At 61.9% G+C, this 115343-nt stretch carries 109 protein-coding genes (2 of these 109 running past the window's edge); 62 read left to right on the forward strand and 47 right to left on the reverse strand.

The window, feature by feature from the left end; genetic code table 11:
* Positions 1-866, reverse strand: the 5' portion of a protein-coding gene (gene aroB, locus ACR3EL_RS09360; RefSeq protein ID WP_170338959.1) for a 3-dehydroquinate synthase. 247 nt of this gene lie to the left of the window's left edge; the window shows 866 of its 1113 coding nt (coding positions 1-866); the start codon lies at positions 864-866; its stop codon lies off the left edge, out of view.
* Complete coding sequence (locus ACR3EL_RS09365) at positions 867-1454, reverse strand: shikimate kinase (protein ID WP_170363624.1); 588 nt, start codon at positions 1452-1454, stop codon at positions 867-869. It lies immediately after the preceding gene.
* Between the two features lie 79 nt (positions 1455-1533).
* Here ACR3EL_RS09365 and ACR3EL_RS09370 point away from each other — a divergent pair, with 79 nt between their 5' ends.
* From ACR3EL_RS09370 to ACR3EL_RS09410, 9 genes are all read left to right on the forward strand, one after another.
* A complete protein-coding gene (locus ACR3EL_RS09370; RefSeq protein WP_170338962.1) occupies positions 1534-1683 on the forward strand; it encodes a hypothetical protein in 150 nt (49 codons plus the stop codon).
* The gene (locus tag ACR3EL_RS09375; protein WP_170338964.1) at positions 1673-3199 is read left to right on the forward strand and encodes a hypothetical protein; all 1527 of its coding nucleotides are present in this window, start codon (positions 1673-1675) and stop codon (positions 3197-3199) included. Before ACR3EL_RS09370 ends, ACR3EL_RS09375 begins: the two co-directional genes overlap by 11 nt.
* Positions 3200-3201: 2 nt before the next feature.
* On the forward strand, positions 3202-4152 hold the full coding sequence (locus tag ACR3EL_RS09380) for a site-specific tyrosine recombinase XerD (RefSeq protein ID WP_170338966.1): 951 nt from the start codon (positions 3202-3204) through the stop codon (positions 4150-4152).
* 69 nt (positions 4153-4221) lie between these two features.
* Positions 4222-5529 carry an HlyC/CorC family transporter gene (locus ACR3EL_RS09385; RefSeq protein WP_170338968.1) on the forward strand — a complete coding sequence of 436 codons (1308 nt, stop codon included), beginning with the start codon at positions 4222-4224 and terminating at the stop codon, positions 5527-5529.
* Between the two features lie 94 nt (positions 5530-5623).
* Positions 5624-8041 carry a GcvT family protein gene (locus ACR3EL_RS09390; RefSeq protein WP_170338970.1) on the forward strand — a complete coding sequence of 806 codons (2418 nt, stop codon included), beginning with the start codon at positions 5624-5626 and terminating at the stop codon, positions 8039-8041.
* 32 nt (positions 8042-8073) lie between these two features.
* Positions 8074-8679, forward strand: coding sequence for a nucleotidyltransferase family protein (locus tag ACR3EL_RS09395; protein WP_170338972.1), 606 nt, complete (start codon positions 8074-8076; stop codon positions 8677-8679).
* 744 nt (positions 8680-9423) lie between these two features.
* Entirely contained in the window at positions 9424-10860 is a 1437-nt protein-coding gene (locus ACR3EL_RS09400; protein WP_170368341.1) for a DegQ family serine endoprotease, read from the forward strand.
* Positions 10861-11025: 165 nt separating this feature from the next.
* Positions 11026-11706, forward strand: coding sequence for a response regulator transcription factor (locus ACR3EL_RS09405; RefSeq protein ID WP_093961855.1), 681 nt, complete (start codon positions 11026-11028; stop codon positions 11704-11706).
* The gene (locus tag ACR3EL_RS09410; RefSeq protein ID WP_480721346.1) at positions 11699-13069 is read left to right on the forward strand and encodes a sensor histidine kinase; all 1371 of its coding nucleotides are present in this window, start codon (positions 11699-11701) and stop codon (positions 13067-13069) included. Before ACR3EL_RS09405 ends, ACR3EL_RS09410 begins: the two co-directional genes overlap by 8 nt.
* Positions 13070-13093: 24 nt before the next feature.
* Here the strand turns inward: ACR3EL_RS09410 and ACR3EL_RS09415 are convergent, their stop codons facing one another.
* Positions 13094-14272: a cytochrome P450 gene (locus tag ACR3EL_RS09415; protein ID WP_480722457.1), complete on the reverse strand. Its 1179-nt coding sequence runs from the start codon at positions 14270-14272 to the stop codon at positions 13094-13096.
* A 142-nt stretch (positions 14273-14414) separates the two neighbouring features.
* Between ACR3EL_RS09415 and ACR3EL_RS09420 the strand changes: the two genes are divergently transcribed.
* Positions 14415-14762, forward strand: coding sequence for a TfoX/Sxy family protein (locus ACR3EL_RS09420; protein WP_093961853.1), 348 nt, complete (start codon positions 14415-14417; stop codon positions 14760-14762).
* A gap of 60 nt (positions 14763-14822) precedes the next feature.
* Here the strand turns inward: ACR3EL_RS09420 and ndk are convergent, their stop codons facing one another.
* Both ndk and ACR3EL_RS09430 read right to left on the reverse strand, forming a co-directional pair.
* On the reverse strand, positions 14823-15245 hold the full coding sequence (gene ndk / locus ACR3EL_RS09425; RefSeq protein ID WP_027237357.1) for a nucleoside-diphosphate kinase: 423 nt from the start codon (positions 15243-15245) through the stop codon (positions 14823-14825).
* Between the two features lie 119 nt (positions 15246-15364).
* Positions 15365-16567, reverse strand: a complete 1203-nt coding sequence (locus ACR3EL_RS09430) for a multidrug effflux MFS transporter (protein WP_480721349.1) — start codon at positions 16565-16567, stop codon at positions 15365-15367.
* A 106-nt stretch (positions 16568-16673) separates the two neighbouring features.
* Here ACR3EL_RS09430 and ACR3EL_RS09435 point away from each other — a divergent pair, with 106 nt between their 5' ends.
* The 10 genes from ACR3EL_RS09435 (at position 16674) to ACR3EL_RS09480 (ending at position 29964) form a co-directional block, all read left to right on the forward strand.
* The gene (locus ACR3EL_RS09435) at positions 16674-18527 is read left to right on the forward strand and encodes an ABC-F family ATP-binding cassette domain-containing protein (protein WP_170338982.1); all 1854 of its coding nucleotides are present in this window, start codon (positions 16674-16676) and stop codon (positions 18525-18527) included.
* On the forward strand, positions 18524-19144 hold the full coding sequence (locus ACR3EL_RS09440; protein WP_093961850.1) for a MarC family protein: 621 nt from the start codon (positions 18524-18526) through the stop codon (positions 19142-19144). The genes ACR3EL_RS09435 and ACR3EL_RS09440 overlap by 4 nt, the downstream gene beginning before the upstream one ends.
* 42 nt (positions 19145-19186) lie before the next feature.
* A complete protein-coding gene (locus tag ACR3EL_RS09445; RefSeq protein ID WP_093961849.1) occupies positions 19187-19768 on the forward strand; it encodes a retropepsin-like aspartic protease family protein in 582 nt (193 codons plus the stop codon).
* A 51-nt stretch (positions 19769-19819) separates the two neighbouring features.
* On the forward strand, positions 19820-20440 hold the full coding sequence (locus ACR3EL_RS09450) for an ImuA family protein (protein ID WP_093961848.1): 621 nt from the start codon (positions 19820-19822) through the stop codon (positions 20438-20440).
* 66 nt (positions 20441-20506) lie between these two features.
* Positions 20507-21721, forward strand: coding sequence for an MFS transporter (locus ACR3EL_RS09455; protein ID WP_480721352.1), 1215 nt, complete (start codon positions 20507-20509; stop codon positions 21719-21721).
* Positions 21718-22317 carry a YceI family protein gene (locus tag ACR3EL_RS09460; protein ID WP_480721353.1) on the forward strand — a complete coding sequence of 200 codons (600 nt, stop codon included), beginning with the start codon at positions 21718-21720 and terminating at the stop codon, positions 22315-22317. The genes ACR3EL_RS09455 and ACR3EL_RS09460 overlap by 4 nt, the downstream gene beginning before the upstream one ends.
* Before the next feature lie 76 nt (positions 22318-22393).
* Positions 22394-23617, forward strand: coding sequence for an MFS transporter (locus ACR3EL_RS09465; RefSeq protein WP_170339553.1), 1224 nt, complete (start codon positions 22394-22396; stop codon positions 23615-23617).
* Positions 23618-23686: 69 nt separating this feature from the next.
* Positions 23687-25405 carry a methionine--tRNA ligase gene (metG, locus tag ACR3EL_RS09470; protein WP_480721355.1) on the forward strand — a complete coding sequence of 573 codons (1719 nt, stop codon included), beginning with the start codon at positions 23687-23689 and terminating at the stop codon, positions 25403-25405.
* A gap of 239 nt (positions 25406-25644) precedes the next feature.
* On the forward strand, positions 25645-26823 hold the full coding sequence (locus ACR3EL_RS09475) for an efflux RND transporter periplasmic adaptor subunit (RefSeq protein ID WP_170338996.1): 1179 nt from the start codon (positions 25645-25647) through the stop codon (positions 26821-26823).
* 3 nt (positions 26824-26826) lie between these two features.
* Positions 26827-29964, forward strand: coding sequence for an efflux RND transporter permease subunit (locus ACR3EL_RS09480; protein WP_170338998.1), 3138 nt, complete (start codon positions 26827-26829; stop codon positions 29962-29964).
* 58 nt (positions 29965-30022) lie between these two features.
* Here the strand turns inward: ACR3EL_RS09480 and glpD are convergent, their stop codons facing one another.
* Positions 30023-31615 carry a glycerol-3-phosphate dehydrogenase gene (gene glpD, locus ACR3EL_RS09485; protein ID WP_170338999.1) on the reverse strand — a complete coding sequence of 531 codons (1593 nt, stop codon included), beginning with the start codon at positions 31613-31615 and terminating at the stop codon, positions 30023-30025.
* A gap of 219 nt (positions 31616-31834) precedes the next feature.
* Between glpD and ACR3EL_RS09490 the strand changes: the two genes are divergently transcribed.
* The 6 genes from ACR3EL_RS09490 to ACR3EL_RS09515 all read left to right on the forward strand — a co-directional run bounded on the left by ACR3EL_RS09490 (position 31835) and on the right by ACR3EL_RS09515 (position 36600).
* Positions 31835-32596, forward strand: coding sequence for a DeoR/GlpR family DNA-binding transcription regulator (locus tag ACR3EL_RS09490; protein WP_170339001.1), 762 nt, complete (start codon positions 31835-31837; stop codon positions 32594-32596).
* 110 nt (positions 32597-32706) lie between these two features.
* On the forward strand, positions 32707-32862 hold the full coding sequence (locus tag ACR3EL_RS09495) for a DUF5993 family protein (protein ID WP_170339565.1): 156 nt from the start codon (positions 32707-32709) through the stop codon (positions 32860-32862).
* A gap of 12 nt (positions 32863-32874) precedes the next feature.
* Positions 32875-33444 (forward strand): disulfide bond formation protein B, encoded by a 570-nt coding sequence (locus ACR3EL_RS09500; RefSeq protein ID WP_170339003.1) that lies wholly within the window; start codon positions 32875-32877, stop codon positions 33442-33444.
* 34 nt (positions 33445-33478) lie between these two features.
* Entirely contained in the window at positions 33479-33838 is a 360-nt protein-coding gene (locus ACR3EL_RS09505) for a DUF3302 domain-containing protein (RefSeq protein ID WP_093961840.1), read from the forward strand.
* Positions 33839-33859: 21 nt separating this feature from the next.
* A complete protein-coding gene (locus ACR3EL_RS09510; RefSeq protein ID WP_170339005.1) occupies positions 33860-35005 on the forward strand; it encodes an HlyD family secretion protein in 1146 nt (381 codons plus the stop codon).
* A gap of 2 nt (positions 35006-35007) precedes the next feature.
* The gene (locus ACR3EL_RS09515) at positions 35008-36600 is read left to right on the forward strand and encodes an efflux transporter outer membrane subunit (RefSeq protein WP_480721361.1); all 1593 of its coding nucleotides are present in this window, start codon (positions 35008-35010) and stop codon (positions 36598-36600) included.
* A gap of 3 nt (positions 36601-36603) precedes the next feature.
* Here ACR3EL_RS09515 and mprF read toward each other — a convergent pair whose 3' ends face one another.
* Together mprF and ACR3EL_RS09525 are read right to left on the reverse strand one after the other, a co-directional pair.
* Complete coding sequence (gene mprF / locus ACR3EL_RS09520) at positions 36604-39213, reverse strand: bifunctional lysylphosphatidylglycerol flippase/synthetase MprF (RefSeq protein ID WP_480721363.1); 2610 nt, start codon at positions 39211-39213, stop codon at positions 36604-36606.
* Between the two features lie 101 nt (positions 39214-39314).
* Positions 39315-39743: an Lrp/AsnC family transcriptional regulator gene (locus ACR3EL_RS09525; RefSeq protein ID WP_093961837.1), complete on the reverse strand. Its 429-nt coding sequence runs from the start codon at positions 39741-39743 to the stop codon at positions 39315-39317.
* 86 nt (positions 39744-39829) lie between these two features.
* On the opposite strand from ACR3EL_RS09525, the gene rocF reads away from it, so the two are divergent.
* From rocF to ACR3EL_RS09540, 3 genes are read left to right on the forward strand one after another with little or no spacing between them, the layout of a single operon-like run.
* Complete coding sequence (rocF, locus tag ACR3EL_RS09530) at positions 39830-40750, forward strand: arginase (RefSeq protein ID WP_170339011.1); 921 nt, start codon at positions 39830-39832, stop codon at positions 40748-40750.
* Positions 40750-41670 (forward strand): citrulline utilization hydrolase CtlX, encoded by a 921-nt coding sequence (gene ctlX, locus ACR3EL_RS09535; RefSeq protein ID WP_170339013.1) that lies wholly within the window; start codon positions 40750-40752, stop codon positions 41668-41670. Before rocF ends, ctlX begins: the two co-directional genes overlap by 1 nt.
* Before the next feature lie 10 nt (positions 41671-41680).
* Entirely contained in the window at positions 41681-42721 is a 1041-nt protein-coding gene (locus ACR3EL_RS09540; RefSeq protein ID WP_170339014.1) for an ornithine cyclodeaminase, read from the forward strand.
* 170 nt (positions 42722-42891) lie between these two features.
* On the opposite strand, the gene ACR3EL_RS09545 is transcribed toward ACR3EL_RS09540, so the two are convergent.
* Genes ACR3EL_RS09545 through ACR3EL_RS09555 form a run of 3 tightly spaced genes read right to left on the reverse strand, consistent with a single transcriptional unit; the run spans position 42892 to position 46002 of the window.
* Positions 42892-44295: a TRAP transporter large permease gene (locus ACR3EL_RS09545; protein ID WP_170339016.1), complete on the reverse strand. Its 1404-nt coding sequence runs from the start codon at positions 44293-44295 to the stop codon at positions 42892-42894.
* A 3-nt stretch (positions 44296-44298) separates the two neighbouring features.
* Positions 44299-44928 carry a TRAP transporter small permease subunit gene (locus ACR3EL_RS09550; RefSeq protein WP_170339018.1) on the reverse strand — a complete coding sequence of 210 codons (630 nt, stop codon included), beginning with the start codon at positions 44926-44928 and terminating at the stop codon, positions 44299-44301.
* A 57-nt stretch (positions 44929-44985) separates the two neighbouring features.
* The gene (locus ACR3EL_RS09555) at positions 44986-46002 is read right to left on the reverse strand and encodes a C4-dicarboxylate TRAP transporter substrate-binding protein (RefSeq protein ID WP_170339465.1); all 1017 of its coding nucleotides are present in this window, start codon (positions 46000-46002) and stop codon (positions 44986-44988) included.
* 429 nt (positions 46003-46431) lie between these two features.
* Between ACR3EL_RS09555 and acs the strand changes: the two genes are divergently transcribed.
* The 8 genes from acs (at position 46432) to ACR3EL_RS09595 (ending at position 55838) form a co-directional block, all read left to right on the forward strand.
* Positions 46432-48396, forward strand: a complete 1965-nt coding sequence (gene acs / locus ACR3EL_RS09560; protein ID WP_170371215.1) for an acetate--CoA ligase — start codon at positions 46432-46434, stop codon at positions 48394-48396.
* 7 nt (positions 48397-48403) lie between these two features.
* Positions 48404-49087 (forward strand): adenylate kinase, encoded by a 684-nt coding sequence (locus ACR3EL_RS09565; RefSeq protein ID WP_170339585.1) that lies wholly within the window; start codon positions 48404-48406, stop codon positions 49085-49087.
* Between the two features lie 183 nt (positions 49088-49270).
* Complete coding sequence (locus tag ACR3EL_RS09570) at positions 49271-49555, forward strand: DUF4212 domain-containing protein (RefSeq protein ID WP_093962930.1); 285 nt, start codon at positions 49271-49273, stop codon at positions 49553-49555.
* A 15-nt stretch (positions 49556-49570) separates the two neighbouring features.
* A complete protein-coding gene (locus ACR3EL_RS09575) occupies positions 49571-51355 on the forward strand; it encodes a sodium:solute symporter family protein (protein ID WP_170357571.1) in 1785 nt (594 codons plus the stop codon).
* Between the two features lie 108 nt (positions 51356-51463).
* On the forward strand, positions 51464-53287 hold the full coding sequence (locus ACR3EL_RS09580; protein WP_170339028.1) for a DUF294 nucleotidyltransferase-like domain-containing protein: 1824 nt from the start codon (positions 51464-51466) through the stop codon (positions 53285-53287).
* Positions 53288-53317: 30 nt separating this feature from the next.
* Positions 53318-53836 (forward strand): hypothetical protein, encoded by a 519-nt coding sequence (locus tag ACR3EL_RS09585; protein WP_480721371.1) that lies wholly within the window; start codon positions 53318-53320, stop codon positions 53834-53836.
* A 2-nt stretch (positions 53837-53838) separates the two neighbouring features.
* Entirely contained in the window at positions 53839-55251 is a 1413-nt protein-coding gene (locus ACR3EL_RS09590) for a 3'-5' exonuclease (protein ID WP_480721372.1), read from the forward strand.
* 86 nt (positions 55252-55337) lie between these two features.
* A complete protein-coding gene (locus ACR3EL_RS09595; protein WP_093961825.1) occupies positions 55338-55838 on the forward strand; it encodes a flavin reductase family protein in 501 nt (166 codons plus the stop codon).
* Here the strand turns inward: ACR3EL_RS09595 and ACR3EL_RS09600 are convergent, their stop codons facing one another.
* From ACR3EL_RS09600 to ACR3EL_RS09615, 4 genes are read right to left on the reverse strand one after another with little or no spacing between them, the layout of a single operon-like run.
* Positions 55839-56318 (reverse strand): DUF6505 family protein, encoded by a 480-nt coding sequence (locus tag ACR3EL_RS09600; RefSeq protein WP_093961824.1) that lies wholly within the window; start codon positions 56316-56318, stop codon positions 55839-55841. It lies immediately after the preceding gene.
* A complete protein-coding gene (locus ACR3EL_RS09605; RefSeq protein ID WP_170339035.1) occupies positions 56315-57013 on the reverse strand; it encodes a biotin/lipoate--protein ligase family protein in 699 nt (232 codons plus the stop codon). The genes ACR3EL_RS09600 and ACR3EL_RS09605 overlap by 4 nt, the downstream gene beginning before the upstream one ends.
* Positions 57010-58071, reverse strand: a complete 1062-nt coding sequence (locus tag ACR3EL_RS09610) for an Mrp/NBP35 family ATP-binding protein (protein WP_170339037.1) — start codon at positions 58069-58071, stop codon at positions 57010-57012. The genes ACR3EL_RS09605 and ACR3EL_RS09610 overlap by 4 nt, the downstream gene beginning before the upstream one ends.
* Positions 58068-58265 carry a DUF6494 family protein gene (locus tag ACR3EL_RS09615; protein WP_170339039.1) on the reverse strand — a complete coding sequence of 66 codons (198 nt, stop codon included), beginning with the start codon at positions 58263-58265 and terminating at the stop codon, positions 58068-58070. The genes ACR3EL_RS09610 and ACR3EL_RS09615 overlap by 4 nt, the downstream gene beginning before the upstream one ends.
* A 63-nt stretch (positions 58266-58328) precedes the next feature.
* Here ACR3EL_RS09615 and ACR3EL_RS09620 point away from each other — a divergent pair, with 63 nt between their 5' ends.
* On the forward strand, positions 58329-59057 hold the full coding sequence (locus ACR3EL_RS09620; RefSeq protein ID WP_170339041.1) for a c-type cytochrome: 729 nt from the start codon (positions 58329-58331) through the stop codon (positions 59055-59057).
* On the opposite strand, the gene ACR3EL_RS09625 is transcribed toward ACR3EL_RS09620, so the two are convergent.
* Positions 59051-61006, reverse strand: a complete 1956-nt coding sequence (locus ACR3EL_RS09625; RefSeq protein ID WP_170339043.1) for a 4Fe-4S binding protein — start codon at positions 61004-61006, stop codon at positions 59051-59053. The genes ACR3EL_RS09620 and ACR3EL_RS09625 overlap by 7 nt on opposite strands.
* A gap of 251 nt (positions 61007-61257) precedes the next feature.
* On the opposite strand from ACR3EL_RS09625, the gene ACR3EL_RS09630 reads away from it, so the two are divergent.
* From ACR3EL_RS09630 to ACR3EL_RS09675, 10 genes are all read left to right on the forward strand, one after another.
* Positions 61258-61812, forward strand: coding sequence for a DUF3305 domain-containing protein (locus ACR3EL_RS09630; RefSeq protein ID WP_170339045.1), 555 nt, complete (start codon positions 61258-61260; stop codon positions 61810-61812).
* Entirely contained in the window at positions 61809-62378 is a 570-nt protein-coding gene (locus ACR3EL_RS09635) for a DUF3306 domain-containing protein (RefSeq protein WP_170339046.1), read from the forward strand. Before ACR3EL_RS09630 ends, ACR3EL_RS09635 begins: the two co-directional genes overlap by 4 nt.
* 4 nt (positions 62379-62382) lie before the next feature.
* Positions 62383-62994, forward strand: a complete 612-nt coding sequence (locus ACR3EL_RS09640; protein WP_170339048.1) for a TorD/DmsD family molecular chaperone — start codon at positions 62383-62385, stop codon at positions 62992-62994.
* Positions 62995-63055: 61 nt separating this feature from the next.
* A complete protein-coding gene (locus ACR3EL_RS09645; RefSeq protein WP_005983760.1) occupies positions 63056-63244 on the forward strand; it encodes a twin-arginine translocation signal domain-containing protein in 189 nt (62 codons plus the stop codon).
* A 129-nt stretch (positions 63245-63373) separates the two neighbouring features.
* On the forward strand, positions 63374-66268 hold the full coding sequence (locus ACR3EL_RS09650) for a formate dehydrogenase subunit alpha (RefSeq protein WP_170442465.1): 2895 nt from the start codon (positions 63374-63376) through the stop codon (positions 66266-66268).
* Positions 66269-66279: 11 nt separating this feature from the next.
* Positions 66280-66873 (forward strand): formate dehydrogenase FDH3 subunit beta, encoded by a 594-nt coding sequence (gene fdh3B, locus ACR3EL_RS09655; protein WP_005983764.1) that lies wholly within the window; start codon positions 66280-66282, stop codon positions 66871-66873.
* Between the two features lie 71 nt (positions 66874-66944).
* Positions 66945-68153 (forward strand): formate dehydrogenase subunit gamma, encoded by a 1209-nt coding sequence (locus tag ACR3EL_RS09660; RefSeq protein ID WP_480721383.1) that lies wholly within the window; start codon positions 66945-66947, stop codon positions 68151-68153.
* On the forward strand, positions 68154-69416 hold the full coding sequence (locus ACR3EL_RS09665) for a c-type cytochrome (RefSeq protein WP_170339055.1): 1263 nt from the start codon (positions 68154-68156) through the stop codon (positions 69414-69416).
* Positions 69417-69429: 13 nt separating this feature from the next.
* Complete coding sequence (locus ACR3EL_RS09670) at positions 69430-69555, forward strand: hypothetical protein (protein WP_302476838.1); 126 nt, start codon at positions 69430-69432, stop codon at positions 69553-69555.
* On the forward strand, positions 69556-70428 hold the full coding sequence (locus ACR3EL_RS09675; RefSeq protein WP_170339057.1) for a helix-turn-helix transcriptional regulator: 873 nt from the start codon (positions 69556-69558) through the stop codon (positions 70426-70428).
* 6 nt (positions 70429-70434) lie between these two features.
* Here the strand turns inward: ACR3EL_RS09675 and ACR3EL_RS09680 are convergent, their stop codons facing one another.
* From ACR3EL_RS09680 to ACR3EL_RS09725, 10 genes are all read right to left on the reverse strand, one after another.
* Positions 70435-71253: an ABC transporter substrate-binding protein gene (locus ACR3EL_RS09680; RefSeq protein ID WP_170339058.1), complete on the reverse strand. Its 819-nt coding sequence runs from the start codon at positions 71251-71253 to the stop codon at positions 70435-70437.
* 19 nt (positions 71254-71272) lie between these two features.
* Complete coding sequence (locus ACR3EL_RS09685; protein ID WP_170339060.1) at positions 71273-72007, reverse strand: ATP-binding cassette domain-containing protein; 735 nt, start codon at positions 72005-72007, stop codon at positions 71273-71275.
* A complete protein-coding gene (locus tag ACR3EL_RS09690; RefSeq protein ID WP_170339062.1) occupies positions 72000-72713 on the reverse strand; it encodes an ABC transporter permease in 714 nt (237 codons plus the stop codon). The genes ACR3EL_RS09685 and ACR3EL_RS09690 overlap by 8 nt, the downstream gene beginning before the upstream one ends.
* Positions 72714-72866: 153 nt before the next feature.
* On the reverse strand, positions 72867-73856 hold the full coding sequence (locus tag ACR3EL_RS09695; RefSeq protein WP_093961809.1) for an ABC transporter substrate-binding protein: 990 nt from the start codon (positions 73854-73856) through the stop codon (positions 72867-72869).
* Positions 73857-73919: 63 nt separating this feature from the next.
* A complete protein-coding gene (locus ACR3EL_RS09700) occupies positions 73920-74765 on the reverse strand; it encodes an ABC transporter permease (RefSeq protein ID WP_170339063.1) in 846 nt (281 codons plus the stop codon).
* Positions 74762-75679, reverse strand: a complete 918-nt coding sequence (locus ACR3EL_RS09705; protein ID WP_170339065.1) for an ABC transporter permease — start codon at positions 75677-75679, stop codon at positions 74762-74764. Before ACR3EL_RS09705 ends, ACR3EL_RS09700 begins: the two co-directional genes overlap by 4 nt.
* Complete coding sequence (locus ACR3EL_RS09710; protein WP_480721388.1) at positions 75676-76107, reverse strand: N-acetyltransferase family protein; 432 nt, start codon at positions 76105-76107, stop codon at positions 75676-75678. The genes ACR3EL_RS09705 and ACR3EL_RS09710 overlap by 4 nt, the downstream gene beginning before the upstream one ends.
* On the reverse strand, positions 76107-76904 hold the full coding sequence (locus ACR3EL_RS09715) for an ABC transporter ATP-binding protein (RefSeq protein ID WP_222458169.1): 798 nt from the start codon (positions 76902-76904) through the stop codon (positions 76107-76109). The genes ACR3EL_RS09710 and ACR3EL_RS09715 overlap by 1 nt, the downstream gene beginning before the upstream one ends.
* Before the next feature lie 51 nt (positions 76905-76955).
* Complete coding sequence (gene hydA, locus ACR3EL_RS09720) at positions 76956-78410, reverse strand: dihydropyrimidinase (protein WP_170339070.1); 1455 nt, start codon at positions 78408-78410, stop codon at positions 76956-76958.
* 72 nt (positions 78411-78482) lie between these two features.
* A complete protein-coding gene (locus ACR3EL_RS09725; RefSeq protein ID WP_170508652.1) occupies positions 78483-79733 on the reverse strand; it encodes a Zn-dependent hydrolase in 1251 nt (416 codons plus the stop codon).
* A 171-nt stretch (positions 79734-79904) separates the two neighbouring features.
* Between ACR3EL_RS09725 and ACR3EL_RS09730 the strand changes: the two genes are divergently transcribed.
* The gene (locus ACR3EL_RS09730; protein WP_093961802.1) at positions 79905-80513 is read left to right on the forward strand and encodes a TetR family transcriptional regulator C-terminal domain-containing protein; all 609 of its coding nucleotides are present in this window, start codon (positions 79905-79907) and stop codon (positions 80511-80513) included.
* 43 nt (positions 80514-80556) lie between these two features.
* On the opposite strand, the gene preA is transcribed toward ACR3EL_RS09730, so the two are convergent.
* The 3 genes from preA to ACR3EL_RS09745 all read right to left on the reverse strand — a co-directional run bounded on the left by preA (position 80557) and on the right by ACR3EL_RS09745 (position 84058).
* Positions 80557-81861, reverse strand: a complete 1305-nt coding sequence (gene preA / locus ACR3EL_RS09735) for an NAD-dependent dihydropyrimidine dehydrogenase subunit PreA (protein ID WP_093961801.1) — start codon at positions 81859-81861, stop codon at positions 80557-80559.
* A 69-nt stretch (positions 81862-81930) separates the two neighbouring features.
* Entirely contained in the window at positions 81931-83265 is a 1335-nt protein-coding gene (locus ACR3EL_RS09740) for an NAD(P)-dependent oxidoreductase (RefSeq protein WP_170339073.1), read from the reverse strand.
* Positions 83266-83425: 160 nt separating this feature from the next.
* Positions 83426-84058 (reverse strand): cupin domain-containing protein, encoded by a 633-nt coding sequence (locus ACR3EL_RS09745; protein ID WP_170339075.1) that lies wholly within the window; start codon positions 84056-84058, stop codon positions 83426-83428.
* Positions 84059-84209: 151 nt separating this feature from the next.
* Here ACR3EL_RS09745 and ACR3EL_RS09750 point away from each other — a divergent pair, with 151 nt between their 5' ends.
* The 3 genes from ACR3EL_RS09750 (at position 84210) to ACR3EL_RS09760 (ending at position 87287) form a co-directional block, all read left to right on the forward strand.
* The gene (locus ACR3EL_RS09750) at positions 84210-85205 is read left to right on the forward strand and encodes a hypothetical protein (RefSeq protein WP_480721393.1); all 996 of its coding nucleotides are present in this window, start codon (positions 84210-84212) and stop codon (positions 85203-85205) included.
* 72 nt (positions 85206-85277) lie between these two features.
* Complete coding sequence (locus tag ACR3EL_RS09755; RefSeq protein WP_170357542.1) at positions 85278-86570, forward strand: O-acetylhomoserine aminocarboxypropyltransferase/cysteine synthase family protein; 1293 nt, start codon at positions 85278-85280, stop codon at positions 86568-86570.
* A 6-nt stretch (positions 86571-86576) separates the two neighbouring features.
* Positions 86577-87287: a GNAT family N-acetyltransferase gene (locus tag ACR3EL_RS09760; RefSeq protein ID WP_480721397.1), complete on the forward strand. Its 711-nt coding sequence runs from the start codon at positions 86577-86579 to the stop codon at positions 87285-87287.
* Positions 87288-87289: 2 nt separating this feature from the next.
* On the opposite strand, the gene ACR3EL_RS09765 is transcribed toward ACR3EL_RS09760, so the two are convergent.
* Positions 87290-87985, reverse strand: coding sequence for an SIMPL domain-containing protein (locus ACR3EL_RS09765; protein ID WP_480721399.1), 696 nt, complete (start codon positions 87983-87985; stop codon positions 87290-87292).
* Between the two features lie 164 nt (positions 87986-88149).
* Between ACR3EL_RS09765 and ACR3EL_RS09770 the strand changes: the two genes are divergently transcribed.
* On the forward strand, positions 88150-90180 hold the full coding sequence (locus tag ACR3EL_RS09770) for a hypothetical protein (protein WP_480721401.1): 2031 nt from the start codon (positions 88150-88152) through the stop codon (positions 90178-90180).
* 60 nt (positions 90181-90240) lie between these two features.
* Here ACR3EL_RS09770 and hppD read toward each other — a convergent pair whose 3' ends face one another.
* Entirely contained in the window at positions 90241-91338 is a 1098-nt protein-coding gene (gene hppD, locus ACR3EL_RS09775; RefSeq protein WP_170339086.1) for a 4-hydroxyphenylpyruvate dioxygenase, read from the reverse strand.
* A gap of 145 nt (positions 91339-91483) precedes the next feature.
* Here hppD and ACR3EL_RS09780 point away from each other — a divergent pair, with 145 nt between their 5' ends.
* Positions 91484-91939: an Lrp/AsnC family transcriptional regulator gene (locus tag ACR3EL_RS09780; protein WP_480721403.1), complete on the forward strand. Its 456-nt coding sequence runs from the start codon at positions 91484-91486 to the stop codon at positions 91937-91939.
* Between the two features lie 19 nt (positions 91940-91958).
* On the forward strand, positions 91959-93836 hold the full coding sequence (locus ACR3EL_RS09785; protein WP_170339088.1) for a monovalent cation:proton antiporter-2 (CPA2) family protein: 1878 nt from the start codon (positions 91959-91961) through the stop codon (positions 93834-93836).
* Positions 93837-93863: 27 nt separating this feature from the next.
* Here ACR3EL_RS09785 and cobT read toward each other — a convergent pair whose 3' ends face one another.
* Complete coding sequence (gene cobT, locus ACR3EL_RS09790; RefSeq protein ID WP_480721405.1) at positions 93864-94877, reverse strand: nicotinate-nucleotide--dimethylbenzimidazole phosphoribosyltransferase; 1014 nt, start codon at positions 94875-94877, stop codon at positions 93864-93866.
* A gap of 79 nt (positions 94878-94956) precedes the next feature.
* On the opposite strand from cobT, the gene cobS reads away from it, so the two are divergent.
* Entirely contained in the window at positions 94957-95721 is a 765-nt protein-coding gene (cobS, locus tag ACR3EL_RS09795; protein WP_480721407.1) for an adenosylcobinamide-GDP ribazoletransferase, read from the forward strand.
* Here the strand turns inward: cobS and ACR3EL_RS09800 are convergent.
* The 6 genes from ACR3EL_RS09800 to ACR3EL_RS09825 form a co-directional block, all read right to left on the reverse strand.
* Positions 95718-96479: an ion channel gene (locus ACR3EL_RS09800; RefSeq protein WP_170339094.1), complete on the reverse strand. Its 762-nt coding sequence runs from the start codon at positions 96477-96479 to the stop codon at positions 95718-95720. The genes cobS and ACR3EL_RS09800 overlap by 4 nt on opposite strands.
* A 126-nt stretch (positions 96480-96605) precedes the next feature.
* Entirely contained in the window at positions 96606-97115 is a 510-nt protein-coding gene (locus tag ACR3EL_RS09805) for a CarD family transcriptional regulator (protein WP_093961789.1), read from the reverse strand.
* A gap of 282 nt (positions 97116-97397) precedes the next feature.
* Positions 97398-97736: a ferredoxin FdxA gene (gene fdxA, locus ACR3EL_RS09810; protein WP_093961788.1), complete on the reverse strand. Its 339-nt coding sequence runs from the start codon at positions 97734-97736 to the stop codon at positions 97398-97400.
* Between the two features lie 66 nt (positions 97737-97802).
* The gene (locus ACR3EL_RS09815; RefSeq protein ID WP_170339096.1) at positions 97803-98174 is read right to left on the reverse strand and encodes an RNA-binding S4 domain-containing protein; all 372 of its coding nucleotides are present in this window, start codon (positions 98172-98174) and stop codon (positions 97803-97805) included.
* A gap of 6 nt (positions 98175-98180) precedes the next feature.
* Positions 98181-100982 (reverse strand): helicase-related protein, encoded by a 2802-nt coding sequence (locus ACR3EL_RS09820; RefSeq protein ID WP_480721411.1) that lies wholly within the window; start codon positions 100980-100982, stop codon positions 98181-98183.
* Between the two features lie 20 nt (positions 100983-101002).
* On the reverse strand, positions 101003-101572 hold the full coding sequence (locus ACR3EL_RS09825) for a tetratricopeptide repeat protein (RefSeq protein WP_254428893.1): 570 nt from the start codon (positions 101570-101572) through the stop codon (positions 101003-101005).
* Positions 101573-101640: 68 nt separating this feature from the next.
* Between ACR3EL_RS09825 and ACR3EL_RS09830 the strand changes: the two genes are divergently transcribed.
* The 4 genes from ACR3EL_RS09830 to ACR3EL_RS09845 all read left to right on the forward strand — a co-directional run bounded on the left by ACR3EL_RS09830 (position 101641) and on the right by ACR3EL_RS09845 (position 105032).
* Positions 101641-101931 (forward strand): SCP2 sterol-binding domain-containing protein, encoded by a 291-nt coding sequence (locus ACR3EL_RS09830; protein WP_170339100.1) that lies wholly within the window; start codon positions 101641-101643, stop codon positions 101929-101931.
* Positions 101931-102908 (forward strand): alpha/beta fold hydrolase, encoded by a 978-nt coding sequence (locus ACR3EL_RS09835; protein ID WP_480721413.1) that lies wholly within the window; start codon positions 101931-101933, stop codon positions 102906-102908. The genes ACR3EL_RS09830 and ACR3EL_RS09835 overlap by 1 nt, the downstream gene beginning before the upstream one ends.
* A 70-nt stretch (positions 102909-102978) precedes the next feature.
* Positions 102979-104799: a M3 family oligoendopeptidase gene (locus tag ACR3EL_RS09840; protein ID WP_170339103.1), complete on the forward strand. Its 1821-nt coding sequence runs from the start codon at positions 102979-102981 to the stop codon at positions 104797-104799.
* Positions 104796-105032 (forward strand): hypothetical protein, encoded by a 237-nt coding sequence (locus ACR3EL_RS09845; protein ID WP_170339106.1) that lies wholly within the window; start codon positions 104796-104798, stop codon positions 105030-105032. The genes ACR3EL_RS09840 and ACR3EL_RS09845 overlap by 4 nt, the downstream gene beginning before the upstream one ends.
* 18 nt (positions 105033-105050) lie before the next feature.
* Here the strand turns inward: ACR3EL_RS09845 and ACR3EL_RS09850 are convergent, their stop codons facing one another.
* The 3 genes from ACR3EL_RS09850 to ACR3EL_RS09860 are packed head-to-tail and all read right to left on the reverse strand — an operon-like array spanning position 105051 to position 107236.
* Entirely contained in the window at positions 105051-105938 is an 888-nt protein-coding gene (locus ACR3EL_RS09850; RefSeq protein WP_367646639.1) for a DMT family transporter, read from the reverse strand.
* Complete coding sequence (locus ACR3EL_RS09855; protein WP_170339110.1) at positions 105935-106204, reverse strand: DksA/TraR family C4-type zinc finger protein; 270 nt, start codon at positions 106202-106204, stop codon at positions 105935-105937. Before ACR3EL_RS09855 ends, ACR3EL_RS09850 begins: the two co-directional genes overlap by 4 nt.
* A gap of 57 nt (positions 106205-106261) precedes the next feature.
* The gene (locus ACR3EL_RS09860) at positions 106262-107236 is read right to left on the reverse strand and encodes a Gfo/Idh/MocA family protein (protein WP_480721416.1); all 975 of its coding nucleotides are present in this window, start codon (positions 107234-107236) and stop codon (positions 106262-106264) included.
* Between the two features lie 147 nt (positions 107237-107383).
* On the opposite strand from ACR3EL_RS09860, the gene ACR3EL_RS09865 reads away from it, so the two are divergent.
* Positions 107384-108562 carry a dipeptidase gene (locus tag ACR3EL_RS09865; RefSeq protein WP_170339114.1) on the forward strand — a complete coding sequence of 393 codons (1179 nt, stop codon included), beginning with the start codon at positions 107384-107386 and terminating at the stop codon, positions 108560-108562.
* 60 nt (positions 108563-108622) lie between these two features.
* Here ACR3EL_RS09865 and rpoH read toward each other — a convergent pair whose 3' ends face one another.
* Both rpoH and ACR3EL_RS09875 read right to left on the reverse strand, forming a co-directional pair.
* A complete protein-coding gene (gene rpoH / locus ACR3EL_RS09870; RefSeq protein WP_170339116.1) occupies positions 108623-109519 on the reverse strand; it encodes an RNA polymerase sigma factor RpoH in 897 nt (298 codons plus the stop codon).
* Between the two features lie 124 nt (positions 109520-109643).
* Complete coding sequence (locus ACR3EL_RS09875; RefSeq protein ID WP_170580063.1) at positions 109644-110687, reverse strand: RluA family pseudouridine synthase; 1044 nt, start codon at positions 110685-110687, stop codon at positions 109644-109646.
* Between ACR3EL_RS09875 and ACR3EL_RS09880 the strand changes: the two genes are divergently transcribed.
* The gene (locus ACR3EL_RS09880; protein ID WP_093961773.1) at positions 110686-110988 is read left to right on the forward strand and encodes a DUF6476 family protein; all 303 of its coding nucleotides are present in this window, start codon (positions 110686-110688) and stop codon (positions 110986-110988) included. The two genes, ACR3EL_RS09875 and ACR3EL_RS09880, sit on opposite strands and share 2 nt — an antisense overlap.
* Before the next feature lie 18 nt (positions 110989-111006).
* On the opposite strand, the gene ACR3EL_RS09885 is transcribed toward ACR3EL_RS09880, so the two are convergent.
* From ACR3EL_RS09885 to ACR3EL_RS09900, 4 genes are all read right to left on the reverse strand, one after another.
* Complete coding sequence (locus tag ACR3EL_RS09885) at positions 111007-111888, reverse strand: hypothetical protein (protein ID WP_480721419.1); 882 nt, start codon at positions 111886-111888, stop codon at positions 111007-111009.
* A gap of 101 nt (positions 111889-111989) precedes the next feature.
* On the reverse strand, positions 111990-112994 hold the full coding sequence (locus ACR3EL_RS09890; protein ID WP_480721421.1) for a glycosyltransferase family 2 protein: 1005 nt from the start codon (positions 112992-112994) through the stop codon (positions 111990-111992).
* Positions 112995-113158: 164 nt separating this feature from the next.
* Complete coding sequence (locus ACR3EL_RS09895) at positions 113159-115153, reverse strand: tetratricopeptide repeat protein (protein WP_480721423.1); 1995 nt, start codon at positions 115151-115153, stop codon at positions 113159-113161.
* On the reverse strand, positions 115150-115343 hold the final stretch of the coding sequence (locus ACR3EL_RS09900) for a hypothetical protein (protein ID WP_480721425.1). The gene runs 742 nt beyond the window's last position; only the last 194 of its 936 coding nucleotides appear in the window; the start codon falls outside the window, past its right edge; it ends in the stop codon at positions 115150-115152. The genes ACR3EL_RS09895 and ACR3EL_RS09900 overlap by 4 nt, the downstream gene beginning before the upstream one ends.

The raw sequence follows: 115343 nt of genomic DNA on the forward strand, positions 1-115343 counted from the left end.
GAACACAGACCCATGCGGGCCGACAGCTCGAACGCCAGGGCACAGCCAATGGCAACACCCTCGCCATGCAGCAGCCGGTCGGAATAGCCCGTCGCCGCCTCAAGCGCGTGGCAGAACGTATGCCCGAGGTTCAACAGCGCCCGGTCGCCTTGTTCGGTCTCGTCACGGGCCACGATGTCGGCCTTCATCTGAACCGAACGGGTGACCGCCTGAACCCGGGTCGCCATGTCCCCGGCCGACAGCGCGGGGCCGTTGCGCTCCAACCATTCGAAGAAATCAGCATCCCCCAGAAGGCCATATTTTACGACTTCACCGTATCCCGCCAGAAAATCACGCGCCGTCAGCGTGCCAAGCACTGAGGTGTCAGCCAGAACCAACGAAGGTTGATGAAACGCACCGATCAGGTTTTTGCCTTGCGGAGCATTGATACCGGTTTTGCCCCCCACGGAACTGTCGACCTGCGCCAGAAGCGAGGTTGGGATCTGCACAAAGCGCACACCGCGACGCAGCACTGCGGCGGCAAAGCCCCCCAGATCTCCGATTACTCCACCGCCGAAGGCTACGACGATATCGCGCCGTTCGATCTTTTCGGCCAGCAGCCATTCGACGGCGCGCTCGAAATGCGGCCAGCTTTTGGTCGCCTCACCTGCGGGCAGAGCCAATGCGGTCATTTCCACCCCGGCGGACGCCAGGCCGCTGCGCAAAGCATCCAAATGCAAACCGGCCACGGTTTCATCGGTCAGAACCGCGACACGCGGACGGTGCAGCATGGGTTTGATCCGCGCACCGGCCTGAGCCAACAGGTCCGGCCCGATTTCCACGTCATAGGACCGCTCGGCCAGATCAACGTTAACTGTCTGATGCATCTATTTGACTTCCAATACATCCGGGCGCGTCATCAGCTTTTCCAAAACCCGGTCAACCATATCCTCGATCGCGGTGTCGCCGTCCGAATTCACCACCAGATCGGCCTGTGCGTACAACGGCACGCGGGCCTCGTACAGGTCACGCAGCGTTGCATACGGATCAGGCGTACGCAGCAAGGGTCGCGTGTCTTTGTGGCGCACCCGGTTCCACAACACATCCAGATCCGCGCACAGCCATACGGAAACCCCACGGTCCGAGATCATCGTCCGGTTTTCTTCGCTCAGAAAAGCGCCACCGCCGGTCGACAGGATACCCTTTTTCTCGTCCAGCAGACGGCCGATGACCTGGCTTTCTTTGGTGCGAAAGAACGGCTCGCCGTCCCGTTCAAAGATCTCGGGGATGGTCATGTTGGCAGCCGATTCGATCTCGCTGTCACTGTCGAGGAATGGAACACCAAGGCGCGCGGCCAGAGCGCGCCCCACGGCCGTCTTGCCAGCGCCCATCATGCCGACCAAAACCACCGTTTTGTGCAGGTCAAAGACCTGCCGTTGTCCGGCCGGCGCCACGTTATGCTTAATTTCGCTCATTTCCCTGTGAATGACGTGATCTTGGGAAAAATGCCAGTTATAACTTGGCCAAAATCGAAAATTGAGGCAGCGTTGAGCCATGGGCCGTCTGATCAAATTCCTGTTGTACCTAATTTGCCTGCTTTTCATCGGCTTGGTGGCCTATGCGTATCTTGGCCCATTCTTCGGCGCCGATTTCTCGGCCCCGCAAAGCGAAATCAGCGAACCGGTAATTCTGGATGTCAACTAGGGCCGTCGTGCTGGCGCTTGCACTGACCGGCCAAGCCGCCGCACAAACCGAACAGCCGCTATCCGCGATCGACTGGCTGGAGACGGCCCCTGACCTGTTGCCGGGGACCGTATTGCTCGAGCCGCCGGTTACCGATACGGGCCTGCAGCCCGACATCCAGGTGTCTCCGCTCGAGGCGCTGTCGCCGCCGTTGGGATTGGTGGATGGGTCAGCGACCGGTCTGCCGGTTGATCTGTGGCTGCCCAGCGATCCGGCCCGGCTGGCCGAACTCATCGCGCGCGTGCCGGTCAAATCGAACCCTGCCATGCAGCGGCTGTTGTTCACACTTTTGCTGACCGAGGCCCGAGCGCCGGCAAATTCAAATGAGCCAGACGAGCTCCTTCTGGCGCGGCTGGATCGCCTGATGCAGCTGGGTGCCGCCGATCCGACGCAATCCTTGGTGCAGCTTGCCGGCCCCACCGATACGCCTGAGCGGTTCAAACGATGGTTTGACGCAACTCTGCTGACCGGCGACGAAGACCGCAGCTGCACTGCGCTGATCGCGCAACCGCATTTGTCGAGGGATTATTCCGCGCAGGTCTTCTGCAAGGCCCGCAGAGGTGACTGGGCTTCGGCCGCACTGACGCTCGAAGCGGCGCACGCGCTCGAATTACTGCCGCCCGAGCAACTCGATCTGCTGGATCGCTTCCTAAGCCCCGAGATGTTCGAAGGCGCCGCATATCTGCCGCAGCCCGAAGACCCTGACCCGCTGACGTTTCGCCTGTTCGAAGCGATCGGCGAGCGACTTCCGACCGCCTCGTTGCCGCGGGCCTTTGCCAATGCCGACCTGCGCGATGTTGCCGGTTGGAAGGCCCAGATCGAAGCGGCCGAGCGCCTGACCCGCATAGGCGCGCTTACGCCGAACCATCTGCTGGGCCTTTATACCGAGCGCACGCCTGCGGCTTCGGGCGCGGTCTGGGATCGCGTCTCGGCGGTTCAGCGTTTCGAAACGGCGCTGGAGACCGGAAGCCCCGAAGCGATTTCCAAGACCCTGCCGAAAGTCTGGGCAGAAATGGGTTCGGTCGGGCTCGAAGTGCCCTTTGCCGAACTGTTCGCCGAGCGCCTGATGTCGATCAAGCTGTCCGACCCGACCACCGAGAACCTGCGCTGGCGCATCCTGCTGTTGTCCGAGCTGTACGAGGATGCCGCACGATCTGTCCCCGACGGACCCGAGGCCAATGCCTTTCTGGCTGCTTTGGCATCGGGCCAACCCGAGCGTTCGAACTCGCTCTCACCGATGGCTGACGCCATCGCCGAAGGGTTTGCATGGTCGGCACCGATCCCGTCCGATATCCGCGCGATGTTGGAAGCAAACCGTCTGGGTGAGGCAATTCTTGAGGCCATGCAGATGTTCGCGCATGGCGCGCGCGGCAATCTGGTTGACTTGACTGCGGCCATCGCGGTGTTCCGACACGTCGGCCTGGAAGACACGGCGCGCCGCGCCGCCTTGCAGTTGCTTGTTTTGAAGGGGGCCTGACAGTGTCCGCTCCGGCGACACAAGACTTGTGGATTTCCGCGTTTCTCGAGGCGCAGGCCGCAGAACTTGGGGCCGCAACCAACACTTTGCTGGCCTATGGGCGAGACTTGAAGGACTTTGCCGCGTGGCTCGACCGGCGACATGCCGGGTTCGAAGCCGCCGACCAAGATATGATCGAGGCCTACCTGATTGACTGTGACGCACAAGGCCTTTCGCGCGCGACCCGCGCCCGCCGCCTCTCCGCCATCAAGCAATTGTATCGTTTCGCGTTTGAAGAAGGCTGGCGCTCGACCAATCCGGCCATCCAGATCAAAGGCCCGGGACGCCAGAAAAGGCTGCCCAAAACGCTGGACGTGGCCGAAGTCGACCGCCTGCTTGAGGCGGCCAGGCAAACAGGGCGCAGTACGGCAGACAAGGTGCGCAACACTTGCCTGATGGAAATTCTGTATGCGACCGGGATGCGTGTGACCGAGCTTGTTTCCCTACCGGTATCATCCGCCCGCGGCGACCCACGTATGCTGCTGGTTCTCGGCAAAGGTGGAAAGGAGCGCATGGTGCCCTTGTCACCGCCTGCGCGCGATGCTTTGGCGGCATGGCTGACCATCCGGGACGAAGCCGAAGATGCAGCCGCCGCCAATGGAGGCCAGCGGTCCCGGTTCCTGTTTCCTTCGCGTGGAAAATCAGGGCACCTGACCCGGCATCGGTTCTTTGCACTGATAAAGGAACTGGCCGTGCAAGGTGGTGTTTCTCCCGACAAAGTCACGCCACACACGCTGCGCCATGCCTTTGCGACGCATCTTTTGGCCAATGGGGCCGATTTGCGTTCGATCCAGACCCTGCTTGGTCACGCCGACGTCGCGACGACCGAAATCTATACGCATGTCCTGGACGAGCGCCTGTCGGAGCTGGTGTTGCAGCATCACCCGCTTGCCAAGGATGACGGTCGAGACTAGGGCCAAACCCTTGATCGCGCGCATCTGCGCCCCCATAACCATTGCATCAACAATACCTGAAATGGACCGATGGACTCTGACCCTTCTCTTCTCGATGGCGCCTTCTGGCTGACTACGGCCTCAATTCTGCTTCTGCTGGTTCTCTCCGGCTTCTTCTCGGGGTCTGAAACAGCGCTGACGGCGTCTTCGCGGGGTAAACTGCGGGCGCAAGCCGACAAAGGATCGCGCGGCGCGCAAAAGGCGCTGGAGATCACTGATGACAACGAACGTCTGATCGGCTCGGTTCTGCTTGGCAACAACCTCGTCAACATCCTTGCGGCCTCGCTGGCCACGGCTTTGTTCACCCGACTTTTCGGAGAAAGCGGCGTGGCACTGGCCACCTTGGTCATGACCCTGCTTGTTCTGGTCTTTGCCGAAGTTTTGCCCAAGACCTACGCGATTACCAATGCCGAAAAGGCCGCCGCGGCCGTCGCCCCGGTGATCGGTGTTGTCGTTACGGTGTTTTCGCCGGTGGTGGCCGCCGTGCGCCTGCTGGTGCGCGGGGTCCTGCGCCTGTTCGGGGTTCAGATCGACCCCGACAGCAACATCCTTGCCGTGCGTGAAGAGATCGCCGGCGCCCTGCAACTGGGCCATTCCGAAGGCGTCGTGGAAAAAGAGGACCGCGACCGCATCCTGGGTGCGCTTGATCTCGGCGACCGCACGGTCGAGGAAATCATGCTGCATCGCTCGAATATCGAGATGATCGACGCGGACGCAGACCCTGAATCGATCCTGAAACAATGCCTCGAAAGCCGTCACACGCGCCTGCCGGTGTTCCGTGGCCAGCCCGAGAACATCGTGGGCGTCGTGCACGCCAAGGATCTGTTCCGCGCCATGTACGCGCAGGCCGGCGGCGGCGAGGGCAGTGCCGACCGGCTGAAGTCGTTCGACATCCTCAAAGTGGCCAACGCCCCCTATTTCGTACCGGAGACCACCACGCTGGATGATCAGATGCGGGAGTTCCTGCGCATGCACAGCCATTTTGCGCTGGTGGTTGATGAATACGGCTCGCTGCGCGGATTGATCACGCTCGAGGACATCCTCGAAGAAATCGTGGGCGAGATCGCGGACGAGTTCGACGTGGACGAAGATGTGACGATTACGCGCACCGAAGACGGTCAGTACCTGGTCGAAGGCTCGATGACCATCCGCGACCTGAACCGTGCGATGGACTGGAACCTGCCCGATGACGAGGCCAACACAATTGCCGGGCTGGTGATCCATGAGGCGCAGATGATCCCGACCGTTGGTCAGGTGTTCTCGTTCCACGGCTTCCGGTTCGAGGTCGTCGAACGCGAGGGCAACCGGATCACCTGGTTGAAGGTGCGGCCGCTCTGACGGACGGCCGGCGGAAACGACAAACTCGGTCGTTTTCGTGACAGATACCGTCGCGGCACCCCTGCACCTTCGGGCCAGACGCAAGGAGGTGCGGATGAAATCGACGTGTCAGGTTGCCGTGATCGGCGGTGGAGTTGTCGGGTGTTCGGTGCTGTATCACCTGACCAAGCTGGGCTGGTCGGATGTGATGCTGCTGGAACGGTCGGAACTGACCAGCGGATCGACCTGGCACGCGGCGGGCGGGTTCCACACGCTGAACGGCGACACCAACATGGCCGCGCTTCAGGGCTATACCATCCGGCTTTACACGGAACTGGAAGAGATCACCGGCATGTCCTGCGGGCTGCACCATGTGGGCGGCATCACGCTGGCCGACAACCAGGACCGGTTCGACATGCTGCTGGCCGAACGCGCCAAGCATCGCTTCATGGGGCTGGAGACCGAGATCGTCGGCCCCGACGAGATCAAGAAGATTGCCCCGATCACCAACACCGACGGCATCATCGGCGCGCTGTATGATCCGCTGGACGGGCACCTCGACCCCTCGGGCACGACCCACGCCTATGCCAAGGCCGCGCGGATGGGCGGAGCGACGATCGAAACCCACTGCATGGTACGCGAAACCAACCAGCGCCCCGACGGTACATGGGACGTGGTCACCGACAAGGGCACCATCCACGCCGAGCATATCGTCAACGCCGGCGGCCTCTGGGCGCGCGAAGTGGGCGCGATGGCGGGCATCTATTTCCCGCTGCACCCGATGGAGCATCAGTATCTCGTCACCGACACCATCCCCGAAATCGAGGCAATCATCGACGCGGGCGGCGAGCATCCGCATGTGATGGACCCGGCCGGCGAAAGCTATCTGCGGCAGGAAGGGCGCGGATTGTGCATCGGGTTCTACGAGCAGCCCTGCAAGCCCTGGGCCGTGGATAGCACGCCGTGGGAGTTCGGCCACGAGCTGTTGCCGAATGATTTCGACAAGATCACCGACAGCATCGAGTTCGCCTATCGCCGTTTCCCGGTTCTGGCCGAGGCCGGGGTGAAATCGGTGATCCACGGCCCGTTCACCTTTGCCCCCGACGGCAACCCGCTGGTCGGGCCGGTGCCGGGCGTGCGCAACTACTGGTCGGCCTGCGGCGTGATGGCCGGGTTCAGCCAGGGGGGCGGCGTCGGCCTGACGCTGGCGCAATGGATGATCGAGGGCGAGCCCGAACGCGACGTCTTTGCCATGGACGTGGCCCGGTTCGGCGACTGGATCACCCCCGGCTATACCCGCCCCAAGGTGATCGAGAACTATCAGAAGCGTTTCTCGGTCTCCTACCCGAACGAGGAACTACCCGCTGCCCGCCCCAACCGCACCACGCCGATGTATGACATCTTCAGCGATCTGGGCGCGGTTTGGGGCCAGCAATACGGGCTCGAGGTCGCCAATTACTTCGCGCAGGATGGCGAGCCCGGCTATGAAACCCCCTCCTTCCGCCGCTCGGACGCCTTCGGGGCAACGGGCCGCGAGGTGCGGGCCGTGCGTGAGGGCGTCGGCATCAACGAGGTGCACAATTTCGGCAAATACATGGTCACCGGTCCCCGCGCCCGCGACTGGCTGGATCGGATCATGGCGGGCCGCATCCCCGCTCCGGGCCGCCTGTCGCTGACGCCCATGCTGTCACCCAAGGGCAAGCTGATCGGGGATTTCACCGTGTCGTGCCTGGGTGAGGAAGAGTTCCAACTCACCGCCTCCTACGGCGCACAAAGCTTCCACATGCGCTGGTTCCGGCAGCATCAGGAAGACGGCGTAACCGTCGAGAATATCAGCGACAAACGCAACGGCTTCCAGATTGCAGGCCCTAAGGCCCGCGAGGTTCTGGCCGCCTGCACCCGCGCCGATATCAGCGACATGCGCTTCATGGACGTACGCCGAACGGTCGTCGGCATGACCGACTGCGTCGTGCAGCGGGTCAGCTATACCGGCGATCTGGGGTTCGAGATCTACTGCGATCCGATGGCACAACGCCAGCTCTGGTGGACCCTGTGGCAGGCCGGCCAGCCGCACGGTATCACCCCCTTCGGGATGCGCGCGATGATGAGCCTGCGGCTCGACAAGTTCTTCGGCTCGTGGATGCGCGAGTTCTCGCCCGACTACACGGCCGCGGAAACCGGGCTGGACCGCTTCATCTCGTTTGCAAAGAACGTCGATTTCATCGGGCGCGCTGTCGCCGAGGCCGAGCGGGCTGAAGGGCCGGCCCGCAAGCTTGTGGCCTTTGAGGTCGAGGCCGAGGACGCGGATGTGAACGCCTACGAACCCATCTGGCATGACGGCGCAGTGGTTGGGTTTTGCACATCCGGCGGGTATTCGCATTTCGCACAGAAATCAGTCGCCATGGGCTTCCTGCCAACGGGCCTGGCGGCCGACGGCTTGGCGGTCGAAATTGAAATCCTGGGCCAGATGCGCAAGGCCCGTGTGCTGACGAGCCCACTATTTGACCCCGACGGTGCTCGAATGCGGGGGTGACAGCCGTTCCGGTTGGCGGCAAGGTGGCCGGCATGAAGGATATCCCTGTCATCTTGCTGGCGGCCGGTAGCTCTCGCCGTATGGGCGGAGCGGACAAGTTGATGCAAATTATCGATGGTCAACCACTGATCCGACGCTCGGCTGAAATCGCAGGACCTGTCGGGCCGGTCATCGTCGCCCTGCCGCCGGCGCCTCACCCGCGATACACCGCGCTGAGCGGGATGGACTTGCAGGTCGTTTCTGTTCCCGATGCGGATGAAGGCATGAATGCCAGTTTGCGCAGAGCCGTCGCACAGGTGCCGGTATCAGCCCGGGCAGCGATGATCCTGCTGGCCGATCTGCCAGAGCTGACATCAGACGATCTGCGCGCGGTCCTCCGGTCGGTCACCGAACATCCTGACAAGCTGATCTGGCGCGGAGCGTCCTCGGACGGAGTTCCAGGCCATCCTGTGATCTTCGACCGAAGTCTCTTTGCTGATCTGGCGCATTTGACCGGAGATGGCGGCGCACAAGCCATCGTACGCGCGCATCTGGACCAAGTGCACCTACAGCCTTTGCCGGGTCAGAACGCTATTCTGGATCTGGATACGCCCCAAGCGTGGGCCGAATGGCGCAAAAACCAAAAATCCCAAAAGTAACGCGGCCCGGTCGAGAACGACCGGGCCGGTTGCCCAAAACAGGACTACCACTTTCACCAATCCCGAAAACGCGGCCCGGACGTCGTCAAGACATCAGACCAATGTGCTGCCGAACCGAAACAAGACCCCCTCGTTAACATGCCGCTCAGCGCTTCCGGTGACTGAGATCTGCCTTCAAGCACCCCCTTGATGCCGTCAGGCCCCCCTTTCACTTGGGCACGTTTATCGTCACCGATAAGTTCATTGCAAACAACGTAAAATTGGTTGAATTGGTTAATTTTGCCGAATTCGTGATGGTATTTCCGCAACAACGCGTGTCGCGGAAATCTACCCAAGGTTGTTCGTGCGCTTTGCCATAGCCGACCCAAGGCATGAAATATTTAGCGCCAAACGATCAAAATGACATTTTTGCAAATACCTATTAGACAAATACCAACTTCTGAAAAGGCGGCGGCGCAACCTGTGAGTGTCCCTGAAAATTCGGTCAAAAACCGCCGCTGGACTGTTAACAAATTTGATTCAATTCAATGCTTTTGCGAATTTGACCCTCATTTCGGCAACAATCCACCGATTCGACCGGCAACTCCCACGGCCGATTCCCGGGTTTGCGAGCGCTACCAGACGCCCCCAATGTGGCAAAATTAAGATTTATTAATTGATCAGTCAGAAAACGCAAAGACTGGTGGCTCATGTTCCCTGCAAAGCGCACATCAACAAGCGCCGAACCAAGGAGACCTAGTCAACATGAGCATCCGCAAATCCCCCCTTATTCTTCCTCGCACCTCAGGGCTGTTTGGCGCCACCGCGCTGAGCGCGGCGTTGCTGGCCGCGACCGCCATTCCGTCGCAGGCCGACGAAGCCCTGGCGGATCTGGTCGAAACCGTTTCACCGTCCGTGGTAACCGTCATTGCCTCGATCGACGCGGCCCCGTCGCCGGCGAGCGGCCAGGAGTTTGATTTCGAAGGCCAGCCTTTTGGTGAGTTCTTCAAACGTTTCGGGATTCCCGAAGGCTTTGACGCCCCGCGCCGTGGTCCCAGTCAGGGCCTCGGGTCCGGGTTCGTACTGGATGAAGATGGCTATATCATCACAAACCACCACGTCGTCGACAAAGCCAGCAAGATCACCGTGCGCCTGAACGATGATCGCTCGTACGAGGCTGAAGTCGTGGGGACCGATCCCCTGACCGATATCGCGCTGCTCAAGATCGACGCGGATGAGGCGCTGCAGCCGGTCCCGCTGGGGGATAGCGACGACATCCGCGTGGGCGAAGACGTGGTCGCCATCGGCAACCCGTTCGGCCTGAGTTCGACCGTCACGACCGGCATCGTGTCCGCCAAGGGACGCAATATCTCGGAAGGCCCCTACGCTGAATTCATTCAGACCGATGCAGCCATCAACAAAGGCAACTCGGGCGGCCCCCTGTTCAACATGGACGGCGAAGTCGTCGGGGTGAACTCGGCCATCTATTCGCCCAGTGGTGGTTCGGTCGGACTGGGTTTTGCCGTGACTTCGAACATCGTCGAGCACATCGCTGCGGACCTGCGTGACGATGGCCAGGTCAGCCGCGGTTGGCTGGGTGTCTCGATCCAGAACATCAGCCCCGAGCTGGCAGCAGCAATGGGTGTCGATGGCACTGTCGGCGCACTGGTGTCCGAGGTTCTGCCGGACAGCCCCGCTCAGGGCGTGCTGCAACAGGGCGACGTAATCATCGCCTTCAATGGCGAGAAGGTCGACTCAAGCAGTGAACTGCCGGTGCTTGTTGGCACCACGGCCGTCGGAACCGACAGCAAGGTCACCGTTCTGCGCAATGGCAAGGAAGAGACCCTGAGTGTCACGATCGGACAGCATTCGGCCCAGATGGCCGCAAACGCGGAACCGACCGATGACGCGGCGGCGGGCAAGACGCTGGGTGTCACCGTAGCACCGCTGTCCGAAGCGACTCGTGCGCAGATCGGAATTCCCGAGAACGTGCATGGCGTGATCGTCACTTCGCTCAAGCCGGACAGCCCGGCGGCCAAGGCCGGTCTGCGGCAGGGCGACGTGATCGTGAAGCTGGGCAACCAGGATGTGGAAACACCCGAGGCGCTCAAATCCGCGCTCGAAGATCAGAAGACCGATCCGGCGCTGATGCTGATCAACCGCGGCGGCAATCAGATCTTCGTCGCCGTCGAGATCGCCTGACCTGCGTCCCGCGCGCACCGCATGATGGGGATATCCGGTGCGCGCATCTCCTGACGGACACGATTTGTCCACGTGCTGTCGGGATTGCCGGGTGCGGATTTCGCACCCGGCAGTTTTTTTACCTGTCCATACGTGATTATATCCTGAGTGAAAGGAAATCCGACCATGAGCAGACGTCTGTTGATCGTTGAGGATGATGAAGACACGCGGGACTTCATCGCCAAGGGATTTGGCGAGGAAGGTTATGTCGTCGAATGCGCCGAAGACGGCCGCGAAGGTTTGTACCACGCGACCGACGGCGGATTTGACGCGGTCGTTCTGGACAGGATGCTGCCCGGACTGGACGGTCTGGCCCTGATCAAGTCAATGCGCGCCGCCGGGGTCAAGACGCCGGTTCTGATGCTGACAGCCATGAGCGCCGTGGACGAGCGGGTGAAAGGGCTGCATGCGGGTGCCGACGACTATCTGGTCAAGCCCTTCTCATTTCAGGAACTTCATGCCCGGATCGAAGCCCTGTTGCGCCGACCTCAGGAATCCGAGGAAACCCCAACCCTCAAATGCCGCGACCTTGAAATGGATCTGTTGACCCGAAAGGTCACGCGCAACGGTCGCGAGATCACCCTGACGCCCAGAGAGTTCCAGATTCTGGAATTCTTCCTTCGCCGGAAAAACCGGGTGGTGTCGAGGACGATGCTTCTCGAAGGTGTCTGGGACTATCATTTCGACCCGAACACAAACGTCGTCGACGTTCATATCTCCAAACTGCGTCGGCAATTGGACGAAGGTGGTGAACCACCGCTGATCGAAACCGTGCGCGGGGCCGGTTACATGGTTTCTGATGGTTAAGTCGCCCTTGTCGTTCAAGGATTCCCGGACGCGGCTGGTGTTGGCCAGCATGGTGCTCAGCACATTGCTGACCGCGGCCGTATTGCTGCTGGTCTATATCACCGCCAACCGCACGATCGAAGGCGAAACCCGATCTGTCGTGTCCGCCGAGCTGACCGGGCTGGCGGATGAGTACGAACGCCTTGGGCTGGTCGGTCTGATGGTGGCCATCGAACGCCGGCTTCCGACCGCGTCCGAGCGCGATGCGCTTTATCTGTTGGCTGACCGCTCGGGAAAAACCTTGGCCGGCAACCTAAAGCGATGGCCCGAAGGCATCGCCGCTGGCAGTGGGTGGGTGGATCTGGAGCTGCGCAGAACCGAGACGGATCAGCTGGTCCCGATCTCCGCCGCATCGATCTTGCTGCCCGGCGGCGAAAGGCTGTTGGTGGGCCGCGACGCCCTCGCCCGTCAGCAGTTCGACCGGGTGCTGTTTCATTCGGTGGCGCTGGCCCTGGGCGCGGCCCTTGCGCTGAGCATTCTGACCGGTTGGCTTTTGACCCGTTTGGTGTTTTCGCGGCTGAAGGATATCGCCGACACCGCCGAAACCATCGTGTCCGGCGACCTGTCCCAACGAATGCCACAGCGTGGTACCGGCGACGAGTTCGACCAGATGGCAGGCACATTGAACAACATGCTGGATCGGATCGAAGAGTTGGTCAGCAACTTGCGCACCACGTCGAATTCGATCGCGCATGATCTGCGGTCACCTCTGTCCCGGTTGAAGCAGCGGGTGGTCGCCTTGGCCGAGCCAGGCAAAAGCGACCCGGATCGTGAGGTCGACATCGCCCGGGCAACGGCCGAAATCGATCACGTGTTGCGAGTTCTCGGGCAGCTGACCGAAATCTCACGCGCCGAGGCCGGATTGGGGCGGGAACAGTTTGAACCTGTGGACCTTGAACGCTTGGTCAACGATGCCGTGGAGTTGTACGAACCGGTCGCGGCCGACAAGGATGTGCGCCTTGAGGTCACGGGTCGGGCGGCTCCGATCATGGGGCACCGCCCTTTGCTGTCGCAGGCCCTGTCGAACCTTCTGGAAAACGCCATGCGCTATGCCCCTGAAGGAACTGCAATTTCCATCGAACTGCGCGAAGACGGCCCGTTTGCCCTGCTGAGTGTCCGCGATCGCGGCCCGGGCGTGCCGGTCGAGATGCTGTCGCAGCTTCAACTGCCCTTCGTCACGCTTGATCCCGCGCGTTCGGACCGAAACTCAGGCCTCGGACTGGCTTTGGTGGCGGCCATCACCCGCATGCATGGCGGGGGCTTCAGTGCTCAGAATGCGGATCCCGGATTGAATGCCGTTTTGAAGCTGGCGCAAAAACCCTAGGTTACCGCCCCAGGTTTTTGCCGATCAAAGGTTCGCAGGCAAGGAAGCGTATCCGCGGAACCGCATACGTCCGCCTCTGACACGTTCATCGGACAGTTGGAAATCTGGGAACCGTGCCACGAACCGCGACAACGCGACCCGCCCTTCAAGGCGCGCAAGTGTAAGGCCTGCGCAGACATGCGGCCCGCCGGCAAAGGCAAGGTGACGGTTCGGTTTGCGCGAAATGTCGAACCGGCCCGGGTCTGGGAACACGGCCGGATCCCTGTTTGCAGCGCCGATACACAGATGAAGGTTGGTGCCCTTGGCAATCGGACACCCGTCAATCACGACGTCAGCCGTCGTTTCCCGGTTGCCGAACTGGTTGGGTGAACGGAACCGCAAAACCTCTTCGACTGCCGTATTGATCAGGCTTGGATCATCCACAAGCCGCTGACGCTGCTCCGGGTGGTCATGCAGCAGGGCCAACCCGTTTCCGATCAGGTTCGTCGTGGTTTCATGACCCGCATTCAGAATGAAGATGCAATTCTGAAGCAACTCGATTTCACTCAGCTTTTCGTCGGCCCCTTCACCGCGGATCAACCGGGTCAATACGTCGGTTTCGGGGTCGCCGGGCGTGGCCCTGCGCCGAGCCACCAGATCGGCCAGATACTCCTTGAAGTCCCGAACGGCCGCATGGCCGTCTTCGAGTTGCTTGGCGGTCAATGCCGGTTCGAGCGCCCCAAGAATGGCCAGGGACCAGTCGCGCAGCGGTTCGCGCTCGTCCACCGGTACGTCCAGAAGGTTTCCGATGATCTGGATCGGGATGGTGGCGGCATAGTCTTCGATCAGATCCACTTGCCGCTTGTCTTCCAGACGATCCAGCAAGAGATCGACAGTCTGGATCAAACCGGGCTCCATCCGGGCGATGGCGCGCGGGGTCAGGGCCGAAGTCATGATTTTGCGAACCCGCGTGTGCAACGGCGGATCCGAGAACACCAGCGAGGTGGTGTGATGCTCGAACAATGGTGATCCCGGACCGAACTTTGGCGCGAACACGGCTTTTTTGTCGGACGAGTACAGGGTCGTGTCCCGATAAATCCGGTCCAGATCAGCATGCCGCGACAAGAGAACCGAGCCATCGGGCTGTGCCAGAACCGGCGCCGAAGACAGCAGCGCATCATAAAACGGGAAGGGATTGTCGATGAAGCCCTCAGGCGGGTTCATCAGGTCCAGATTGCTGATGTCGCTTGTCAATTCCTTCCCCCTCCTGCACGGACGCATCGTTCAATGCCTAGCGCAACGGAATTCGTCGCACAACGTTCCGGCGGGCAGTGACAGCACGCCCCGTCAAAGCTAAGAAAGAAACATGCCCGAACCTGTGTCTTCCATCCGCAACCTTGGACCTGCTTTCGAACAGGCCTGTGCCCGTGCGGGCATCCACTCGGCCGAAGAGCTGCGCGAGCTTGGCGCCGATGCGGCCTATGCCCGGCTGATACAGGCCGGAACCCGGCCCCATTTCATCGGCTATTACGTTTTGGTCATGGGCTTGCAGGGCCGCCCCTGGAACGATTGCAAGGGCGAAGAAAAGAAAGCCCTGCGCGCAAGGTTCGATGCTTTGAAATCGTCAACGAACCGGGCTCCGGCGTCCCGGATCATCGCGGATCTGGATGCCATCGGTGTACGCGTCGGCCCTGATGATCTGAAATCCGTCTGACTAACAAAAAACCGCGCCCGAAATCGGACGCGGCAATCTCGACAGGTATCGTGGTGCGGCTTAGCCGACCAGTTCGATGCCCGAGAAGAAATATGCGATCTCAACCGCTGCGGTTTCCGGCGCATCCGAGCCGTGAACCGAGTTCTCACCGACCGACTCGGCGAACTCGGCGCGGATGGTGCCCGGTGCCGCATCGGCGGGGTTGGTTGCACCCATCACTTCGCGGTTCTTGGCGATGGCGTTTTCGCCTTCCAGAACCTGAACGACAACCGGTGCAGACGACATGAACTCGCACAGTTCGTCATAGAACGGACGCTCGGCATGAACTTCGTAGAACTTGCCGGCCTGTTCCTTGGTCATGTGGATGCGCTTCTGCGCCACGATGCGCAGGCCGGCTTCCTCGAACTTGGCGTTGATCTTGCCGGTCAGGTTGCGGCGGGTTGCATCGGGCTTGATGATCGAAAAAGTGCGTTCCAGTGCCATATCGGGCCTCTCCTTGGTCTGACGGCGCGGGCTGGGCCGCGCGAAATTCATCGCGCGCCGCCTAACACGGTATTTCGCCCGTGAAAAGTGGAATGATGGCGCGATCGCGCCTTTGGGCGTCAGATTGCGTCGGGAAGCGGGTCCCGTGCATCCACCCAACGGACATACAGAACCGCCAAAAGGCCCAGAAAGCTGCTGCCTGCCATCATCGACAGCACCAGATACGGGCCGTTTTCAGGGCTGACCGCAGCTCCGGTGATCGAAGTGATGACCGCACCGAGCGCTACGATCAAAGCGCCCGACAGGCCCGCCGCGCTGCCGGCCAGTTGCGGTCGAACCGACATGACGCCCGCAGACGCGTTGGCGTTCGTCAAACCGTTTCCAAAACCAACAAAGATGGCTGATCCAAAAAACACCCAGACCGACCCCATCCCCCCTAAAAACAGCAACAGCCCGCAGAACGGCCCGACCGAGGCGATGATGCGTCCGGCCAGAATCATCGTCGTCAGCCGAGTCCGCGCAGCGATCCGACCGGTCACGAAATTGCCGACCATGAAACCGCCGGTGATGATGCCGATCCCCAGGCCCAGTGTCGCGGGGCTCAGATCGAACCAGGCGGCGGCCACCAGGGGCGCTCCGGTGATGAAACTGTAGAACCCCCCGATCGAAAATGCCGCGCACAACGCGTAGCCCCAGAACCGCCGGGCACGGAACAGGTGCGGGTATTCGCGCATCTGCGCGGCAAAAGTGGCGGACCGGTTGTGGTTGGTCTCGCCCATATCCGCCCAGAGCAGTGTCAGCAGCGCCACCCCTGCAACCGTGTAGAAGACGAACCCTGCCCGCCACCCGAACAACATGTCCAAAGTGCCGCCCAGCATCGGGCCCAGCATCGGCGCCAAAGCCATCGCCATGGCGACATATCCCAGCTTGCTTGCGGCCTCGTTGGGCGGAAACTGGTCGCGGATCGACGCGGCAGACAGCACCGAGCCCCCGACCACGGCGGCCTGCATCAGACGGAACCCCAGAAAGGTCCAGATCGACTCCGCCAGAACACAGCCAAGTGACGCCGCCACAAAGACCGCCACGCAGGTCAAAAGAACCGGCCTGCGCCCGAACCGGTCGGACATTGGCCCAAGGATCAGTTGCAGCACGGCGGACACGGCCAGATAGGCTGCGATCGACAGGTTCACCAGCGCATAATCCGCCCGAAAATCGACCGCCATGTTCGCAAGGGACGGAAGGAACATGTTCAACGACAGCACGGACAGACCGGTCGCAAGGACAAGGGTCACCAAAGAGGGTGGAGTTTGTGCGGCCCGCATCTCAACATCCGAATTTCGTTCATCTGCAAAAGCGCTAGCACAGCGCATGTGGTTTGCACATGGCTTGCGTCTGGCGGTGCCAGTATCGCTCTGCTAAGAGCGGCCCATGCTACGGATCGAGAACATCACCTATTCGGTCGAAGGCCGCCCTCTGTTCGAGGGCGCCAGCGCCACCATTCCCGAAGGCCACAAGGTGGGTCTGGTCGGCCGCAACGGTACCGGCAAGACCACTCTGTTCCGCCTGATCCGGGGCGAGCTGGCGCTGGAATCGGGCAGCATCACCCTGCCCCGCCGCGCGCGGATCGGCGGTGTGTCACAAGAGGTGCCCTCGTCCAACGTGTCGCTGATCGACACGGTCCTGGCCGCCGACACCGAGCGCAGCGCCCTGATGGCCGAAGCGCAGGAGGCCGCCGACCCCGACCGGATTGCCGAGATTCAGACCCGGCTGGCCGATATCGATGCCTGGTCGGCCGAGGCCCGCGCGGCCACGATCCTCAAGGGGTTGGGCTTTGACGATGCAGATCAGCAGCGGCCCTGTTCCGATTTCTCGGGCGGCTGGCGGATGCGGGTCGCTCTGGCGGCGGTTCTTTTCTCGCAGCCCGACCTGCTGCTTCTGGACGAACCGACCAACTATCTGGACCTTGAAGGCGCGCTGTGGCTGGAAAGCTATCTGGCGAAATATCCGCATACGGTCATCGTCATCAGCCACGACCGGGGCCTGCTGAACCGGGCGGTCGGCTCGATCCTGCATCTGGAAGACCGCCAGCTGACCTATTACGCGGTGCCCTACGACAAGTTCGCCGAACGCCGCGCCGAACGTCTGGCTCAGGCCGAGGCCGAAAACGCCAAGGCCAAGGCCCGCATCGCCCATCTTCAAAGCTTCGTTGACCGGTTCCGCTACAAGGCGTCCAAGGCCGTTCAGGCACAATCGCGGCTGAAGATGATCGAACGGATCCAGTTGATCTCGACCCCGCAGGAGGCCGCCTTGCGCGCCTTCTCGTTCCCCGAGCCCGAGGAACTGTCGCCGCCGATCATTCAGATTGAGGGCGGCGTCACCGGCTATGGCGACACCGAGGTGCTGCGCCGGCTGAACCTGCGCATTGATCAGGACGACCGGATCGCGCTGTTGGGGAAGAACGGTCAGGGAAAATCGACACTTTCCAAGCTGCTGTCGGACCGGTTGCCCCTGATGGCTGGCAAGATGACTCGCAGCAGCAAGCTGCGCATCGGGTATTTCGCCCAGCATCAGGTGGATGAGCTGCATGTGGACGAAACACCGCTGGATCACCTGCGGCGCCTGCGCCCGACCGAGACCCCGGCCCAACTGCGCGCGCGTCTGGCCGGGTTCGGGCTGGGCGCGGATCAGGCCGAAACCGAGGTGGGCCGGCTGTCGGGCGGCCAGAAAGCGCGCCTGTCGCTGCTGATCGCGACGATCGACGCGCCGCACATGCTGATCCTCGACGAGCCGACCAATCATCTGGACATCGAAAGCCGCGAGGCCCTGGTCGAGGCGCTGACTGCCTATTCCGGTGCTGTGGTTCTGGTCAGCCACGACATGCACCTGCTGGGGCTGGTGGCCGATCGGCTGTGGTTGGTCTCGGACGGCACGGTCAAAACCTTTGACGGCGACCTGGAAGCCTATCGCCAGATGCTGCTGGCGCGCGACAAACCACCGGCCCGGGAAAAACCGGCCGCCAAACCCAAACGCGCCTCTCGCGATACCATTCTCGCGCTACGGGCCGACCTGCGGAAATGCGAGGAACGGCTGGAGAAATTGACGGACATGCACGAAAAGCTCTCGGCCAAATTGTCCGACCCGGCCTTGTACGAAGATGACCGGATCGCTGATCTGGAAACCTGGAACCGAAAATTCGCCGAGGTGGTCGAGGCCATGTCCCGCGCCGAGGCGCTGTGGGTCGCCGCCGCCGAGCGGCTGGAAAGCGCAGAGGCCGCCGCATGATCGAAATGGCATTCTTCATAACCGCGTTCACAACCCTGTTCGTTGTGATCGATCCCTTTGGCACCGCACCGATCTTCGTCGCGCTGACACAAGGAATGGACCCGGCCACCCGTCGCCGCGTCGCCTACCGCACGTGCCTGACCGCTTCGGGCATCCTTATCGCCTTCGCCGCTTTCGGAGAGGCGGTTCTCGGCTTTGTCGGCATCTCGATGGAGGCTTTCAAGGTCGCTGGCGGCGCATTGCTGTTTCTGACTGCGCTCGACATGCTGTTCGAGCGGCGCAACAAGCGGCGCGAGGACCGAGCGGAAGAAGAAGAGCACCCTGACCCCTCGGTCTTTCCGCTGGCCATTCCGCTGGTGGCCGGGCCCGGATCGATCGCAACGATCATCCTGCTGGCCGGTGAGCACCCCGGCATTCAGGGCATCGCTGCGGCTGTCGGCGTGATGCTTGCCGTGATGGCAGTTGTCTTGCTGTTCTTCCTGTCCAGCGGCCTGATCGCGCGCATTCTGGGCAAGACCGGGCTGACCGTGCTGACGCGGTTGCTGGGCATGTTGCTGGCGGCGCTGTCGGTTCAGTTCATTCTCGATGGGCTCAAGGCCTTTGGGTTCGCGTCCTGAAGCCCCATATTGACCTTATGAAAGAAGGCTTAGGGTGCCCGCATGGATGGTAACGATTTTGGACGGTTGGCCTATCTGGTTCTGCTGGGAGCCGCACTGCTGATGTGGTTCTTCACTCACAATCGGCAGTCGTTGGGGAAGACCCTGCAGATGGCCATGGCCTGGGTCTTCATCTTCATCGGGATCATTGCCGTTGTCGGCCTTTGGGGCGATATCCGCTCGACCGTTGGCGTATCTCCGCAGATGTCCGTGACCGGAGATGTGATCGAAGTGCCCCGCTCGTTCGACGGACATTATTACTTGCCGATGCTGGTGAATGGCAAACCGGTGACTTTCCTGGTTGATACCGGAGCCAGTCAGATCGTGCTGAGCCCGCAGGATGCGGAGCGCGTCGGGTTCGATACCGATCAGCTGACCTTTCACGGGCGTGCCTCGACCGCAAATGGGGTGGTCCAGACTGCGCCTGTGCGCCTCGACAGTCTGGCGTTGGGGCCCATCACAGACCGAAATGTTCCGGCATGGATCAACGGAGGAGATCTTGACCAGTCCCTGCTGGGCATGGATTACCTGCACCGTTTTTCCAACATCCAGTTTTCTGACGGCCGGATGATCCTGTCGCGCTGAACGGCGGCTTTCGGGATTGAGAACAAAATGGGAACATGCTAGCATTCGGCCATGTCCACGCATCTTCTTGGCCGCAAACCGGCGCGCGCGGCGCCGGGGCTGACCCTGCATGATGAGATTTCGCTGCAACTGGCCCGCGTGCACGAGGCCTGCGGCCCCGCGCGGCGCAGCTTTGCCATGTGGCTGGCCGGTCAGGCGCAGGGGCCGGTTCTGTGGATCTCGCCCGCGTGGGAGGCCGATCAGCTGAACCCCGACGGCATGATGCCCTTTGCCGATCCTGCCCGGTTCCTGTTCGTCCGCCCCACCCGGGCCGAGGACCTGCTGTGGTGCATCGAAGAGGCGCTGCGCAGCGGGGCGGTTCCGCTGGTGATCGGCGACCTGCCGGGGGCACCGGGCCTGACGCCGGTGCGCCGGATGCATCTGGCCGCCGAACAGGGGGGCACGATGGGTCAGGCCCCGCTGGGGCTGCTGCTGACCCCGGGCGACGGCGGCGCGCAGGGGATCGAGACGCGCTGGCACATGGCCCCGGCGCACACGGGCCAGACCCGCCGCTGGACCCTGACCCGCCGCCGCGCCCGTGCCCTGCCCCCGGTCAGTTGGCACGCCACCCAGACCGCGCCGCGCGCCGGGCTGCACCTGCAACGGATCGGCGCCGAGGAAACCTGCGCCTGACCGACCGGCCCAGGATCACGCAAGTTGTGACTGGTCAAACCGCATCCCGCCCCCTAGCGTTCCGGAATGACCCACCCGATCCACGACAGCCGCTATTCCTGGCTTCGCCTTCTGGTCACGCTGGCCATCGCGGCGGTGGCCAATGTGGGCATGTGGGCGGTGATCGTGGTGATGCCCGCAATCGAGACTCAGTTCGGCGCCAGCCGGGCCGAGGCCTCGATGCCCTACACGCTGGCCATGATCGGCTTTGCGCTTGGCAACATGTGGCTGGGTCAAGTGGTGGACCGGCTGGGCGTGACCAAGGCGCTGATCGGTGCCGCAGGCCTCAGCGCGCTCAGCTATCTGCTGGCGACATGGGCGCCGACGATCACGATGCTGTCGGTGGCGCATCTGATGCTGGGTCTAGGCACCGCCGTCGGGTTCGGCCCGCTGATCGCCGACATCTCGCACTGGTTCCTGCGCCGACGCGGGATCGCCGTCGCGCTGGTGGCCAGCGGAAACTATCTATCCGGCGCGATCTGGCCCACGCTCCTGTCCGGTATCCTTGCCCGCGACGGGTGGCAGCAGGTCTATCTGACATTGGCGGTCATCACTCTGATCGTTGTCATCCCGCTGTCGCTGCTGCTGCGCCGGCAGGTCCCGGTCGAGGCGCATGGCACCGCCGCAGCTGCCGCGCAGATCAACGCGCGCGGCGTCGGCCTGTCGCCGCGGACCCTGCAGTATGTGCTGGGCCTCGCCGGAATTGGCTGCTGCGTCGCCATGTCGATGCCGCAGGTCCACATCGTCTCCTACTGCGTCGGGTTGGGCTATGGCCCGGCGGTCGGGGCCGAGATGCTGTCGCTCATGCTGATGGGCGGTGTCGTCAGCCGGATCATCTCGGGGCTGGTCGCGGACAAGCTGGGCGGCGTTCACACGTTGCTGATCGGGTCGATCCTGCAATGCATCGCGCTGTTCCTGTTCCTGCCTTATGACGGGATGGTGTCGCTTTATGTCATCAGCCTGCTGTTCGGACTGGCGCAGGGCGGCATCGTGCCCAGCTATGCGCTGGTCGTCCGCGAATACATGCCCCCGCAAGAAGCCGGGGCACGGGTCGGTTTCGTGATGATGATGACGATCATGGGCATGGCGCTGGGTGGCTGGATGTCCGGCTGGATCTATGACGTGACCGGGCAGTATGAACTGGCCTTCGTGAACGGGATCCTGTGGAACGGGCTGAACATCGCCATTATTGCGACACTGCTGATGCGCTCGCGGCCGCGCCAGGGGCGGGTTCCGGCATGAATCGCCTGACCCGCCGAACTCTGGTACTGGCGGGGCTGGCATCGCTGCCCTTGGTGCGGCACGCCGTGGCCGCCCCGGTTCCGTATATACTTGAAACACAAGGGACATTGATCGAATTCACATTCGGTCTGGCTGGCTCGGCCCAGACCGGCACCATGCCGATCCAGACCGCTGATGTTCTGGTGGACACGAAAAACCTGCGCAACAGCATGGTCGACGTCGTCCTGAACGTCGCCGAGGCACGCACGAAACTGCCGTTTGCACGCGGCCCGATGCTAAGCCGATCCGTGTTGGATGCCGCGCGGTTTCCATCTATCCACTTCGTCTCGACGGCCGTCAGCCTTGGCCCCGGCGGACGCATTTCCGACGGAGCGACCGTCACCGGCGATTTGACGGTGCGCGACGTGACTCGTCCGATCACTCTCGATGCCGCGCTTTATCGCCCGCCGGGTTCCGCAAAGGACGATCTGGACCGGCTGTTCATCCATTTGACCGGCGCGTTGAACCGGAACGATTTCGGCGCCACCGGCTATGCGGACCTGGTCGACGAAACTGTGGGATTGAACATACGAACCGAAATTCGCAGAAAACCCTGAAACTGGCGGAAAACGACACCACAAAGTCGAATAGCCGCGCGCATCGTCATGCGCCATTCGGACATCTACTGGACCCATGCGTACCATCATCTCATTCGCCGCCCTTTTTCTTTCGGTCATTCTATTGCAGCTTTCCACGGGCGGCGTGGGTCCGCTGGACGCGATATCCGGCCTGACGCTGGGGTTTTCGACCGAACAGATCGGCCTTTTAGGCTCGGCTCACTTCTTGGGCTTTTTCGCGGGATGCTGGTGGGCGCCAAGGTTGATGGGATCCATCGGGCACTCGCGCGCCTTTGCGGTCTGCACGGCTCTGGGCGCGATGGGTCTGATTGGCCACACGCTGACCGAAAACCCCTATGCATGGGCCGCGCTGCGCATTGCCTCGGGCACCTGCGTGGCGGGTTGTTATACGGTTATCGAAGCCTGGCTGAACGCCAAAGTCACCAACGAAACCCGCGGCCGCGCCATGGGCACATATCGGTTGGCCGATATGGGAGCCTCTCTCAGCGCGCAGTTGATCATCGCCGTTCTGCCACCTGCCTCATATGTCTCTTACAACCTGCTGGCCATCCTGTGCTGTGCCTCGTTGCTGCCGCTGACCCTGACGCGCGCCAGCCAGCCCGAAACCCCGGACGCACCGCGTTTGCGGCCCAAGCTGGCCTGGCATTGCTCGCCCTTGGCGGTGGCTGGAGTGATCGTCTCGGCCATCAGCTCTGCTTCGTTTCGGATGGTTGGTCCCGTCTACGGACAAGAGGTTGGGCTGGGCGTCGATCAGATCGCATTCTTTCTGGCCGCCTTTGTACTGGGCGGCGCGCTGGCGCAGTATCCGGTCGGGTGGCTGGCCGACAAATACGACCGGCGCTGGGTGCTGATCTGGATGTCGATTGCCGCCGTTATCAGTTGCAGCATCACCATGGCCGCCAGCGGCACGGGCACCGTGGGCGTCATGCTGGCCGCCGGATTGTTCGGCATAACGACCTTTCCGATATTCTCGATCTCATCCGCGCATGCCAACGACTTCGCCACCACCGAGCAGCGGGTGGAACTGTCGGCGGCGCTGATGTTCTGGTATGCGCTGGGGGCTATCGCCTCGCCCTATGTTTCCTCGACGCTGATCGAGCAATTCGGCCCCGGCGCGCTGTTTGCCTTCGTGGCATTGGGCCACGCGGTCCTGATCATCTTTGGACTGGCGCGGATGCGCTCGCGCCCGACGCCCGAGGAACGTACGAACTACGTCTACGCGCCGCGCACGTCCTTCACCATCGGTCGCCTGCTGAAACGCTCGCGCGAAGGGCGATAGCATTCTGGGGCTGGGATTTCCCGATCCGGTTTGATAGAGCGCGCGCAGACAGTTAGGCGGAAACCAAACATGGCTCGGATTCTCATTACCTCGGCAATTCCCTACATCAACGGGATCAAGCACCTTGGCAACCTGATCGGCTCGCAGCTGCCGGCGGATCTGTTCGCGCGCTACCAGCGCGGCCGCGGCAACGAGGTCATGTTCCTGTGCGCCACCGACGAACACGGCACCCCGGCCGAACTGGCAGCGGCCAAAGCCGGCAAACCGGTGGCCGAATACTGCGCCGAGATGCACGAGGTGCAGGCCGACATCGCCAAGCGCTTTGGCCTCAGCTTCGATCACTTCGGCCGCTCGTCCAGCCCGCAGAACCATAAGCTGACCCAGCATTTCGCCGGCAAGCTGGCCGAGGCCGGGCTGATCCGAGAAGTGACTGAAAAGCAGGTCTATTCCAACGCCGACGGGCGGTTCCTGCCCGACCGCTATATCGAGGGCACCTGCCCCAACTGCGGCTACGAAAAGGCCCGCGGCGACCAGTGCGAGAACTGCACAAAGCAGCTGGACCCGACCGATCTGATCGACCCACGCAGCGCGATTTCCGGCTCGACCGACCTTGAGGTGCGCGAGACCAAGCACCTGTACCTGCGCCAGTCTGCGATGAAGGATCAGCTGGACGCCTGGATCGACAGCAAGACCGACTGGCCGGTGCTGACCACCTCGATCGCCAAGAAATGGCTGCATGACGGCGACGGGCTGCAGGACCGCGGCATCACCCGCGACCTGTACTGGGGCATCCCGGTCAAGAAGGGCGACGAAGACTGGCCCGGCATGGAAGGCAAGGTCTTCTACGTCTGGTTCGACGCGCCGATCGAATACATCGCCTGCGCCAAGGAATGGGCTGACGCGCACGGCAAGCCGGATGCGGAATGGGAACGCTGGTGGCGCACCGACAAAGGCGCCGACGACGTGCGCTATGTGCAGTTCATGGGCAAGGACAACGTGCCCTTCCACACCCTCTCCTTCCCGGCTACGATCTTGGGCTCGGGCGAGCCATGGAAGCTGGTCGATCACCTGAAGTCGTTCAACTATCTGAACTATGACGGCGGACAGTTCTCGACCAGCCAGGGCCGTGGCGTCTTCATGGACCAGGCGCTGGATATCCTGCCCGCAGACTACTGGCGCTGGTGGCTGCTGAGCCACGCGCCCGAAAGCAGCGATAGCGAATTCACCTGGGAGAACTTCCAGCAATCGGTCAACAAGGACCTGGCCGACGTGCTGGGCAATTTCGTCAGCCGGATCACCAAGTTCTGCCGCTCGAAATTCGGCGAAGAGGTTCCGGTCGGTGGCGCATACGGCGAACGCGAACAGGCACTGATCGAGGAACTGACCAAACGCATCCGCGCCTACGAGGCCCACATGGAGGCGATGGAGGTGCGCAAATCGGCGCAGGAATTGCGCGCGATCTGGGTTGCGGGCAACGAATACCTGCAGGCCGCGGCACCGTGGTCGACCTTCAAAGAAGACCCGGAACAGGCCGCCGCGCAGGTGCGGATGGGCCTGAACCTCATCCGGCTTTACGCGGTGCTGAGCGCGCCGTTCATTCCCGAGACTTCGGCCAGGATGCTGAGCGCGATGAACACGCTCGACACCAGCTGGCCCGAGGGCGTGGACGCCGCGCTGAGCGCCCTGCCCGCCGGGCACGCGTTCACGGTGCCCGACGTCCTGTTCGCCAAGATCACCGACGAACAGCGGGAAGACTGGCAAACACGTTTTGCCGGGGTGCGAAGCTGAGTACATCAAGGGGGCCGGCGGCCCCCTTTTTCACAACCAATTGACCCGACCGATCAAGTTAAATCGTCGGACGATATTGGTTCGATGACCGAGACATCCCCGGACAGGGTTCGAGCGTTTAAAATTCAAATACTTGAGAATTTTCAACAATACCTCCATCCTGACTTGGAGTTTAGTCGACTCGGGCTTCAGGAACGGTCCGGTTCGACCCAAATCCCGGTTCGAATGAGGCACTCGCAATGACCGTTGAAAAGACGCTTACCCACACGACCAGCAATCGGCCGCTCTCGCGCCTCGGCCTTTGCGCGACTTTGCTGGCAAGCCTTGCGTTTACTCCGGTCGTATTTGCCCAGGATCAGTCCGATGCACCGCCGCCCAAGGTTTCGATTGCGGCCGCATACACTCAGGAAATCACCGAGGAGGCTGTTTTCATCGGGCGGGCCGAAGCCACGGACAACGTGGACATCATCGCACGGGTCAGCGGTTTCCTGGAAAGCCGGAATGTGGAAGAAGGCTCGTTGGTCAACGAGGGCGATCTGCTGTTTACCATTGAACCCGACCTGTACCAGGCCACGCTTGACGCCCGAAAAGCGGATCTTGATCGGGCCGAAGCCAATCTGGAGCTGGCCAAGGTCGACCTGGCCCGCAAGGAGGAGCTGTACAGGCGCGACGCAACGCCGGAATCCGAGCGCGACATTGCCCGCGCGAACGAGCTGGTGGCCGAGGCCGAAGTCAAAGCGGCCAACGCAGCCATTCAGCAGGCGCAGCTCGATCTGGACTACACACAGATCCACGCCCCGTTTTCCGGTCGGATCGGTCGGATCAGCACCAGCGTCGGCGACGTGGTCGGCCCCAACACCGAACCGCTGGTCAACCTGATCAGCGAAGCGCCGATCTACGTGAATTTCTCGTTGAATGAAAAGCAGTTCACCTCCGTTCTTCAGACGGTTGGTGAGACGGCCTCCACCCTCGCTGAAAGCAACAAGAGCCCGATTGTCCGGCTTACGCTGCCCAATGGTACCGAGCTGGAAGAAACCGGCAAGATCGTGTTCGTGGACAACCGGATCGATCCGTTGACCGGCGCGATCACCTTGCGCGCCGAGTTTGCAAACGACAAACGTCTGATCGTGGATGGCGCCTTTCTTAACGTTCACATCGAGGCGCTTGAACCCACGCTTGAGGTGCTGATCCCTCAAGCTGCCCTGCAGCGGGATCAACGCGGAGAGTTCGTCCTGGTGGTCAACGACAAGCAGATGGTCGAACAGCGCTACATTACGACCGGCGAAACGGTCGGCTCGGCCGTGATCGTCAAGGAAGGTCTGCGTGATGGCGAAAGCGTCATCGTGGAAGGGCTGCAAAGGGTGCGCCCGGGTGTTGCCGTTGACGCCGTTGTCGCCTCTGAACAGCCGGGAGAATAATTGATGTTTTCCGCCCTGTTCATCAGCCGGCCCAAGCTGGCACTTGTGATCTCGCTTGTGCTGACAATCATGGGTGCGATCGGCTACATGGTCCTGCCGGTTGCCCAGTTCCCAGACATTACGCCGCCGGTGGTCAGCGTCACGACGACCTACACCGGCGCCAACGCCGAAACCGTTGAAAACACGGTTGCCGCGCCGATCGAAGCGCAGGTCAACGGCGTGGATGACATGATCTACATGACGTCCACATCCTCGGACAACGGCTCGTATTCGCTGAACATCACCTTCGAGGTGGGCACCGACCCCGACATCGCGTCGGTCAACGTGCAGAACCGTGTGGCACAGGCCATGTCCTCGCTGCCGACCGAAGTTACCTCGTCGGGGGTGGTGACGCAGAAAGCGTCGACCAACATGCTGTTGCTGGTCACGCTGACCTCGCCCAACGGCACCTATGACAGCGTGTTCCTGTCGAACTACGCGTCGATCAACCTCAAGGATGCGCTGGCGCGGGTGCAGGGCGTGGGCAAGGCCGACGTTCTGACCAACCTGGAATACGCGATGCGGATCTGGATGGACCCCGACAAGATGGCCGCCCTGTCCATCACGCCGGGTGACGTGATCTCGGCCATTCGCGAACAGAACATCGAGGTTTCCGCTGGCTCGATCGGTGCCCCGCCGGTGCCCGAAGGCCAGACGTTCCAATACACGATCAAGACCAAGGGACGCCTCACGTCTGCCAAGGAATTCGGCGATATCGTGATCCGCACCGGCGACGCCGGCTCTATCGTACGGGTCCGTGACATTGCGCGCGTCGAACTGGGGGCTCAGTACTATGCCGCCTCCGGTTTATATCAAGCCGTACCTGCCACCGTCATCGGCATCTATCAAGCGCCGGGCGCCAATGCGCTGGCGGTGTCCGATCGGGTTCAGACAGAACTGGAGCGCCTGTCGCGCGCCTTTCCGACGGATGTCGAATACGACGTTCCGTTCAACACCACCGATTTCGTCGAACAATCCCTCAACGACGTGGTATCGACGCTGGTTCTGACCTTCATCCTGGTAATTTCGGTCGTGTTCATCTTCTTGGGCAGTTGGCGGGCGACCATCATTCCGGCGGTGGCGATTCCGGTCTCATTGATCGGGACATTTGCGTTCCTGCTGCTGTTCGGGATGTCGCTCAACACAATCTCGCTTTTCGCACTCGTGCTGGCCATCGGGATCGTGGTAGACGACGCTATTGTGGTCGTCGAAAACGTGGAGCGGATCATCGCCGAGGAAGGCCTGCCGCCGGCCGAAGCGACCCGCAAAGCCATGGGGCAGATTACTGGACCGGTCATCGCGACAACTCTGGTTCTTCTGGCCGTGTTCGTGCCCGTGACCTTCATGCCCGGTATCTCGGGGCGGCTGTACTCACAGTTCGCGGTAACAATCTCGACCGCCGTCGTCATCTCGTCCATCAATGCGCTGACCTTGTCGCCAGCGCTGTGCGGTTTGGTCCTTCAGGCGCGTTCAGGCCCACCCAAGGGTCTGCTGGCGGTGTTCGAGAAATTCATCGGGACGATGCGCGCAGGTTATGTGTCCATCGTGCGCAAGCTGCTGATCGTCCCCGTGGTCTCGCTTGGGATCATCGCGGGCTTTGCCTTTGGCGGCGTGACGATCATGTCGAACACCTCCAGCGGGTTCCTGCCGCTTGAAGACAACGGCTATCTGTTCGTGGACATCCAATTGCCCGACGCGGCCACACTGGAGAGAACCGAGGCGGTATCCAAACGTGTCGATGACCAGATCCGCGAGATTCCGGGCGTGGCGAATACCGTTCTGATCAACGGTTTCTCACTACTGAACGGAACCATCACCAACGGCGCGGCTGTGTTCGTCAACCTCGACAACTGGGATGAACGGCAAGACGAGGATCTGACGGCGGACGCCATCCTGCAGAAAGTACTGGCCATCGCAAACGGCGAATCCGCCGCCTCGATCGTCGCGTTCAACCCGCCGCCGATCCAAGGTCTTGGCATGTCGGCGGGCGTCGAAATGGAGGTTCAGCAAACCGGAGGCGGCTCGCCGCAGGATCTGGCCTCGGCCGTGGGATCCTTTGTCTACGCGGCCAACCAGCGGCCTGAAATCGGCCAAGCCTACACGACTTTCCGGGCCAACGTCCCGCAGCTGTTCGTGGATCTGGATCGGGAAAAGGCAAAAACGCTGAACGTATCGGTCGCCGAAATCTTCCAGACGATGCAGGCTCAGCTTGGCTCGTACTATGTGAACGACTTCAACCTGTTCGGCCGCGTCTATCGCGTGATGATCCAGGCCGAAGGGTCGTATCGCGACAACGTCGAGGACATCTCGAACCTGTATGTCCGCTCGAACACTGGTGAGATGGTCCCGCTGGGAACGCTGATCGACGTCGAAAACGTGCTTGGCCCGGTTCTGCTGAAGCGCCACAACCTGTTCCGTTCCGCGACGGTGACGGCAGTTCCGGCAGAAGGTCTGTCAACGGGTGATGCGATCACCGTGATGACCGAAGAGTCGGCGACCGCCCTACCTCCGGGGTATGCCTTTGAATGGACCGGTACCGCCCAGCAACAGCTGGCATCCGGCGGGCTGGTCGTGGTGATCCTGGGGCTGGCGATCATGTTCGGGTATTTGTTCCTGGTCGGACAATACGAAAGCTGGACGATGCCGGTCTCAATCCTGCTGTCGGTGATCGTGGCCCTGTTCGGCGCGGTTGCGGCGGTGGCGATCGTGGGCAGTGACATCAACCTGTACACGCAGATCGGGATGATCATGCTGGTGGGGCTTGCGTCAAAGAATGGCATCCTGATCGTGGAGTTCGCGATGGAGCAGCGGGCCAAAGGCCTGTCTGTCAAAGACGCCGCCGCCGAGGCTGCTCATCAGCGTTTCCGGGCCGTCATGATGACCGCGCTGTCTTTCCTGTTGGGCGTTGTGCCCCTGCTGGCCGCCAGCGGCGCTGGTGCCGCCAGCCAGAAGGCAATTGGTGTGGCCGTGTTTGGCGGGATGCTCGCCGCGACCCTGTTCGGGGTGATCCTGGTGCCGGTCCTATATGCGGTGATGCAGAGCATGCGAGAGTGGATCAAGGGCACGAACAAGGATCCCGACCCTTCGGAAAAGGCGGCCTGACCGACAGAAAAAAGATACGCCCCGCGAAAACTGCGGGGCGTTTTTCTTTGGTGGGTTATTAAGCGGTTTTCAGTTCTTCCTGACGACGCTTCTGCATCCAGGTCTCGATCTGATCAACCTGCTCGGGCTTCAGGCGCAGTCCCAGTTTGTTTCGACGCCAGATCACATCCTGCGCTGTACGGGCATATTCCTTGTCCATCAGCCATTCGAGCTCACGCTCGGTCAGGGTCGCGCCAAAATCGACGCCCAGATCATCGGCCTGGACCGCGTCCCCGAGGATGATGCGTGCTTCGGTGCCGTACGCATGTACCAGACGGTGCGCCCATTTGTCGGTGAGGAATCCGTAGTCGGCCTTCAACCCGGCAACCAGTGCCTCGACCCCGTCGACCGGGAAATCCCCGCCCGGCAGAGCAACTCCCGCAGTCCAAGGGCCAGACAGGTCTGGGAAGTGCTCGGCCACCTTCTCCATCGCGCTTTCGGCAAGGCGGCGAAAGGTTGTGATCTTGCCACCAAACACGTTGAGGACCGGCGCACCTCCCTCGGCGTCCACTTTCAATGTGTAGTCCCGCGTGGCGGCCGTGGCGCTTTGCGCGCCATCATCATACAGCGGGCGAACACCGGAATAGGTCCAGACAATTTCGTCACGCGAGACCGGCTTCTTGAAGTATTTGGACGCGAAGGCGCACAGATAATCCTGCTCGGCCTCGGTGCAGACGGGCGGCTCGGACGGATCGGGGTGGTCCTGATCAGTGGTCCCGATCAGAGTAAAGTCCTGCTCATAGGGAATGGCGAAGATGATGCGCCCGTCCTCACCTTGGAAGAAGTAGCATTTATCATGGTCGTAGAGGCGCGGCGTCACGATATGGCTGCCGCGCACCAGCCGCACGCCCTCGCGTGAGTTCGAACGGATCTTGGTCCGGATAATGTCTCCAACCCACGGCCCGCCCGCATTGATCAGCATCCGCGCGCGCAGTTCACGGGTTTCACCGCTTTCGCAATCCTGCACGGTGATCCGCCAGACATCTTCGCTGCGTTCGGCCGACAGAACCTTGGTGCCGACCAAGATCCGCGCGCCGCGTGCCGCTGCATCGCGTGCGTTCAAGATCACCAGCCTTGAATCCTCGACCCAGCAATCTGAATACTCGTACGCGGTTTCGAACTTGTCCTGCAGCGGCGCGCCCTCGGGCGCCGTGCGCAGGTCCAATGAACTTGTTCCCGGCAGGATCTTCCGTCCGCCCAGGTTGTCATACATGAACAGCCCCAAACGGATCAGCCAAGCAGGCCTGCGCCCCTTCATCCACGGCATGACCGTCCCCAACAGGCGCGACGTGGGCGTTTCAGAGTCAAACCGCATGTCCGGGTGATAAGGCAGAACGAACCGCATCGGCCAACTGATATGCGGCATGGCACGCAATAGCGTTTCACGTTCGATCAGGGCCTCGCGGACCAAGCGGAACTCGAAATACTCCAGATAGCGCAGCCCTCCGTGAAACAGCTTGGTCGAGGCTGACGAGGTGGCCGAGGCCAGATCGTTCATCTCGGCGAGCGTGACGCTCAACCCGCGCCCTGCGGCGTCGCGCGCGATGCCGCAGCCATTGATGCCGCCACCGATGATGAAAAGATCGGTGATCTGGGTGTCCGGCTGTTTCATGGTCTGATGATTCCGTTTGCAAAAGGGTCGCCCGCATTAACGCGACAGGCACTCGTTTAGTCAATTTTGTTTTTCGTTTTTGTTCGCTTTGTCGCATCTCGCACAACTTGATCGTCGTTGACCTCTAGTTCCTTGGATGTCAAAGCAAGAAAACATCGGGCTTGCGCCCGATGCTAAAAAAGAACAAAAACGAACAACGCCAAACCCGCGGAGCCGAATATGTCCCTGTCCTTTCGCCAATCCGACATCCTGAGCCTTGCCAAGCAAAACGGGCGCGTCGCGGTCGAGGATCTGGCCGAGCGGTTCAATGTCACCGTCCAGACCATTCGTCGGGACCTGTCGGAACTGTCCGATGCCGGGATGCTGGACCGCGTTCACGGCGGCGCGGTTCTGAGGTCGGGCGTTTCGAATATCGGTTACGAAGACCGCCGCGGATTGAACGACGAAGCAAAGACCCGCATTGCCAAAAGATGTGCCGCCGACATACCGGACGGGGCATCGGTGTTCATGAACATCGGCACCTCGACCGAGGCCGTGGCGCGGCAACTTCTGAGCCACAAGAACCTGATGGTCGTGACCAACAATATGAACGTGGCCAACATTCTGGTCGAAAACCCCGAATGCGAGATCGTGGTCGCTGGTGGTGTGCTGCGCCGCTCCGATGGTGGCCTGATCGGAAACCTGACCGTTTCGACCATTCGCCAGTTCAAGTTTGACTACGCGGTCATAGGGTGTTCTGCGTTGGATGACGAAGGCGATCTGCTGGATTTCGATTTTCAGGAAGTGAATGTCAGCCAGACGATCATCGCGCAGGCGCGGCATACCAGCCTTGTTGCAGACCACTCGAAATTCCAGCGCTCGGCTCCGGCCCGCATCACGTCATTGTCCGAAATCGACACGTTCTACACAGACGCTCCCGTCACATCCGAACTGGCGGCGCGCTGCCGCGAATGGCAGACCCAATTGGTGGTGTGCGGCTAGGGTTCGCTCGCACATAAGGCGAACGGCCGACACCGAAACTTGCCAGATGGCAGCGGGCCTGACAGTATCACCACTACTGCAATCGTTGCACGGGAGGGGAGGACCGAGCCATGATCGCGCTTTTATTTGCGTTACTTACAGCCGTTATGGCGCTGAATTACTTTGGACGGACAAAAGCCGGGAACGTGGTTTTCTTTCTCACGCTGGCGTTGAGCGTCTATTGGCTCAAGTTTCACGCCACAAGCCAGCTGACAATACAGTTGTAGAAAGGGACGATCATGACACCTGAACTGTCCCGTACTCTGAATGCCCTTGGAATGCTGGCCGTCAGCCTTGTTCTGCTGCTGGCCTATGTCTACCAGCTCAAGCTGTACGAACTACCCTGCCCGCTCTGCCTGTTGCAGCGAGTTGGCTTCGTTGCGGTTGGTGTCGGTCTGGGCCTGAACCTGCTTTATGGCCCGCGGCCCCAACACTATGCGATCATGCTGATTGCAGCCCTCTACGGCGGCAGCGTGTCGGTGCGGCAGATCCTTCTGCACATCGTGCCGGGAACCGGGCACTATGGCTCTCCGGTGTTGGGCCTGCACTACTATACCTGGGCGGCCATCTGCTTTTTCCTGATCCTGTTGGGCACAGCGATCATGCTGATGTTCGAGAAACAGTATGTCTCGGACACGCGCGCGGAACCACGCTTTGGCGGCAGCACATTGGCAAAGGTCGCGTTCTTCATCATGCTGGGTCTTGCGGTGCTGAACGCCGGTTCGACGCTGTTGGAATGCGGTCCGGGCATCTGCGCCGACCCGCCGACCAGCTACAAATTGATTGACGAACTGGACACCAACAACTGAGGATGGGGCAACCGTCCAGACAGGAGGCGCGACGATGGGACTACTGGGGCAGCCGCTGGGCTATTATGACTACCTGACATTCGTCGCGCTGATCCTGCTGCTGGCGGCGGTCATGGCCTTGTTTCTGTTCATCATGGGCCTGCCCGGCCGCATCGCAATCAAACGGAACCACCCCCATGCCGAAGCCGTCAAACTGATGGGATGGATGGGGTTTCTGGCGATCATCCCCTGGGTGCACGCCTTCATCTGGGCCTATCATGATGGCATGACCGTGGACATCCGCCGCCTGCCCGAGGGCGAGCGCGAAGCGATCCGCAAGGAAATCGAGCGCCTTGGCGGACAGGTCAAGGACGAATACCGGGCCCCTGCTGCCGACGACCCACAGAAAACCTGACGCCGAAGGAAATCCACCACTATGTTCGTCGCCCTCGGCATCACGCTTTTCTACATCATTTTTGTCTGGTTCATTTTCTTCAAAGCACAATGGCTCAAGTTCAACATTGTCTGGGGGATCGTGTCGTTCTGGGTTGGCGCCCATCTGCTGCTGATCTTTCTGGTCGCGCTGCGGTTCTTCCAACCCTTCTCGATCGACAGCCACGTGGTGCGGTCCACCATCCAGATCGTCCCGAAACTGACCCAACCGACCATCCTGACCGAGGTCTTGGTCGAACCCAACACGCCCATCACCAAGGGCGATCCGCTGTACCGGTTCGATGACACGGTGTTCAAGCTGGCCGTCGAGAACGCGCAAGCGCAACTGGTGGCTGCCGAGCAAAACGCCAAGATCCTTGAACAGGACGTGATCGCCTCGACCGAGGCGGTGGAGCGTGCCAATGCCCAGCTGGCCTACGCGATGACGCAGAAGGCGCGCTATGAAAACCTGGTGCCTGCCGGGGGCGCGCGTCAGGACGAACTGGACCGCTGGAACGAACAAGTGACCGAAGATCAGGCTGCGGTCAAACAGGCTGAGGCCAATCTTAGAAAAGCGCAACTTGCGCAGGAGTCACAGATCGACGGAGTGAACACCGGTATCCTTCAGGCCAAGGCGCAGCTGGCCGAAGCGCAGTATTTCCTCGACAATACAACGATCTACGCTCCTGAAAACGGTATGATCGTCTCGCAACAGGCCCGTCCCGGCCTTGTGGTGGGTGATATCCGACTTGGGGCCATCGCCAGCTTCGTGACCGAGGATTCTCCCTATATCCTGGCCACATACCGTCAGCAGAACCTGAAATTCGTCGAACCCGGTCAGCCCGTCGAAGTCGCGCTGGATCTTTATCCGGGTGAAATTCTGACCGGCAAGGTCGAGGCCATCTGGTGGGCCACACGGCAAGGGCAATACCTGCCCTCTGGCCGCCTGCCCGGGTTCGAGCTGCCCAAAATTCCCGGGCGCATCGCGGTGCAGATTTCGGTCGACGTACCCGAAGGGCATACCTTCCCCGCTGGCGGGCACGCGGCAGTGGCCATCTACACGGGACAAGGCAAAAGCTTCGAGTTTTTGCGCCGCATCAACATCCGCCTCTATTCCTTCGCCAACTTCATCCGACCGTTGGATATCTGAGCATGACACACATGAACCCGGACCGTCCGCGCAGGCCACGAAACCGCCGCCGCATGTTGATCGGCACCGCGCTGAGCGCCGCATTGCTGTTTGCCTGCACCCCGGTCGGGCCGGATTTCGTGCGGCCCAACTCGCCGGTCGTGAAACAGTGGATGGAGGCCAACAGCCCCAGCGCCAGCCAGGCCAGCGGGCTGACATCGCGCAGCGCCCCTGTGGTCAAATGGTGGCAGAGCTTCAATGATCCGACCCTGAACAAGCTGGTGGCCGAGGCCTATGCCCAGAACCTGACCCTTCAGGTCGCAGGCGCGCGCGTGTTGCAGGCCCGCGCGCAACTGGGCATCGCCTTCGGCGAGCTCTATCCGCAATCTCAGGCCGTGGGCGGCGCGTTGGAGCGGCGCCGGATCAGCGACAATCTCGGTCCCATCGCAGACATCAACCGCATCATTCCGCTGGATACCGAGTTCTCGACGTCGCAGGTGGGATTTGACGCCCAGTGGGAACTGGACGTCTGGGGGGCGCAGCGGCGCGGGGTGCAGGCGGCGCGGTCGAACCTGGCGCTACAGGTCGCCAACTATGACGACGCGCTGGTGACGCTGACGGGCGATGTGGCCGCGCTGTACATCAACATCCGCGCGCTGCAGGAGTCGCTGGCCGTCGCGCGCGAGAACATCAAGCTGCAGCAGGAAGCCAATGATCTGACCCAGTTGCGGTTCACCAATGGTGTGACGACGGAATTGGATGTGCAGGAGTCCACCGCCCTGCTGAACAACACCAAGGCGCTGGTGCCGACATTGGAAAGCGATTTGCAGCAGGCCAAGAACGCGCTGGCGGTTCTGCTGGGCACGACACCGTCGCGCATGACCGGCCTTCTGGGAACGTCAGGGCGAATTCCGTCAGCAAGATCGAACGTGGCTGTCGGCGTTCCGGCCGAACTGCTGCGTCGCCGCCCCGACGTTCGCGCGGCCGAACTGGCCGCAGCCACGCAATCTGCGCAGGTGGGCATTGCCATGGCGGACCTGTATCCGCAGTTCATCCTGTCGGGCTCGATCGGCCTGCAGGCGTCGGGCGGGCGCGACCTGTTCAGCTCGAACAGCACCACGGGTCTGGCCAGCGCCGGCGTGGTCTGGAACGTTCTGAACTATGGGCGGATCAAGAACAACGTGCGCGCGCAAGACGCCGCCTATCAGGCGCTGATCGCCAACTATCAGAACACCGTGCTGACCGCCTATTCCGAGGTCGAAAGCGCCATGGTCGCCTATGCCCAGGCGCGCAAGCAGGTGACGTTCTACCAACGCAGCGTCGACGCAGCGCGCAAGGCTGCCGACATCGCCGTCAGCCAGTATCGCGACGGCATCGCCGACTATTCCCGCGTGTTGAACACGCAGACCGCGCTTCTGCGCTCGCAAGCCAACCTGATCGAGGCGCGCCAGCAGGTGTCGTCGAATCTGGTCGCGGTCTACAAAGGTCTGGGCGGGGGCTGGCAGATCCGTCAGAACCAGGAGTTCCTGCCGGAAACCGTACTGGCCGAGATGTCCTATCGCACCGATTGGGGGGACCTGCTGCAGCAGGACCCAACACGGGCAAGTCTGAACTAAGCGCTATTTCGTCAGGCCCGTCAGGCCGCCCGAGATCAGGATGTTCACCTCGTACAGGATGCGCGGCGCGGCCAGACCGCCTGGGCTGGCCAGATAGTTGGGGCTCCACTCCGGGTCGAACTTTTGCTTGAAGGCGCGCAGCCCCTCGAAGTGATAGAACTGCTCGCCGTGCTCGTAGACGAAGCCGCCGATCCGGTTCCAGAGCGAGGCGAGTTGCCGGTTCTCGATCCCGGAAAACGGCGCGGCCCCCAATGAGAACCAATGGAACCCTTGGCCGGCGCCCCAGTTCATCATCTCGGCGAACAGAGCGTCCATGACAAAGCTGGGGCAGTCGGGCTCGTACCGCATCAGATCCAGCGACAATTCCGACTTGTTGCCGCCCTGAAACAGGTTGGCGAAAGCCACGATCTTGCCTGTTTCGCCGTTCTTCAGAACCGCATGATCGAAATAGGACAAATACTGCTCGTCGAACCCGCCCAGGGCAAAACCCTTTTCCGCGCCCGCCTTGCCTTCCAGCCAGTGATCCGAGATCTGGCGCAGCTCGGGCAGGACTGGTGCTAGCTGTTCTTTGGGAATGATCTCGAAGACATATCCTTCACGCTCGGCCCGGTTCCGGGCCTGACGGAACCGCTTGCGGGATTTGCCGTCCAGCGTGAAGTCCTTCAGCGGAACGCGGGCGACTTCACCGATCTTGAGGATCGACAGCCCGAGGTCCAGAAACGTAGGCAGATACTTGGTGGACACGCTGTAAAATGCGCAGAGCTTGCCTTCGGCATCGGCCATTTCGCGCAACTGCCAAATCAGCTGCTGGCCGGCGGCCTCATCGCCGACAGGCTCGCCCTTGCTGATCAACGCGTTGCCGGAATCGGCATAGGCCAGAAAGGCGCTTTCATCTGGCGCGATCAGGAACTGTTTGTCGCCGGTCAGGCTGATCTGCGCCTCGGTGTCTTCGCTGGCAAGCGACAAACGTTCGACCGCCGCAGGGATTTCGGTGCGTTGACGTGCGGGGATGGTGCGTCCGAACAGCGAGTTCACGGCCACCACCCCGACGATGACCGCCACCACCATGCTGGAGCGCAGGAACCGCGAGGCATCGCCATTCCATGCAAACTCCCACCACAACGCATTTTCGTATTCGACATGGGAATAGGCGAACAACCCGATCCAGAAGATCACCGCCAGCAACGCGATCAGGCTGACCAGCCAGGGAATGTTCAGTCGGAAGATAGAGGCGCCGCTTACCCGGTAGAAAGCCCCCCGAAACAGGGCCAACAAACCGATGGCTGCAAGCATTCCGACGGCCTCATGCGTATCCAGCCCCTTGGCCAGTGACGCAAAGAACCCGGCCAGCATCAGGATCATGGCAACGATCCATGCCCGGTACAGCTTGCGGTACAGCCCCCGCGCCACAAGCAGCAGCAGAACACCGATGGCGCTTCCGGCCAGATGCGATGCCTCGACGAAGGACAGGGGCAAAAACTCGCGCAGGATTCCCAGCTTCGTCGAGCTGGCCGGCAAGGTGCCAGACACCAGAAGAACCACACCGGCCACTGCCGCGATACCGGCAGCCACCATCGGCACGATTGGCCGGACGGCCCGGTAAAACCAGGTGGCCGCACCGCTGATGTGATGCCGGTGTGCCAGCGCCGAAGCGACGGCGATCGACAGGCTTGCGATGGCAAATGGCAAAAACGTGTAGACAACCCGGTAGAGCAGCAAGGCGGCAATCACGTCCGACCGTCCCGAGGCCCCCAGCCCTGCGATCAAAGTGGCCTCGAACACACCGATTCCGCCCGGCGCATGGCTGAGAATCCCAACTGCGATTGCGCAGATATAAATGGTGAAGAAATACGGATAACCGACGCCTAGATCGTCGGGCATCAAAACATAAAGAGCCATCGACGCGCCGAACAGATCCCCGATTGCTGCCAGTGTTAAAAGGCTGGCCAACTTGCCTCCGGGCAGATCAAATCCCACTCCGCCAAAGGCCAGCCGACGCCCGCCTTTGGCCAGCCATACAAACAGAACCAGCAGACCGACCAGCAGGGCAACCCCGATGACCGTTTCAAGCGTTCCACTGATCGGCAGCGCTTGGGCGATCCCGTCTGGATGAAGCGTCATCATTCCGCCGAGGATCAGGATGAGGCCCATCCAGAAAGCCACCCATGATGTGGCGATCACACCAGCGACCCGTCCCAGATCCAACCCCAGAGACGCGTAGATCCGATAGCGGATCGCAGTGCCCGTGATGTACGAAAATCCGAGGCAATTCGACACCGCATAGCCGCTGGCCCCGGCCATGGCCGCAATGCGAAGCGGGACCGTTCCCCCGGCCACGCTCTGCACGGCGAAGACGTCATAGAAGGACAGAGACAGAAAACTGAAGGCCGTCCAGAACACTGCAAGGAACATCACCCGCCAGGACGTTCCGGTAATGTCAGATTGCACATCCGACCATTTCACATGGCTCGACAGGTCGTGCAGCACCGTCAACGCGATCAGCGTTATCACAACAGGTATCGCCAACCTGACGATCGGCTGCTCCAACAGACCGGTCACCCGGGCAATCAGGATCTCCGCCCGCGAGTTTTCGCCTGGGTCTGCTGTGCTCATATTGATTTCCCTGCCCATGGGCTTGATCAAGCCTGCGGGAAAACTCTTGCACAAATCGTTTGGTATTCAAAGCTATGCCGCGCCGGTGAATGGCGGGCGGTTCAAAAGCGGCCTTTTCGAGTGGACAGAAGCAGATTGGTCTCGGAGCGGGTCACGCCTTCGATGCGGCGGATCTGGAACAGAACCTCGTCCAGTTCGGCCAGCGTCTCGGTCCCGATCTCGGCGATCAGGTCCCATCCGCCATTGGTGGAATGCACCGCCCGCACTTGCCGCATGGCTGCGATCCGGGCCATGATGCGCTCGGTCCCGCGCCCTTCGATTTCCAGCATCATCAGCCCGCGCACCGGGCTTTGCGCGACGTCCCGACGGGTCAGGACGGTAAAGCCCACAATCTCACCCGATTGCTTGAGCCGCTGCAGCCGGCTGCGCACGGTCGTCCGCGTTACACCCAGCACTTCTGCAAGCTCTGACAGGGACGCGCGAGCGTCTCGGTGAAGGGCGCTGAGCAAGCGGCTGTCCAGATCGTCCATTTCGTGTTTCCAATTTGGATTTTCAGATTTCATTTTGAGCATTTTGCCTCCTTCACGCAACCCGCTTTGCACCGCTAAATGAACGTATGGATACCAAATCAGTCATTCTCGTTGGTGCCGGCATGGACGTCGGCAAGCGGCGCCAGGGTTGCCGGATGGGACCCGACGCGTACCGCGTGGCCGGAATCGCCGAGGCTCTGTCCGACCTCGGGCACACGGTCACAGACTTTGGCGACACCCGCCCGGACACTGTCGACATGCCGCAACATGATCACCTCTTTGCCCTACCCGAATGCGTAGGGTGGACGCGGGCTTTGAAACGGGTCGCGCAACAGGCGGCCCAACAAGGTCTGCCGATCTTCATGGGCGGGGACCACGCCCTGTCGATGGGCACGGTCTCGGGCATGGCCGCCCATGCGCAGCAGATCGGGCGCCCGCTGTTCGTTCTTTGGCTGGACGCGCACAGCGATTTCCACACGCCCAACAGCACCGGCAGCGGCAACCTGCATGGCACACCGGTCGCCTATTTCACCGGTCAGCCCGGGTTCGACGCTTTCCCCGCTTTGGATGCTCCGATACCCACGGACCGCGTCGGTATGATCGGCCTGCGCTCGGTCGATCCGGCCGAGCGCGCCGCGCTGGAGAAAGACCGCGCCATGCTGGCCGACATGCGCAGCATCGACGAACACGGCATCAAGGCCCCGCTGATGGCCTTTCTGGACCGCGTCCGCGCCGCGAACGGCATCCTGCATGTCTCGCTGGACGTGGATTTCCTTGACCCCGCCATCGCGCCGGCCGTCGGCACCACGGTTCCCGGCGGCGCCACCGAACGCGAGGCGCATCTGGCCATGGAACTGCTGCACGAAAGCGGGCTGGTCTGCTCGCTGGACCTGGTCGAGCTGAACCCCTTTCTTGATGAACGCGGCCGAACCGCGAAACTGATGGTCGACCTGGCCGCCTCGCTGCTGGGCCGCCGCATCTTCGACCGCATTACCCGGAGCTTCTGATGCATTCCCTTCAGGCCCCTTCGGCGGTGGTCATGATCCGGCCACACGCCTTTGCCTCGAACCCCGAGACCCGCGACGACAATGCGTTCCAGACGCTGGCCAACCGCTCGGCCGAGGCAACCTCGGCCGCCGCCCGCGACGAGCATGACCGCGCGGTCGAGCAACTGCGCAACGCCGGCGTGACCGTGCATGTGTTCGACGATTTCGGTGACAGCGACACGCCCGACAGCGTGTTTCCGAACAACTGGTTCTCGACCCATCCGGGCGGGCACGTGGCGATCTATCCGATGTTCGTTCCCTCGCGCCGGCGCGAACGTCGGATGGATGTGATCGAGATGCTGAAACGCGATTATCGCGTACAGGACGTGATCGACTATTCCGGCCTCGAGCAGGACAACCTCGCGCTGGAGGGTACTGGTGCGATGGTGCTCGATCACGTCGGGCGCATTGCCTATACCGTCAAATCCAACCGTGCCGACCCGGTGCTGTTGGAACGGTTCTGCACCCATTTCAACTACGAGCCCATCGCCTTCGAGGCCCGCGACGCGCAAGGCCGCGATGTCTATCACACCAATGTGCTGATGGGGATCGGCACGCATTACGCCCTGATCTGTCTGGACATGATCACCGACCCCGAGCGGCGCGCGACCGTGAAGGCGCGGCTCGAGGAGTCCGGCCGCACGGTGATCGACCTGACCCATGACCAGATCGCCGAATTTGCCGGAAACGCCATCGAACTGACGGGCCGTGACGGGCTGGTTCTGGCGCTGTCCAGCCGGGCTTTGGCCGCGCTGCGCCCGGATCAGATCGACATCATCCACGACAGCGCGACGCCCCTGCCGCTGTCCGTACCCACCATCGAAACCGCCGGCGGGTCGGTGCGCTGCATGATCGCAGGCATCCACCTGTCACGCCGCTAGGAGAGACCCCATGCAACCTTCCGACAAGGCGCTTGTTCCCTTCGTATCCGTCGACAACATGATGCGGCTGATCCACCACATCGGTGTCGAAAGAATGATTATCGAGATCGCCACCCAGATCGAGGACGATTTCAAACGGTGGGAGAGCTTTGACAAGACCCCGCGCATCCCGGCCCATTCCCCGCATGGCGTGATCGAACTGATGCCGACCTCGGATGGCGAGGCCTATGGGTTCAAATATGTGAACGGCCACCCCAAGAACACGTCCGAGGGCTTGCAGACCGTCACCGCGTTCGGCCTGCTTGCGGACGTGTACACCGGGTATCCGACCCTGTTGACCGAGATGACGATGTTGACGGCGCTGCGCACCGCGGCCACTTCGGCGCTTGTCGGCAAGTACCTGGCCCCCAAGAATGCGTCCACGATGGCGATGATCGGCAATGGCGCGCAGTCCGAATTCCAGTGCCTGGCCTTCAAGGCCATGTGCGGGATTGATACCGTTCGCCTTTTTGACATCGATCCCGCCGCCACCGCGAAATGCGCGGCCAACTTGCAGGGGACCGGGTTGAACGTGGTTTCGTGCCGCTCGGCTGAAGAGGCGATCGAGGGCGCGCAGATCATCACCACCTGCACCGCCGACAAGAAATATGCCACCATCCTGACTGACAACATGGTCGGTCCGGGCGTGCATATCAACGCGATCGGAGGCGACTGCCCCGGCAAGACCGAATTGCATCGCGACATACTTCTGCGGTCCGACATCTTCGTGGAATACCCCGAGCAGACCCGGATCGAAGGTGAAATTCAGGCCCTGGACCCTGACCACCCGGTCACCGAGATGTGGCAGGTCATCACCGGTCAGGCCGAAGGTCGCCGTGACGACCGGCAGATCACTCTGTTCGACAGCGTCGGTTTCGCGATCGAGGACTTCTCGGCCCTGCGCTACGTCAAGCGCGCGATCGAGGGAACCGAGTTCTTCGAACCCCTGGACATGCTGGCCGACCCGGACGATCCGCGCGACCTGTTTGGCATGCTCATGCGGGCAAAGTGAGCCGTTTCGCCCGATTTAGACGTTAGGCCGGATGGGGACGCTGCCCCCGTTCAGTCTTTGCGACACCGAGGTATTGGGTCCACTGCGGCACCGAGACTTCGTGCCGCCCGAATTTTCTATGCGCGCGGCAGAGCCATGCATCACAGCCCGTGCCTGGATTGCCCAAAACCTCAGCCGGCAAGCGATGGCAGATACAGAACGATCGCCGGAAACGCGACCAGCAGCGCAATCGTCACCGCATCAGCGACAAAGAACGGGGCCACGCCCTTGAACACGTCCTGAACGCTCAGGTCCGGGCGCACGCCAGCGACCACGAAGCAGTTCAGGCCGATTGGCGGCGTGATCAGACAGAACTCGGCCATCTTGACCACCAGAATGCCAAACCAGATCGCGCACATGGGGCCCGACATGCCAAATGTGCTGTCGGCCGCGCTTACCGCCTCGCCCCCGTTCAGGGCCATGACGGCAGGATAGACCACCGGCAGAGTCAGCAGCAGCATCCCGATTGCATCCATGAACATGCCAAGCACGGCATAGGCCAACAGGATACAGATCAGGATCAGCATGGGTGACATATGGAGGGAAGTAATCCAATCCGAGAACGCTCCGGGCAGGTCGGCGAAACCCAGAAAGCGCACGTAGATCAAGACACCCCAGATGATCGAGAAGATCATCGCCGTCAGCTTGGCGGTTTCCAACAGCGCCGACTTCAGCTCGGTCCAGCGCATGCCGTGGAACAGCGCAAAGCAGAACACGATGAATGCACCGATTGCGCCGCCCTCGGTCGGCGTTCCCCACGCCTTGTCACCAAATGGGTTGTAGACAAAACAGATGATGATCAGGATTACCGCGAAGATCGGCAGCGCACCGGGCAACGCGGCAAAGCGCTGTTTCCAGGTAAAGCCCCGCACCGGCGGACCCACGTTTTTGAAGAAAACCGCTATACCGATGATCAGCAGTCCGTAGATCACCGCCGAAAACGCACCTGGGATGAACCCGGCGAGCAGCAGTTTGCCCACGTCCTGCTCGACGATGATCGCGTAGATCACGAGGATCGCGGAAGGTGGGATCAGCGACGCCAAAGTACCGCCTGCGGCCACGACGCCTGCGGCAAACCTTTTGTTGTAGCCGACGTCCAGCATCTCGGGGATGGCAATGCGGGCAAAGACGGCCGACGTAGCCACTGACGCGCCTGACACGGCTGCAAAGCCGGCCGTCGCGAAAACCGTGGACACCGCCAAACCACCCGGCACCCAGGCGACCCAGCGCTTGGCCGCTTCGAACAACGCCCGGGTCAATCCCGCGTAATAGGCCAGGTATCCGATCAGGATGAAAGTTGGGATCAGGCTGAGCGTGTGCGAGGCCACTTTGGAATGCGGCACCTGCCCCGCCGTCTTGACGGCAACGGTCAAAGCCTTACCAAACCGATCCGGGTCGTATCCGAATTTGGCCCAGAATATCCAGACCAGCCCTACCAGCCCTGCAAGGCCTGCGGCAAACGCAACGCGCATGCCCGCGACGACAAGAACCAGCAGGCCGCCCGTGACCCACAGGCCGATTTCAATCGTGTCCATTTGTCAGCCCTGCCTCTCAAACTGCTCGGCTTCGGCCGCGGCCTGCGCGGCGGCGTCCTGGATCAGCGGCACCGCAACCGGAGATTCCAGCCCCAACAGGAACGCCCGACCATACCCCCAGATCTGGAGACACAACCGCAGACACAAAACGGAGAAGGCAACTGGCGCCAACAGCTTGGCGGGCCAGATCGGAATACCGATGTCGATCGAGCTGTCACGGCTCCACATCGGTGCGCCGAAATCAAACGATCGATCGAAATGGGACCAGCTGCCCCAGACCAACGCCAACATCAGGACAAGGATCAACACGACCGAAATCAGCTCGAACAACCACATTGCGCGCCCGTGCAGACGTGCAATCACAATGTCCATGCGGATGTGCCCGCCGTCCCGCTGAACGTAGGAAATGCCAAGAAACGCGATCAGAGGCATGGCCTGCTCGATCCAGTCGACATAGCCCGGCAATGGGGCGTTGATCGCGTTGCGGCCGCTGACGGACACAACAGCCAACACCATCAAACCGAAAACGGCGATGCCACTGAGAAGGGCCAGAAATCGTTCAAGTCGCAGCAATTGCCGGTCGAGACGGCTCAGGAGGCTGCCGTCCTCCAATACCGTGGCGTGTCCTGCCATCCGGTTGTCCCCTGTTCCAGATGATTCCGGGGGCATTTCAGCCCCCGGCTGTTTTTATCAGTTGCCGCCGCGCTGCTGCTTCAGCGTTGCCTGCACCAGATCATACAGATCCTGCGCCGGCAGGCCTTGCGCGGACATGTCGGCAATCCACTGGTCGCGGATCGGGTCGGCCGCCTTGGCACGGAACTCGTCCAGAACGGAGTCATCGATCATGACTTTCTGAACGCCCTTTTCTTCGAGCACGCCATCCCACTTTTTCAGCAGCTCACCGTAGTTGGTCAGGTAGTGGTCAATCGCCTCGTCGATCGAGCTGTCCAGCGCCTCACGGTGCTCCGGCGGCAATGCTTCATAGGCGTCGATGTTCACGACCACCGGGCAGTTCACCGTGCCGGGGTTCAGGTTCGCGGTCCACCAGTCGGCCTCATTGATGGTGCCGAACGACAGGTGTGCGTGCTGAGCAAATGCGACGGTGTCCACGACACCGGACTGCATCGCATTATAGGCTTCGGTCGCCGGAACCGATGTCGGAACGGCACCAACGGCCTCGAACGCCTGACCAAGGCCCCCGGTCGCACGAACGCGCATACCTTCAAACTCTGCCAGTTCGTCACGCGGCTCGCCTGTCCCGACCAGATTGTACTGCGGCATCGGAGAGGTCATGAGGATCCGAGCGTTCCACTTGGCCATCTCTTCCTTGACCGCAGGATGATCGTAGACCGCGTGGCTGACGGCCACTTCCTCATCCAGTGTGTTCACGCCCAGAAACGGCAGTTCCAGAACGGTGATCGCGCGGTTCTTGTCGCGATGATAACCAGCGCAGAACTGGGCCATCTCGAAGGCGCCGATTTCGATGCCGTCCAGGTTTTCCTTGGGCTTGGAAAGGCCGCCATAGCTGACGTTGATGGTGAACGCGCCATCGGTTTTCTCGCTGACCAGTTCGGCCAGTTTCTCAACATGTTCGGTGAAGGCGCGGCGCTTGCCCCAGACCGAGGCATTCCACTCGGTCGCAGCCGCCTCGGTGACAAAAGCAACGCCAAGGGCGGCGATGGCCGCTCCGCTCAACATCTTGTTCATAATGATCTCTCCCATTGGTGCACCCCCTCCCGGGGCGCTTGCGAGTCAAGCTAGCGCCAACATCGACACGTGCCAAGCCCCGCTGCCCGAATGGTACACTCGCGCAAGCGGTGATTTCTGCACGGCCCAGAAAGCCGGGCCGACACGTTCGACCCACAGGAGAAAAGACGTCGTCCTGGACCGTTAACAGTTCTTGGATCTTTAAATTATTGTTTTTTATCATGTTATCGCAAACTCAACTCGGTCGAATTTACAAAAAGCCCCGAGAAACGGAAAGTTGTTTACAAACAAATCCAAGGATTACGGCAATTTATTTCTTTCTTTTCTCGAAGGCGTATTATCCCGACCGGGGAGGAAACGGATCGACAATGCCAATCAATTGGGCAAACTCGGTCCACCTGAAGTCCAGTCAGAGGGAGGAGCCTCAGAATGACCACCGCTGCCCAGGCAGAAGCCAAGGTATTTCCGCCATCCGCAGAAACCGTCGCTCGCGCTCATGTCGATGCCGAAAAATACACCCAGATGTACGAGGCATCTGTCAATGACCCCGTGAAATTCTGGGGTGAGCATGGCAAGCGGATCGACTGGATCAAGCCCTACACCCAGGTCAAGGACGTCAACTACGACTTCGGCTCGGTCAAGATCAACTGGTATGCTGACGGCACGCTGAACGTCTCGGCCAACTGCCTGGACCGTCACCTGAAGACCCGCGGCGATCAGACCGCGATCATCTGGGAACCGGATGATCCGAACGACGAAGCCCAGCACATCACCTATGCCGAGCTGCACCGCCGCACCTGCCGTATGGCCAACATCCTCGAATCGATGGGCGTGCGCAAAGGCGACCGGGTCGTCATCTATCTGCCGATGATCCCCGAGGCCGCCTATGCCATGCTGGCCTGCGCCCGCATCGGCGCGATCCACTCGATCGTGTTTGCCGGCTTCTCGCCTGACGCACTGGCCGCTCGGGTCAACGGTTGTGACGCCAAGGTCATCATCACCGCCGACGAAGCCCCGCGCGGCGGCCGCAAGACTCCGCTGAAATCGAACGCCGACGCCGCGCTGCTGCATTGCAAGGACACGGTAAAGTGTCTGGTGGTCAAGCGCACCGGTGGCCAGACCACCTGGATCGACGGGCGCGACTACGACTACAACGAAATGGCGCTGGAGGCCGACGACTATTGCGCCCCGGCCGAGATGAACGCCGAAGACCCGCTGTTCATCCTCTACACCTCGGGCTCGACCGGACAGCCGAAAGGCGTGGTGCACACCACCGGCGGCTACCTGGTTTATGCCGCGATGACCCACGAAATCACCTTCGACTATCATGACGGCGACATCTACTGGTGTACGGCGGACGTGGGCTGGGTCACCGGCCACAGCTATATCGTCTATGGTCCGCTGGCCAATGGCGCGACCACACTGATGTTCGAAGGCGTGCCGACCTATCCCGACGCCTCGCGGTTCTGGCAGGTTTGCGAGAAGCACAAGGTCAACCAGTTCTACACCGCCCCCACCGCGATCCGCGCGCTCATGGGTCAGGGCAACGAGTTCGTAGAAAAATGCGACCTGAGTTCCCTGAAAACGCTCGGCACGGTGGGCGAACCCATCAACCCCGAGGCCTGGAACTGGTACAATGAGGTGGTCGGCAAGGGGAAATGCCCGATCGTCGACACCTGGTGGCAGACCGAGACCGGCGGCCACATGATGACCCCCCTGCCCGGCGCGCATGCGACCAAGCCCGGTTCGGCGATGAAACCCTTCTTTGGCGTTCAACCCGTCGTGCTGGATCCGCAGTCGGGCGTCGAGATCACCGGCAACGGGGTCGAAGGCGTGCTGTGCATCAAGGACAGCTGGCCGGGCCAGATGCGCACCGTATGGGGCGACCATGAGCGGTTCGAGAAGACCTATTTCTCAGACTACAAGGGGTATTACTTCACCGGTGACGGCTGCCGCCGCGACGAAGATGGCGATTACTGGATCACCGGCCGCGTCGATGACGTCATCAACGTCTCGGGCCACCGCATGGGCACCGCCGAAGTCGAAAGCGCGCTGGTGGCTCACGCCGCCGTCGCCGAAGCGGCCGTCGTTGGTTATCCCCATGAAATCAAGGGCCAAGGCATCTATTGCTACGTCACCCTGATGAATGACCGAGAGCCCTCGGATGAATTGCTGAAAGAGCTGCGCACATGGGTCCGGACAGAAATCGGACCGATCGCCAGCCCCGACGTGATCCAGTGGGCTCCGGGCCTGCCCAAGACCCGTTCGGGCAAGATCATGCGCCGCATTCTGCGCAAGATCGCCGAGAACGACTTCGGCTCGCTGGGCGATACCTCGACCCTGGCCGACCCGTCCGTCGTCGAAGATCTGATCGCCAACCGGGCCAACAAGTGAGGGCGTAATGCAGGCTGAAACAATCACAAAGCCCGCTGTCCTGATCCTTCTCGGCCCTCCGGGCGCCGGGAAGGGCACACAGGCGCGAATGCTGGAACAGAAATTCGGCCTTGTGCAACTCAGCACGGGCGACCTGCTGCGCGCCGCGGTTGCTGCCGGAACCGAGGCCGGAAAGGCCGCGAAAGCAGTGATGGAAGCCGGCGACCTGGTCAGCGACGACATCGTCATCGCAATCCTGCGCGATCGCATTGCCGAGCCCGATTGCGCGCGCGGTGTCATCCTGGACGGGTTTCCCCGTACCACGGTTCAGGCCGAAGCGTTGGACAAGCTGCTGGCCGAAAACGGGCAGAAGGTGAATGCGGCCATCAGCCTCGAGGTCGAGGACGCCGAGATGGTCACCCGGATCGCCGGACGCTACACCTGCGCAATGTGCGGTGAAGGCTACCACGATCAGTACAAGCAGCCGAAGGTGGACGGTGTTTGTGACAAGTGCGGCAGCACGGAATTCAGCCGCCGCGCCGATGACAATGCCGAAACCGTGGCGTCCCGGCTGGAGGCCTATCACGAACAAACCGCGCCTTTGATCGACTACTACAAGGATCGCGGCGTACTCAGAAAACTGGATGCCATGGGGCAGATCGATCAGATCGCCCGTGGCCTGGAAAGCATCGTGGGCGACGCGATGCGGTAAGGGGAAGAGGACTCCCCAAAAGCGGGCACTGACCCCGACACGAGTTTCTTCAACGGAACCGCTCTGGCGGACCGGAGAAGCTTTGCCTGGCGCCATCGCGGCGCTCGGCGCAATCGAATGGCGGCCCTACGCCGGAGGACAAATGCACCGGGCTGCCCTGGAGGAACCAAGGAGGAAACCGCAATGGCGGATAATTCAACAAACTCCGCGCAGACTGCCGAGTCCGACAAGGGCTATTGGCAGGCAAACCTGCGTCTCATCTACATCAGCCTCATCATCTGGGCGCTGGTGTCTTTCGGGTTCGGCATTCTGCTGCGCCCATTGCTGTCGGGCATCGCCGTCGGCGGCACCGACCTGGGCTTCTGGTTCGCGCAACAGGGATCGATCCTGGTCTTTCTGGCGCTGATCTTCTTCTACGCCTGGCGCATGAACAAACTGGATGCCGAATACGGCGTCGAAGAAGAATAAGGGAGCCAGGGGACAATGGATCAGTTTACCATCAACCTGCTGTTTGTGGGCGCGTCCTTTGCGCTCTACATCGGCATCGCGATCTGGGCCCGCGCGGGGTCCACGTCGGAATTCTACGCCGCCGGTCGCGGCATTCACCCGGTCACCAACGGTATGGCGACAGCGGCTGACTGGATGTCGGCGGCCTCGTTCATCTCGATGGCGGGCCTTATTGCCTTTACCGGCTATGACAACAGCTCGTTCCTGATGGGCTGGACCGGCGGCTACGTGCTGCTGGCGCTTCTGCTTGCGCCCTATCTGCGCAAGTTCGGCAAGTTCACCGTGTCCGAATTCATCGGCGATCGCTTCTACAGCCAAACCGCGCGCGTCGTGGCGGTGATCTGTCTGATCGTGGCCTCGGTCACTTATGTGATCGGCCAGATGACCGGCGTGGGCGTGGCCTTCGGCCGCTTTCTGGAAGTGTCGAACACCACCGGTTTGCTGATCGGCGCGGGCGTCGTGTTCGCCTATGCGGTGTTCGGCGGTATGAAGGGTGTGACCTATACCCAGGTCGCTCAGTACTGCGTGCTGATCACCGCCTACACCATTCCGGCGATCTTCATCTCGCTGCAGCTGACCGGCAACCCGATCCCGGCCCTGGGCCTGTTCGGCGACACCGCCGGCGGTGAGCCGCTGCTGACCAAGCTGGATGCCATCGTGGCCGAGCTGGGCTTTGCGGAATACACCGCTCATCATTCGAACACGCTGAACATGGTTCTGTTCACCCTGTCGCTGATGATCGGCACCGCCGGCCTGCCGCACGTCATCATGCGCTTCTTCACCGTTCCCAAAGTGTCGGACGCCCGCTGGTCGGCCGGTTGGGCGCTGGTGTTCATCGCGCTGTTGTACCTGACGGCCCCCGCGGTTGGCGCCATGGCTCGTCTGAACATCACCGACATGATGTGGCCGAACGGCGGCATCGAAGGCGGCGCTGTATCGCTGGAGCAGATCGACAACGATGCCCGTTATGACTGGATGGCCACCTGGCAGAAAACCGGCCTGCTGGACTGGGAAGACAAGAACGGCGACGGCAAGATCCAGTACTACAACGACAAGAATGCCGACATGCAGGCGCTTGCCGAAGAAAAGGGCTGGGTCGGCAACGAGTTGACCAAGTTCAACCGCGACATCCTGGTTCTGGCCAACCCCGAAATCGCCAACCTGCCGGGTTGGGTGATTGGTCTGGTCGCGGCCGGTGGTCTTGCGGCTGCGCTTTCGACCGCTGCGGGCCTGCTGCTGGCAATCTCGTCGGCGGTGTCGCACGACCTGATCAAGGGCTCGATCAACCCGAGCATCTCGGAAAAGGGCGAGCTTCTGGCGGCGCGGATCGCAATGGCCGTAGCCATCGTGGTCGCCACCTATCTGGGCCTCAACCCTCCGGGCTTTGCGGCGCAAACCGTGGCGTTGGCCTTCGGTCTGGCGGCGGCCTCGATCTTCCCGGCGCTGATGATGGGGATCTTCTCGACCCGCATCAACAACACCGGCGCGGTCGCAGGCATGCTGGCTGGTCTGACCGTGACCCTGGTCTACATCTTCCTGCACAAGGGCTGGCTGTTCATTCCGGGCACCAACTCGTTCACCGATGCAGACCCGCTGCTGGGTCCGATCAAATCGACCTCGTTCGGTGCGATCGGTGCCATGGTCAACTTCGGCGTCGCCTATGTGGTGGCCGGCATGACCAAGGAAACCCCGCAGGAGATCAAAGATCTGGTCGAAAGCGTGCGCATTCCCCGTGGTGCGGGCGCGGCTCAGGACCACTGAGCCGGATGCGGTCCGCGATGATCCATCACGGGCCGTTTCCCTCGACCAACTTTTCCCGCCCGGCTAACCCCCGGGCGGGGCTTTTCATTCAAGCGGACGGGCGAACCCATGGCACTTTCACCTGATCAGATCACCCGGTTCCTGAAATCCGTGCACCCCTATGACGCGCTGCCTGTCGAGGAACTGGCCGACATCGCCGCCCGGATCGAAGCGCGCGAAATCCCCAAAGGCACCGTCATCTATCGCCGCGGCGCGCAGTTGCCCGGCCTGTTCATCATCTACGAAGGCCAGGTCGAGATCACCGACGAAAACGGCGCGGTCGTATCCCATCTGGGCCTGCGCAACTCGTTCGGCGAGCGTGGTCTGATGCGCGACGGGCGCGCGGTGACCACGGCAACGGCTGACGCCCCCTCGGTGCTGATGATCATCCCCACCGACCTGTTTTCCGATCTGCTCAAGCGCCACGTCGTCTTCGCCAAATTCTTCAACCGGGCCCGCCCCGCGCGGCCGGAACAGCAATCGCTGGCCACCACCCGTGTCGAAACTCTGATGGCGCGCAAGCCGGCCACCTGCACCCCGGACACGACCGTTCAGGAAGCCGCGCGCCTGATGCGCGACCGGGGCATTTCGTCGGTCTGCATCACCGAGCGCGGTGCGTTGCGCGGCATTGCCACAGTTCGGGACCTGTCGGGCAAGGTCGTGGCGGGCGCCCTGCCCCCGACGACCCCGGTGTCGCAGATCATGACCCCGGACCCGCTGACCCTGTCGCCCGGTGATATCGGCTCGGACGTTCTGCACGCGATGCTGGAACGCGGTATCGGCCATATCCCGATCACCGAGGGCGGTCGTCTGGTCGGGATCGTCACCCAAACCGACCTGACCCGGTTCCAAGCCGTCAGCTCGGCCGAGTTGGTTAGCCGCATCGCCCGGGCCGGATCGGCGACTGAGATGGCCGCGGTCACGGCCGAGATCCCGAACCTGCTGGTGCAACTGGTGGCGGGCGGCAACCGGCACGAGATCGTCACCCGCCTGATCACCGACATCGCCGACGCCGCGACGCGCCGGCTGCTGGCGCTGGCTGAACGCGACCTCGGCCCGGCGCCCGTCCCCTATCTGTGGCTGGCCTGCGGCTCGCAAGGCCGGCAGGAGCAGACAGGCGTATCCGATCAGGACAATTGCCTGATGCTGGATGACAGCGTCACCGATGCCGACCTGCCCTATTTCGAGGCGCTGGCCAAATTCGTGTCCGACGGGCTGGATGCTTGCGGGTATTTCTATTGCCCCGGCGACATGATGGCGACCAATCCGCGCTGGCGGCAGCCGGTCCGGGTCTGGCGCGACTATTTCAACGGCTGGATCGCCAAGCCCAACCCCGAGGCGCAGATGCTGGCCTCGGTCATGTTCGACCTGCGCCCCATCGGTGGCCGGTTCGAGCTGTTTTCCGACCTGCAGGCCGAAACTCTGCGCGCGGCCCGGGCGAACTCGATTTTCGTGGCGCACATGATCTCGAATTCTCTGAAGCACACGCCGCCGCTGGGCCTGCTGCGCGGGATCGCCACGATCCGCTCGGGCGAGCATCGCAACACGCTGGACCTCAAACACAACGGCGTGGTCCCGGTGGTCGATCTGGGCCGCGTCTACAGCCTGCAGGGTGAATTGACCGAGGTGAACACCCGCGCGCGCCTCAAGGCCGCCGAGGCCGCCGGGGTGCTCAGCCCGTCGGGCGCGCGGGACCTGCTGGATGCCTATGACCTGATCGCGGAAACCCGCTTGAACCATCAGGTCAAACAGATCAGGAATGGCGACAGGCCCGACAACTACCTTGCGCCCTCGGAATTGTCGGACTTTGAGCGAAGTCATCTTCGGGACGCGTTTGTCGTGGTAAAAACGATGCAATCCGCGGTCGGGCACGGCAAGGGGATGCTGGGGTAAAGCCCCGGCCAGGAAGAACGGAGGAGGAAGATGTTTCTTGAGCTGATCGGCACGATCTTTGCGGGCTTTGCCATCGCGGGCCTCGTGATGGGTTTGAACCGGCTGACCGGTGGCCGCCTGCCTAAATGGTCGGCTCCGGTTGCGGCCGGTTTGGGCATGATCGCGGTCACGATCATCAGCGAGTATTCCTGGTACGACCGCACCCGTGACGCCCTGCCCGACGGCCTGACCGTCGTGCAAGAGGTCGAAAGCCGCGCGCTCTATCGCCCCTGGACCTATGCGGTGCCCTATGTCGACCGGTTCGCGGCCGTCGATACGGCCTCGTTGCGGACCAATGCGCAGGTGCCGGATCAGCGCCTGATCGACATGTACTTCTTTGGCCGCTGGGCGCCAGTGTCCAAGATGCCGATCGCGGTGAACTGCGCCGAGAACAGCCGGGCAAGTCTGGCGGATGGGGCCGAGTTCGCGGATGATGGGCGTCTGGTCGGTGCCGATTGGGTGCCGGTTGGCGCGGACGATCCGGTGGTCTCAGCTACTTGTGAGGCCTGACAATGCTGACCCGCCTGAGCCTGCGCCTGAGAATTTTTCTGTTTTTCTGCTTGCTTGCCGCGGGTGGCATCGCCATCACCCTGATCGCCCTTTGGCTTGGCCTGCGCCGGGCCGATCCGAATGATCTGACCAGTGCTTTCGTGTTCAGCGGCCTGCTGATCTCGTTTGGCTTGCTGGGGCTGGTCGTCGGAGTCTGGCTGCTGTTCGACGACAACGTGGCCAAACCGATCGAACGCCTGTCGGCGCAGCTGCGCGCGCGGGCTCATGCGGGCGTAGATACCGATCTCGACCTGCAGGCGGCGCGCTATCTGGGTGATCTGGCCCCCGCCGCCGCCAGCCTGGCCGAACGTCTGGCCAGCACCGCCCTGTCCACCGCCGAAGCCGTGGCTGCCGAAACCGCTCATCTCGCCTCTGAGAAGGAACGTCTGACCGCGCTACTGTCCGAGATACCAGTCGCGATGCTGCTGGCGGGGCCAAACCACCAGATCGTTCTGTACGACGCGCAGGCCGCCGAGGTTCTGGCGCAGATCGCCCATCCCCGTCTGAACGCCTCACTGTTCGACTATCTCGAACGCAAACCCTTGCTGGACGCTTACGAGAAGCTGGCGAAAACCGGCATGGATGTCTATTGCACCCTGGCCAGCGTGGACGGGCGGCAGACCTACACGGCACGCATGAAGCCGCTGGGCGATGCGCCGGGCTATATGCTGATCTTCGAAGACAGCGTCGCCCGTATTCCGCCCGAGGCCGCGCGCCCTCTGGTCTATGATTTCGATCTTCTGGACACCCCCGGCGACGATGCGTTCGAGAACCGCCCCCTGTCGCAGCTGTGTTTCGTGGTTTTCGACACCGAAACCACCGGTTTGCTGCCGCACAAGGACGAAATCGTGCAGATCGGCGCCGTCCGTGTCGTCAAGGGGCGTATCGTCGAGGGCGAGCGGCTGGACACGCTGGTCAATCCGGGCATTCCGATCCCACCCGCTTCGACCAAGGTTCACAAGGTCAGTGACCGTATGGTGCAGGACGCACCCGACATCGCACAAGCCGGGCGCATGTTCCACCACTTCGCCCGTGATGCAGTGATCGTGGCGCACAATGCACCTTTCGACATGGCGTTTCTGCGCCGTCATGCCAAGCGCATGGAAGTGACGTGGGATCATCCCATTCTGGACACGGTTCTGCTGTCGGCCGTTCTGTTCGGAGCCAGCGAAACCCATACGCTGGACGCTTTGTGCGAAAGACTGGGCGTGGAAATTCCCGAGACGCTCCGTCATACGGCCTTGGGGGATGCGGTTGCGACGGCTGAAGCGTTGGTGCGGATGCTGCCGATGCTGGCGGCACGCGGAATGCAGACCTTCGGCGACGTAATCGTAGAAACCCGCAAGCACGGTCGGCTGCTGGAAGACCTGAACTGACTCAGCCTATTGATCGCGATACAGCTTTTCGTGGACAATTCTGCTGCGGCATGGCACCCCGTGCCCGTCCACCACACGAGCGCGCGATGACCGAAAGAACATTCAAACCCGGACACGATCAAAGCATGGCCTTCCGCGAGGCCTTGGGGTGCTTTGGCACTGGTGTAACGGTCGTGACGACCAGCACCTCGGATGGGCCGTCGGCCATCACCGTCAACTCGTTTGCATCGGTGTCGCTGGATCCACCATTGGTCCTGTGGTGTCTGGCAAAAGAGTCGAACCGTTACGGGGCCTTTCAAGCGGCGCAGCATTACTCGATCCATGTCGTGGCCGAGGATCAGCAGGACCTGGCCCTTCGTTTTGCGCGCAATGGCCTCGATTTCTCGCATGCAGACTGGTCCCCGGATCACAAAGGTCGGCCGCAGCTGAGCCAGTGCCTGGCCCGATTTGACTGCACATTGTCTGCCCGCCACGAGGCCGGGGATCATCTGATTCTCGTGGGAGAGGTCGAACAGGTCATGTACCGCACCGGCAAGGGCTTGATCTTCAAGCGCGGACAGTTCGGCGGTTTTGCCGACCTTTTGTAATCACTCGTCCAATGACCCGTGCACGGCAAAGGCCTCCAACTCGGCCTCTTGCGGCGTGATCACCCGAAAAGCCTCGTGAACGCCGGACTCGGTCAGGCTGCGGGCAACGGTCAGCAGGGTGTTGGGGGCATGATCGTCACACAACTCGGACATGTGGGCCAGCTCGGCCCGGGCCACGTCCAGCGCCGCCTCGACCGACGGCGCGCCGTAAAGGCGCACGAAATGCTCGGCCAGGTTGGTGGCCAGCCGCTCCATCTCGGCCGGCTCGATCTGCGTCACCGCCACGAAGGTCACGCGCCCGAAGGTTTCAAGCCCCAACCACCCGTTGGCAAAGGCTTGGCGCGCCTTACCGGCCAGGTCGGCCTCGCCCCAGTTCGAAAACTCGAACCCGCCCGAGATGCACCACTCGCCCGTTCGGGCGGGTGAGTGAAAGACGTTCAGGTCGCTTTCGTCGAAATGAATGGCACGGGCCAGGTTCAATGGGCGTCCTCCAACAGATGGGTCAAAGGAACGATCTGCGTGTCCGCCCCGTTCCGCAACAGCATGCCGAACCGCTCATCGGCCCCGAGAAACACGCCGCGATCACCATAGGGCTCTCCGACGCCCTGCAGCAAGCCCATCCATTCCCCGTGCAATGGTGCGTTGCCGTCCTCGGACCAACGGTTCAGCCAGGTCAGCATGTGGCGCGACCAGCTTTCGACCAGCTGCACCGGGGACACATCCGCGCAGCCTTCGTCATACAGGGCCGTCACATCGGGCGACTTGCCGGGCTCGTCCCCGGTTTGCAGCAAGGCCAGTTCCCAGCCGACGACCAGCCAGTCGGGCACGGCTTCCGGATCCGAGGTCGACGCGGTCACACGAAATCGGCCACACCGGGCCCCGTTGACGAAAATCGGACCATCCCAGCCGAGATGCACCGCCACCTCGGGCGGAGCCAGCGCGCCCAGCGCGTTCTGGAACCCGACGGCGCACAGCGGCAGCATGGCCATTGCGTCCTGCAAGGGCACCTCGGGCGCAAAGACGATGGCCGCGCGTAGGCGATCCGCCTGGATGTTGTAGACGACGCTGCCCGCATCGCAGCCCAGCGCCGCCATTGCCTGTGCATGGTCGAACGGGTCTTCCCCACCCTGCACCGGGTGCCCGGACAGCAATGGGGGAAAGACCGGCTGCGTCATGCCTTGCCCGCGGCGATCAGATCGCGGGCGATCTTGCGGAAGGCCTCGGCCTGCGGGCTGTCGGGTTTGCTGACCACGATCGGCGCCCCGCCATCGGCGGCCACGCGGATATCCAGATGCAGAGGGATTTCTCCCAGCAACGGCACACCCAGTTCGGCGGCTTCGGCGGCGACGCCTCCATGACCGAACACGTGCTCCTCGTGCCCGCAGTTCGAGCAGATATGCGTGGACATGTTCTCGATCATGCCGACGATCGGCGTCTTCAACTGGCGGAACATGTCGATGCCCTTGCGCGCGTCGATCAGGGCCACGTCCTGCGGGGTCGAGACGACGATGGCGCCGTCCACCTTGAATTTCTGGCTCAGCGTCAGCTGCACGTCACCGGTACCGGGCGGCAGATCGACGACCAGCACGTCCAGCGCGCCCCACTGCACCTGGCTCATCATCTGCTGCAGCGCGCCCATCAGCATCGGACCACGCCAGACCACCGCCTGACCTTCGTTGGTCATCAACCCCATCGACATCATGGTGACGCCGTGATTGCGCAGCGGCAGGATGGTTTTGCCATCGGGGCTGGCGGGTCGACCGGACACGCCCAGCATGCGCGGCTGCGAAGGGCCGTAGACATCGGCATCCAGCAGACCGACGCGCCGCCCTTCGGCCGCCAGCGCACAGGCCAGGTTGGCCGAAACGGTCGACTTTCCGACCCCGCCCTTGCCCGAGGCCACGGCGATGATCCGGTCAACCCCCGGTACCGCCTGCGGCCCGGTCTGCGAGGGTTTGGGCTTGGGTTTCAAATCCGGCGGCGCCTTGTCGGAATGCGCGGTCAGCATGACCGAGACCTTGGAAACCCCGTCGACCATCTGCGCCGCCTTTTCGGCGGTGGCGCGCACCGGTTCCATCTTGTCGGCATTCTTGGGGTCGATTTCGAGAACGAAGCGCACGGTATCGCCCTCGACATTCAGCGCGCGGACTACGCCCGCGCTGACGATGTCCTGTCCCGAAACCGGGTCGGTGATCTTTTTCAGGTTCGTCAGAACAGCGTCGCGGATGCTCATGCGTCGCCGTCCTTGATCTGGCCGGTCACGACATGTTCGACGTCTAGGCCGTCAATCGTCAGGACTATCTTGGCCTCAAAGCTTTTGCCTGCCGGATCGCCCGCCTTGCGCAGCGCGTCTTCGATGGCCTGCTGGCTGGTCACGCCAACCTGTTTGAGGAATTTGCGCATCGACATGTTGTAATCGCCGCTCATCGCCGTTGTCTCCGTCTTGTTCGTTCATTTGACGCATTCGCCCTGTCACCGTTAGGCTGGGCCATGCGCTTTGTTCTTTTGTGCCTGAGCCTGACGCTCTTCGCCAGCCCCTCTTGGTCGCAGGAGGAGATTGGTCTGGCCGCGCCGGAAGATGTCGCACGCTCGGGTCTTTTGAAACATATTCTTCCGCGCTTCTCGCTCAAGACCGGAATCCGCGTTGTCGCGGATGATGCGGGCGCGATGGTTCTCACGGTCGGGCCACCGGGACAGCCGGTGTTTCAGCGCGGCAACGACATCTATCACTTGCGCATTCAGGACGAACCGCGGCAGGCCCGTTTTCAGGATTGGCTGTTGTCCGACGTGGGCAAGCGTACCGTCGAAAGCTTTGCACCGGCCGAGGGCGGCCCGTTCTCGGCCAGTTTCGAAACGGTCGCTGCGCCTGTGTCCGACGCAATCGAAGGCGACGCCTTGCTGGGCGAAAAGCTGTCGCTGACCCATTGCGGGCGCTGTCACGTGATTGGTCCGCAGAACCGAATGAACGGGTTGGGCTCTACTCCGTCCTTCGCCGTACTGCGCGCGATGCCGGACTGGTCGAACCGGTTCCAGGCGTTCTTCGCCTTGAACCCACATCCGTCCTTTACCCAGATCGAAGGGATCACTGCGCCTTTCGACCCCGAACGCCCCCCGCCCATTCACCCGCTGATGCTGACGCAAGACGAGCTTGAGGCGATCCTGGCGTATGTCTCGGTCATCCGCGCGGCCGATCTGGGGGCGCCGCTCAAGCTTCAGTGATCTTTGCGCTTGCTGAAGTAGTCATCGGTGGTAACGACCTTGGGCTTGGGCTTTGAGGTAAACGGATTATCCTCGCTGTGGAACTGCGCCTGCACACGGCAATCGTCACACATCTGGATCATCTTCGCCTGCTCGGACGTGGCAAACATCGGGTGGCTGCCGGCCAGCTTCTCCATGATCCGTTCGACCGTCGATTTCACCCCGAACAGAGCACCGCATTCGATGCAGGCAAAGGGCTCTTCTTCCTTCAGGACACGCGGCGACAGCGCGCGGTCGCTCAGGTCCAGTTCTGGCACTAGGGTGATCGCGCTTTCGGGACAAATGGTCTTGCACAGCCCGCATTGCAGGCAGGCATCCTGCTGAAAGTTCAGCTGAGGCAAATCGGGATTGTCGATCAATGCGCCCGACGGGCACAGCGACACGCAACTCAGGCACAGGGTGCAGGCCTCGGTGTCCACCTCCACCGCGCCATAGGGCGCGTGTTCCGGCAGAGGCAGCGGCTGAGACGCATCGGGGCGCAGCGCCTGCGCCGCCAGCCGCGTAATCTGGCGCCGGTTGCCCAGCGGCAGCACCGGTTGGGCCAGAGGCTGCGGCACGTCCTGCGCATAGAGCAGATCGGCCAGCGCATCGGGATCGGATTCGTCGATCACTCCAACGACGTCCGCTCCGGCGATGGCCAGCGCCAGCGGCAGTTCGCGCCCCAACGCATCCCGCTCGGTCGTCGGGGCCAGCAGGATATCGACCCGGGCAAAGCCATGAGCCAAGGCAGCCATCATCTCGGCATGTCCAAAGCCGGACACCACCCCCAGTTCCAGCGGGATCACATCGGTAGGCAGCCCGCGCCCGAACCGCGCGGCCAGCCGGATCATCTCGGCCCCGTGGGCATCATGTACCAACAGGCGCGGAGCACGCCCCCCGGCCCGACGGTAGGTCGCCGCCAGGGTCTGCATCCGAGCCAGCAGGGCCGCCACCGGCGGATCCTCGTAGCTGATCGCGGTCGAGGGGCACAGGGCCGCGCATTCACCGCAGCCCGCGCAGACCATCGGGTCGATGGCCACGTGATCTCCGGCCGGGGTGATGGCCCCGGTGGGGCAGATGTCCAGACAGTTGGAACAGCCCACCTGCCCGGCCCGCGAATGAGCGCACAGGGTTGCTTCGAGCCGGACATACAGCGGCTTTTCAAATGTCCCGACCAGCTGCGCCGCGTCAAAGGCCAACCGGGCAACCGCCACAGCATCGCGGGGATCGGCGCGCAGGTAGCCTTCGCGCTTGTCCGGGGCCGTCACGAAAGGCGTCCCCCCCGCCAGGTCGATCAGTACATCGCAACCCGACACCGCACCGTCGCGCGGCGGGGTCCAGGCAAACGCACCGCGCCCCGCCGGATCAATCTGCTGCAACGCATCCAACCGCAGGGTGAACCCGCCCAGCGCCCCCGAGACCGACCGGACCCGCGCGCGCACCACGTCATAGGCCCGGCTGTCAGGCTGCGCATCATCGGTGGCGACCACCGTCACCGCCATCGTGTCCGACAGTCGTTGGGCAAGGTCAAACGCAACCTCACCCGGCCCGATGATGCATGCGGTGCCTTCGCTGATGACATCCACGCTGGGCGTGATCGGCTGCTGCAACAGCGCCTCGGCGGCCAGCGCCGCCATCTTGGGCATCGCCGCGCGCCCCTGCTCGGACCAGCCGGCCCGGTCGCGCAGATCGACAAAGCCGGGGTGATCCACGCCCAGTTCATCGGCCAGCTCGTGAAACACTTGAGCCTCTTGCCCGCAGGCGATGACGATCTGGTCGTCCGACTGCATCAGCTTGGCCGCAGCGGTCAGTTCGGAGGTGCACAGCGCCGTGTGGACCCTGCTGCATTCAGCACCGCAGGCGTCCGATATCCCCTGCCCGTCCAGGGCCTGACTTCCAGCGCAATCGCACAAGACCAATTTGGTGACCATGTTCCCCCCGCATCTCTTCCTTGCCCCAACCTTAGACCCAAACGCCGCCCATGCAACGTGTGGCGGCCGGTTCTGGTCAGAAACTCTGTGTCGCCCGCCAAAGTCGGCTGATCGTCGCCGCGACCCATTTGCGACGACTTTTTTCCAAATCACGACCATTTCAGGGCGCTGCGGACTTGGCACGTGGCCCATTTGTGTACCATAGTGAACCCAAGGGAAAGCAGGGGAGAGCTTTTCCGGGGAGGATCAAAGTGGCCGAGGCCGCAAAACAGATCGAAATGCCGGTTGGCGTCGTCGTGCGCAAGACACCGGGGGTCACGCGCTGGGCCCGGTGGAATTGGCGCGCGGTTGCTGTGCTGCCCGGCGCCCCGCCCGCCGACTGGGTCGAACTGCGCCGCGAGGGCGATGCGGTCGAATACCACGCTGCCACCCTGCCCTTGAAACTCTGGTCCGACGAAACCGAGGCCTATATGGCGAATCTCTCGGACAGCCAGCCATCGCTGTATCTTGTCCTGCGTGACGATGCCGAAGGTGATCGCCCGCTGAACGCGTTTCTGATCACCGCCTCGCCCTACGAGGGGCAGGACTATGCCGATACCGGCGAAGAGATCGTGGAAAAGATCCCGATGACCGAAGGCCTGATCGCCTGGGTGCGCGATTTCACTCTGGCCCATCACCACGATGAGGTGTTCGTCAAACGCCGTCGTGACAAGAAACGGGTGGATCTTGTGGAAGACGGCAAGGGCGATGCGCGCATCCGGCAGACCTCGGATGTCTACCGCGCCCCGCGGAGGGCCCTGCAATGAGCGCCCGACAGGATTTCTGGTCTCGCCGCAAGGCCGCCGTGCAGGCCGAAGCACATGCCGAACAAGAGGCCCTGACCGCGCAGGAGATCGCCGCACAGCAGGCCGAACTGGAAGAAAAGACCGACGCCGAGATTTTGGCCGAGCTTGACCTGCCCGACCCGGACCTGCTGCAGGCGGGCGACGACGTTTCGGGCTTCATGGCCAAGGCCGTGCCGGACCGTCTGCGCCGCCGCGCCTTGCGGCGCTTGTGGCGGTTGAACCCGGTGCTGGCGAATGTGGATGGGCTGGTCGATTACGGCGAGGATTACACCGACGCCGCCTGCGTGGTCGAAAACCTGCAGACGGCCTATCAGGTGGGCAAAGGCATGTTGCGCCATATCGAGGCGCTGGCCGAGCAGACGGAGGCCGAGGAACAACCGGTCAAGGCCGAAGCCGAGCCGGCAACCGAAACGCCTGAGCCTGAAGCCGAGCCCGCGCCCCATGTCGAAGTGGCAGACTCCATCCAACCGGATGAGGACGAACGCCCCCCGGCCCCGCGGCGCATGAAATTCGAATTCGAAGGATGACCCGATGAACATTCGCGACCCGCAGACGTTCGAGATTTCCGCCGAGGACCGTCTGCGCGCGGATTTCTACAACTTTCTGGGCCTGCTGCTGGCCACACCACCCGACCAGACCCTGTTGAGCCAGATCGCTGCGCTGTCGGGGGACGAGACTGATCTGGGTCAGGCCATTCAGGCCATGGCCCGCGTGGCCAAGGTGACCAAGCCCGAAGCGGCCGAGCGCGAGTTCAACGCGCTGTTCATTGGGCTGGGGCGCGGAGAACTGCTGCCCTATGCCAGCTTCTACCTGACCGGGTTCCTGAACGAGAAACCGCTGGCGCAGCTACGCAACGACATGGCGGCGCGGGGCATCACCCGGGCGGCAAACGTGTTCGAACCCGAAGACAACATCGCCTCGCTGATGGAGATGATGGGCGGCATGATCGTCGGCCGTTTCGGCGGCCCGGCCGCGTTGGAAGATCAAAAGACGTTCTGGAACAAGCATATCGGCCCCTGGGCCGAGCACTTTTTCTCGGACCTGGAAGCAGCCGAGCATTCGGTTCTCTATGCCTCGGTCGGCACCGCCGGCCGGGTCTTCATGGAGATCGAACGCGAGGCCTTCCGCATGACGACGCACTAGGCGGCCGTCATTCGCTGGCGCCCCGGCGGGCGCTGAACCGCAAATGGGAAAGGAGGATCCCATGAGCAAGACCAAGGAGACCGGCGCCAGCCGCCGCGACTTCCTGAAACTGGCGGGCACCGCGGCCCCGGCAGCCGTTGCAGCGGCCAGCCTGGGAACGGAGGCCGAAGCGGCCGAGCAACCCTCGGACGAGACCCGCATTCAGGACACGGCGCACACCCGCGCCTATTTCGACAGCGCGCGCTTCTAGGCCGCCCCGGCGACGCCCGGCGCAAGTCCGGACGTGGTCACACTCGGCTGACGGTTGCGATTGGCCCTGACGTCGATTTCGAAACACCAAGCCAGCCATGATAAACATGGCCAGCAAGGGAGGAAGGAAATGCTTAGGAAAAAGACCAACGGGGTTGCGAGACGCCCCCAGCGGACAAGTATCCTGTCCCAAATCGGCGAAAAGAGCGTCGATCGCCGCGCGTTCCTGCGTGGCTCGGGCCTGACGATCGGCGGCCTGGCCGCGATCAGCGCCACGGGTGGAACCGTGTCGCCCGCCAGCGCCCAGACCGCAGCCAACACGGCGGTCGAGAACATCAAATCCGTCTGCACACATTGCTCGGTCGGCTGTACCGTGGTTGCCGAAGTGCAGAACGGCGTCTGGATCGGGCAGGAACCCGGTTGGGACAGCCCGTTCAACCTGGGCGCCCATTGCGCCAAGGGGGCTTCGGTCCGTGAACACGCCCATGGCGAACGCCGCCTGAAATACCCGATGAAAAAGGAAGGCGGAGAGTGGAAGCGCATCAGCTGGGAACAGGCGATCGACGAGATCGGCGACGGCATGATGAGCATCCGCGAGGAAAGCGGGCCTGACAGCGTCTATTGGCTGGGTTCGGCCAAGCACAACAACGAACAGGCCTATCTGTTCCGCAAGTTCGCGGCCTACTGGGGCACCAACAACGTGGACCACCAGGCGCGGATCTGCCACTCGACCACCGTTGCGGGTGTTGCGAATACATGGGGCTACGGCGCCATGACCAACAGCTACAACGACATCCACAATTCCAAGGCTATCTTCATCATCGGCGGCAACCCGGCCGAGGCGCACCCGGTCTCGCTGCTGCATGTTCTGCGCGCGAAAGAGCAGAACAACGCCCCGCTGATCGTCTGCGATCCGCGCTTTACGCGCACCGCGGCCCATGCCGACGAATATGTCCGATTCCGCCCTGGCACCGACGTGGCGCTGATCTGGGGCATCCTGTGGCACATCTTCGACAACAGCTGGGAAGACAAAGAGTTCATCCGCACCCGTGTCTGGGGCATGGACCAGATCCGCGAGGAGGTCGCCAACTGGACCCCTGAAGAGACCGAGCGCGTCACCGGCGTGCCGGGATCGCAGCTCAAGCGCGTGGCGCGGACGCTGGCCAACAACCGTCCCGGCACCGTGATCTGGTGCATGGGCGGCACCCAGCACACCAACGGCAACAACAACACGCGCGCCTATTGCGTGCTGCAGCTGGCGTTGGGCAACATGGGCACTTCTGGTGGCGGCACCAACATCTTCCGCGGCCATGACAACGTGCAGGGCGCAACCGATCTGGGCGTTCTGTCCCACACCCTGCCCGGCTATTACGGCCTGTCCGCAGGCGCATGGGGTCACTGGGCCCGCGTCTGGGGCGAGGAACCGGAGTGGCTGGCTGGCCAGTTCGCAATGGTCAAGGACAAGGACGGCAAGGACAAGTCGCTGCAGAACGAACGGGGCATCCCGGTTTCGCGCTGGATCGACGGTGTTCTGGAAGATCCCGAGAACATGGATCAGCCCAACAACGTCCGCGCCATGGTTCTGTGGGGCCACGCGCCCAACTCGCAGACCCGGATGGTCGAAATGAAGACGGCGATGGAAAAGCTGGACATGCTGGTCGTGATCGACCCGTATCCCACCGTTTCCGCGGTCTTGCATGACCGGACCGATGGCGTCTATCTGCTGCCGGCCTGCACGCAGTTCGAAACCCGTGGCTCGGTCACGGCCTCGAACCGCTCGCTGCAGTGGCGCGACAAGGTGGTCGATCCGCTGTTCGAAAGCCTGCCGGACGAGGTCATCATGGCCAAGTTCGCCAACAAATTCGGCTGGGCGGATCGGTTCTTCCGCAATATCGAGATGGAGGACCCCGAAACCCCGAATGTCGAAAGCATCACGCGCGAGTTCAACGCGGGGCTGTGGACGATCGGCTATACCGGTCAGTCGCCAGAGCGGATCAAAAGCCATATGGCCAACCAGCACACGTTCGACAGAACGACGCTGCAGGCGGTGGGCGGTCCGAATGACGGCGAATACTACGGTCTGCCGTGGCCCTGCTGGGGCACCGCCGAGATGGGGCATCCGGGGACGCCAAACCTCTATGACATGTCCAAACCGGTGGCCGAGGGCGGCCTGACCTTCCGCGCGCGTTTCGGCGTCGAGCGTGACGGTCAGAACCTGCTGGCCGAAGGGGTCTACAGCGTCGGCTCGGAAATCCAGGACGGATACCCCGAGTTCACGATGCAGATGCTGATGGATCTGGGCTGGGATGGCGACCTGACGGCCGAGGAACGCGCGGCCATCGACGCCGTGGCCGGGCCCAAGACCAACTGGAAGACCGACCTGTCGGGCGGCATCCAGCGGGTGGCCATCAAGCATGGCTGTGCGCCCTTCGGCAACGCCAAGGCCCGCACCGTGGTCTGGACCTTCCCGGATCCGATCCCGCTGCACCGCGAGCCGCTGTACACGCCGCGGCGCGATCTGGTGGCTGACTATCCCACCTACGAGGACCGTCAGGCCTATCGCCTTCCGACCTTGTATGCTTCGATCCAGAAGAACGACTTTTCAAAGGATTATCCGATAATCCTGACGTCAGGTCGTCTGGTCGAATATGAAGGTGGCGGCGACGAGACACGGTCGAACCCGTGGCTGGCCGAGCTGCAGCAGGACATGTTCGTCGAGATCAATCCGCGTGACGCCAACAACCTTGGCATTCGCGACGGATCGCAGGTCTGGGTCGAAGGTCCCGAGGGCGGCAAGGTCAAGGTGATGGCGATGCTGACCGAAAGGGTCGGTGCCGGCGTGGCCTTCATGCCCTTCCACTTTGGCGGCCATTTCCAGGGCGCGGACCTGAGGGAGAAATACCCGAAAGGCGCCGACCCGTACGTGCTGGGTGAAAGCACCAACACCGCCCAGACCTATGGCTATGATTCAGTGACCCAGATGCAGGAGACCAAAGCGACTCTCTGCAAGATCTGGGCAGCGTAAGGAGGACGACAATGGCTAGAGCAAAGTTTCTCTGCGACGCTGAACGCTGCATCGAGTGCAACGCCTGCGTGACTGCGTGCAAGAACGAACACGAGGTCCCGTGGGGCATCAACCGCCGCCGGGTGGTGACGATCAATGACGGCAAACCGGGTGAACGCTCGATCTCGGTCGCCTGCATGCATTGTTCGGATGCGCCCTGCATGGCTGTCTGCCCGGTCGACTGCTTCTATCAGAACGAAGAAGGCGTCGTCCTGCACTCCAAGGACCTGTGCATCGGCTGCGGCTATTGCTTCTATGCGTGCCCGTTCGGCGCGCCGCAATACCCGCAGGCCGGCAACTTCGGATCGCGCGGCAAGATGGACAAATGTACCTTCTGCGCCGGCGGCCCCGAGGAAACGCACTCGACCGCAGAGTTCGCCAAATACGGCCGCAACCGGATCGCTGAGGGCAAACTGCCCATCTGCGCCGAGATGTGTTCGACCAAGGCCCTGCTCGCCGGTGACGGTGACGTGGTATCGGCCATCTACCGCGAACGCGTCGTGGCGCGCGGGTTCGGCTCGGGCGCCTGGGGTTGGGGCACGGCCTACGACCAGAAGGACGGCTGAGACCTCAGCCTGACAACACGGGTGACCCGCCCCCGTGGGTCACCCGATTTTGGATTGATACCGAGGTTCCGATGCTGCGCATTTTTCTGGCTTTGACGTTGACACTTGGGATCGCGCACGGCGCGCTTGCACAGGACACGACCGGCACAGACGAACCAACCGCTGCCCCGCGCGCGCAGACCGGAGGCGCCACGACGCTCGAGGATATTCTGGCTCGGCAACGCGGCGAGAAGGTCGACAACAGCTATCGCGCACAGAATACCGGGCAAGGCAATGCCGAAGGGCTGCTGGGTCAGTTGGGCACGCGCGGCGTCGCCTCGGACAGCGACTTGTATCGCGCCATCCGCTATGGCTCAGCCGATGTCACCGTGTCGACCAAAGGGCCGGCTGCCGGCGTGCTGATCCAGGACGGCGGCATGTGGTGGTGGACTTTCCGCACAGGTCCGCTGCGTGAATACGGAACCTACATTCTGGGCGGGATGCTGGTCGTTCTGCTGCTGTTTTTCCTCATCCGAGGGCGCATCCGCATCGATGGTGAGAAAACGGGCCGCACGGTCACCCGGTTTTCAGGATTTGAAAGGTTTGGGCACTGGCTGTTTGCCGGCTCGTTCCTGATACTTGGATTGACCGGTCTGCTGACGCTCTACGGCCGGGATTTCCTGATCCCCCTGTTCGGCAAGGAAGGGTTCGCCACCATCGCGCAAGGCTGCAAGTGGTTGCACAACAATCTGGCCTGGGCCTTCATGCTGGGATTGGTCATCATCACCGTGAACTGGATCGCCCACAACATCCCCAACCGGACCGACCTGAAATGGCTGGCGGCGGGCGGCGGATTGTTCACCAAAGGCAGCCACCCCCCGGCCAAGAAATTCAACGCCGGTCAAAAGATCATTTTCTGGCTGTGCATTCTGCTTGGCGTCTCGATCAGCCTGTCGGGTCTGTCGCTGCTGTTCCCGTTCGAGCTTCCGATGTTCGCCAAGACGTTTTCGATCGCCAACGCGACCGGTTTGCCCCAACTGATGGGCTTGGACCTGCCCACGCAGATGTCTCCGCAGGAAGAGATGCAATATGCCCAAATCTGGCATGTCATGGTCGCCTATGCCTTCATCGCCATCATCCTGGCCCATATCTACCTCGGCTCGGTCGGCATGGAGGGCGCGTTTGACGCCATGGGTACCGGCGAGGTCGAAGAGCAATGGGCGCGCGAGCACCATTCGCTGTGGCTGGAAGAGGTAAAGGCGCAGGAGGCCAGCGACGGCGCGGCCTCGCCTGCCGAATAGATGCGCGGGCTGGCTTTGGCGCTGGCCCTGCTGCCGCTGCCGCTGGCGGCGGATTTCTACACGCTCAAGGGCCATGGCGGACCGATCATGGACATCGCCGCAGCCCCGGACGGACGCATTGCCACCGCCAGTTTCGACAATTCCGTGGGCCTGTGGTCCGGGCAGCAGCCGGACTGGCTGGAAGGTCACGAGGCTGCCGTGAACGCGGTGGTTTTCAACGGCACCGCGATCTATTCGGCCGGCGACGACTTTACCCTGCGCCGTTGGCCCGGTGGACAGGTCGTTGGTCAGCACAAGGGCAAGGTCGTCGGGCTTGCTGCCTCAAAGACCCTTGTGGCGACTGCCAGTTGGGATGGGACCATCGGCCTGTGGCCCACCGAGGGCGGAGCGGCCAAGGTGCTGGGCCCTACAGGCAGCGGCGTCAACGCGGTGGCCTTCGCGCCGGACGGGCAGTCGCTGTATTCCGCTGGGGTCGACGGCAGCCTGCGGGTCTGGGACGTCACGACAGGAACCGAGACCGCGCGGCTGGTCGAGCATGGTTTCGGCATCAACGAATTGGTCCTGAACGCGCAAGACGGTTGGATCGCCTATGGCGCGGTCGATGGCGTGACCCGCATTCTTGACCTTACCACCGGGGCCGAGCGTGATTTCACGCTGGACCGCCGCCCGATCCTTGCGCTCGCCCTCAGCCCGGATCGGTCGCTGCTGGCGGTGGGCGATGGTGAGGGCTACATCATGGTCATCGACACGCAGGACTGGCGGATCGCGCAGGACTTCCGGGCAACGCTGCGCGGCCCGGTCTGGGCACTGGCCTTTTCGCCCGATGGTGAAAACCTGCACGCAGGCGGGCTGGATCAGGCCATGTACAGCTGGCCGGTGGCCGCGCTGGGGTCACAGGAACGGATGGCCAGCCAAGAGCCGAGTTTCCTGAAGGACCCCGAAGAAATGCAAAACGGAGAACGGCAGTTCGCCCGGAAATGCTCGATCTGCCACAGCCTGACGCCGGACGATCAGCGCCGGGCCGGACCGACCCTGCATGGCGTATTCGGGCGTCAGGCCGGGACACTGCCCGGCTACGTCTACTCGGAAACGCTGCAAGGGTCTGATATCATTTGGAACGAACAGACGATAAACGCTCTTTTCGATCAGGGACCGGACCACTACATTCCGGGATCGAAGATGCCGATGCAGCGGATCGCGCAGGCGCAGGACCGCACCGACCTGATTGAATTTCTGCGCAGCGCGACAGCGCCCGCAGACTAAGCCGGAGGATAAGATGAAAGCCTTTCTTGCAGCTGCCGCCGCAATGGTCGTCATTACTGCCGCCGCACCGATGGTTTTGAAGCAACTCGGACACTCAGCGGCCGAGGCACAGACCGGCTCCTCGGTGCGACTAGACTGAATGTCCGAATTCCTGACCACACGAGAGTTGGCGGACCTGCTGCGCATTGGCGAACGCAAGGCTTATGATCTGGCGTCTTCGGGCGAAGTGCCCTGCGTGAAAGCGATGGGCAAACTTCTCTTTCCCCGGGCTGAAGTACTGGCCTGGCTCAATGCGTCGCGTACCGGGCCGCACACGGTCAAACCGCCCCTGCCCGACATCGTGGCTGGCAGCCATGACCCCCTTTTGGATTGGGCGCTCCGCGAAAGCGGCTCGGGGTTGGCCACCTATTACGACGGCTCATTCGACGGGCTGAACCGCCTTGCGCGACGTGACGCACAAGCCGCGGTACTGCACATCCATGAACCGGGCGGGTTCAACGTCAATTCCGTCCGCGATGCGCTGGGAGAGGCGCCCGTGGTACTGTACGAGGTCGCAAGCCGCCAGCGCGGCCTGTTGCTGGCCCCCGGGGTTCAGGGAATTTCCGATTTTGGTGATCTGAAAGGCCGCCGTGTCGTGCTGCGCCAGGACAGTGCCGCCAGTCAGCACTTGTTCGATGCCCAGTTGCGAAGCTGCGGTCTGAGCCGCGCCGATCTTGACGCCCTGCCGACTTGCGCCCGCACCGAAGAGGAACTGGCAATCGCTCTGCATGACCGGAAGGCCGAGGCAGGATTCGGCATCGGAGCCTTGGCGCGCCTCTACGGGTTGGGCTTCATTCCAACCCATTCCGAACGTCTCGACCTCGCCATCTGGCGGCGGTCCTGTTTCGATCCGCCGATGCAGAAACTGCTGACTTTTTTGGGAACGGACAAATTCAGGCGTCGCGCAGATGAATTGGGCGGATACGATCTGTCCGGCTTGGGACAGATCCATCACAACGGCGCAAGTGACTGACCGGCCCTATTGCTGCGCGTTCGGAAAAAAGAGCTGCTCACCGTTCAATTTGTACGCCGCGATCGCTTCCTGACCGTCGGGGCCAGTGAGCCAGTCGATGAACCTTCTTCCCGCGGCCGCCCGGACCCGCGGATGCTTTTCGGGGTTCACGAGGATCACTCCGTATTGATTGAACAACCGTGGATCGCCTTCGACCAGAACCTCAAGGTTTCCCTTGTTGCCGAACGACAGCCATGTGGCCCTATCGGTCAGAGCATAGGCATCCATGCCCGCAGCCAGGTTGAGCGTCGCACCCATGCCCGACCCGGTCTCGCGGTACCACTCGCCCGAAGACAAGGTCGGGTCCGTTCCGGACAGGCTCCAAAGAGCCTTCTCCGCCTTGTGGGTCCCGCTGTCATCCGCGCGCGACGCGAACGGAGCTTTGGCCTGCGCGATCGCTGCCAACGCGGCCACTGCGTCGTCGCCGCCTTTGATCTTGGCCGGGTCCGATTTCGGCCCCACCAAGACAAAATCGTTGTACATCACGTCCCGCCGCTCGACACCCCAGCCGTCGGCCACGAATTGCTCTTCCGCTGGCTTGGCATGCACCAGCAGAACGTCACCGTCGCCGTTGATCGCGTTTCTGATCGCCTGCCCTGTCCCCACGGCCACAACACGGACATCGATCCCGCTTTCCGCCTCGAACCCCGGAAGGATAAAGTCCAGAAGGCCGGAATTCTGTGTCGATGTCGTGGACTGCACGACAATGAATGGTTCTTCGGCCGCTGCCGGACCGGCGAACAGCCCGAACAGGATCATTGCGCTTTTGATTGCTGCGCGAAACATGGATTGCCTCCGGTTGTTATTATGTGACCAGCCATCCCGCCAGATACTGGCGCGATGCCTGACACTGTGGCGCTTCCAGCACCTGTTTGGCGGCGCCATGCTCGACCACGCGTCCGCCTTGCATCATCACGATATCCGCCGCCAACCGACGGGCTTGCCCGACGTCGTGGGTGACCATCACGATCCGCACCCCCCGGGCCGAGGCGCGCAGGATCATCGCCTCGATCATTTGGGTCGCCGCGGGATCGAGGGCGCTGGTGGGTTCGTCCAGGAACAGGGTCTCGGGGCCAAGCGCAAGCGCGCGAAGGATGGCCAGACGCTGTGCCTCGCCACCCGACAGCGAGCGCGCCGACTGCCGGGCCTTTGTCTCAAGCCCTCCTTCGGCCAGAAGTTCCTGGATCCGGTTCTTCCGAGCAGTCCTGCCGAGCCCCAACCGTTTCAAAACAAAGTCCAGATTGGCAGACACCGAGCGGCGCAGCAGAACCGGTTGCTGAAACACCATGGCCTGCCGGGCCTTGTGGGCTGCATTCAGAACTCCGCCATCCTGCAGAACCTGCCCCGCATCGGCCTTGATCAAACCATGCAGGCAACGCAGCAGCAGGCTTTTGCCAGCACCGTTCGGCCCAAGGATCAAAGTCGGGCCCGGACCATCCATCATAAGCTGCGGGACATCCAGCAACAGCTTGCCATTTCGTTCCACTCGCAGACCATCGGCCTGCAGACAATTGGGCATTTCCGACATCAGATCACGCATGGCGCAACCCCTCCTGCTCGGCCCGAAGCGTCAGGGCGCTGACTGCCGCATTCACGGCCACGGCAATTCCGATCAGGATCGTCCCCAAGGCCAGCGCCAAGGCCAAGTTGCCTTTCGAGGTCTCCAACGCAATCGTCGTCGTCATGACCCGCGTCACGTGGTTGATGTTGCCGCCGACGATGATCACCGCGCCGACTTCGGCGATGGCTCGTCCGAACCCGGCCAGCAAGGCAGTCACCAACGCCAGACGCGCATCCCACAACAGCACGGGAACAGACGCCAGCCGCGACACTCCCAACGAGCGCAACTGTTCCGAATATTCCTCGGCCAGCATCTCGATCACCTGCCGAGTCAGCGCCGCGACGATCGGGGTCACCAGCACTGTTTGAGCAATGATCATGGCGGTCGGCGTATACAAAAGCTCCAGCACGCCCAGCGGACCCGAACGGGACAGCATCAGGTAAACCAGCAGGCCGACGACAACCGGGGGAAAGCCCATCAGAGCGTTCATCAGAATGATCAACGCGCGCCGTCCAGGAAAGCGGGCCACCGCCAAGGCCGCGCCAACCGGCATCCCGATTACGGCTGAAATCAACACAGCCAGCACCGAAACTTGCAGCGACAGCATCACGATCGCCCAAAGGTCCGGATCCCCGGTCAGGATCAAGTGGCCTGCTTGGCTGAATTGTGATGCAAAATCCTGCATTTTATTCCCAAACCCACCAATTTTCGTAGGGATCGCAAAATCTTACAGGAATAATAGAGGAAACTGCCTCTGAAGACAGTTAAATTCCGACATCCGCAAAAACAAACGCGGCCCACAGGGGGCCGCGCTGAATTGTTGTCATGGTACAACCAATCAGTTCAGGGCTGCATCCGTGATCTGGCTGGTCCACGCGCCTTCCGGCTTTTTGGTAATCACCGGGTCCGAGCCACCGGCCAGCAGCGTGTTCACCGTGCGCTCGAAATCAGCCGGATCCAACGCGCCGTTCGAACCTGCGGTCAGCTTGGCGATCTCGCCCATCATGCGCTTCTGGTGTTCCTCGGTCTGGGCACCGGTCGCATCGTTTTCCAGAACGATTTCGGCGGCTTCGTCCGGGTTCTCCTCGGCGTATTTCCAGCCTTTCATCGAAGCGCGCACAAAGCGTTCCATCTTGTCGACGAAGGCCGGATCGCTGAGGTTTTCTTCAAGCACGTACAGGCCATCTTCCAGCGTGGCAACGCCCTGGTCTTCATACTTGAAGGTCACCAGTTCGTCGGGGCTGACGCCGGCGTCGATCACCTGCCAGTATTCATTGTAGGTCATGGTGCTGATGCAATCGGCCTGACGCTGCAGCAGCGGGTCGACGTTGAAGCCCTGCTTCAGAACCTCGACGCCGTTCTCGCTCTTGCCGCCGGTGTCGATGCCCAGCTGGCTCATCCAGCTCATGAACGGGAATTCATTGCCGAAGAACCAGACGCCCAGCGTGCGGTTCTTGAGGTCCTCGGGCGAGGAAATGCCCGCGTCCTTCCAGCAGGTCAGCATCATGCCCGAGCTCTTGAAGGGCTGCGCAATGTTGACCAGCGGCAGGCCCTTTTCGCGTGCGGCCAGCGCGGCGGGCATCCATTCCACGGTGACATCAGCGCCACCGCCCGCGATCACCTGCGTGGGCGCGATGTCGGGGCCGCCGGGCAGGATGGTGACATCCAGCCCCTCTTCTTCGTAAAACCCCTTGTCCTTTGCGACGTAGTAGCCCGCGAACTGGGCCTGGGTGACCCATTTCAATTGCAGCGTCACCTCGTCTGCGGCAAAGGCCGAACTTGCGGCGAATCCTAGGGCGGCTATGGCCCCGGTCAGTAGCTTGTTCATCTTCATCTTCTCCTAGTTGCTAGTGCTGCCCCGTTATCGGGGTCTGTTGAATTGTTGTTCCGCTTAACTGCGTTGTGACGGGTGCCAGAAGGTCACCAATTTCTCGATCATGGCGACCAGACCGTAGAAGGCGGTCCCGGCCAGTGCCGCGACCACGATTTCCGCCCAGACCATGTCCAGCGACAATTGCCCGACACTGGTCGAGATCCGGAACCCCATGCCCAAGGTGGGCGAGCCGAAGAACTCTGCCACGATAGCGCCGATCAGGGCCAGCGTGGTGGAAATTTTCAACCCGTTGAAAATAAACGGCATGGCCGCGGGCAGCCGCAGCTTCAGAAAGCTCTGCCAATAGGTTGCGGCATAGGTCTCCATCAGGTCGCGCTGCATTGCGGTGGCCTCGCGCAGGCCGGCCACCGTGTTCACCAGCATCGGGAAAAAGACCATCACCACGACCACAGCAGCCTTCGAATGCCAGTCGAACCCGAACCACATTACAAGGATCGGCGCGGTACCCACGATCGGCAGCGCGGCCACGAAATTGCCCACCGGCAGCAGGCCCAGGCGCAGGAAATCCCACCGGTCCACGGCGATTGCCATCAGGAAGGCGGCGCCGCATCCGATGATATAGCCGCTGAGCGCGCCCTTGATGATGGTCTGCACGAAATCGGCCCACAGGATCGGCAAGCTGTCCCAGAACCGGTCCCAGATCACCGAAGGCGCCGGCAGGATCACCAGAGGCACATCGAGCCCGCGCACCAGCATTTCCCAAACCCCGATGACGGTCAGGCCGAAGATCAGCGGAGCAAGAATGCGCACCGTCCGCGTGTCGGCATAAGGTCCGCTGGCCAGGCGGGTGTTCAGCCACCAACCGGCCAACCACAAAAGGATTGCAAGACCGACCATCATCATTGCGTCATCCCCATGCGTTTCAACACCGCGCGCTCGATCAGGCCCAACAGGCCCACAAGACAGGCCGCCAGAATGGCCGCGGCAAACAGCGCCGACCAGATCTGCACCGTTTGGCCATAGTAGCTGCCGGCCAGCAGACGCGCGCCCAGCCCCGCCACGGCGCCGGTCGGCAGTTCGCCGACGATGGCCCCCACCAGCGACGCGGCGATCCCGATCTTGAGAGAGGCGAACAGATAGGGCATCGAGGCCGGCAGGCGCAGTTTCCAGAACGCCTGCCCGTTGCTTGCATTGTAGGTGCGCAGCAGGTCCAACTGCATCGCATCGGGGCTGCGCAGGCCCTTGACCATGCCGACGACCACCGGGAAAAAGCTCAGATAGGCCGAGATCACCGCCTTGGGGATGATCCCCTGAATGCCGATCGAATACAGCACCACGATGATCATCGGCGCCAATGCGATGATGGGGATGGTCTGGCTGACGATGGCCCAGGGCATGACCGACAGGTCCATCACCCGACTGTGCACGATCCCCACCGCCAGCAGGATGCCCAGCCCCGTGCCGATGGCAAAGCCCAAGATCGTCGCGCTGAGCGTCACCCAGCCGTGATAGACCAATGACCGTTTCGAGGTGATCTTCTTCTGAACCGTGGTCTCCCACAGTTCGATGCCCACCTGATGCGGTGCGGGCAGACGCGGCCGATCCTGCGCCCAGGTCGCCGGAACGGCAAAGCTGTTGCGCAGCGCCAGACCGATTTCCCCCATGTCGCGGCGGTCTTTGGCCGAGGGCGGAACCACTTCGGCCCCGGCCCGTTCCTGTTCAGTTAGAACGCCCTTGATGTTCATCGGAATGCAGGCCGCGTACCAGATGACGATGATGGCCAGCAGAACGGTCAGAACGGCAACAAGCTGCTTCATGCGTGCCACTCCATCCGCACGACGGGGACGGTCTCGGGCGGCGTTGCGGCCTCGGTCCCGGTCTCGACAAAGCCCTCGCGGCGATAGAACCGTTGCGCGGCGGCATTCGGTTGATGGGCCGTCAGCCACAGAAAGCTGCGCCCCTGTTTTGCCCGGTCCAGCAGGCGCTTGCCGATGCCCTGCCCGGTCCGCAGGCAATACAGCGCGCCGACCTTCTGCGCCGCGGGATCGACCGACATGTAGCAATCGACGGGGTCGCCCACGACCCACATCTCGCGGTCCGGGAAGGCCTGCGCGATCAGCGCCTCCAACTCCTGTTGGGGCAGTTCATCCGTCATCCACTCGGTCTGGCAGACCCAGGCCGAGACCACCGCCGCGCAGGCTGGCACATCCGCCTCGGTCGCGCGTCTTATGTCATTCCTGCCCATCACACATCGTCCCCGTGCCCGGCGCGCAGCCCTTCGCGCACGCGGTGCGCGACCTCGATGAATTCGGGCGTGTCGCGGATGTCCAGCGGCCGTTCCTTGGGAAGAGGGCTGTCGATCACATCGGTGATCCGCCCGGGGCGCGGGCTCATCACGACGATCTTGGTGCTCAGATACACCGCCTCGGGGATCGAGTGGGTGACGAAGCCGATCGTCTTGCCGGTGCGCGCCCACAGCGCCAGAAGCTGTTCGTTCAGGTGATCGCGCACGATCTCGTCCAGTGCGCCGAAAGGCTCGTCCATCAACAGGATATCGGCGTCGAAGGCCAGCGCCCGGGCGATGCTGGCCCGTTGTTGCATCCCACCCGAAAGCTGCCAGGGGAATTTTCCACCAAACCCTGCAAGATCAACAAGTTCCAGAACGTTATTCACACGTTCTTCCTGCTCCTGCGCCGAGTATCCCATGATCTCAAGCGGCAGTTTGATGTTTTTGGCGATGGTCCGCCATGGGTACAGGCCCGCCGCCTGAAATACATAGCCGTAGGCCCGGTTCCGGCGGGCCTCGTCCGGGGTCATGCCGTTGACGGTCAGCGTGCCGTCCGTAGGTGTCTCCAGCGCAGCGACACAGCGTAGAAAGGTCGTCTTGCCGCAGCCCGAAGGGCCGATGAAACTGACGAATTCGCCCTTGTCGATCGCCAGGTTCACGTCCTTGAGGGCGTGCACGGGTCCATCATTGGTTTGGAAGGTCAGGTCGAGGTTCTTTGCCTCGATCACGGGCTGGGTATTGCTTTCCGATGTCATCCTACTGCCTTAAAGTTTTGGCTTTTTTGCCCGTTCGGTAACCTTCGAGCATCACACCCCCGTCGCCGGGATGCCCGACCTCTCAACCGGGCGCGGGGCGGTCAGCTCTTTCCAGGTGCTCAGCGCTTTGTTCACGGTGGTGTTGGCCTCGCGCGCGACGAATTTGCCGTGGCCTTCCTGCGTTCGGATCTCGCCATCGTGCACCGCGACCTGTCCACGGGTCAGCGTAAAGCGCGGCAGGCCCTTGACCGCGTGCCCCTCGAACACGTTGTAGTCGATCGCCGACTGCTGCGTTGCCGCGCTGATGGTCTTGGTCTTGTCCGGGTCCCACACCACCAGATCGGCATCAGCGCCCACCAGAACTGCACCCTTTTTCGGATAGCAATTCAATATCTTGGCGATGTTTGTTGAGGTCACGGCCACGAATTCGTTCGGCGTCAGCCGCCCGGTCGCCACGCCGTGGGTCCACAGCATCGGCATCCGATCCTCAAGGCCGCCCGTCCCGTTCGGGATCTTGGTGAAATCGCCCACGCCGAACCGCTTCTGCTCGGTCGTGAAGGCGCAGTGATCGGTGGCCACGACGCTCAGCGAGCCTGACTGCAGCCCCGCCCACAGGCTGTCCTGGTGCTGCTTGTTGCGGAACGGCGGGCTCATCACCCGGCGCGCGGCGTGGTCCCAATCGGGATGCGCATATTCGCTGTCGTCCAGCGTCAGGTGCTGGATCAGCGGCTCACCCCAGACGCGCTTGCCCTGCATCCGAGCCCGGCGGATGGCCTCATGCGCCTCTTCGCACGAGGTGTGCACCACATAGAGCGGCACACCGGCCATGTCGGCGATCATGATGGCGCGGTTGGTGGCCTCGCCCTCGACCTGCGGCGGGCGCGAATAGGCATGGGCCTCGGGGCCGGTATTGCCTTCGGCCAGCAGCTTGGCCTGCAACTCGGCCACCACGTCGCCATTCTCGGCATGGACCATCGCGATCCCGCCCAGCTCGGCCAGCCGCTTGAACGAGGCAAACAGCTCGTCGTCATTGACCATCAGTGCGCCCTTGTAGGCCATGAAATGCTTGAAGGTGTTGATGCCCCGCTGTTCGATCACGGTTTTCAGATCGTCGAACACCTGTTCGCCCCACCACGTCACGGCCATGTGGAAGGAATAGTCGCAATTGGCGCGGGTCGACTTGTTGTCCCAGCGCTTGAGCGCATCCAGCAGGCTCTCGCCCGGGTTCGGCAGCGCGAAATCCACCACCATGGTCGTGCCGCCGGCCAGCGCCGCGCGGGTGCCGCTTTCGAAGTCATCGCTGGAATAGGTTCCCATGAACGGCATTTCCAGATGTGTATGCGGGTCGATCCCGCCGGGCATGACGTAACAGCCGGTCGCGTCCAGTTGCTCGTCCCCCTTCAGATCCGGCCCGATCTCGGTGATCACGCCGCCTTCGATCTTGACGTCGGCCTTGTAGGTCAGATCTGCAGTGACGACGGTTCCGTTCTTGATGACTGTGCTCATGTTCAACTCCCTGCGGGCGCGTCTGTTGCGCCTCTGTTGGTTTTCGGCGGATTCGGGGGCGCGCGGCCAAGGCTACTCCACGATCTCGGCTGTTTCGACGACCGCGTGGAACAGCACATCCGCCCCTGCGGTTGCCCATTCCTTGCTGATTTCCTCGGCCTCGTTGTGGCTCAGGCCATCCACGCAGGGGCACATCACCATGGCGGTCGGCGCCACGCGGTTGATCCAGCAGGCATCGTGCCCCGCGCCCGAGATGATGTTGGTGTGCGAATAGCCCAGCCGCTCGGCCGCGTTGCGCACGGCGGCGACGCAGGTTTCGTCGAATTTCACCGGGTCGAACCCGCCGACCTTCTCGAACTCGACCTGCAGGCCCATCTCATCCACGATGTCCTCGGCGGCGACGCGCAGGCGGTTCTCCATGTCCTTGATGACGTCCAACTCGGGCGAGCGGAAATCGACCGTGAACACCACCTTGCCCGGGATCACGTTGCGCGAGTTCGGATAGACGTCGATATGCCCGGCAGCCCCCACGGCATGGGGCGCGTGCGACCAGGCAATCTCGTCCACCTTTTCGAGAATGCGCGCCATCGCCAGCCCGGCATTCTTGCGCATCGGCATCGGGGTCGAGCCGGTATGCGCGTCCTTGCCGGTCACGGTCACCTGGGTCCAGCTGAGGCCCTGCCCATGGGTGACGACGCCGATATCCTTGCCCTCTGCCTCGAGGATCGGGCCTTGTTCGATATGCAGTTCAAAGAAGGCATGCATCTTGCGGGCCCCGACTTCTTCGTCGCCGCGCCAGCCGATGCGCTGCAATTCGTCGCCGAACTTCTTCCCCTCGGCGTCCTCGCGGTCATAAGCCCAGTCCTGCGTGTGCATCCCCGCGAACACGCCCGAGGCCAGCATGGCCGGGGCAAAGCGCGTGCCCTCTTCGTTGGTCCAGTTGGTGGCCACGATCGGGTGTTTGGTCTTGATGCCCAGATCGTTCAGGGTGCGGATGATCTCAAGCCCGCCCAGAACCCCCAGCACCCCGTCATACTTGCCGCCCGTCGGCTGCGTATCGAGGTGCGAGCCGACATAGACCGGCAGCGCATCGGGGTCGGTGCCGGGGCGCATGGCGAACATGTTGCCCATCTGGTCAAGACCCATGATGCAGCCGGCCTCTTCGCACCATTTCTGGAACAGCGCGCGGCCCTCGGCATCTTCGTCGGTCAGGGTCTGGCGGTTGTTGCCGCCGGCAACGCCCGGGCCAATCTTGGCCATCTCCATCAGGCTGTCCCACAACCTGTCGCCATTGATCCTGAGATTCTGCGCCGGAGCTGCCATGTTCGTCTTCCCTGTTGCTTGCGATTTGGCTCGCTTTTGGTGTCTTGATTTGACCATCTGGTCAAACTCACGCTATCACGGGTTCGACTTCAGTCAAGAAATTGCATCGCGCCGATGCAAAAATCGGCATATTCAACACCTGCTTGTTCGAAAAAGAGACGCCCTGCATACATGCCCAAAGACCGCGCCCCGACCCGAATTCAGAAAAAGAACCGCGCCGCGATTCTCGAGGCCGCGCTGAACGTGTTCTCGGCCCACGGCTTTCGCGGGGCGACCGTCGATCAGATCGCGGCCGAGGCCGGGCTGAGCAAGCCGAACCTTCTGTATTATTTCCCGTCCAAAGAGGCGATCCACACCGCGCTTCTGTCCGGCCTGCTGGACACCTGGCTGGCGCCGCTGCACGACCTTGACGAAAACGGCGAGCCGATGGAGGAGATCCTCTCGTACATAAAGCGCAAGCTGCAGATGAGCCGCGAGTTGCCGCGCGAAAGCCGCCTGTTCGCGAATGAGTTGGTGCAGGGCGCGCCCCGCATCCATGACGCCCTGTCGAACGATCTAAAGGCGCTGGTCGATCAGAAGGCAGCCGTTCTGACGCACTGGATGGACCAGGGCAAAATCGCCCGCCTGCACCCACATCACCTGATCTTTTCGATCTGGGCGCTGACCCAGCACTATGCGGATTTCGATGTTCAGGTGCGCGCGATCCTAGGCGACGAAGACCCGTTCGAAGGGGCCGCGCCCTTCATCGATACCCTGTACCGAAAACTACTGACCCCATGAAAAAAGGGCCGCAGCGCGGCCCCTTTTGGTGATCTGACGCCGGTCACTCGGCGGCCTTGGCCATCGGGTTGTTCGGGTGGGTCGTCCAGTTGGCATAGTCCGGCTGAACCACCTTGCCGGTGCGCGGATCGACCTCGCCCGCCGCCATCGGAACCATCGAGATGCAGCCCTCGACCGGGCAGACATCCACGCATAGGTTGCAGGCCACGCATTCCTCGTCGATCACCTCGAACACGCGGTCGGGCGACATGGAAATGGCCTGGTGGCTGGTGTCCTCACAGGCCGCATAGCAACGGCCGCACTTGATGCACTGATCCTGATCGATCTTGGCCTTGGCGACGTAGTTCAGGTTCAGATACTGCCAGTCGGTCACGTTCGGAACGGCCCGCCCGACGATCTCGGAGACGTTGGAATAGCCCTTCTCGTCCATCCACTGCGACAGGCCCGCCGTCAGTTCGTCGATGATCTTGAACCCATAGGTCATCGCCGCGGTGCATACCTGCACCGTGCCGCAGCCCAGCGCCATGAACTCGGCCGCGTCGCGCCATGTGGTCACTCCGCCGATGCCCGAGATCGGCAGGCCTTGGGTCGCCTCGGCGCGGGCGATCTCGGACACCATCGACAGGGCGATGGGCTTGACCGCTGGGCCGCAATAGCCGCCATGGCTGCCCTTGCCGTCGATCGAGGGTTCGGGGCTGAATGTGTCCAGATTGACGCTGGTGATCGAGTTGATCGTGTTGATCAGCGACACCGCATCGGCCCCGCCATTCCGCGCCGCAGCCGCCGGCTTGCGAATGTCGGTGATGTTGGGCGTCAGCTTCACGATCACCGGGCGGTCATAGTATTTCTTGCACCAGCGGGTGACCATTTCGATGTATTCGGGCACCTGCCCCACGGCCGAGCCCATGCCGCGCTCGCTCATCCCATGCGGGCAGCCGAAGTTCAGCTCGATCCCGTCAGCGCCGGTTTCGGCCACGCGCGGCAGGATGGCTTTCCACGCCTCTTCCTCGCACGGCACCATGATCGAGGCGATCAGTGCGCGATCCGGGTAATCCGCCTTGACGCGGGCCATCTCCTCGAGGTTCACCTCGAGCGGCCGGTCGGTGATCAGTTCGATGTTGTTGAGGCCCAGCAGACGCCGGTCGGCCCCGTAGATCGCCCCGTACCGGGGGCCGTTCACGTTGACCACCGGCGGGCCTTCCGAGCCCAGCGTTTTCCACACGACGCCGCCCCATCCGGCCTCGAAGGCACGGCGGACGTTGTATTCCTTGTCGGTCGGCGGCGCCGAGGCCAGCCAATAGGGGTTGGGGCTTTCGATGCCCAGAAAGTTCGTTTTTAAATCAGCCATTTATCCGGCCTCCCTGATGCGAAGATGCATCTTCGTCCTGTCACACATATTCACGCGCCGACGCCTGGCTCAGGCGCTCAGGTTGGCGTGAATGTCCATCGCGGCATCGCGGCCCTCGGCCACGGCGGTCACGGTCAGATCCTCGCCACCCGCAGCACAGTCTCCGCCGGCCCAGACCCCCGGAACCGAGGTGCGCCCGGTTGCGTCAACGGCGATCTTGTTGCCGTCGAGTTCCAAACCTTCCGGCGCACCATCCAAGGTCTGACCGATCGCCTTCAGAACCTGATCCGCAGGCAGGCGAATGGTTTCGCCCGTGCCGGTCAACGTGCCATCTACGGTGGCAGTATACTCCAATTCGATCTCGGCCGCCGCTCCGTTGCCATGGATGGCGACGGGCTGGACGTTGCACAGAATTCGGACGCCGTGCGATGCGGCCAGATCCTGTTCGTAGCGGCTGGCACCCATTGCGTCGCGGCCGCGGCGATAGGCGATGGTCACATGTTCGGCCCCCAGCAGCTTGGATTTCACCGCGGCATCCACGGCCGTCATTCCACCGCCGATAATCACCACATTTCGGCCTACCGGCAGTTTTGCCAAATCGGATGCTTGCCGAACATCTGCGATGAAGTCGACAGCGTTCCTGACGCCGTCCTTGTCCGACCCTTGCGCGCGCAAAGCGTTGACGCCCGCAAGGCCGATTGACAGGAAGACAGCGTCGTAGGCCTCCAACAATCCGTCCAACGAGATCGTGTCGCCCAGAACCGATCCGGTTTCAATCGCGATGCCGCCGATCTTCAGCAGCCAGTCCACCTCGGCCTGGGCAAAGTCATTGGTCGCTTTGTATGCGGCGATCCCGTATTCGTTCAGCCCGCCGGGTTTGGGTTTCGCCTCATGGATCACCACGTCATGGCCCAGCATCGCCAACCGATGCGCACAGGCCAGCCCCGCCGGCCCTGCCCCAATCACGGCGACGGTCTTGCCGGTGCGGGCCGCGCGCGTGAACGGATGCACACCGGCCTGCATCAGCGTGTCGGTCGCATACCGCTGCAAGCGCCCGATCTCGACCGGCTTGCCCTCGGCCGTTTCGCGCACGCAGGCTTCCTCGCACAGCGTTTCGGTCGGACACACACGGGCGCACATGCCGCCCAGGATGTTCTGATCGAGGATCGTTTTCGCCGCCGATTCCGGTTGCCCGGCCTGAATCTGCCGGATGAACAGCGGAATATCGATATCGGTCGGACAGGCCGTCACGCACGGCGCGTCATAGCAGAAATAACACCGATCGGCGGCCACAGCAGCCTCGTGCGGCGCCAGAGGCGGATGCAGATCGGTGAAATTCGAGGTCAGCTCATCGCTGGAAAGCCGCCCGGCGACGATGCCGGGTGCCATCTGGCCCTGTGCCATCACTCTACTCCCTGTAGATATGTTTGTTATTGAGACCAGCTTGCCACAAACAAAAATTTTATCAATTGGTAAAATTTGCCAATTGGTCAAAAAAGCGAAAACCGGGCCGAATGACCCGGTTTTTTGGTGGCATTTGCCCTTTTTTCAGGCGAAACCGGCCTCAGACCATGCCGGACAGGTGACCTGACTTCATCCAGACGCGGGCGCCATCCGGTCCTGCCCGCAATTCAGTGCGCGTTCCGGGCGGCAGCCGCAGCCAATCCCATCGCGCGAATTCCTCGCCTTGTTCGGTGAAACCGCCTTCGATCACAAAGACCTCGGCCCCACCGTGTGCGTCAATCGGCACGACCTGACCGGACGGCCAACTGCGCATTTCGACCGTTTCGTGGTCGTCCTTGAACAGCGGCACATGGTCGGCACCGTTGATCGAGCGGCGCACGGTGGTGCGGTCACTCGGGTCGAATTGATGCAGTTTGACCAGGATCGTCGCGCCTTGGCTGGCCGATGGCGTATGCGACGAGGTCGGCGGGTTGCGGGCATAGCTCCCCACCGGGAAATCTCCGGTCTCGTCCTGAAACACGCCGTCCAAAACCAGGTATTCCTCGCCCCCGTCATGGGTGTGGGCGGCAAAGGCGCTGCCGGGCGCAAAGCGCACGATGGTCGTGGCGCGCGCCACCTCGTCGCCGATCCGGTCCAGCATCTTGCGCTCGACCCCTGCGGCGGGCGAGGCCACCCACTCGGTCTGGTCGAAGTGAACCGCCACCCGTTGGGTGAAATCCGCATTGATCCGCATGTCGCGCTCCTGTCTGGTCTTCTCCATCAACATGGGCGTGCCGGGCCGGATTTCAAACACGCGGCGTTAACGGTTTTGACGCAGGTTCAGCGATGCTGTAGGTCGAAACCAACGGCAAGGGGCGGGCAAGCGCCCCGAACGGAAGGCGCAGATGCAGGCAGACCGGCAGAAATTCAACATCCTGATCATCGGGCAGAACAACCGCCTGCAATACGAAGCCGTCCTGTTCGCCGCCTCGCTGCGCCATTGTTCGCCCGGGTTCTCGGGCCGCCTGTTCGTTGGCGTTCCGCAACCCGGCCCGCGCTGGAGCCAGGACCCGAGCATCCGCAACGAGGATGTTCTGAAGGCGCTGAAACAGCTCGATGCCGAGATCCTGCCCTTTTCGTCCGAGGTGTTCGGCCAAAGCTATCCCTACGGCAACAAGATCGAGGCGCTGGCCGCCCTGCCCGAGGGTGAGCCCTTCGTGTTCTTCGACACCGACACGTTGATCACCGGCGACCTGGCCGCGGTGCCGTTCGAATTCGACCGGCCCGGCGCGTCGCAGAAGGTCGAGGGCACCTGGCCCAAGCCAACCCTGTACGGGCCGGGGTTCGACGGCATCTGGCGGGCGCTCTATGACCGGTTCGGGCTGGATTTCCAAAGCTCGATCGACCCGACCCAACCGGCGGAATACTGGCGGCGGTATCTGTATTTCAATGCGGGCTATTTCTTTTACAAATGCCCCCGCCAATTCGGCGCACGGTTTCTGGACTATGCCCGCACCATCCGTGATGGAGAGATCCCAGCCCTGACCGGCCAGAACCTGGACCCCTGGCTGGACCAGGCGGCGCTGCCGCTGGTCATCCACGCGCTTGGCGGCGGGCGCGATGTTCTGCCCGAGGGCCTGCTGGATGGCTCGGTCAGTTGCCACTATCGCCTGTTTCCGCTGCTCTATGCCCGCGAAAGCGACCGGGTGGTCGAGGTGCTGGAAACCGTTGCCGCGCCCAACAAGGTCAAAAAGGTGCTTAAGAACTACGACCCGCTGAAACGGCTGGTCTATCAGGGCAAGGGCGCCAAGATCCGCGCCATGTTCGACCGGGACAACCTGCCCCAGCGCGAGCAAGCCATCCGCAAGGTCATCAAGAACAAGGGGCTGTGGCTGCGCTGACGCGGACATTGTGCCGGGCCCGGCAATCGCCTAGAGATTCTGCAACGCATATACCCAACAGGAGAGTGACGGATGTCCGACGGCCCCACCTATGGTTTTGATACGCTGCAAATTCACGCGGGCGCCCGCCCCGATCCGGCGACCGGCGCGCGCCAGACCCCGATCTATCAGACCACTGCCTATGTGTTCCGCGATGCCGATCACGCGGCCGCTTTGTTCAACCTGCAAGAGGTCGGCTATATCTATTCGCGCCTGACTAACCCCACCGTTGCGGTCCTTCAGGAACGGGTGGCGACGCTGGAAGGTGGCGTTGGCGCGGTGTGCTGCTCTTCGGGGCACGCGGCGCAGATCATGGCGCTGTTCCCGCTGATGGGGCCGGGCTGCAACGTGGTCGCTTCGACCCGGCTGTATGGCGGGACGGTCACGCAGTTCAGCCAGACCATCAAACGCTTTGGCTGGACGGCCAAATTCGTCGATACCGATGATCTGGATGCGGTTAAGGCCGCCATCGACGACGACACCCGCGCGGTGTTCTGCGAGTCCATCGCCAATCCGGGCGGTTACGTCACCGATATCCGTGCGCTGGCCGATGTGGCCGACGCCGCCGGCATTCCGCTGATCGTCGACAACACCTCGGCCACGCCCTATCTGTGCCGCCCGATCGAGCATGGCGCCACGCTGGTCGTGCATTCGACCACCAAGTACCTGACCGGCAACGGCACGGTCACCGGCGGCTGCATCGTGGATTCGGGCAAGTTCGACTGGTCCGCCAATGACAAGTTCCCCTCGCTCAGCGCGCCTGAGCCTGCCTATCACGGCCTCAAGTTCCACGAAACCTTCGGCCCGCTGGCCTTCACCTTCCACGGTATCGCCGTTGGCCTGCGCGACCTGGGAATGACGATGAACCCGCAGGCAGCGCATTATACGCTGATGGGGATCGAGACGCTCAGCCTGCGCATGCAGCGCCATGTCGAAAACGCCGAAAAGATCGCCGCCTGGCTCGAGAAAGACGACCGCGTGGACTATGTGACCTATGCGGGCCTGCCCTCGTCGCCCTATCACGACCGGGTCAAGAAGCATTACCGCAAAGGCGCCGGCGCCCTGTTCACCTTTGCGGTCAAGGGCGGCTATGACGCCTGCGTCAAGCTGGTGAACGCGCTGGAAATCTTCAGCCACGTCGCCAACCTGGGCGATGCGCGGTCCCTGATCATCCATTCGGCCTCGACCACGCACCGGCAGTTGACCCCCGAACAGCAAGAGGCTGCCGGCGCCGGGCCGAACGTGGTGCGGGTCTCGATCGGGATCGAGGATGCCGACGACCTGATCGCCGATCTCGATCAGGCGCTGTCCAAGGCTTGTGCCTAGGCCGAAATGCCAGGGCACCGGATCAACGCGTTGGGGCAGCCCGTGGGCCTGCCGGTTGCGGGGGATTTCCCGCGCCCGGCCCCACCGCGCGCGCCCATGCAGGGGCGGTTCTGCTGCGTGGTGCCCTTGGATGTGAATGCGCATGCGCTCGGCCTGTTCCGGGCGTTTGCCGCCGATACCGACGGCCGAAACTGGACCTACCTGCCCTACGGCCCGTTCGACTCGCTTGCCGAGTTCGCCGCTTGGCTGGCCCAAACCTGCACGTCGGACGATCCGCTGTTCCACGCGGTTCTGGACCAGGGCGGGCAGCCCGTCGGGATGGCATCCTACCTGCGTATCGACCGCAATGCCGGGGCGATCGAGGTGGGGCACATCCATTTCTCGCCGCTGATGCAGCGTACTCCGGTCGCGACCGAGACGATGTTCCTGATGATGTGCCGCGTGTTCGACGAGTTGGGCTATCGCCGGTACGAATGGAAATGCGATGCGCTGAATGCCCCGTCGCGCCGGGCCGCCGAACGGCTGGGTTTTGTCTTCGAAGGCGAATTTCGGCAGGCCACCCATTACAAGGGGCGCAACCGCGACACGGCGTGGTTTTCGATCATCGATACGGACTGGCCACGCATCCGGCAGGCGTTCGAAACTTGGCTGTCACCTGAGAATTTCGATGCCACGGGCCAACAACGGGAACCGCTGATGGCCCGCAGCGAAAGCTGACGTCACTCGGAAATGTCGAACTCCATCGACACAGTGACCGAAACCGAAACCTCGCCACCGGCGACCGGGACCCCGCCCGAATCGGCCATGGCCATCTCGCGCATCTGGGGCATTGGGCGAATGCCCCCGTCCTGTTCGTTGATCGACACGACTGAACCCAAGGTTACACCTGCGGCCTGAGCCAATTGTTCGGCCTTGGCCCCAGCATCGGCGATGGCTTGAGCGCGCGCCTTCGCCTCAAGTGGCTTTGGATCCTGAATCGTGAAGGTCAAACCACCAAAATCATTCGCGCCATCCTGAATGACCGCATCCATGATCTGCCCCAGATCATCCAGATTTCTGACCCGCACGAACACACGGTTCGACGCAACGAATCCTGTGATCCTAGGTGCTTCGCCATCCGCGTTGCCCCGTCCGGACCAGACCGGGGACAGGGACAGATCGCGGGTCTGCAGATCGCGCGATTCGATCCCCATCTCACTCAGGCGGCTCAGGACGGTGGCAACCGCGTCCGAGGTCGCCTGCATTGCTGCCGAAGCCTGCGCGTCTTGATTTGTCACCCCCACCGTGATGGTTGCCATATCCGGCGCGGCCTCGGCCGTGCCGGTTCCGTAAACCTGGATGCGACGTTCTTCCGCATGGGCGGCCACAGCAACTGTCGCCGCCAATACCGCCGCCAAAAAAGCAAATGTCTTCAATGTTATCTCTCCTGTTTTCTGAGATCAAAGATGGGTTGGCAAGCCTTCGCCGGACAAGGGGAGATTTTGCCTTTTCCTTTCCCTCGGCGGGTTCCTGCTTTAATCTCGGTGCGCGGACGCAAGGGCGTTTGCTTTGGTTCAGACAATTACGGCACCCTTGAATAATGAAACCCGCTTTTGCGCTGTCTCTTTCTGATAACGGGATCACTCTGCTGCACCATTCGGATGACGAATGGTTTGGCATCGGCACCGTATCACTGGACGCGCCGGATTTTTCCGAACAGCTGAACGAGCTTCGCGGTCGAGGTTTCGCGCTGGCCAATGACCTGAGCTGTACGGTCGTGATTCCTTCGGACCACGTGCGCTACCTCACGGTCACCAGCACAGACGACTCCGACGTGACGCAAGTGGTCGAGGCGGAATTGGCTCAGGCCACGGGCTGCGAGATTGCCGAGTTGATGTACGACCTCCGTGTGGATGGGTCGGATCTTCTGGTCGCTGCCGTGGCGAAAGAGACGATAGACGAGGCGCGAGCCTTTGCCAGTCGCTACGGGTTCGTGCCTGGTCGGTTCGCTGCAACACTGGCCCCCGATGCGCCTTGGACAGGTACCGGAGAGTTCGAGTTTGCCGAGCGCGCGATATCCGTCACACCGCCGCCCGAGCCACCGGACGAGGAGATAGCTGCTGTCGCGCCGGCCGAGGACGCAGAACCCGTGCCTCAGGCTTCGCAGGCATCGGAACCCGCTCCGCCCCCCTCGCCCCAGGCACATCCGATTGCTGAACCGGCTCGGCCGGACGTATTCGTTTCGCCGATAGAAGCGACTGAAACCGCCTCACAGACAGCTGCGGCATCAAGCTCCGGCATACCGGTTCGCTACATTGGTGCCGCTGCGGCGGGCGCCGTCGTGCTGGCCGTTGTCGCATTGATCTGGTCGGGGTCAGACGAAACCGGCAGCCCGGTGGCGACTGCGCCGATCGTCGAAACGGCACCTGCGCCAGTTTCTATCGCCGCCCCGCCGCTGACCGAGACCGACGCTGAAGGACTTGCAGAAGTCGCTCCTGAGCCCGAGGGCACGCCCGACCCCGAGGCATTGGCCGACGAAGACCTGACGTTTGAAGCCAGCACACCCCTGGTCGAGCCGGAGACACCCACACCCCCCGAATTGACGCCGACGGATCAGGCAATTCTGGAAGCATTGAATGTTGCGCCCTCGCCCGTTGAGCAGGTCGAACGCGATCCGGAAAGTGTCGAGGATTTCGAAGAAGCCTCTGGCCTGGCGATCACCGCGCCCGATCCGCTGCCGCTGCCAGATCCCGAGGTGCCCGAGGACGTATACCTGTCGTCCGTTGATCACGCGGCGCTGTCGCAGGATGCTGTGGCGCTTCCTGCCGAAGAGAGCTTTGATACCGACGAGCCGGTGGCTACGGTTGGTCTGCCCAATGCCGCGGGCAGCCGTTTCGAGCTGGATGACCGCGGCCTTGTCACTCCGACACCTGAGGGGACATTGAACCCCGACGGCATCCTTGTGTTCCTCGGCCGCCCGTCGTCGGTTCCCCCCCAGGTGCCGGTCAGGTTCGAAACCGACCCAACCGCCACAGACGACGACACACGGCTGGCCGGCCTTCGCCCACGCCTGCGCCCGGAAACGCTGGTAGAGAACTTTGAGCGTGGGCAGTTGGGCGGCCGGACGGTGGACGAGCTGGCGGTCATTCGCCCGAAATCCAGGCCGGCGTCTATCCAAGAACGCGCGGCGGTGGACCGCACGCCCACCGCATTGGCCGTGGTGCGCGTCCCTCGCCCCCGCGTTCGTCCGTCGACCGTGGCCGCTCTGGCGGCCCGAAAAGCAACAACCGGCTCGGCCACTCTGGGGTCGACAGCGGCAGTAGCAAAGGCGGATGACGATGAAGCGGGATCGTTCAAACCCACAACCGTCGCCCCCAAGATACCCAGCCGGGCCTCGGTGGCGCGCCAGGCCACGATTGACAATGCATTGAACCTGCGGCGTCTGAACCTGATCGGCGTTTACGGTACTCCCGCCAATCGGCGTGCCTTGGTCCGACTACCGAGCGGTCGTTACAAGAAGCTGAAGGTAGGAGATCGGATTGACGGCGGCAAAGTCGTCGCGATCGGCGACAGCGAGCTTCGTTATCAGAAAGGCGGCCGCAACGTCACGTTGAAGATGCCGCGCGGATAAAATTCGCCGCGTTTCGGAAAATGGAACCCGGCAGGCCGGGCTCCAAATTCTGGGTCTTCATCAGGCGGCAGAAATCTCTCCGGATTCAATTTGCTCACGCTCGATCGACTCGAACAGAGCCTTGAAATTGCCCTCGCCAAAGCCGTCATCACCCTTGCGCTGGATGAACTCGAAGAAAATCGGACCTATCACGGTTTTCGAGAAGATCTGCAGCAGGATCTTGGTCTCGCCGCCGTCCACCACGCCTTCACCGTCGATCAGGATGCCGTGCTTTTTCATGCGGTCCACCGGCTCGTCATGGCCCTTCACACGGTCGAAGGACATATCATAATAGGCATCGTTGGGACCGGGCATGAACTTCAGACCGCGTTCGGCGATTGCATCGGTCGAGTCATAGATGTTCTCGCTGCCGACGGCGATGTGCTGGATGCCTTCGCCTTTGTACTTCTTCAGGTAGGATACGATTTGACCGGTCTCACCTCGGTCTTCGTTGATCGGAATCCGGATACGGCCGCAGGGCGAAGTCAATGCACGGCTGAGCAAGCCGGTATATTTGCCCTGGATGTCAAAGAAGCGGATTTCGCGGAAGTTGAACAGATCGCCGTAGAACTTGAACCACTTGTCCATGTTGCCCTTGAAGACATTGTGTGTCAGGTGATCGAGGTAGTAGAAGCCGACGCCGCGCGGCTTGGACTGCTTCAGCCACTCGAATTCCTGATTGTAGGGCGAGGTTTCGTAATACTGGTCGATGAAATAGATCAGCGACCCGCCGATGCCCTTGATCGCGGGCACGTTCATGGTCTTGTCGGCCGCATCATAGGGTTCGGCCCCCTTCGACACCGCATGGTCATAGGCCTTTTGCGCATCCACGACACGCCAGCCCATCGACGGGGCACAGGGCCCGTGTTCTTCCACGAATTTCGCGGCAAAGCTGTCGGGGTCCGCGTTCAGGATGTAGGTCACATCGCCCTGCTGCCACAGCTCGATCAGCGGTTTGCTCTTGTGATGAGCGACCTTTTCGAAACCCATCTTGGCGAACAGGTCGCGCAGTTCCTGCGGTTCGGGATGCGCGAATTCGACAAATTCAAACCCATCGGTGCCGGCGGGGTTCTCGGCGCTGATCACGGATTTCGGGGCGTTGTGCGGGAAAGGGCCCATGGCTTGTCCTCTTGAAACAGGAAATTCTTTGCTGATTCAAGAATACGCCTTTTTCAGCGCTGTTTTTGCGCATTCTTTTCATGTAAACTACACAAGTCTGCGAAATTTCCGCACCAGAACCCGAAAAACGTGAGAATCTCCGCACATGCTGGACGCAACCGATACTCGCCTTCTGGCCGCGCTGCAAAAAGACGCGCACCTGACCGCGTATCAGTTGGGCGAGATGCTGAACCTGTCACCCAGTCAGGCCGGGCGCCGCCGTCAGCGGCTGGAGGCCGAGGGCTATATCACCGGCTACGCGGCGCGGCTTGACCCGCGCAAACTTGGGCTGCAGGTTCAGGGATTCGTTCAGGTTCACCTCGGCACCCACGGCCCCGAACAATCATCCAGTTTTGCGCGCATGGTGGAAACCCGCCCGGAAATCACCAGCGCCTGGACGATGACTGGCGAGGCAGACTATCTGCTCCATGTCTATTGCGAGGATCTTTCCGCGCTCAACACCTTGCTTCACGAGGTGATACTGCCCCATCCTGCGGTGGCACGGGTGCAAAGCCAGATCGTGATGGACCAGCTGAAACGCGACGCTCCGCTGCCGACCTGACGGCAAGGAAAGGAAGAAGATGAACGAGTTCCTGTACCAGGCTTCGATCTATCTGGCAGCCGCCGTGATCGCCGTCCCCCTGTCGGCGCGACTTGGGCTAGGGTCTGTCCTCGGATATCTTGCCGCCGGCATCGCCATCGGTCCGATCCTTGGGCTCGTGGGCGCGGAAACCAAAGACTTGCAGCATGTCGCGGAATTTGGCGTCGTCATGATGCTGTTCCTGATCGGGCTCGAGCTGGAACCCCGCGCACTTTGGGATATGCGGCACCGGTTGTTGGGGCTTGGTGGACTGCAGATCTCGCTCTCTACGGTCGTGATTGCAGCAGTTACCTTCTACACGGGTCAACCATGGTCAGTTGCCTTGGCCGTGGGGCTGACACTGTCCCTGTCATCAACCGCCATCGTGCTGCAGACGCTGTCGGAAAAGGGCTTGATGCGCACAAACGGCGGGCGATCCACGTTCTCGGTCCTTCTGACTCAGGATATCGCCGTGATTCCGATCCTGGCGTTTCTGCCACTGCTGGCCATGCCGGCCAGCATCTTCATCGAGGATGACGGATCAATCACGCGCGGCGGCGACGGGCACGGCGACGCGCACCATACGTTGTCATTGGTCGATGGCCTGCCCGGATGGGCGGTGACGCTGGTGACATTGGGTGCGATCGCATTCGTGATCGTGGTAGGCGTCTACCTGACCCGTCCCTTGTTCCGGTTCATCCACACCACCCGCCTGCGCGAGATGTACACGGCGTTGGCCCTGATGATCGTAGTAGGGATCTCGTTCCTGATGACGCTGGTGGGCCTGTCCCCGGCGTTGGGCGCCTTCCTCGCTGGCGTCGTCCTGGCCAGTTCCGAGTTCCGGCACGAGATGGAAAGCGACCTTGAGCCGTTCAAGGGATTGCTGCTGGGCCTGTTCTTCATCACGGTCGGGGCCGGGATCGACGTCGGGTACTTTTTCAACGACCCGTTCGACCTGATCGGACTGGCCCTGCTGGTGATCCTGGTCAAGGGCCTGATCCTGTATGCCGTTGGTCGTGCATTCAAGTTGCGCGGCCGCGACCATTGGCTGTTCACGCTGGGTTTGGCTCAGGCGGGTGAGTTCGGCTTCGTGCTGCTGGCCTTTTCGACCAAGCAGAATGTCATTCCCCCGGCCCTGTCGCAGAAGCTGTTGATGATCATTGCCCTGACCATGCTGATCACACCGCTTCTGTTCATCATCTATGACTACCTTTCGCGCCACATCCGCGACAACTCACCCGAGGTTGAACCCGAGGAAATAGACGAAAAAGGTCCCGTCATCATTGCGGGAATTGGGCGGTTCGGACAGATCGTCAACCGGCTCGTGCGCGCCAGCGGGTTCAAGACGGTGGTGTTGGACCACAATATCGAAACGATCCAACTGATGCGTCGGTTCGGCGTCAAAGGCTTCTTGGGGGATCCGACGCGTCCCGAATTGCTGCGGGCTGCGGGCCTTGAAAAGGCTTCCGTTTTGGTGGCCGCGATGGACAACCGCAAGGAAGTGACCCGATTGGTCGGCTACGCCCGCCGGCAGCGCCCCGACCTTCACATCGTCGCCCGCGCGCATGACCGGACCCATGTGTACGAGCTGTATCAGGCCGGCGCTGATGACATCGTGCGTGAGCTGTTCGACAGCTCTCTGCGGGCCGGGCGTTATGTGCTGGAGAACATTGGTTTGAGCGAATACGAGGCCGCGCAAGCACAGCAGACCTTCTATCACCACGATCGGCAGGCAATTCGCGAATTGGCTGAACTCTGGGTTCCCGGCATGCCGACGGCCGAGAACAAAAAGTACATCGAACGCGCGCGCGAGTTGGAGAAGGACCTCGAGACCGCCCTGCTGGAACTGGCCGAAAAGAACGAAAAGAAGTCAGCCTGACCCGGGGATATCCCGGGTCAGCCGAGCTCAACCGTCCGACACACCGGCTTCGGCAAAGGTGGCCATACCCGAATGGCAAGCGACGGCGCTTTTCAGGATATTGATGGCCAGCGCGGCCCCCGACCCTTCGCCCAGCCGCAGCCCGAGGCTCAGCAAGGGCGCTTTGTCCAGCTTGGTCAGCATTGCCGCGTGCGCACCTTCCGCACTCTGGTGGCCAGCAACGGCATGGTCCAGCGCTCCCGGCGCCAGACGATCGAGGCAAGCCGCAGCCGAGGTGCAGATGAACCCATCCAGAATGACCGGGATGCGCAGAATTCGGGCGGCTGCAATGGCCCCTGCCATGGCCGCGATCTCGCGCCCTCCCAAACACCGCAGGATCTCAAGCCCGTCGTCAGATGCTCCGTGCAGAGCAACACCTTCGGCAACGACGCGCGTCTTGTTGGCAAGGCCCGCATCGTCCACACCGGTTCCACGCCCGGTCCAATCAGCGGCTTCTCCGCCGAATAACGCGCAGGCGATGGCCGCTGCAGGGGTGGTGTTGCCAATACCCATTTCGCCAACGACAAGAAGGTCTGCGGTGGGGTCAACGGCGTTCCAGCCGGTCTGCAGAGCGGTCAGAAGCTCGTCCTCGGACATTGCCGGGGCCTTTGTGAAGTCGGCCGTCGGCCGATCCAGGTCCAGCGCGTGTACCGTCATCTTGGCCCCAGCCGCTTTGGCCAATTGGTTGATGGCCGCGCCTCCGTGCTCGAAATTCATGACCATCTGAACCGTAACCTCGGGCGGAAAGGCCGAGACCCCCTGCGCCGTCACGCCGTGATTGCCGGCAAATACAATCACCTGAGGCGCCTCGATCCGCGGCCGGGCATCCCCACGCCAAGCGGCATACCAGATCGACAGATCCTCGAGCCGGCCCAACGCACCCGGCGGCTTGGTCAGCTGTCCGTTGCGGTCGGCAGCCCCTTGCCTTGCAGCCTCATCCGGCCCCGGAGCCTTGCGCAGGGCGTCGCGGAAGGTATTCAGATCATTGAGTTCAGGCAGCATTCAAAGCCTCGTTGCATCGGAGTGGTCCTGCGTGTTTAACCGAAGCAGGCAAAGCAACAACCCCTCGAAAGGCGCGCAAGTGCACAAAAACGACACTCGAACCTTTTCGCCATGGGACGTGCCGCTGGTTCTGGTTCTTTTGACGCGGCTGCCATTGCCCGTGCTGCCCAAATCGCTCTTCGAGCGACAGTCCAAAGCCGCTTGGGCCTATCCTGCGGCCGGGCTGGTTGTTGGCGGCTTGGGCTGTGCCGTAGGCCGGTCTGCGATGGCCGTGGGCCTTTCCGGGACAGTCAGCGCAGTCCTTGCTGTCGCCGTTCTGATCGCAGCGACCGGCGCCATGCACGAGGACGGGCTGGCCGACACCGCGGACGGGCTGTGGGGCGGATATACACCCGAACGCAGACTCGAGATCATGAAGGACAGCCATATCGGCACCTACGGAGTGTTGGCCTTGTTGGTCATTCAACTGCTCAGGATCTCGTCGGTCGCAACACTACTGGCGGCAGGAAGTCCGGCCGGAATACTGGCGGCGACTGTGTTTTCCCGTGCCCTAATGCCACCATTGATGGCGGGCCTACCGAACGCCCGCGGCAGCGGGCTGAGCCATAGCGTCGGCGCTCCTCCGCCTTTGTCGGTTGCAGCCGGTTTTGGGCTGGCTTTCGTTTTCTCTCTGGCTCTTCTGGGCTGGACCGCCCTTCTGCCCGTCGCCTGTGCGGTAACTGCAACCGTGGGTCTGGCAATCATAGCCAAAACCAAGATTGGCGGTCAGACCGGTGATATCCTGGGGGCATCGCAACAGCTGTCGGAGGTTGCTTTCCTGCTGGCCGTTTCCGCCCTGCTCTAGCCGACACCGCCGGTTTTGATCCGCAGTGTCTCACCGCAATGTTTGCAGTGTACGGCATCCGGGTCGTGCCGAAACAGGCCGCAGTTGGGACATTTGTGGCGTACTTTCTGTGGCATGAAAATGGCCTGAGCCAGCCGCACGAACAGCGCCACACCAACCACCATTATGAACACGGAAAACAGCTTGCCGCCCGGAGAGTTCAGTGTGATGTCGCCGAAACCCGTCGTGGTCAGTGTCGCCATCGTGAAATACAGCGCATCGATATACGGGTTCTGGCTATCCTGGGGGATATAGAAAACCAGTACGGCGGTGGATGTTGCGAAAATGAACACCAACAGGTTCACGGCCGCGATGACCGCATCCTCGTGGGTTCGGAAAAACTCACTGTCGCGACGCAAATCATGCAACAGGTGATAGGAATGGATCAGTCTCAGCGCGCGCAGAATCCGCAGGAACGCAAGGCTGCCGGTCAGGAAAGGGTCAAGGATCAGCGAGGCGATCACGACCAGATCCGCAAGCGTGTAGATTTTGAACAGCAGCTTCTTGCGGTCTTTCGCAATCCACATCCGAGCCGAGAAATCCAGGAGTATGATCAGCCCCACCGCCCAGCTGACTGCAATCAATCCTGGGCCGTGCGGAATGTTCGCTGTCGCCACGAAAAACACGATCGAGGCAAGGTCGAACAGGATCAGACAGTACCGGAACCAGACCGAAACCGCCCCTCTGCCGATATAGAGTGCCTTGACCGTCTGCTTCATGACTGACCCGTACACGGTTCCAATGACTGGGAAATTAGCTGGAAAGGCGGCGCGAACCAAGCGATCGGGCATGAAAAAGGCCGCTCTGAAACCAGAGCGGCCCTTTGGTGTTGCTTCAAAGCCCGATCAGGCCGCGCGCGAGGTCAGGACTTCGTCCACTTGCTTGGCCGCTGCGATTTCGTCCGAACCGGACACGGCCGCAACTTCGCGCGTCAGACGCTCAAGCGCGGCTTCATAGAGCTGACGCTCGGAATAGCTCTGCTCGCGCTGGTCGTCGGTGCGGTGCAGGTCACGCACCACCTCGGCGATCGAGATCAGGTCACCCGAGTTGATTTTCTGTTCGTATTCCTGCGCTCGACGCGACCACATCGCACGTTTTACCTTGGCTTTGCCCTTCAGCGTCTTCATCGCCTGGCTGATCACATCGGGCGAGCTGAGCGAGCGCAGACCGGATTCAGTGATCTTGTTGGTCGGCACCCGCAGGGTCATCTTGTCTTTCTCGAATGAGATGACGAACAGCTCGAGCGAGTATCCAGCGACTTCCTGTTCTTCAATCGATATAATTTGCCCGACCCCATGTGCAGGGTAGACAACATAGTCGTTCGGACGGAACTCAAGCTTCTTCGACTTTGTCATGCACGTGTTTCCTTGGTTGCAGAGCGGGAAAAAAGCGACAAAAAACCTAACCGGGGTCACCCGCGACCCCTGTCAGGCTGATTACATGTCAAAAACTCAGAACTCCAAAGTGAGCATACTTACGGAGTCGTCCCCATCTCGATCATCATTTGCCATAAGAGTATATCACAAAATTAAGACACCTGAAAGCGGACGAGGTCTTCGGCTCGAAATTTGTGATGGTTTTCAGCACATTAAGGCAAAAACTTACGGCTGTCTTTCGGGCTTTGCGACCCGAATCGCTCAGCCGCCTTCGCCCGGTGCCTCGGAGAAGTATTTCTCCATCTTGCCCTCTTCCCCGTCGCGCTCCTCGGCGCCCGGAAGCGGGTCTTTCTTGGTTACGATAACCGGCCATTGTTCGGCGTATTTGCGGTTGAATTCGACCCACTGCTCCATTCCCGGCTCGGTATCGGGGCGAATGGCATCCGCCGGGCACTCCGGCTCGCACACGCCGCAGTCGATGCATTCATCCGGATGGATGACCAGGGTATTTTCACCTTCATAGAAACAATCCACCGGGCATACCTCGACGCAGTCGGTGTATTTGCAGGCGATACAGTTCTCGGTGACAACGTAGGTCATGGTCCAATTCCCGTCAGAGGTTTGGGCGACTAGCTAATTCAGTCTGCCCCCATCTTCAAGAGAAGATCAGCCCTTGGGGGTGCGAGAAAGATCAAGCGCGCGCCGATCCTTCTTGGTCGGACGACCTTTTCCTTCGAAACCCGGATTTTGTGGCGGATTATCCTTCTCTTCGGTCAAATCCGTGTACAGCGTCCGCGCCTCGGTCGCCGGGCCGCGTCGCGCGCCCAGGATTTCGACCTGAACCACGCGAATAACCCGCCCCTGAGCGAAAGTCAGAACGTCACCGGGCCCGACGGTTTGCGCCGGCTTCTGGGCCCGGTCACCGTTGATGCGCACATGCCCGCCGCTGACCTGTTTGGCGGCCAGGCTGCGGGTCTTGAAAAACCGCGCATGCCACAGCCACTTGTCGATCCGCAGCTTGGCCGGTGCGTCGGCCATCAGCGATCAGTTGCCGTCCTTCAGACCCATCAGCGCAGCGGCAAACGGGTTGTCGGGATCAATCGCCTTTTCCTTTTTGGGCGGCCGGGACGAGAAGGTCTTGGCCCCTTGCGGTTTGCCGCCCTTCTTGCCCTGCGGCTTGCCGCGACCATCCCGAGGCTTCCCGCCCGGTTTGCTCCGACCCTGCCGTTGGTCACCACGTGGCCCCCGGTTGGCCTGACGGCCCCAGGTAAAGGTGTAGAACACCTCGACTTCGGGTTCGTCCGATGCAGGGTCTGCGGCCGTGGCCTCGGCTTCAGCCTCGGTGCTGTCGGTAGCCTCGGTTGGCGCCTCGGCGGCGACGGCCACATCCGACTGCGCCTCTGCTTCGGCGGTCTCGGTCGGAGCTTCGGCGGTTGCTGCCGGTGGTTGCTCGGTCGGCTGAGCCGGCTTGATCTTGGTCCGTTCACCGCGCTCGGCCTTGTATCCCAGCCCCTGCATCAGGTCGGCGAACTGTTCCAGCGTCATGCCGGTGATCGACAACATGTCCGCCTTGGCTTCGAAACCGCCCCGGCTGTCTTCGGCGCGCAGCATGTCGGCCAGACGCTCCAACATGTCGATACGGATCGAACGCTCGCCCGCATTGCGGTAGCCGCACATGGTGTCATAGCCCTCAGGCGCGCCCTTGGCGACGGGCACCGTCACCAAGCCCGGCGGCGGCGCTTCGGGAAACTCCTGAAGTCCATTTGCCAGGGCCCACAACACCAGACGCAGGCGCGTCGGGGCAGGCTTCAGCAGCAGCGGCATGAAGATGGTGAACTGGCCGAACCGGATGCCGTGCTTGCGCAGCGCGCCACGGGCGTCCTGGTCCAGATCCTTGACCTCTTGTGCGACTCCGGCACGCGGCAGGATGCCCAACGCCTCGACCATGCGGAAGGCAAATCCCTTGGCCAGCCCGGTCAGTTCTTCGTCGCGCGACAGGTTCAGCAGGGGCTCGAACAGCGCCGCGATCTTGCGGTCGATGAAGTGTTGCAGGCGGCGCTGCACCTTCTGCACAACTTCCGGCCCTGCGGCCTCGTCCACGAACACTTCGACCATCGGTTTGAGCGGTTCGGCCCCGGCAACCAGCTTGCCGACGGCATATTCGCCCCACATCAGGCCACCCTGATCGGTAAAATCAATTTCGGTATCGGGCGCATTGTAGAAGCGATCAGCACGCAGATGGAATTGCGGCGCGAGTGCTTGCAGTGAGGCCGATTTGAGCGCTTTCGCCTCGGTTCCCTGCGCGCTTTTGTCCGGGATGAACCGGAACCCTTCCAAACGACCGACGAATTCGCCTTCGACGGTCACTTCACCCTTGTCATTCACTTCGGCCAAAAGGGCCTCCTTCTGTTTGAGCCGGCGCAGCAGAACAGATGTACGCCGGTCCACAAATCTTTGCGTCAGACGTTCATGCAAAGCGTCTGACACCCTGTCTTCTACAGCGCGGGTTTCCGCGCGCCAATGGGAATCGTCGCGCACCCAGCCGTTTCGTTGCGCAACATATGTCCACGTGCGAATATATGCCAACCTTTTGGACAGTGCATCAATATCGCCGTCGGTTCTGTCGATCCGGCGGATCTGGCGCGCCAGAAAATCCTCGGGGATCGTGCCGCGTTCGTGCAGATGTCCGAAGATCGATTCGAGCAGGCTGGCATGCTCCGAATGGCTGATGCCCCGAAAATCGGGGATTCGACAGACATCCCACAACAGGCGGATCGACGGACCATCGCTGGCACGGGCCGCAACCTCGGGCACCTGGGCCAGCGACTTCAGCGCGTTCAGGTCGTCGGCGGGCCGGGCTTTGACCAAATGCTCGTTGTCCGGGCTGGCCTCGAGCGAGTCGATCAGCGCATCGACCGAGCCGAACCGCAAGGCGGCATTCCGCCAGTTCAGCTTTTTCATCGGCGTGAACCGGCTGTCCATGATGGCCTGCGCCACGCCTTCGTCCAGCGGCGGTGCTTCACCCGTCACGCCGAAGGTACCATCCGACATGCCGCGCCCGGCGCGGCCGGCGATCTGGGCCAGTTCGTTCGGGGCCAGCGGCCGCATGCGCCGGCCATCGAATTTGGACAGGGACGAAAACGCCACGTGGTTCACATCCAGGTTCAGACCCATACCGATGGCATCGGTGGCGACCAGATAGTCGACCTCGCCATTCTGGTACAGCTCGACCTGCGCATTCCGCGTGCGCGGGCTGAGCGCGCCCATGACCACGGCCGCCCCACCCTTTTGCCGCCGCAGAAGCTCGGCAATGGCATAGACGTTCTCGACCGAGAACCCGACGATCGCGCTGCGCGGCGGCATACGGCTGATCTTCCTGGATCCGGTGTAGACCAGTTGCGACATCCGCTCGCGCCGAGCAAACTGCGCCTGCGGCACCAGCGCCGCGATCGGGCCGCGCATCGTGTCGGCACCCAGAAAAAGTGTCTCGTGCGTCCCACGCATCCGCAGCAGCCGGTCGGTAAAGACATGACCGCGCTCGGGATCGGCGCACAGCTGGATTTCGTCGATGGCTACGAAATCGGTGCCCATCCCCTCGGGCATCGCCTCGACCGTGCAGACCCAGTATTGCGTGCGCGGCGGAACGATGCGTTCCTCGCCCGTTACCAGAGCCACCACTGAGGGGCCGCGGATGGCGACGATCTTGTCATAGACCTCGCGCGCAAGCAGCCGCAGCGGCAGGCCGATGACACCGGTCCGGTGCCCCAGCATGCGTTCGATGGCATAGTGGGTTTTGCCTGTGTTGGTCGGGCCAAGTACGGCCACGATTCGGGATGCCCCGTTCACCTTTGCCCCCTGCCCGGACCTTAGAGCGCCTTGCCCGCGATCTGCGGTTTCAGCCGATTCACGGCATTGGTTACTTCTTCGTGATGGGGATGTATAGCCAGCGCGCGGGAATATGCGTCATAGGCCTGTTCGGGCTGACCCAGCACCTCAAAGATCAGGCCAAGCCCGTAGATAGCTTCGTAATTGTTCGGGTTCAACGCAAGCGCGTGTTCAAGATCGGCGGCCGCCATGCCGAACCGCTCCAGCCCAAAAAACACAGAGGCGCGCACATGCCAACCTTCCGCGAAATCGGGCGCATGGTCCGTCAGTGCCGTCAAATGATCCAACGCGGCTTCGACATTGCCCTCGTCCAGTGCTTCGCGTCCGCGCTCAAGCAGCAGATCAGCCGAGGCAGACCCTGATTGCGACCACAGCGACTGAAGTTGCCGATCCAGACCGGCTGCCTGCTCGGGCGACGCTTCGGCAAGCTGCCGCAGCAGCTCGGCTTCGTCCCGCAAATCGGCCTGTTGCGCAATCCCAGTGGTGGAATACATGACTAGGAGGGCAAATGCCGCAACGGTACCTTTGAGATTGTTGATTGCAATGCTCATAACAATGATCAGTGTAGCGTTGCGACCGCGGATGTCCATTCACGGCGCACTAACAAATGAGGAAGACCATGAGCGACACTCTTGAAAAAGCGGCAGCCGCGCTGAACGAAAAACTGTCGGGCGGCGATTTCGATTCGTCGGCGAAATTCGCCATCGCCGACCTCGGCTCGATCGTGTTGGACGAAAATGGCGCGCGGGTCAGCGACGAGGACACCGAAGTCACCCTGAGCGCCGACGCGGACACGTTCGAGCAAATCCTCAGCGGTGAGTTGAACCCCACGGGTGCGTTCATGGCTGGCAAGCTGAGCGTCGACGGCGACATGGGTGTTGCCATGAAGCTTGCCTCGGTGCTGGCCTGATGGATCTGTCGCCGGCCCCGTTCTTTGAAGATGTGGCCGGCGGTCCCGCCGGCGGCGCCGCGCATTGGTTGACCACAAGCGACGGCACACGCATTCGCGTGGGCCACTGGCGCCTCGAAGGTGCGGCGACCGGGACGGTAATGATCTTTCCCGGCCGCACGGAACATATTGAAAAATATGGCAATGCAGCGGGTGAGTTCGTACAACGCGGCTTTGCTGTACTGGCCGTGGATTGGCGCGGACAGGGTCTGGCTGACAGGTTGCTTGAAGATCCGCGCGTTGGCCATGTGGACAAGTTTACCGACTATCAGCAGGACGTGCGCGAAACGCTGAAACTGGCCGAGCAGCTTGGCCTGCCGAAACCCTGGCACGTAATCGGCCATTCGATGGGCGGCGCGATCGGGATGCGCGCTGTTCTGGAAACCGGCCTGTTTGCCTCTTGTGCCTTCACCGGCCCGATGTGGGGCATTTTCTTCACCCCACTCATGAAACCTCTCAGCCGTCTGACCGCCTATTGGGGCCCGCGGATCGGGCTTGGCGAAAAGACGCCTCCGACCACGTCACTGGAAAGCTATGTTCTGATCCAACCTTTCGAGGGCAACGCACTGACTCGCGACCCCGGAATGTACCGGATGATGCAGGATCAGTTGACCGCGCATCCCGAACTGGCCCTGGGCGCGCCGTCGACCATCTGGCTACGCGAGGCACTGGACGAGTGCGCCTGGCTGATGGCGCAGACCGCGCCCGACATTCCTTGTCTGACCTATCTTGGCAGCCACGAGCAGATCGTGGACCGCAAGGCGATCCGGGCGCGCATGGCGAACTGGCCCAGCGGCCGATTGGTCGAGATCCCCGGCGGCGAACACGAGGTGATGATGGAACCACCCGAGGTCCGCGGCCCCGTGTTCGAGGAGATGGCCGCGCATTTCTCGGCCGCCGCCAACGGGCAGACACCCGAACTTGCGATGACGCGCTGACACCTCGGCTGCTTGTGATCCGCGCGCCCTGCGCCTAGATGTGATCCAACGCAGACAATCGAGGTGTTCCATGCACGAGCTTCCCTTCCCCGTCCGAGACGCAAATGCCGGTGGCGGCGCCGACAACCTTGGCAACCTGCCGGAATGGAACCTGGACGATCTGTACAAGGGACAGGACGCGCCGGAACTGACCCGAGATCTTGAGTGGCTGGAGCAGGAATGCGCGGCATTTGCCGCCGATTACGAAGGCAAGCTGGCCGATCTAGACGCGCAGGGCCTGCTGACCTGTGTCCAGCGCAACGAAAAGATCAACGCCGTCGCCGGGCGCATCATGTCTTTTGCCGGGCTGCGCTATTACCAGCTGACCACGGATGCCGAGCGCGCCAAGTTCCTGTCGGACATGCAGGAAAAAGTCACGCTTTTCACCACGCCGCTGGTGTTCTTCACGCTCGAGATCAACCGCATCGACGATGACGTGCTGGCCGCTCATTTTAAGACCAACGCGGACCTGGCCCGGTACGAGCCCGTCTTCCGCCGCATCCGCGCGATGAAGCCCTATCAACTGTCGGACGAACTGGAGAAATTCCTGCATGATCTGGGGGTGGTCGGCGACGCGTGGGAACGGCTGTTCGACGAAACCATCGCCGGGCTGACCTTTACCGTGAACGGCGAAGAGCTGAACATCGAGGGCACCCTGAACCTGCTGACCGAACAGGACCGGTCCAAGCGCGAGGCCGCGGCCCGCGAACTGGCCCGCGTGTTCCAAGACAACGTCAAAACCTTTGCCCGCGTCCACAACACGCAGGCCAAGGAAAAGGAAATCATCGACCGCTGGCGCAAGATGCCGACCCCGCAGACCGCGCGGCACCTGGCGAACGATGTCGAACCCGAAGTGGTCGAAGCCCTGCGCGAGGCGGTGGTGGCCGCCTATCCCAAGCTCAGCCACCGGTATTACGAGCTCAAGCGCAAATGGTTGGGTCTGGATGTGATGCAGGTCTGGGACCGCAACGCGCCGCTGCCGATGGAAGACACCCGCACCGTGTCGTGGGAGGACGCCGAGAAGACCGTGATGGAGGCTTATGCCGCTTTCGATCCCCGCATGGCCGAGATTGCAGCACCGTTCTTTTCGAAAGGCTGGATCGACGCGGCGGTGAAACCGGGCAAGGCTCCGGGCGCCTTTGCGCACCCCACCGTGACCGATGTGCATCCTTACGTGATGCTCAACTATCTGGGCAAACCGCGCGACGTGATGACGTTGGCGCACGAGTTGGGCCACGGCGTGCATCAGGTGCTGGCCGCCGGTCAGGGCGAGATGCTGTCCTCGACCCCCCTGACGCTGGCTGAAACCGCCAGCGTCTTCGGCGAGATGCTGACCTTCCGCAAGATGCTGGATCAGGCCGAAACGCCCGAGCAACGCAAAGTTCTGCTGGCCGGCAAGGTCGAGGACATGATCAACACGGTGATCCGCCAGATCGCCTTCTACGACTTTGAATGCAAGCTGCACGCCGCCCGCCGCGAGGGCGAACTGACGCCGGACGACATCAACGCCCTGTGGATGAGCGTTCAGGCCGAAAGCCTTGGCCCGGCGTTTGAATTCATGGAAGGGTACGAGACCTTTTGGGCCTATATCCCGCACTTTGTTCATTCGCCCTTCTATGTCTACGCCTATGCATTCGGCGACGGATTGGTGAACGCGCTGTACTCGGTCTATGAAAGCGGCGCAGACGGGTTCGAGGAAAAGTACTTCGAGATGCTCCGCGCGGGCGGCTCCAAGCACCACAAAGAGCTTTTGGCCCCGTTCGGGCTGGATGCCAGCGACCCGAAATTCTGGGATAAGGGTCTGTCGATGATCTCGGGGATGATCGACGAACTGGAGGCCCTGGAGGGGTGACAGACCCAACCGACAAGGGGCGCTGGCGGGCCATCAAGGACCGCCTGCGCCCTGTTCTCGCCCGGATCCGCCGCAATGTCCCGCGGGGGCTGCGGTTTGTCGTGGGTCTTTTGTTGATCGTCGCAGGCGTCTTCGGCTTCCTTCCTGTTCTGGGGTTTTGGATGATCCCCTTGGGCATCATGGTTGCCGCCATGGACGTCAACCTGCTGCGGCGCTGGTGGCGCCGCCGATAACCCCGTTCCGGCTGTCGCCTAGTTTTTTCTGGTCGTGAGGAACACCGCGAATACGATCAATCCCGCCCCAATCGCAGCCATTGGGGTGATCGGTGCCCCCAGAAAAATTGCCGAATTGACGAAGGTGAACACCACCGAGGCGGCGAACAAAAGGGTCGCGGTCAATGTCGATACACGCGCGGCGGCCTCGTACCAAAGGTAGTAGGCCAACGCAGTCGGGAAAACGCCCAGCAAAACCAAAAACACCAAATCGCTGCCGGATGGCATCCGCAGTGCAAAAACGGACAGCGGAAGCAGAATTACGGCCGAGCACAGGAACACACCAAACAGGAAATTCAGACGCTCGGCCGTCGATTTCGACGCGCGCATGGCCCGACTGCTGGCGATCAGGAACACCGCCCAGCTGACCCCGGCCCCAATTTCCATCATATCCCCCAGAACCGGGTCCCCGCCGCCTTCGAAATCGCGGAAAACCGTAAGAAAGACCCCCAAGATGGCCAGAAGGGTCGCCAGAACATCGGTTTTTCCAACAGGGGTGTCGGCGAAGAAATACAAGAAAACCAGAACAAAGAACGGCGCGGTATTTTCCAACACCATCGCGCTGCCTGCACCGGTGTTTTCAAGCCCGATATGAAACAGAATATAGTTGATGACGGTCGCCAAAACCGCAAGACGGAAGTTCCAATCCCGGAGCTGGACGGAAACCGGCGCATTCATCGCACGCAACATGCCGTAGATGGCCAAAGCAGCTATGAACAGCCTAGTTGTGGCAATTTGCATGCCACCCAGATCTCCGGTCAGGTAGCGCACGATGACGCTGTGCGTGCCCCAAAGAAATGCGGCCATGAACCCAAGAAACAAGCCATTCTGAAAAAGGGAACCGCCGTCTTTGCCGGGCCCCTTCACTTGAGCTGGCTGTCCTTGGAGCCGCGCCGATTGATACCGCCGCGGGCCTTGAAAGCACCATCACGCTCTTGCTGACAATCCAGACACAGCTTGACCCCGGGGATCGCCAGTCGGCGCTTTTCGGGGATCGGTTCGTCACACTCTGCACAATGGGTCAGGCTTTCACCGACCGGACGCTTTTTCGCCTGCATCCGTGCCAGCTCGTCTGAAATCGAAGCCTCGATCTGTTCACTTACAGCGCCGTCACGCGCCCAGCCTCCGGCCATGGCCCCCTCCTGTTCAGGTGCTCTCCAGTTTAGGCGCGGGGCGGCTGATCACGCAAGTCAGAGAGGTGTTGCGCCGTCGAACACCCGGTCGATCATCGCCTGCGTCCCGCGCGAGAATTCGAGCGAACACGGGTATTCATCCCCCGCGCGAATAGTCCGGCAAAACGCTTCGACCTGCAGCTTATAGTGATCGTCGGCTGGGAAGCGCGTCACAAGAACTTCCAAACCTGGGCGATGCAGTTCGACCCGAGCCTCACCAAAAACCCGCGCGTTGAACGGCGCGGTCAGGCGGATCAGGCCGCGTTCGCCGTGAAAGACCATTTCCTGATGCGGATGCATGCGGATCGAGACATAGGCCGAATAGGTAAAGCCCGGAAACTGCGCGCGGATTTCCGTGAACGCGTCGATGCCGTCCTCCCAGCGGATGGCCGACTGCACAGTGTCCGGTTCCTGCCCCGTCGCAAAACGGGCCGACCCGATGACGTAGACACCGATGTCGCGCAGCCCGCCGCCGCCGGTTTCGGCGCGGTTGCGGATATTGCCGGTGTCGGCGCGGTTGTCGAAGCTGAACGCGCCCGTGACATGCACCAGATCTCCGATGGCGCCGTCGGCGATCAGGTCGCGCACATGCTGCCATTGCGGGTGGTGCACGATCATATAGGCCTCGGCCGCCAGCCGCCCGGTCTGGTCACGCTTGTGGATCAGGGCGTCGAACTCCTCGGCGCGCATTGTCATCGGCTTTTCACATAGAACGTGCTTGCCAGCGTCCAGCGCCTTCAGGCTCCATTCCACATGCAGGTGGTTCGGAAGCGGAATGTAGACCGCCTCAACTTCGGGCGAAGCCAGCAACGCGTCATAGTCGTCAAAGACCTCCAGGTCCGGGCAGAAGTCCTGAAACGGCTCGGCCTTCGCCGGATCCGAAGTCGCCAAGGCAGACAAACGCGCGCCCGAAGCCGCATGGATCGCCGGACCCATGAATTGGCGTGCGAATTTCGCGGCCCCCAGAATGCCCCACTGAACCGGCTTGTGCATGGTTTCCTCCGTATTTGACCATGTTCGGCGCCAAAATGTTTGCGCCAACATCCGTTGCGCCCTCTGTACCAGCCAAGCGACGCCAAGTCAGGCTTTTCTGTTCGCGGGACACCCGTAATCTGCGCATGACAAACGGGAGGGACTAACGTGAAAAGATTTCTGAAATGGCTGGCAGGCCTAACGGCGGCTGTGATCGTCATCGGGGCCGTGATATTTTTCGTGGTAGTGCCGCCGTATGTCGAAAACGCGCGCAACAACGTGATCGACCACGACCCATATCCGGTGTCCGACACCGCCGCTGCTTTGCACGAAACCCTGATCGTGGGCGACCTGCATGCCGATCCGCTGTTGTGGAGCCGCGACCTGACCGAGCGGGGAACCCGCGGCCAGGTGGATATCCCCCGACTGATCGAAGGCAACGTGGCCCTGCAGGTGTTCACCGCCGTGACCAAATCACCGGCCGGGCAGAATTACGAGGCAAACTCGGCTGAGGCATTCGACAACATCACCCTTCTGGCCATTGGTCAGCTGTGGCCGCTGCGGACTTGGGACAGCCTTAAGGAACGCGCGATTTATCAGGCCGAGAAACTGCACCGGTTCGAGGCGGCCTCAAGCGGACATCTCAAGGTCATCAAGACACGCGCGGATCTGGACGCAGTGCTCGAGGCCCGCGCGCGCGGCGAAAAGGTCGTGGGCGGCATTCTGGGGATCGAAGGCGCCCATCCGCTGGAGGGCGATCTGGCCAATCTCGACCCGATATTCGATGCAGGCCACAGGGTGTTCGGGCTGCAGCATTTCTTCGACAACGAACTGGGCGGCTCGCTGCACGGCACCGGGAACACGGGCCTGACCGAATTCGGACGGCAGGTGGTGGCCGAACTGGCCAAACGCCCGGTGGTGATCGACCTGGCCCATTCCAGCCCGCAAGTGGCGCGCGACGTGCTGGACATGACCGACGAGCCGCTGATCGTCAGCCACGGCGGACTGCACGGGTTCTGCCCGGTCAAGCGCAACTATCCCGATGACCTGATGAAGGAAATCGCGGCGACCGGCGGTGTCATCGGCATGGGATACTGGGCAGACGTCACCTGCGGCGACATCGCCCCGTCGGGAATTGCCAAAATGATCAATGCAGCCATCGAGACGGTCGGGGAAGACCATGTCGCGCTGGGGTCCGACTATGACGGCTCGGTCGAGACCGCATTCGACACGTCGGAACTGGCGGCGCTGACCTCGGCCTTGCTGGACGAAGGCCTGACCGAAGCTCAGATCCGCAAGGTCATGGGCGAAAACATGGTACGGGTATTCCGCCAGCAACTGCAGTAGGACATGGCGCAAAAAACGGCCCGGGTTTCCCCGGGCCGCTTGTTCATCTGATTGCCGTGATCAGGCGCTGGCCAGCATGCCCTTTTCACGCGCCAACTCACGCATTTTTTTCTGCAGCTTTTCAAAGGCGCGCACCTCGATCTGACGGATGCGTTCGCGGCTGACATTGTACTGCGTACTCAGTTCCTCGAGCGTCACGGGCTGATCCATCAACCGGCGCTGGGTCAGGATGTCTTTTTCGCGGTCGTTCAGAACGTCCAGCGCCTCGGTCAGCAACTCGCGACGCACCTCAAGCTCTTCGCGGGCCTCATAGTCGCCGGCTTGGTCTGCATCTTCGTCTTCCAGCCAGTCCTGCCACTGCATGGTGCCTTCGCCGTCGGAACCGACCGTGGCGTTCAGCGACGCATCCCCGCCCGACATGCGGCGGTTCATGCTGATGACCTCTTCTTCGGTCACGCCCAGATCGTTGGCGATCTGCTTGACATTGTCCGGGTGCAGGTCGCCCTCCTCCAACGCGCCAATCCGGGCCTTCGCCTTGCGCAGGTTGAAGAACAGCTTTTTCTGCGCCGAGGTGGTGCCCAGTTTCACCAGTGACCAGGATCGCAGGATGTACTCCTGGATCGAGGCGCGGATCCACCACATCGCATAGGTCGCCAGACGGAAGCCTTTTTCCGGATCGAACCGCTTGACGGCTTGCATCAGGCCCACATTGGCCTCGGAAATCACCTCGGCCTGCGGCAAACCATAGCCGCGATAGCCCATGGCGATCTTGGCGGCCAGTCGCAGATGCGATGTCACCATCTTGTGCGCCGCTTCGGTGTCCTGCTCTTCGACCCAACGTTTGGCCAGCATGTACTCCTCTTCCGGCTCCAGCAGGGGAAATTTGCGGATTTCCTGCAGATACCGGTTCAGCCCACCTTCTGGCGTAGGCACGGGGAGATTTTTGTAATTTGCCATGTATCACGTCCCTTGGACAAATGTTTACGCCCTTAACATGGATATGGGGCCACGTTCAGGACCATTCAAGAGCAGGTATTAACAGTCTGGGATTAAGGAACGATAAAGGAAAGCTAAGAAAGTCTTAGTCACGAGACTTTGCAGGTTGTTTCAGAACCGAGATGAGTGCCTCGATATCTTGCGGCAATGCTGCTTCAAAACGCATTTCCTCGCCGGAGACGGGATGTACAAAGCCCAGGACAGCCGCGTGCAGGGCTTGGCGCGGAAACGCACGCACCGCCTCCGCAGCGTCTGCATCAAACGACCGGGCCGACAGTTTACGCTTGCCGCCATAGACCGGGTCGCCCACCAAGCCGTGGCCCGCATGTGCCATGTGCACCCGAATCTGGTGGGTGCGTCCGGTTTCCAGCCAGCACTCGATCAATGATACCGCGCCGGGTTGTCCGAACACGTCAACGACGCGCGCACGCGTCACGGCATGACGCCCGCCATGAAAAAGCACCGCCTGTTTCTGCCGATCATGTTTGTGCCGGGCCAGTTGCGTTGTGATGCGCATCACGTTGCCGGGCTCAAAACTCACGCCTTTGACACCGCGCAGCCGCGGGTCATTGGCATCCGGAACGCCATAGCAGACCGCGCGATAGTAGCGCTCGACGCTGTGCGCCTCGAACTGGGCCGCCAGCCCCTGGTGGGCGGCGTCCGATTTGGCAACCACCAGCAACCCGCTGGTATCTTTGTCGATCCGGTGCACGATGCCCGGCCGCTTGACCCCGCCTACCCCCGACAATTCCTCGCCACAGTGGTGCAGCAGGGCGTTCACCAAAGTGCCGTTGGGCGATCCCGGTGCCGGGTGGACGACCATGCCCGCAGGCTTGTTGATCACGATCAGGTCAGCGTCTTCATGCACGATGTCCAGCGGAATGTCCTCGGCCCCGATGTGACTCTCGTCCGCTTCGGAGACGGTTATGGACACAACGGCGCCTTCCGGCACTTTGGCTTTGGCGTCGAGCACGACCTTGCCGTCGACCAGAACCGCGCCCTCTTCGATCAGCCGGGCCAGCCGGGTCCGCGACAGGCTTTCACCTGCTGGAACATCCCGCGAAAGCGCCTTATCAAGGCGGGGCGGCGGAGCGTCCGCGATAACGAAGTCTATTTGCCGGGTGCCCATGACTGTCCCTTCAGATCCCCAAGAACCGCAGGAAACGCCTCAACTGCGCCTTCTGCGCCGCATGGTCATGCTGCTGACCGCGGTGATGATTGGCGGGGTTCTAGTGACATTCGCCTTGATTGTCATCCGTCTATCCGACCGGACCCCCACCCTGCCCGATCAGATCGAACTGCCGGACGGTGCAAAGGCCCAAGCCGTGACCATCGGAAACAACTGGTTCGCCGTGGTGACCGATGACAACCGCATCCTAATCTTCGACAAGACCACTGGGAAGCAACGACAGCAGATCTCGCTTGATTGAGCCTTTGGCGCCGCCAGCCTATTCACCCAAGGCCATTCTGAACACGATTTCTGCAGCCTGCTTGAACGCAACGATCTCGTCCGGCGCATCACGACGAAACCTGACTTCGTCCGGGCTCAGCCAGACCGGTTTGAAAAGAGTGTCCCGGTCGGGAAAGAATTCAGCCCGAAATCCTTCGTCGGCCTCGGTCAAATAGGTATCAAGCCATGCCCGTTCCTCGGGTTCCAGAACGTCATGGCGCCGCAACATGATGGGTTCTTTGGGTACTTGGCGACGCAGTTGGCGGCTGCGCTTGCGCCCGATGGCTCGCGTGACGACGCCAAAGGCTTCACTGGCGGCGCGGGACAGTGTTGGATTGGCAGGCTCACTGGCAACCTCCCCTCCGGGTCGCGACACGCCCAGTCTGTTCAGGAAGTCATCGACGATATTGCCATTCAACATTTCCTCGCGGTCATAGAGTGCCGGCACAACCGTAACACCCGGGAACGCGTTGCGGATTCGGGAAACCGCGCCGGAAAAAGAAACCGAGTGAGGCTCGGCTTTGATTTTCGCCAGTTGGTCCCGAATCAAGGCTGAACCGTCGGCTGACAAACGGCCATTTTTAGCCCGCTGCTTGTAGTCCGCCTCAAAGAAATCGGAGTAGCGGCGGCAATAGAATACCACACGCATTTCGCGAGCGGGTATCTCGGTGAAGAGCTGCGCAAGCCGTTCCAGATCGGCCGAATAGAACATTTCCGACGACATCAGACACGCCTTGCTGCCATGTGCCTCGTACTCGCGCGCAACAGCCTCACGGTACTTGTCCATCGGTTCTGCGGACTGGTTCATGTGGAACGCCAACAGGTTATGGCTGACCTTTGGGCGATCGTCCCCTTCCGGTCTGCGACGTCCGGCCTCCATGTATCTGAGCCCGGAATCCGACAAGGCCGACGCATTGTTGCGCAGATAGGACTGCAAGGCCGTCGTCCCTGTCTTCGGCATCCCCAAATGCAACCACAGCATCAGGTCGCGCCTCTTGTCACGGTATCGGCCTGCGCGGTCATCTGATGCATCAACTCCTGCATCTCGGACGTGCCCAGCAGTTCCGATATCTGTTTGCGGTGCAATTCGCAGGACTGGCGGTGCAGCCGGGCCGTTTCGGGGTCCGACATCAGGTCGTCGAAACAGTCCCGCTTGCGCGCGGCAATCGCATCGACCGATGTCTCGACCACCGCATTCTGGTTCATGATGTTCCAGTACTCCAAGCCCAGGCTGTCGCCCGTGTGATGAGCCCGTCCCCGCACTTTCTTGACCAAGTAGCTCTCGCAGGACTTCAGAGCGTAGTGGTTGAGCTGCACAAGGTCATATCCGACCGAGTCCCGCGCCGACCGCCAACTGCTTGTAAAATACCGCTCGGGCATTGGCTGGCCCGAACCATTGTACCAGTGGCAGTCTTCCATGCGGTCGACCGTCGGACGTTTGGGGCGGTGAACACCGATCACATCCCACAAGTGCCGCTGGAACATCGTCTTCAGCCCCCATGCCTGCGCCGGTCTGGGTTTGCGTTCGGGGGCAGCATGGCGGAATTGCTCGGACAGGAACCTGTCTTCGTACTGAACCACTCCGGCATTGCCGAACAACCGCCAGGTCATTGAAATCATCTTGGCATCAGGCACAGCATCAACCAATGACTTCAGTGTGTTGTCGCCCGTCTTCACATTGATTTGCTCGTCGGCGTCGATCACGATCACCCAGTCTTCAGGACCCGCGATCTCCATTTGCAAAAAGCGTTTGTACGCGCGTTTCTGAGGGCTTGTTGCGCGACGGGAATTGTTGTCCACATGGATCAGAACCCCACGCTCTTCTAGCCGCTCGAGCAACTCATCCGTCCCGTCCGTGCAGTCATTCGTCATCACGACCATCTGGTCGATGCCAATAGCCTGATTGTGCGCGACCCATTCCAGAACGAAAGGGCCTTCGTTCTTCATCGGGGTAACGCTGACAAAGCGGGGGGGCTGATCGACCATTTTTGCCTCAGTTTTTGGTGCCATGCAGGCCGGACGCGGGCACGCAAGACCAGTGTTTGCCCGGCAGACTAATTCCATTGCAGGCGGTGACCAAGCCGAAACCTTGGGTGTGTTTGCACACAGATGACCCTGAATGGTGCTGGATATCGCGAAAGGCCCGCATGTTACCCTTCTGCCCTTTTGAGTTGATTGGAAAACCGTTTGTAGGTTGGGCACAACGCCTTGGCCCGTTGCAGAAACACTTGCGCCCGCTGTTTTTCACCACGCTTCAGGCAAATCTGACCCGCGGCCCCTTGAATGGCAGCGGTGATGTCGTCCAGCTCGGCCGCGTGCAGGATCTGCGCCTCGGCCTGCTCTTCAGCGCCGATGCGCACCAAGAGTTGCCCCATCGCGAAAACCAAAAACGCGCTGTCAGGGTCACAAGCCAGCGCCTCGGCCATAGTCAATCGCGCCTGTCGTCGGTCACCGGCATCCGCATAGAGCTCGGCAAGACGTTTGTGGTACAGGGGGTTGTCAGGGCACCGAAGAACCACGTCCCGGGCGGCATCAATTGCCGCCTCGACGGCAACCTCGCCCATGCGCCATTGCAGCAACGATGACAGGCTTTCTACAGCGGGGTCTTGTTCCGGCACGTCGTCGATCGCAGTCAACCCGGCCCACAAAGCTTGCAGGCGCGGACTGCTGTCCTGCAGCCGCTTGGCGCGCTGGTCCAAGGAAAGATCGGACCAATCAAGCAGGATCATGTCGAAATTGCAGGGCGCCCTCACGATCACCTTGTGCTGGACAAGGTACAGGTTGTTGAACGGAGGAAACCGACGTTGGCGCAGCCTGCGCTGCAGGGACCAATCCACCGGCGGAAACAGTCGAACGGGCAGTTGGTCGCGGTACAGCATGCGCGAACCCAAAACCACAACATCGGGTCGCAACGGCTTGGCCCAAAACGCTTTTGCGAAATGACGCCCGGCAGCCCAGCGTTTCTTTCTGGCGCCAAGGATGGCCCCCCGCAACGCGGTCAGAACCGCGTGATCTTCGGGCCAAAGATGCGGGTTTTCCAACCCGTCCCGGGCCAGCTGCTCGCTTTCCTTCCACTTGCCCAGGTAGAACGCGTTCAACGCCTGCAACAGGGGCAGAAAAGCGTTGTCCGCCCCGGCATCGAGGATCGGCTGGCCCAGATCAAAAGCCTCTTGGCACCGATCCTGGGCGCACAGATATTGCGCAGCCTTGGCATAGACATGGGCGGCCTCGGACGGGTTCAGAAACGTCTCGGGGCCTTGCGCCACGCGACGGATGACGCTTTCGTTCGCCTGGTCCAATTCGGCCTCGGTCAGGACATCGCGGAATACCAGTCTTTGCTGCCCCGAAATCCGTGCGGCTGCCATGGAAAAGGCCGAGATGAACGGAGCGATCACCTGTTCGGCCCGGGACATCGCAAAAAGCTCGAGAAAGTCGCGCTGCGCTCGGGTCATTCCCGACAGGTCCGCAATGTCGGACATCTGCATCAGGTTCGGATAACGCTTTTGAAACCGCGCAATCAGCTCGGGCTGGTCCGAGAACATGATCGCGGGCCGGTCCAGCCTCTTGGAAAGATGCATATCGTAGAGTTCTTCCGGCTCGACCTTTGCCGGCCAGGTGGTGTGCTTCCAGGGCAGCGCGTTCAGGATGTCACCGCGCCGGATATGGTAGGCAGAAACGCCCTGCCGCGAGAGCCTTGCATCGGCAAGCTCCATGATGTGCCGGATTTGCGGAGTGAACCCGATACGGTGAATGAACTCGCGGTAGCGTGGGCGGATCGCCTCAATATCCTCCCAAGGAAAGGCAAGAACCTCGAACCCCTCTTCGACCAAGACCGAGCGGCCAGCGGCCAGATGCGCCGTCAGCCGATCGGGCGTCGCGTCGCCCAAAAAGCTCCAGACGGGCAGCGCATTCTTCGACAGCCGATCGTGGGTTTTCTGATCCAGAAAGTGAGACTTGATCCATTCGGGATCGAACAGCTCTTCCGGGTTGTCCAGTTCGGGGGCATCGGCCCCCGGTGGAAACCAGTTGACCCGATAATCCGCGTCAAAATCCTCGGCCAGGCGTATGCAGGTCAGCATCATCAGCAGTCGGGCACCCATGCGGTCCTTGCGCTGGCCGATGAACACGCCCCGTTTGGGCGTCATGACGCGTCCCCTGCCGCCATAGCCCGGCGCATGGCCCGGAACCGCTGGCGGGCGGCCATTACCAGCTTTGGGTGACGCTCTTCGCCCACAGCTTCAATACCGCGCATGTAGATCGGCAGTCTCCGGCGGGCACGCATCATCTTGTAGTACTCGGACGGCTCCAGGGTCCCACGCATCGCATGTTGCATCA

Source organism: Ruegeria sp. BJ3, from assembly GCF_056535665.1.

Coding starts and splice junctions, on each gene's coding strand:
- ACR3EL_RS09390 (WP_170338970.1), top strand. CDS start 5,624: ATGAAATCGACGTGTCAGGTTGCCGTGATCGGCGGTGGAGTTGTCGGG.
- ACR3EL_RS09815 (WP_170339096.1), bottom strand. CDS start 98,174: ATGGCCGACGCACCGGCCAAGCTGCGGATCGACAAGTGGCTGTGGCAT.
- ACR3EL_RS09785 (WP_170339088.1), top strand. CDS start 91,959: ATGAACGAGTTCCTGTACCAGGCTTCGATCTATCTGGCAGCCGCCGTG.
- ACR3EL_RS09725 (WP_170508652.1), bottom strand. CDS start 79,733: ATGGCAGCTCCGGCGCAGAATCTCAGGATCAATGGCGACAGGTTGTGG.
- ACR3EL_RS09705 (WP_170339065.1), bottom strand. CDS start 75,679: ATGAAGCAGCTTGTTGCCGTTCTGACCGTTCTGCTGGCCATCATCGTC.
- ACR3EL_RS09595 (WP_093961825.1), top strand. CDS start 55,338: ATGACCGAAAGAACATTCAAACCCGGACACGATCAAAGCATGGCCTTC.
- ACR3EL_RS09480 (WP_170338998.1), top strand. CDS start 26,827: ATGTTTTCCGCCCTGTTCATCAGCCGGCCCAAGCTGGCACTTGTGATC.
- ACR3EL_RS09855 (WP_170339110.1), bottom strand. CDS start 106,204: ATGGCCGGAGGCTGGGCGCGTGACGGCGCTGTAAGTGAACAGATCGAG.
- ACR3EL_RS09620 (WP_170339041.1), top strand. CDS start 58,329: ATGCGCTTTGTTCTTTTGTGCCTGAGCCTGACGCTCTTCGCCAGCCCC.
- ACR3EL_RS09730 (WP_093961802.1), top strand. CDS start 79,905: ATGCCCAAAGACCGCGCCCCGACCCGAATTCAGAAAAAGAACCGCGCC.
- ctlX (WP_170339013.1), top strand. CDS start 40,750: ATGCATTCCCTTCAGGCCCCTTCGGCGGTGGTCATGATCCGGCCACAC.
- ACR3EL_RS09755 (WP_170357542.1), top strand. CDS start 85,278: ATGTCCGACGGCCCCACCTATGGTTTTGATACGCTGCAAATTCACGCG.
- ACR3EL_RS09880 (WP_093961773.1), top strand. CDS start 110,686: ATGACTGTCCCTTCAGATCCCCAAGAACCGCAGGAAACGCCTCAACTG.
- hppD (WP_170339086.1), bottom strand. CDS start 91,338: ATGGGCCCTTTCCCGCACAACGCCCCGAAATCCGTGATCAGCGCCGAG.
- ACR3EL_RS09565 (WP_170339585.1), top strand. CDS start 48,404: ATGCAGGCTGAAACAATCACAAAGCCCGCTGTCCTGATCCTTCTCGGC.
- ACR3EL_RS09640 (WP_170339048.1), top strand. CDS start 62,383: ATGAACATTCGCGACCCGCAGACGTTCGAGATTTCCGCCGAGGACCGT.
- ACR3EL_RS09495 (WP_170339565.1), top strand. CDS start 32,707: ATGATCGCGCTTTTATTTGCGTTACTTACAGCCGTTATGGCGCTGAAT.
- ACR3EL_RS09685 (WP_170339060.1), bottom strand. CDS start 72,007: ATGCGTGATCTGATGTCGGAAATGCCCAATTGTCTGCAGGCCGATGGT.
- ACR3EL_RS09680 (WP_170339058.1), bottom strand. CDS start 71,253: ATGTTTCGCGCAGCAATCAAAAGCGCAATGATCCTGTTCGGGCTGTTC.
- ACR3EL_RS09515 (WP_480721361.1), top strand. CDS start 35,008: ATGACACACATGAACCCGGACCGTCCGCGCAGGCCACGAAACCGCCGC.
- ACR3EL_RS09365 (WP_170363624.1), bottom strand. CDS start 1,454: ATGAGCGAAATTAAGCATAACGTGGCGCCGGCCGGACAACGGCAGGTC.
- ACR3EL_RS09890 (WP_480721421.1), bottom strand. CDS start 112,994: ATGGTCGATCAGCCCCCCCGCTTTGTCAGCGTTACCCCGATGAAGAAC.
- ACR3EL_RS09715 (WP_222458169.1), bottom strand. CDS start 76,904: ATGACATCGGAAAGCAATACCCAGCCCGTGATCGAGGCAAAGAACCTC.
- ACR3EL_RS09555 (WP_170339465.1), bottom strand. CDS start 46,002: ATGAACAAGATGTTGAGCGGAGCGGCCATCGCCGCCCTTGGCGTTGCT.
- ACR3EL_RS09500 (WP_170339003.1), top strand. CDS start 32,875: ATGACACCTGAACTGTCCCGTACTCTGAATGCCCTTGGAATGCTGGCC.
- ACR3EL_RS09400 (WP_170368341.1), top strand. CDS start 9,424: ATGAGCATCCGCAAATCCCCCCTTATTCTTCCTCGCACCTCAGGGCTG.
- ACR3EL_RS09830 (WP_170339100.1), top strand. CDS start 101,641: ATGAGCGACACTCTTGAAAAAGCGGCAGCCGCGCTGAACGAAAAACTG.
- ACR3EL_RS09450 (WP_093961848.1), top strand. CDS start 19,820: ATGTCCACGCATCTTCTTGGCCGCAAACCGGCGCGCGCGGCGCCGGGG.
- acs (WP_170371215.1), top strand. CDS start 46,432: ATGACCACCGCTGCCCAGGCAGAAGCCAAGGTATTTCCGCCATCCGCA.
- ACR3EL_RS09840 (WP_170339103.1), top strand. CDS start 102,979: ATGCACGAGCTTCCCTTCCCCGTCCGAGACGCAAATGCCGGTGGCGGC.
- ACR3EL_RS09740 (WP_170339073.1), bottom strand. CDS start 83,265: ATGGCACAGGGCCAGATGGCACCCGGCATCGTCGCCGGGCGGCTTTCC.
- ACR3EL_RS09525 (WP_093961837.1), bottom strand. CDS start 39,743: ATGGACGATCTGGACAGCCGCTTGCTCAGCGCCCTTCACCGAGACGCT.
- ACR3EL_RS09780 (WP_480721403.1), top strand. CDS start 91,484: ATGCTGGACGCAACCGATACTCGCCTTCTGGCCGCGCTGCAAAAAGAC.
- ACR3EL_RS09440 (WP_093961850.1), top strand. CDS start 18,524: ATGATCGAAATGGCATTCTTCATAACCGCGTTCACAACCCTGTTCGTT.
- ACR3EL_RS09575 (WP_170357571.1), top strand. CDS start 49,571: ATGGATCAGTTTACCATCAACCTGCTGTTTGTGGGCGCGTCCTTTGCG.
- glpD (WP_170338999.1), bottom strand. CDS start 31,615: ATGAAACAGCCGGACACCCAGATCACCGATCTTTTCATCATCGGTGGC.
- ACR3EL_RS09505 (WP_093961840.1), top strand. CDS start 33,479: ATGGGACTACTGGGGCAGCCGCTGGGCTATTATGACTACCTGACATTC.
- ACR3EL_RS09665 (WP_170339055.1), top strand. CDS start 68,154: ATGCGCGGGCTGGCTTTGGCGCTGGCCCTGCTGCCGCTGCCGCTGGCG.
- ACR3EL_RS09695 (WP_093961809.1), bottom strand. CDS start 73,856: ATGAACAAGCTACTGACCGGGGCCATAGCCGCCCTAGGATTCGCCGCA.
- ACR3EL_RS09745 (WP_170339075.1), bottom strand. CDS start 84,058: ATGCGGATCAATGCGGATTTCACCCAACGGGTGGCGGTTCACTTCGAC.
- mprF (WP_480721363.1), bottom strand. CDS start 39,213: ATGAGCACAGCAGACCCAGGCGAAAACTCGCGGGCGGAGATCCTGATT.
- ACR3EL_RS09510 (WP_170339005.1), top strand. CDS start 33,860: ATGTTCGTCGCCCTCGGCATCACGCTTTTCTACATCATTTTTGTCTGG.
- ACR3EL_RS09385 (WP_170338968.1), top strand. CDS start 4,222: ATGGACTCTGACCCTTCTCTTCTCGATGGCGCCTTCTGGCTGACTACG.
- ACR3EL_RS09545 (WP_170339016.1), bottom strand. CDS start 44,295: ATGGACACGATTGAAATCGGCCTGTGGGTCACGGGCGGCCTGCTGGTT.
- ACR3EL_RS09455 (WP_480721352.1), top strand. CDS start 20,507: ATGACCCACCCGATCCACGACAGCCGCTATTCCTGGCTTCGCCTTCTG.
- ACR3EL_RS09770 (WP_480721401.1), top strand. CDS start 88,150: ATGAAACCCGCTTTTGCGCTGTCTCTTTCTGATAACGGGATCACTCTG.
- ACR3EL_RS09835 (WP_480721413.1), top strand. CDS start 101,931: ATGGATCTGTCGCCGGCCCCGTTCTTTGAAGATGTGGCCGGCGGTCCC.
- ACR3EL_RS09760 (WP_480721397.1), top strand. CDS start 86,577: ATGCCAGGGCACCGGATCAACGCGTTGGGGCAGCCCGTGGGCCTGCCG.
- ACR3EL_RS09460 (WP_480721353.1), top strand. CDS start 21,718: ATGAATCGCCTGACCCGCCGAACTCTGGTACTGGCGGGGCTGGCATCG.
- ACR3EL_RS09885 (WP_480721419.1), bottom strand. CDS start 111,888: ATGGAGGCCGGACGTCGCAGACCGGAAGGGGACGATCGCCCAAAGGTC.
- ACR3EL_RS09375 (WP_170338964.1), top strand. CDS start 1,673: ATGTCAACTAGGGCCGTCGTGCTGGCGCTTGCACTGACCGGCCAAGCC.
- rocF (WP_170339011.1), top strand. CDS start 39,830: ATGGATACCAAATCAGTCATTCTCGTTGGTGCCGGCATGGACGTCGGC.
- ndk (WP_027237357.1), bottom strand. CDS start 15,245: ATGGCACTGGAACGCACTTTTTCGATCATCAAGCCCGATGCAACCCGC.
- ACR3EL_RS09615 (WP_170339039.1), bottom strand. CDS start 58,265: ATGAGCGGCGATTACAACATGTCGATGCGCAAATTCCTCAAACAGGTT.
- ACR3EL_RS09585 (WP_480721371.1), top strand. CDS start 53,318: ATGTTTCTTGAGCTGATCGGCACGATCTTTGCGGGCTTTGCCATCGCG.
- ACR3EL_RS09540 (WP_170339014.1), top strand. CDS start 41,681: ATGCAACCTTCCGACAAGGCGCTTGTTCCCTTCGTATCCGTCGACAAC.
- ACR3EL_RS09895 (WP_480721423.1), bottom strand. CDS start 115,153: ATGACGCCCAAACGGGGCGTGTTCATCGGCCAGCGCAAGGACCGCATG.
- ACR3EL_RS09800 (WP_170339094.1), bottom strand. CDS start 96,479: ATGAAGCAGACGGTCAAGGCACTCTATATCGGCAGAGGGGCGGTTTCG.
- ACR3EL_RS09415 (WP_480722457.1), bottom strand. CDS start 14,272: ATGAACCCGCCTGAGGGCTTCATCGACAATCCCTTCCCGTTTTATGAT.
- ACR3EL_RS09660 (WP_480721383.1), top strand. CDS start 66,945: ATGCTGCGCATTTTTCTGGCTTTGACGTTGACACTTGGGATCGCGCAC.
- ACR3EL_RS09445 (WP_093961849.1), top strand. CDS start 19,187: ATGGATGGTAACGATTTTGGACGGTTGGCCTATCTGGTTCTGCTGGGA.
- fdxA (WP_093961788.1), bottom strand. CDS start 97,736: ATGACCTACGTTGTCACCGAGAACTGTATCGCCTGCAAATACACCGAC.
- ACR3EL_RS09570 (WP_093962930.1), top strand. CDS start 49,271: ATGGCGGATAATTCAACAAACTCCGCGCAGACTGCCGAGTCCGACAAG.
- ACR3EL_RS09605 (WP_170339035.1), bottom strand. CDS start 57,013: ATGACGCAGCCGGTCTTTCCCCCATTGCTGTCCGGGCACCCGGTGCAG.
- ACR3EL_RS09710 (WP_480721388.1), bottom strand. CDS start 76,107: ATGGGCAGGAATGACATAAGACGCGCGACCGAGGCGGATGTGCCAGCC.
- ACR3EL_RS09590 (WP_480721372.1), top strand. CDS start 53,839: ATGCTGACCCGCCTGAGCCTGCGCCTGAGAATTTTTCTGTTTTTCTGC.
- ACR3EL_RS09550 (WP_170339018.1), bottom strand. CDS start 44,928: ATGGCAGGACACGCCACGGTATTGGAGGACGGCAGCCTCCTGAGCCGT.
- ACR3EL_RS09625 (WP_170339043.1), bottom strand. CDS start 61,006: ATGGTCACCAAATTGGTCTTGTGCGATTGCGCTGGAAGTCAGGCCCTG.
- ACR3EL_RS09805 (WP_093961789.1), bottom strand. CDS start 97,115: ATGACAAAGTCGAAGAAGCTTGAGTTCCGTCCGAACGACTATGTTGTC.
- preA (WP_093961801.1), bottom strand. CDS start 81,861: ATGGCTGATTTAAAAACGAACTTTCTGGGCATCGAAAGCCCCAACCCC.
- ACR3EL_RS09465 (WP_170339553.1), top strand. CDS start 22,394: ATGCGTACCATCATCTCATTCGCCGCCCTTTTTCTTTCGGTCATTCTA.
- ACR3EL_RS09860 (WP_480721416.1), bottom strand. CDS start 107,236: ATGCACAAGCCGGTTCAGTGGGGCATTCTGGGGGCCGCGAAATTCGCA.
- ACR3EL_RS09475 (WP_170338996.1), top strand. CDS start 25,645: ATGACCGTTGAAAAGACGCTTACCCACACGACCAGCAATCGGCCGCTC.
- ACR3EL_RS09650 (WP_170442465.1), top strand. CDS start 63,374: ATGCTTAGGAAAAAGACCAACGGGGTTGCGAGACGCCCCCAGCGGACA.
- ACR3EL_RS09645 (WP_005983760.1), top strand. CDS start 63,056: ATGAGCAAGACCAAGGAGACCGGCGCCAGCCGCCGCGACTTCCTGAAA.
- hydA (WP_170339070.1), bottom strand. CDS start 78,410: ATGAGCACAGTCATCAAGAACGGAACCGTCGTCACTGCAGATCTGACC.
- ACR3EL_RS09875 (WP_170580063.1), bottom strand. CDS start 110,687: ATGGGCACCCGGCAAATAGACTTCGTTATCGCGGACGCTCCGCCGCCC.
- ACR3EL_RS09700 (WP_170339063.1), bottom strand. CDS start 74,765: ATGATGATGGTCGGTCTTGCAATCCTTTTGTGGTTGGCCGGTTGGTGG.
- fdh3B (WP_005983764.1), top strand. CDS start 66,280: ATGGCTAGAGCAAAGTTTCTCTGCGACGCTGAACGCTGCATCGAGTGC.
- ACR3EL_RS09420 (WP_093961853.1), top strand. CDS start 14,415: ATGCCCGAACCTGTGTCTTCCATCCGCAACCTTGGACCTGCTTTCGAA.
- metG (WP_480721355.1), top strand. CDS start 23,687: ATGGCTCGGATTCTCATTACCTCGGCAATTCCCTACATCAACGGGATC.
- ACR3EL_RS09610 (WP_170339037.1), bottom strand. CDS start 58,071: ATGAGCATCCGCGACGCTGTTCTGACGAACCTGAAAAAGATCACCGAC.
- ACR3EL_RS09750 (WP_480721393.1), top strand. CDS start 84,210: ATGCAGGCAGACCGGCAGAAATTCAACATCCTGATCATCGGGCAGAAC.
- ACR3EL_RS09410 (WP_480721346.1), top strand. CDS start 11,699: ATGGTTAAGTCGCCCTTGTCGTTCAAGGATTCCCGGACGCGGCTGGTG.
- ACR3EL_RS09825 (WP_254428893.1), bottom strand. CDS start 101,572: ATGAGCATTGCAATCAACAATCTCAAAGGTACCGTTGCGGCATTTGCC.
- ACR3EL_RS09430 (WP_480721349.1), bottom strand. CDS start 16,567: ATGCGGGCCGCACAAACTCCACCCTCTTTGGTGACCCTTGTCCTTGCG.
- ACR3EL_RS09580 (WP_170339028.1), top strand. CDS start 51,464: ATGGCACTTTCACCTGATCAGATCACCCGGTTCCTGAAATCCGTGCAC.
- ACR3EL_RS09435 (WP_170338982.1), top strand. CDS start 16,674: ATGCTACGGATCGAGAACATCACCTATTCGGTCGAAGGCCGCCCTCTG.
- rpoH (WP_170339116.1), bottom strand. CDS start 109,519: ATGGCAAATTACAAAAATCTCCCCGTGCCTACGCCAGAAGGTGGGCTG.
- ACR3EL_RS09395 (WP_170338972.1), top strand. CDS start 8,074: ATGAAGGATATCCCTGTCATCTTGCTGGCGGCCGGTAGCTCTCGCCGT.
- ACR3EL_RS09490 (WP_170339001.1), top strand. CDS start 31,835: ATGTCCCTGTCCTTTCGCCAATCCGACATCCTGAGCCTTGCCAAGCAA.
- ACR3EL_RS09690 (WP_170339062.1), bottom strand. CDS start 72,713: ATGCAGGATTTTGCATCACAATTCAGCCAAGCAGGCCACTTGATCCTG.
- ACR3EL_RS09635 (WP_170339046.1), top strand. CDS start 61,809: ATGAGCGCCCGACAGGATTTCTGGTCTCGCCGCAAGGCCGCCGTGCAG.
- cobT (WP_480721405.1), bottom strand. CDS start 94,877: ATGCTGCCTGAACTCAATGATCTGAATACCTTCCGCGACGCCCTGCGC.
- ACR3EL_RS09670 (WP_302476838.1), top strand. CDS start 69,430: ATGAAAGCCTTTCTTGCAGCTGCCGCCGCAATGGTCGTCATTACTGCC.
- ACR3EL_RS09370 (WP_170338962.1), top strand. CDS start 1,534: ATGGGCCGTCTGATCAAATTCCTGTTGTACCTAATTTGCCTGCTTTTC.
- ACR3EL_RS09405 (WP_093961855.1), top strand. CDS start 11,026: ATGAGCAGACGTCTGTTGATCGTTGAGGATGATGAAGACACGCGGGAC.
- ACR3EL_RS09675 (WP_170339057.1), top strand. CDS start 69,556: ATGTCCGAATTCCTGACCACACGAGAGTTGGCGGACCTGCTGCGCATT.